Below are 112,347 nucleotides of genomic sequence, written 5' to 3' on the forward strand. Positions count from 1 at the left end.
CATGCGGTGGCGGGGATTGTGGCGGCGCTGTTCCAGCGGGAGCGTACCGGGCGTGGTCAGCGGGTGGATGTGGCCATGCAGCATGCGGTGCTGAACCTGTGCCGGGTCAAACTCCGTGACCAGCAGCGCCTTTCACAGGGTCCGCTGGCGGAGTACCCCAATGACGACTTCGGGGAGGAGGTGCCCCGTGCGGGCAATGCCTCCGGGGGCGGGCAGCCGGGCTGGGCGGTGCGGTGCGCGCCGGGCGGGCCCAACGACTACGTGTATGTGATCGTCCAGCCCGTGGGGTGGGCCCCGATCAGCCGGCTCATCGGGCGGCCCGAACTCGCCGACGACCCCGAGTGGGCGACCCCCCGGGCGAGGCTGCCCAAACTCGCCAAGATGTTCCAGCTGATCGAGGAATGGACCGCGACCCTGCCCAAATGGCTGGTCCTGGACAAGCTGAACGCCGCCGGAATCCCGTGCGGGCCGGTTCTTTCCACCAAGGAGATCATCGAGGACGCCTCCCTCGCCGCGAACGGCATGATCGTCGAGGTCGACCAGCCCGGGCGGGGCACCTTCACCACCGTCGGCAACCCCCTCAAACTCTCCGACTCCCCCACCCACATCACTCCCGCCCCCCTCCTGGGCCAGCACACCGAAGACATCCTCATCGGCGAACTCGGCCTGGGAGACGAGGAATTGCGTCTTCTCAGGGCGAACGGGGTGGTCTGAGGTGGGGACCGTCGAGCGCACCACCGAAGGGCTGCGTCTCCTGGCTGTTGGGGGGCGGTCCATGACCTGACCGAGCACGGGAGCCGCCGACGGTGCGCGTCGGCCGGCCCCGGGATCCGTGCGCGCACGAAAGGCATTTGGACAGGGGGCGCTGGCCAGATCTTTCGACGCAAGGAGTGCTTGACCCGATGACAACCATCGATTGTTCGACGTCCGTCCCGTACCGGGAGGTGACGGACCACAACGGCCGCGTGTACCGCATCGGGGAGTCCGATGTGGACATCATGGGCCGCCGACGCAAATGGATGGTCATCCTGCCGTGGATCGGCATGATGGGCATCAGCTCCGCCGAGTACGCGTTCACCTCCGCGGAGGACACGCTGCACGAGGCTCATCTGTGGAGCAGTGGGCACATCTTCTGGCTGATGGGCGTCTGGGTGTTCTTCCAGGCGGCCGTGGCCTTCCCCGCCGGCCAGCTGCGGGAGAGCGGCAAGCTGCCCGCCCGTACGGCGATGATGCTCGGCGCGGTCGGCACGATGCTCGGCTATGTGTCGCTGGCGTTCGCGCCGAACGTGCTGGTGGCCTACTTCGGCTTCGGCATGTGCAGCGGTATCGGCGCCGGTCTCGTCTACGCGACCTGCGTCAACATGGTCGGCAAGTGGTATCCGGAGCGCAAGGGCGGCAAGACCGGCTTCGTCAACGGCGGTTTCGCCTACGGTTCGGTGCCCTTCGTGTTCCTGTTCACGTCGTACATGGACCTCAGCAACTACCAGATCGTGCTCGCCTGCGTGGGCGTGGGACTGTGCCTGGTGGTGGCCTCCGCCGGCTGGTTCTTCAAGGACCCGCCGAAGAACTGGTGGCCCGCGCAGGTCGACCCGCTCAGGGTCACCGATGACCCGAAGATCCGCCGGGCGCTGGAGAAGAACCCGCCGTCGCCCAAGCAGTACACGCCGAAGGAGGCCGCTCGTCAGCCCGTGCTGTGGATGATGTGGTTCTGCCTGCTGTGCACGGCCGGCATCAACATCTTCGGGATCGCCTTCCAGGTGCCGTTCGGCAAGGACATGGGCTTCGCGGGCGGGATCGTGGCCACGGCGATGTCCCTGAAGGCGATCGTCAACGGCACCGGCCGCGGTGTCATCGGCTGGATCTCCGACCGCTACGGGCGCCGCAACACCCTGATCATCGTCTGTCTGGTACTGGGCACCGCCCAGTTCGGTGTGCTGGTCTCCGGCCAGATGGGCAGCATGCCGTTCTTCCTGTTCTGCTCGATGGTCTCCGGCTTCGGCGGCGGCGCGATCTTCCCGCTGTTCGCGGCCATGACGGCGGACTACTTCGGTGAGAACAACAACGCCTCCAACTACGGCATGGTCTACAGCTCCAAGCTCATCTCCGGCCTCGTGGGCTCCGGTATGGGCGCGGTCGTCGTCGATGTGTGGGACTACGAGGGCGCGTTCGTCCTGGCCGGGACCATCGGTCTGTGCTCCGCCGTCCTGGCCGTCTTCCTGAAGGCGCCCGGCGCCCCGAGGACCACCCGCCGTATCGCTCCCAACCCCCAGCCGCTCGGCGAGGAAACGGCCTGACACCCACGGGCCGAAGGACACGCACGGCCTGACACACATGGCCTGACACGGAGGAATTGCCCTGCAATGACGGCAGATCCCATCGCATCGAACAGCCCGTCGTCCCACCCCGACGCCGCACACCGTCCCTACCGAGAAGTGACCGACGCGCGCGGCCGCGTCTACCGCGTGGGCGAGACCGACCGGGACATCCTCGGTCACTCGCGCAAGCTCATGGTGTATCTGCCGTGGATCGCCATGATGGCCATCAGTGTCTTCGAGTACGCGTTCGGCTCGGCGGAGGACACGCTGTCCCACGCCCATGGCTGGACTCAGGGCAACACCTTCTGGATCCTCAGCGTCTGGGTGTTCTTCCAGGCCGGCGTCGCCTTCCCGGCGGGCTGGCTGCGGGAGAAGGGCGTGCTGACGGCCCGCACGGCCATGTACGCCGGCTCGGGGACAAGTGGGGGCGCAAGCCCACCCTGGTGTTCGTCATCGTCGTCCTGGGCCTCGCCCAGTTCGGCGTGATCTGGGCGGGCGACGTCAGGAGCGAGGCGCTGTTCCTGTTCTTCGCCTTCCTGTCCGGCTTCGGCGGCGGCGCGTTCTACCCGCTGTTCGCGGCGCTCACCCCGGACTACTTCGGGGAGAACTACAACGCCTCCAACTACGGGCTGGTGTACAGCGGCAAGCTGATCAGCGGTCTGTTCGGCGGCGGTCTCGGCTCCATGGTGGTCGCCGCCTGGGGCTATGACGGGGCGTACGCCCTGGCCGGCGCCGTCTCCATGGTGGCCGCGGTGGTCGCCCTGCTGTTGCGGCAGCCCGGGCACCGCGCGGTACGGCAACCCGCCGGCTGACGGCACGCGCGTGTGAGGAGGCCCTCCCGGGATGCCGGGAGGGCCTCCTCATGTGTGCGGGGCCGGTCAGCACTTCTCGCGCAGCGAGTGCAGGTGTTCGCTGGAGCGCCGCGCGAACGTGAAGGACTCGGTCGGCTGGTCGTGCTCGGCCTGCCAGTGGTGGGCGAAGCGTTCGCCGCGCAGCCTGGTCACGGCGGAGATGAAGCGCCGGTAGTCGATGTCACCGTCGCCGACGTCGGTCATGCGGTAGCCGTAGGTGTTCGCGGGGTCGCTCACCCCGTCCTTGACGTGGAAGAGCGGGTAGCGGTGCGGCTGCCTGAGGACGTAGTCCAGGGGTTCGAAGGGCGCGGGCGTGCCGTCGGGCCGCTTGGAGAAGCGGAACTGGCCCGAGTACGCCCAGAAGATGTCCATCTCCAGGAACACCAGGTCGGGGTCGGTCTCGGCGAGCAGCACGTCGTAGAGGCGGACCTTGGGGTTGTCGGTGGCGAAGGAGAACTCCTCGGAGTGGTTGTGCTGGTAGAACTTCATGCCCCGCGCGCGGGCGGCCGCGCCGTAGGTGTTGAACTCCTCCGCCGCCCGCTTCCAGGCGTCGACGGTGGAGCCGTAGCGGAAGGGTCCCGAGGCGGTGCCGATGTGCTTGAGGCCGAGGGCCTGGGCGTCGTCGAGGACCTTGGTGAGGTTCTGGGCGAAGGTGTAGGCGTTCGGGTCGTCGGAGTAGTACCCGACGTGGCTGCCGATCGGGTTCAGGCCGTGGTTCCTGGCCAGCCGCCTGAGCTGGGCGAGGGTGATCGGGCCGGCCGAGCCCTGGGTGTAGCCGGCGAACTCGACCTCGTCGTAGCCGTACTTCGCCAGTTCGGCGAAGACGGGGGCGAAGCCGAGGGTGGAGACCTTGTCGCGGAGGCTGTAGAGCTGGATGCCGAGCCGGCCGGGGGGCAGGACGGGACGGCCGCGACCGGCGGCACTGGCGGCGGCTCCGGCTCCGTCCGCGGCGGGGGTGGCCCCGGCGGGCGCGGCCGCGGCTCCCACGAGCGCGGCGGCGGTCGCGCCGGCGGCCACGCCGAGCATGCCTCGCCTGCTGAGGCGGTGGGAGAGCTCCGGGTCGGGCTGGGAGATGCGGCTCATGCCTGGGACTCCTCGGTGTGGGAGGGCGATGTCAGTGGCGGGTGCTTCACTGGTGAGCAGTCGGAACGGTGACCAGTCGGAATGGTGACCAGTCGGACTGGTGACCGGTCGGAACACGCCGGTCGTACGAGGCCGGTGGTGAGGGCTGGGGTGCGGGCCGGTCAGGTGAGACCGGCCAGTTCGAGCAGGAGTGCTTTCACATCGGTGGCCGCGACGCGGTCGCCGACAGCGCGGGGGGTGGAGCAGATGAGCAGCGGACCTTCGTCGTCGCTCGCCGGAAGGCGACCGTGGCTGCCGCGCACAGGTGAGGGATCCAGAGGCACGACCGCCATGCGGTAGCGCAGGCCGAGCTTCTTGCGGGCCAGTGCGGTCGCCGCCTTGACCTTGATGTACGGGTCGACGGGGTCCATGAAGAGTTCGACCGGGTCGTAGCCGGGTTTGCGGTGGATCTCGACCAGGCGCGCGAAGTCGGGTGCGCGGGCGTCGTCGAGCCAGTAGTAGTACGTGAACCAGGCGTCCGGCTCCGCTACGGCGACGAGCTCCCCGGAGCGCGGGTGATCGAGCCCGTGGGCCTTCTTGCCCTCGTCGTCGAGGAGCTGCTCGACGCCGGGCAGGTCGGCGAGGGCGGCCCGGGTCGCCTCCAGGTCTTCCGCCCGTCGTACGTAGACGTGGGCGATCTGGTGGTCGGCGACCGCGAAGGCGCGGGAGGTCATCGGGTCCAGGTACTCCATGCCGTCCTGCGTGTGGACCTCCAGCAGCCCGGCGCGGCGCAGGGCGCGGTTGATGTCCACGGGGCGGTCCGCGCGCGTGATGCCGTACTCGGACAGGGCGACGACGGTACGGCCCTCGGCGCGGGCGTCGTCCAGGAGCGGGGCCAGGGCCCGGTCCAGGTCGGCGGCGGCCTTCAGGGAGCGGGGGTCGTCGGGGCCGAAGCGTTGCAGGTCGTAGTCGAGGTGGGGGAGGTAGCAGAGGGTCAGGTCGGGGTGGCGGGTGGCCATGATGTGGCGGGTGGCGTCGATGATCCACTGGCTGGAGACGAGGTCGGCGCCCGGGCCCCAGAAGTGGAAGAGGGGGAAGGTGCCGAGTTTCGCGGTGAGTTCGTCGTGCAGGGCCGGCGGCCGGGTGTAGCAGTCGGGTTCCTTGCGGCCGTCGGAGTAGTAGATCGGCCGCGGGGTGACGGTGATGTCGGTGTCTGCGCCCATCGCGTACCACCAGCAGATGTTGGCGACGCTGTAGCCGGGGTGCACGCGGCGGGCCGCGTCCCACAGCTTGTCACCGGCGACCAGGCCGTTGTGCTGGCGCCACAGCAGGACGTCACCGAGCTCACGGAAGTACCAGCCGTTGCCGACGATCCCGTGCTCCGCCGGGTGGGTGCCGGTCAGGAAGGTGGACTGGGCGGCGCAGGTGACGGCGGGCAGGACGGTGCCGAGGGAGGCCTGGGAGCCCGTCTGGGCGAGGGTCTTGAGGTGGGGCATGTGATCGAGGAGACGGGGGGTGAGGCCGACGACGTCGAGGACGAGGAGTGGGGTGGGGTCGGGGCGGTCGAGGTGCGGCCCGGGGTCGAGGCGCGGACCGGGGTCGGGACGGTCGGGGTGCGGCGCGGGGTCGAGGTGCCGACCGGGGTCGGGGCGGTCGAGGCGCGGACCGGGGTCGGGGCGGTCGAGGTGGGGCGCGGCGTCGTGGGTGCTCATGGGAGCTCCTTCAGGCCGAGGTCCGTCAACAGGTCGCGGACGAGGGTGAGTTCGGCGGCGATGCCGTCGGCGAGCTGGGTCCGGCCGCGGGGCCGCAGCGCGGGCGGGAGTGCCTGCCAGGTGTAGGTCTCGACCTCCAGGTGGCGGGTGCGCGGGTGCGGGCCGCCGATCAGCCGGGTCAGCGCTGCCTGGAGGACGGGGAGGGTGGAGGTGAGGGGTGCGGCGGGGGCCGCGTGCAGGGGGACGTGGAAGTGGGCGCGCCAGGGACTCGCGTCGGGCAGCGTGTCGCCGTCGAGTGCCTCGCCGAGGTCGTCGGTGCCGCGCAGACCGACGGCCGTCGACGTGCGGGTCTGGTGCAGGAAGCGGGGTTCGTCGAAGGCGGCGAGGGCCGCGCGGACCTCGGGGAGATGAGGGTGCTCGGCGTGCAGGGCCGCCGAGAGCTGCGACTTGACGATGGGGACGCCGGCCGCGGTGAGGGCGTCGACGGCGGTGTGGGGGTCCTCGAAGGAGGTGGCGAGGTGGCAGGTGTCCACGCAGACGCCGATGCGGGGGTGGGCGATCGCGGCGAGCGGGGCGAGGGCGTCATGGGTGGTCTCCACGACACAGCCGGGCTCGGGTTCGAGGCCGACGCGCAGGGATTTGCCGGTCAGCTCCTGCAAGGCGTCGAGGCGTTCGGCGAGGGTACGCAGGGCCTTCTCGCCGCGTCCGGTGTCATGGGCGGTGCGCCAGGCGAGCGGCAGGGTGGAGATGCTGCCCTCGGTGACGTCCTCGGGGAGGAGTCCGGCCAGGACCCGGGCGAGGGCGGTGGTGTGCTCCAGGCGCTCGGGGTCGGACCAGTCCGGCTTGTAGACGCGGTACTTGACCTCTTCGGCACCGAACCCGTCGTAGGGGAAGCCGTTGAGGGTGACGACCTCCAGGCCGCGACGGTCGAGCTCGGTACGCAGGGTGCGCAGGGCGGAGGGGTCGGAGTCGAGGGTGCGGGCGGCATCCGCGGCGAGCCACAGGCCGATGCCGAGGCGGTCGCGGCCGAGGCGGCGGCGTACGGGCTCGCAGTGGTCGCGTAGCTGGGCGAGGACGCCGTCGAGGGTCTCGGCGGGGTGGACGTTGGTGCAGTAGGCGAGGTGGACGGTGGAGCCGTCGGGGTGGCGGAAGCGCATCCTCTACTCGCCTCCGCGCAGGATCGAGTTGCCCTCGTGGCTGGCCCCGGCGGTGGTGGCCTCGGTGTCGAGGGCGAGGCGGCCGCTGATTCCGTAGAAGGCGACGGGGTTGCGCCACAGCACCAGGTCGACGTCGTCCTCGTCGAACCCGCTCCTCAGCATGGTGTCGGCGACCCGGCGGGTCTTGAGCGGGTCGCTTCTGCCCCAGTCCGCGGCGGAGTTCACGAGTACCTTCTCCGGGCCGTACCGCTCCAGGACCGCGACCATCCGCTCCTCGTCCATCTTGGTGTCGGGATAGACGGAGAACCCCAGCCAGCAGCCGCTGTCCTTGGCCACCTCCACGGTGGTCTCGTTGAGATGGTCGACCAGGACGTGGTCCGGGGGCAGAGCGGACTCCCGGACCACGTCGAGGGTGCGGCGCAGGCCGGCGAGTTTGTCGCGGTGCGGGGTGTGCACGAGGGCGGGCAGTTCGTAGTCCGCGGCGAGCTGGAGCTGGGCGGCGAGGGCGGTGTCCTCGGCCGGTGTCATGGAGTCGTAGCCGATCTCGCCCACGGCGACGACCTGGTCCTTGACGAGGTAACGGGGCAGTTCGTCGAGGACGGGCACACAGCGCGGGTCGTTGGCCTCCTTGGGGTTGAGGGCGAGCGTGCAGTGGTGGGCGATGCCGTACTGGGCGGCACGGAAGGGTTCCCAGCCGAGGAGGGAGTCGAAGTAGTCGAGGAAGGAGGCGGGCGAGGTGCGGGGCTGGCCGAGCCAGAAGGCCGGCTCGACGACGGCACGGACGCCGGCGGCGTGCATGGCCTCGTAGTCGTCGGTGGTGCGGGACGTCATGTGGATGTGGGGGTCGAAGATGCGCATCAGAGCCGCTCCTTGGACGCGGGCGGTGTGGCTCGGGGCAGGGCCGACACGTGGGGGGTCTTCGGGCACGGCACGCCCGGCAGGGGTGTGTTCGGTGAACGCCCTTGCGGGGCGCCGTTCAGGGGCGAAAAAGGCGACGGGCAGGGGTCCGGCGTCCCCCGCCCGCCGCCGCTCAGCCGCCCTTGACGGGCAGTTCCTCGATCTGGACGCCGGTCCGTGGAGACGAGGTCGTCCACGTCGACCAGGGCCCCTGGTCCTGTGCTCCCCGTGAGGACAAGGCAGAGGCGGCGGTGCCCCTCGGTGCGCGGGACGGTTCGGCGCTGACGTCCTGGAGGGTGTCTTTCCCGTGCACGAATGCCTCCGGAAAGGGGCCTGTTGTACGGGCGGGTGTGGTGTGGTGTGGTGTGCCGGGATGTGTCGGCGACCAGGGTGAGGTGGCGGTCGGTCAGTTGCCGAACGCCGCGTCGAAGGAGGCCGACGGCGGTTCGAAGTCGTAGGCCTTCAGGCTTTTCAGCGCCTCCGGGGCACCCTGGAGCCGGTCCATGCCCGCGTCCTCCCACTCCACCGAGATCGGCCCCCGGTAGTCGATCGAGCGCAGCATCCGGAACACGTCCTCCCACGGCACATCACCGTGACCGGCGGAGACGAAGTCCCAGCCCCGGCGCGGGTCCCCCCAGGGCAGGTGCGAGCCCAGACGGCCGTTGCGGCCGTCCAGCCGCCTGCGGGCCTCCTTGCAGTCCACGTGGTAGATCCGGTCCCGGAAATCCCACAAGAAGCCCACCGGGTCGAGGTCCTGCCACACGAAATGACTGGGATCGAAGTTCAGCCCGAACGCCGCACGACGCCCCACCGCCTCCAACGCACGCACGGTCGTCCAGTAGTCGTAGGCGATCTCACTGGGATGGACCTCGTGCGCGAACCGCACACCCTCGGCGTCGAAGACGTCCAGGATCGGGTTCCAGCGCGCCGCGAAGTCCTCATACCCCCGCTCGATCATCGACTCCGGCGCGGGCGGGAACATCGCCACCAGATGCCAGATCGCCGAGCCGGTGAACCCGATGACGGTGTCCACCCCGAAGGCGGCTGCCGCCCGCGCGGTGTCCTTCATCCGCTCCGCGGCACGCCGGCGCACCCCCTCGGGATCACCGTCACCCCAGATCGCCGTTGGCAGGATCGCCTGATGACGCTCGTCGATGATCGCGTCACACACCGCCTGGCCGACCAGATGGTTGGAGACGGCCCAGCACTTCAGCCCGTACTTCTCCAAAAGCCGGTGACGCGACGTCACATACCCGGGGTCGGCCAGGGCCTTGTCGACCTCGAAGTGATCGCCCCAGCAGGCGAGTTCGAGCCCGTCATAACCGAAATCCCGGGCCAGCCGACAGACTTCCTCCAAGGGCAGATCGGCCCACTGACCGGTGAACAGCGTGAACTGGCGCGGCATGTCGCGTCGCCTCCTCAGACGGCAATGGGCGTGTAGACGGAGTTCTTCTCGGCGCTCTCCTCGACCGCCGCGAGGACGCGTTGGACCTGGAGTCCGTCGGCGAAGGAGGGTTCGGGGCGGCGGCCCTCGGCGATGGCGTGCACGAGGTCGCGGGCCTGGTGGACGAAGGTGTGCTCGTAACCGAGGCCATGGCCCGGCGGCCACCAGGCGTCCAGGTACGGGTGCTCGGGTTCGGTGACGAGGATGCGGCGGAAGCCGGCGTGCGTGCCCGGCTCGGTGCCGTCGTGGTACGAGAGTTCGTTGAGGCGCTCCAGGTCGAAGGCCAACGAGCCGCGGGAGCCGTTGAGTTCGATGCGCAGGGCGTTCTTGCGGCCGGTGGCGTACCGGGTCGCCTCGAAGGAGGCGAGGGCGCCGGAGGTGAAGCGGCCGGTGAACAGGGCGGCGTCGTCGACGGTGACCTGGCCGGTGCCGGCGGACGACACCGCGGACAGTCCGCTGGTGGCGCCGACGGGCAGGGGACGTTCCCGTACGAAGGTCTCCAGGAGGGCGGAGACCCCCGCGAGCGGCTCCCCCGCCAGGTACTGGGCGAGGTCGACGATGTGCGCGCCCAGGTCGCCGAGCGAGCCCGAACCCGCGTGTTCCTTGCGCAGTCGCCAGGTCAGGGGGAACGCGGGGTCCACGAGCCAGTCCTGAAGGTACGTCACCCGCAGGTGCCGCAGCTCTCCGATGCGGCCGTCGGCGACCATGGCGCGGGCCAGCGCGGTGGCGGGAACGCGGCGGTAGTTGAAGCCGACCATGGCCAACTGGCCGCGTGTGGACGCCTCCTCGGCGGCCGCGACCATGACCGAGGCTTCCTCGACGGAGTTGGCGAGGGGCTTCTCGCACAGCACGTGTTTGCCCGCGGCGAGCGCGGCGACGGCGATCTCGGCGTGGCTGTCGCCGGGGGTGCAGATGTCGACGAGGTCGACGTCGTCCCGGGCGATCAGCGCACGCCAGTCGGTCTCGGCCGCCGCCCAGCCGTGCCGGTCGGCCGCGGCCCGCACGGCGACCGGGTCGCGTCCGCAGATCGCGGACAGCACCGGCTGCCTGGGCAGGTCGAAGACGCGGCCCGCGGTGCGCCACCCCTGCGAGTGGGCGGCGCCCATGAAGGCGTAGCCGACCATGCCGACCCGGAGTGGCGGCTTGTCGGCCCCTTCTGACTGCTGCGGCTGTGCCATGCGCGATGTCCTCCTCGTCGTCGTGGCGCGGTGGGGGGTGCCTCCCGCCCGGCGGGCCGTCCGGCGCGTCGGGCGGAACGCCTCACTTGAAGCCGGTGGACATGTACTGGTCGATGTTGGTCTTGTCGACGACGGCCGAGTAGAGCGTGAGGGAGGCCGGGATCTCGAACTCGGCGAGCCCGCCGATCCCCTTGCTCTGTCCCAGGGCGCGGGCGAGGTCGATCGCGGACGCGGCCATGGTCGGCGGGTACAGGACGGTCGCCTTGAGCACACCGTCGTCCTTCTTGATGGCCTGGAAGGCGGAGAGCGCGCCCGCACCGCCGACCATCAGGAAGTCGTCCCGCCCGGCCTGCTCGATGGCGCGCAGCGCGCCCACGCCCTGGTCGTCGTCGTGGTTCCACAGGGCGTCGAACTTCGACTGGGCCTGGAGGAGTTGGGCCATCTTCGCCTGTCCGGACTCCACCGTGAACTCGGCGGCCTGCCGGGCCACCTTCTTGACGTTCGGGTAGTTCTTCAACGCGTCGTCGAAGCCCTTGGTGCGCTGCTGGGTCAGCTCCAGGTTGTCCAGGCCGGCCAGTTCGATGACCCGGGCGTTCGACTTCCCCTTGAGCTTCCCGCCGATGTAGTGACCGGCGTTCAGGCCCATGCCGTAGTTGTCGCCGCCGATCCAGCAGCGGTACGCCTGCGGGGTGTTGAAGATTCGGTCGAGGTTGACGACCGGGATGCCCGCGCGCATCGCCTTCAGGCCGACCTGGGTGAGCGCCTTGCCGTCGGCGGGAAGGATCACCAGGACGTCGACCTTCTTGTTGATCAGAGTCTCGATCTGGCCGATCTGCTGGGCGGTGTCGTTGGAGCCCTCGGTGATCTCCAGGGTGACGTCCGAGTACTTCTTCGCGCGGCTCTTGGCGTTGTCGTTGATCGCGTTGAGCCAGCCGTGGTCGGCCTGCGGTCCGGCGAAGCCGATGGTGACCTGCTTGCCGGGCTTGTCGTCGGCGGCCGGCTGGTCGTTCGCGGCGGGCTCGTCGTCCGACTCGTTGCTCGTGCAGCCGGTGAGGACGGCACCCGCGGAAACGGCGGCGGCCCCGAAGAGCAGTCCTCTGCGTGTGGGGAGCTGTGTCATGGCGGTGAACCCTTTCCTCAGGTCGTGCTCGCGGTACGGCGCTGGACCAGCACGGCGGCGACGATGATCGCGCCCTTGGCGATCTGCTGGACGTCGCTCTGCAGGTTGTTCAGGGCGAAGATGTTGGTGATCGTGGTGAAGATCAGGACCCCTAGGACGGAGCCGGTGATGGTGCCGCGACCGCCGCTGAGCAGCGTGCCGCCGATGATCGCGGCGGCGATCGCGTCGAGTTCGTAGAGGTTGCCGTTGGTGTTCTGGCCCGAGCCGGCGAGCACGATCAGCAGGAACGCGGCGATGCCGCAGCACAGTCCGGACAGCAGATAGAGGTAGAGGCGCTGGCGGCGGACGTCGATGCCGGCGAGCCGGGCGGCCTCCGCGTTGCCGCCGACGGCGACCGTGCGGCGGCCGAAGGTGGTGCGGTTCAGGACCAGCCAGCCGATGATCGTGACGACGGCGAAGACCATCACCAGCGGCGGGATCCCGAGCACGTACGCGTCGCGCAGGCCGAGGTCCAGGACGCTGTCGACGGTGACGATCTGGGTCTTGCCGTCGGTGATCTGAAGGGCGAGACCGCGCGCCGAGGCGAGCATGGCGAGGGTCGCGATGAACGGCACCATCCCGCCGTACGCGATGAGCAGGCCGTTCACCAGGCCGCAGCCGAGGCCGACCAGGACCGAGGTGAGGAGGATGCCGCCGAAGCCGTACTCCTGGGTGGCGACCGTGGTCGCCCAGACGGAGGCGAGGGCGACGATCGCGCCGACGGACAGGTCGATGCCGCCCGACATGATCACGAAGGTCATGCCGACCGTGACCACGCCGATCACCGAGGCCTGGGTGAGGACGAGTTGGAGGTTTCGGGTGTCGAGGAACTCGTCCGGCTTGGTGATCCCGCCGACCAGGATCAACGCGGCGAGGACGCCGACCAGGGAGAGGGTGCGGACGTCGGCGCGAGCCAACACCGCTTTCCACGAGGACGGTTGGTCCACGGATGCGGTCTTCTCGGTATCGCCCCGGGGCGGGGAGACGTGCTGCGTCATGACGCCGGGCTTCCTTCCATGACGAGGTCGAGTACACGGTGTTCGTCGAGTTCGCGGGCGGGGGCGGTGTGGACGACACGGCCCTCGCGCAGCACGAGCACACGGTCGGCGAGTCCGAGGACCTCGGGCACCTCGCTGGAGACGAGCAGGACCGCGAGTCCCTCGTCGGCCAGTCGACGGACGACTGCGTACAGTTCGCTGCGGGCGCCGACGTCGACGCCGCGGGTGGGTTCGTCGAGCAGCAGCACGCGGCAGCCGCGCAGCAGCCAGCGGGCGAGGACGGCCTTCTGCTGGTTTCCGCCCGACAGGGTGCGGATCGGGACGGACGGGTTGTCCGGCCGCAGCGACAGCTCACGGACCGCCGCCCGGGCCGCGCCCAGTTCGGCGCCCCGGTCGATCCAACCGCCGCGGGAGAAGCGGGACATGGACGAGACCGAGACGTTGCGGGTGACGGACTCCAGCATCAGCAGCGCCTGCGCCTTGCGTTCCTCGGGAGCGAGACCGAGGCCGGCCCGGACGGCGGCGCGGACGCTGCCGGGCCTGAGGGGGCGGCCGTCCACCAGCACCTGGCCGGACGTGGGCTTGCGCGCACCGTAGACGGTCTCCAGGATCTCGGATCGTCCGGACCCCACGAGTCCGGCCAGTCCGACGATCTCGCCGGGACGCAGGGTCAGGTCGAGCGGCTCGAACTCACCGTCCCTGGCGAGCCCCCTGACCTCCAGGACCGGCGTGCCCGTGGGGGGCGCGACCGGGCGGTCCGGGAACACGTACTCCACGTTCCGTCCGGTCATCAGCGCCACGACCTCACGGGTCGGCGTCGACTTCGCCGGCAGCCCGCCCGCGACGGCCCGTCCGTCCTTGAGCACGGTCACCCGGTCGCCGATCCGCCGGATCTCCTCCAGCCGGTGGGAGATGTAGACGACGGCGACGCCTTCGGCGGTGAGGTCCCCGACGATCCGGAAGAGGTTGTCGACCTCGTCCGGGTCGAGCGCGGCGGACGGTTCGTCCATCACGATGAGCCGTACGTCGTGGGAGAGCGCCCGCGCCATGGAGACGATCTGCTGCTGCGCCGCCGACAACTCCCCCACCAGCCGCGCCGGATCGATCTCGGGATGCCCAAGTCGCTTCAGCAGGGCACCTGTTGACTCGCGAGCCGCCTTGCCGCGTACGACGAATCCGGCCGTGGTGGGTTCGTGACCGAGGTGGACGTTCTCGGCGACCGACAGGTGCTCCACCAGGTCGAGTTCCTGGTAGATGGTGGCGATGCCCAGACGCATGGCGGCGATCGGTGAGCGCAGGGTGACCGGCTCGCCGCGCCAGGAGATGGTGCCGCCGTCGGGCTGGTGGGCGCCCGCGAGGACCTTGATGAGGGTGGACTTGCCGGCCCCGTTCTGGCCGAGCAGGCAGTGCACCTCACCGGCCTGGACATCGAGGTCGACGCCGTCGAGGGCCCGGACTCCGGGGAACGACTTGGTGATGCCGGACATGCTGAGCAGCGGTGGTTCTGATGCCATGTGTGGTTCCCCTCGGCTGGCGTGCGGGCCGGTTCAGGGCAGGGCGAAGCGGTACAGGGCAGCGCGTGGCGGATCGTGCCGGTGAGCGGTGTCGGACCAGTGGGTGCGCGGGGTCGCCCGGGAGGGCCGTGCGGCCCTACGCGGGTGAGAACAGGTGGTCGCTGATCAGCCGGGCCCCGCCGATGACTCCGGCGGTGGGACCCAACTCTCCTAGGACGATGGGTAGGTTGCCGGTCGCCAGTGGCAGCGACTGGCGGTAGACCTGGGTGCGGATCGCGGCGAGCAGGTTGTGGCCGAGGCCGGTCACCCCGCCGCCGATCACCACCAGGCCCGGGTTGAAGAAGCTGACCAGGCCGGCGATGACCTGGCCGGTACGGTTGCCGCCCTCACGGATGAGGTCGAGGGCGGCGGCGTCACCGGCCGCGGCCGCGGCGGCGACGTCGAGGGCGGTCAGAGTGCCGTTCGTCTCCAGCCGGGAGGCGAGTTCGGCGGAGCGTCCCTGCTGGGCCGCCTCGACGGCGTCCCGGGCGAGGGCCGCCCCGCTGAAGTGGGCTTCCAGGCAGCCCCGGTTGCCGCAGACACAGGGGCGGCCGTCGGGCACCGCCTGGATGTGCCCGATGTCGCCCGCGCTGCCCGTCGTACCGCGGTAGACCTCTCCGCCGACGACGATGCCGCAGCCGATGCCGGTGCCGATCTTGACGCAGAGGAAGTCGCCCACGGAGCGCGCTACGCCCGCGTGCTGCTCCCCCGTCGCCATCAGGTTCACGTCGTTGTCGACCATGACCGGGCAGCCCAGGTCCTGGCTGAGCGCCTCGCGCACCGGGAAGCCGTCCCAGCCCGGCATGATCGGCGGCGCGACCGGTACGCCCTCGGGGAAGCGGACCGGGCCCGGGACGCCGATGCCGGCGCCGTCGAACCCTTCCGCGAGCCCCGTGGCCCTCAGCTTGGCGGCCATGGACAGGACCTGCTCGAAGACGGCGACCGGGCCCTCGCGTACGTCCATGGGCTGGTTGAGGTGTCCCAGGATCTCCAGTTCGGCGTTGGTGACCGCGACGTCGATCGAGGTCGCGCCGATGTCCACGCCGAGGAAACGCAGTGTCGGCGCGAGCCGGATGTTGTGGGACCGGCGTCCGCCGCGCGAGGCGGCCAGTCCGTCGGCCACGACCAGGCCGGTCTCCAGCAGCCGGTCCACCTCCACGGCCAGCTTCGACCGCGACAGATCGACCTGATCACCCAGCTGCGCACGGGAGTTGGGACCCCCGTCGCGCAACAGCTTGAGCAGCCTGGCCTGATGACTGTTCGCGGGTCGTGCCGTCATACGTCTCACGAGCCCCTCCCCGCCTCAATCGGCCGCCTGCTGTCGTGCTTTCGAGGGGAACGTAGCAGCGGCTGCCGAACCTGGGAAGAAGCTGTGCACGAATTGGTGAGGACTTTCTCCACTCACAGGACAAAGGAGGTCGTGGCGGTGTCCGACACCGGTGGACGCCGAGGCCTCACCGCACCGCCGGATCACGGGCGGCACACGACCACCCCGCCCCGCCGGATCACAGGCGGCACACGACCACCTCCCCGCACCGCCCGATCACAGGCAGCGCACGACCACCTCCCCGCACCACCGGATCACGGGCAGCGCACGACCTGCCCCGCATACGACAGGTTGCCGCCGAACCCGAAGAGCAGCACCGGGTCGCCCGCGGTCAGGGCGCCCTTCTCGACGAGCTTGGAGAAGGCGAGCGGAATGCTGGCCGCGGAGGTGTTGCCCGACTCGGTGACATCGCGCGCGACGACGGCGTTCACGGCGCCGATCTTCTCGGCGAGCGGCTCGATGATCCGCAGGTTGGCCTGGTGCAGCACCACCCCGGCGAGCTCCTCGGGGGCGACGCCCGACCGCTCGCAGGCCTTGCGCGCGATCGCCGGCAACTGGGTGGTCGCCCACCGGTACACGCTCTGCCCCTCCTGCGCGAACCGCGCGGGCTGCCCCTCGATACGCACCGCGTGCCCCATCTCGGGCACCGACCCCCACAGCACGGGCCCGATGCCGGGCTCGTCGCCCGGACCGCAGGCCTCCACGACGGCGGCCCCCGCCCCGTCACCGACGAGCACGCAGGTCGTGCGGTCGGTCCAGTCGGTCACGTCGGTCATCTTGTCGGCGCCGACGACCAGCGCCCGGGTCGCGGCACCGGCCCGCACGGCGTGGTCGGCGGTGGCCAGGGCGTGGGTGAAGCCCGCACAGACCACGTTGACGTCCATCGCGGCCGGGGAGGGGATGCCGAGCCTGGCGGCGACCCGGGCGGCCATGTTCGGGGAACGGTCGATGGCGGTCGACGTGGCGACCAGGACCAGGTCGATGTCGCCGGGTGTCAGGCCCGCGGCGGCGAGCGCCTTGGCGGCGGCGTGCGAGGCGAGCTCGTCGACCGGCTCGTCGGGGCCGGCGACATGACGGGTGCGGATGCCCACCCGGCTCCTGATCCACTCGTCGCTGGTGTCGACCAGGCCCGCCAGGTCCTCGTTGGTGAGTACCTTGGCGGGCTGGTAATGGCCGAGTGCGGCGATGCGCGAGCCGTTCATCGGGTGGTCCCCCTCGTTGCCTTGGGTAGCGGGATCCACCAGTCTGATCAGTGACTCGCGGGTACGACGGCAGGTGTTGGCACAGGAAACGGGCGCCCGGGTTGTCGGCTTCTGTCAGACCCTCGGACGCCCGAACACCTCTCGAACGCTCAGTTGGTGAACAGCTGGGTCGCCTTCTGTACGAGCTCGTACAGCCCGTAGGCGAGCGGTGCGCCCACCCACAGCCAGGCGAAGGCGATCAGCGGGCGCCGGTCAGGCGGACTCTGACTGCTGTCGTGCTCCGGCATCGGCGGCCTCCCTCGGTGCGGGGATGTGGTGACGGACGTGGACGGGCCGGACCAGCTCGTTGGCGACGAAGCCGACCAGCAGCAGCCCGATCATGATGAAGAGGGACAGGGTGTAGAGCGAGGCGCCGTCCTTGCCGGCCTCCTCCTGCCGGTCGGCGATCCAGTTCACGATCAGCGGTCCGAGGACACCGGCCGTGGACCAGGCGGTGAGCAGCCGGCCGTGGATCGCGCCGACCTGGTAGGTGCCGAAGAGGTCCTTCAGATAGGCGGGGATCGTGGCGAAGCCGCCGCCGTAGAAGGAGAGGATCACCAGGGCGCAGAGGATGAACAGCGGCTTGGACGAGTCACCGACCAGTGCGATGAGCAGGTACATCAGCGCGCCCGCGCCCAGGTAGAGGCGGTAGATGTTCTTGCGGCCGATCAGGTCGGAGGTGGACGACCATCCGATCCGGCCGGCCATGTTCGCCGCCGACAGCAGCGCCACGAAGCCCGCCGCGGCGGACACCGACACCGTTGTCGAGGTGTTCGCGAAGAAGTCCATGATCATGGGGGCGGCCTTCTCCAGGATGCCGATGCCCGCGGTCACGTTCATGCAGAGCACCACCCACAGGCACCAGAACTGCGGGGTCCGCACGGCATCGCGGGCCGAGACCTGCGGGCCCTCCAGGATGCTCGGTCCGCTCTCCCCCGCGGGCTTCTCGGTGCGCGGCACCCGGACCAGCAGCACGCCCAGCGTCATGAAGACCGCGTACGTGAGCCCGTGCACGAGGAACGCCAGCGCGATCCCGGAGCTGTCCGAGCCGAACGACTCCAGCATCTGCGCCGACCAGGGCGAGGCGATCAGCGCGCCGCCGCCGAAGCCCATGATGGCGATGCCGGTGGCCATGCCGGGCCGGTCCGGGAACCACTTGATGAGGGTCGACACGGGCGAGATGTAGCCGATGCCGAGGCCGATCCCGCCCACGAAGCCGTAGCCGAGGACGATCAGCCAGTACTGCTCGGTGTAGGCGCCCAGCGCGGAGAGCAGGAACCCGGACGAGAAGCAGACCAGGGCGACGGTCATCGCCCAGCGCGGACCGTTGCGCTCCACGAGGGTGCCGCCGAACGCGGCAGACAACCCGAGCATGACGATGCCGAGCTGGAACGGCAGCGCGCTCTGCGTGCCGCTGAGGCCGAGCGCGGACTCCAGGGGCGGCTTGAACACGGACCAGGCGTACGCCTGACCGATGGAGAGGTGGACCGAGAGTGCGGCTGGGGGGACGAGCCAGCGGCTCCAGCCGACGGGGGCGACGGGGGGACTCATGATCCCGGACGGTAGGGAGAACCAAGGGAGTTGAGAAGGCGGCACGGCGAACGTATGCGATGAACGGTATGCCGTACGCGCCGAACGGTCGGGCCGGCCGGGGTTCCGCGAGCCCCGCCTGCTCCGGCCCCGCACCCTTGTGGGCACCTCGACCATACTGTAGACAATATGGAGTCGACGACATTCGACAGTTCCGCGGTACACCCTCGACCGAACGGAGCGCCACACGTGAAAGTCGCAGTCCTCGGCGCCGGAGCCATCGGCGCCTACGTCGGCGCGGCCCTGCACCGGGCAGGCGCCGACGTCCACCTCATCGCCCGTGGACCGCACCTCGCGGCCATGAGGCGCCACGGCGTGCGTGTCCTCAGCCCCCGGGGCGACTTCGTCGCCCGCCCCCACGTCACCGACGACCCCGCCGACATCGGCCCCGTCGACTACGTCTTCCTCGGCCTCAAGGCCAACTCCTACGCGGCGTGCGGGCCGCTCATCAGGCCGTTGCTCCACCAGGACACAGCCGTCATCGCCGCCCAGAACGGCATCCCCTGGTGGTACTTCCACCGACACGGCGGACCCCACGACGGCCAGCGCGTCGAGAGCGTGGACCCGGCAGGCGCGGTCAGTGCGGTCCTCGCCCCCGAACGCGCCATCGGCTGCGTGGTCTACGCCGCCACCGAACTCGAGGGACCGGGTGTGGTGCGGCACCTGGAAGGCACCCGCTTCTCCATCGGCGAACCCGACCGCACCCTCTCCACCCGCTGCCAGGACTTCAGCCGAGCCATGCACGACGGCGGGCTCAAATGCCCCGTCGAACCCCACCTCCGCAACGACATCTGGCTCAAACTCCTGGGCAACATCAGCTTCAACCCCATCAGCGCCCTCGCCCGGGCCACCATGCGCCAGATGTGCCACCACACCGGCACCCGCCAGGTCATCGAGACGATGATGGAGGAGACCCTGGCCGTGGCCGAGGCGCTGGGGTGCGAGGTGGGCATCTCCATCGAACGCCGCCTCGCGGGCGCCGAACGCGTCGGCGACCACCGCACCTCGACCCTTCAGGACCTCGAAGCGGGCAAACCCCTCGAACTCGACGTCCTCCTCGCCGCCGTCATCGAACTCGCCGACATCACCCACGTGGACGTCCCCACCCTGCGCACCGTCCACGCCATCAGCGACCTCCTCGCCCACCAGACCGCCGCGTGAACCCGCCCGAGGCGGGGACCCGCACGCGGCTCACCCCAGGCCCGCACCGGCACGGCGCTCCGGGTCGACAGCCGGGCCGCGGGTACCTGGGAGGAGTCGGCGCAGACCACGGCGACGACGGTGTGCGGGCACTGCGGGGTGGGCTGTGGGCTGACCCCGCACGTGCAGGACAATGAGATCGTGAAGGTCACCTCGCCGCCCGACGACCCGGTGACCGAAGGCAACCTCCGCATCAAGGGCCGTTCCGGCTACCAGCACGTACAGAACCGGGGTTGATCAGGACATGGGACGAGTCACGGAACGACGCAAGGTGATCCGCGTCCGGGACGGGGCGGTCTCCTCCCGCCCGGACACGCTCGTCGCCGAGGAACCGCTGGAGATCCGGCTGAACGGCAAGCCGCTCGCGATCACCATGCGCACCCCCGGCGACGACTTCGCCCTGGCGGCCGGCTTCCTGGTCAGCGAGGGCGTACTGGCGAGCGCGTCCGATCTGCGGAACATCGTCTACTGCGCCGGGGCCACCGTGGACGGCTCGAACACCTACAACGTGGTCGACGTGCAGACCGCGCCCGGCGTCGTGATCCCGGACATCACGCTCGAACGCAACGTGTACACCACCTCGTCCTGCGGCCTGTGCGGCAAGGCGAGCCTCGACGCGGTCCGTACGACGACACGCTGGCCCATCTCCGACACTCCCCCGGTCCGCCTCGAACCCGAACTGCTCGCGGGCCTCCCCGACCGGTTGCGCGCGGCGCAGCGGGTCTTCGACCGGACCGGGGGTCTGCACGCGGCCGCGCTCTTCACCGAGGACGGCGAACTCCTCGACATCCGCGAGGACGTGGGCCGGCACAACGCGGTCGACAAGCTGGTGGGCCGCGCCCTGCAGAACGACGCCCTGCCACTGTCCCGTGCCGTCCTGCTGGTCTCGGGACGGGCCTCGTTCGAGCTGGCGCAGAAGGCCGTCATGGCGGGCATCCCCGTGCTGGCCGCCGTCTCCGCGCCGTCCTCCCTCGCCGTCGACCTCGCCGTCGAGACCGGCCTCACCCTCGTCGGTTTCCTGCGCGGCTCCTCCATGAACGTGTACGCGGGAGCGGACCGCATCGCCCTGGAGGCCACGGCCGCCCAGAGCTGACCGGCCGTCGGACGGGGCACGCGGCCCCCCGGTCAGCCCTCCCGCGAGAACATCACCTCGCCCGCCCGCACCACCGTCCCGAGCCGCGGGAAGTCCAGCCGTACGGACGCCTCGTGCTCGGCGGCGGTGAACGCGGCCATCGCGTCCTCGACGAAGACGAGGTCCCCGGCGGCGCGGGCGGTGGACTCCACCCCGAGGTTGGTGGCGATGCCGCCGAACACCAGCGTGGTGACGCCGAGTTCGCGGAGCCGGTCGTCGAGGCCGGTGCCCTGGAAGCCGCCGATCGTGCGCTTCACGATCTCCAGGTCGCCGTCCTGCGCCAGGCCTTCCACCAGCCCGCTGCCGGGCGGCTGTGGGACGACGCCGGGGCGCTCCACGCGGATGAGCACGACGAGGGCGCCCGCCGCACGGAAGACGGCGGCCAACTCCTCGGCCACGGACAGGACTTCGGTCCCCTTACGGGGTTCCAGGGGCAGCGCGACGATCCGGTCCATGAGGTCGACGAGGACCAGGGCGCAGTGCGCCGCATCGAGGGTGCGGGGTGCGGTCATGACGAAACGTTATCCGCCGTCCGCCGCGCGTACCGGAAATCCGGATCAACAGGCCCGTGAACAGCTCGCGTTCGGTCGCCGTGAGCCGAGCGGGGGCGAGCGGCTCGTCGTCGGCTGCGCGGGGCGTCCCGCGGCCGTGAACACCGCCCCCGGGTGGCATCGGGCCGCACCACCCTGGCGACCCGGCTCCGGACGCGTCCCGGCTGAGACCGGGGGCCCCACCGCTGGACCGGATCAGCGTCAGCCACTACCGTCCCGTGGGTGCCCGACGACGTACGTGCACGACAGCGGACGGGAACCGGGCTCGGCCTGTTGCTGGCCCTGGTTCTCGGGGCCGTGCTGCTCAGGGGGCTGCCGGAGGACGACGGGCGGCAGGACGCGGGCGACTGCGTGCCGCGGACCGTCGGCACATGGTCGGCGGACGACCGGCTGACCGGCGAGTTCGCCCGCTACGGCGACGACGCCGGCCGCGCCGACGACTGGACCGGCGGCGACGGCACCCACTCGGTGCGGCTGCCGGACGGCCGGGTGCTGTGGCTGTTCTCGGACACCTATCTCGGCCAGGTGTACGCCCCGCCCAACCCGGTGGGCGAGTCGTTCGCCTGGCGGGACACCACCGCCCCGCTCGTGCGCAACTCGGCGGTGCTGATGCGGGAGGGCCGCCTGGAGACCACCCTGCCCGCGCCGCTCTTCGGTGATCCCGGCCCGAACCAGTGGCGGTGGCCGGTCGCGGCGCGGGTGGAGCCCCGTTCGCCCGGGTCGGACGAGCGGGTGGTGCGGGTGCTGCTGTGGGTGCGGACGGCGGGGGCGGCGCCGTGGATCTACGGCATGCCCACCGCGACCGAGGTCGCCACGCTCTCCCTGCCCGACCTGCGGGTCGAGTCCCTCACCAAGGTGTTCGACCAGCAGCTGGTCCCGGACCCCTCGCGCCGGGTCCAGTTCGGCACCACGCTCGTGCACGAGGGCGGCTGGACGTACGTCTTCGGCGGCGACGACGGACAGGCGGCGGGGCGCCCCGTGTCGTCGGCGTACGTGGCCCGGGTGCCGGACGGCGGCCTCGGGCAGCCCGGCGCGTGGGAGTACTGGAACGGCTCCCGCTGGGCGGCCGGTGTCCGGCCGCGGGCCGTGCTCGGCGACGTGCACCGGCGCACGGGCGTGGGCAGCGCCTTCTCCGTCGTGCGCGAGGACGGGACGTACGTGCTGTTCACCATGGCGGCGGGCACCGCGGGGCTGACCACCGTGACCTCGTACTGGGCCTGCTCCCCCACCGGGCCGTGGCACGGGCCGGCGAAGGACTTCCGTGCCGCGCTCCCGAACGGCGAGGTGGCGGCGTACAACCCGCAGGTCCATCCCGCCCTGTCCGACGGCGCCTCCGGCGACGGCCGGCTGGTGCTCAGCTACGACGTCAACTGGCTGGATCCGTCGGCCGCGGCGGCGCAGCTCAACCGGAACGTGTCCCTGTACCGACCGCGGTTCGTGACGCTGCGGTTGAGGCCTGGGCGCTGACCGGCGGGCTCGCGTCCTGCGAGCGGCGCTTGGCGATGACCGCGCACACCATCAGCTGCATCTGGTGGAAGAGCATCAGCGGCAGCACGGCCAGCGAGGCATGGGCGCCGAACAGGACGCTCGCCATGGGCAGGCCGGCGGCCAGGGACTTCTTGGAGCCGGCGAACTGGATCGCGATCCGGTCCTCCCGGTCGAAGCGCAGCGCCTTGCCGCCGTACCAGGTCAGCGCCAGCATCACCGCGAGCAGCACCGCCTCGACGACGAGCAGTCCGGCCAGCCGCAGCGGGCTGACCTGGCCCCAGATGCCCTGGACCATGCCCTCGCTGAACGCGGTGTAGACGACGAGGAGGATCGAGCCGCGGTCGACCAGTCCGAGGACCTTCTTGTGGCGGGTGACGAACCCGCCGATCCAGCGGCGCAGCAGTTGCCCGGCGGCGAACGGCACCAGCAGCTGGAGCACGATCTGCACGAGCGAGTCGGCGGAGAACCCGCCCGCGCTGCTGCCCAGCAGGGCGGCGGCGAGCAGGGGTGTGACGACGATGCCGACCAGGGAGGAGAAGGAGCCGGCGCAGATCGCGGCGGGGACGTTGCCGCGGGCCATGGAGGTGAAGGCGATCGACGACTGGATGGTCGACGGGACGAGGGTGAGGAAGAGCAGGCCCTGGTAGAGCGGCTGGGTCAGCAGCACCGGGACGAGGCCGCGGGCCGCCGTGCCGAGCAGCGGGAAGAGGACGAACGTACAGGCCAGGACGGTGACGTGGAGTCGCCAGTGCTTCAGTCCGTCCAGCGCCTCGCGGGTGGACAGACGGGCGCCGTAGAGGAAGAAGAGGAAGGCGATGGCGGCGGTGGAGGCGCCGGAGGCCACGTCCGCGCCCGTCCCGCGCGCCGGGAGGAGGGCGGCGAGGCCCACCGTGCCCAGGAGCAGCAGGATGTACGGGTCGATCGGCATCCAACTCGGCCAACGCAGGCGTTTCACGGTGCTCCATCTAGCTGGTGACTGTCGGTGGTACGGGGGCCGCAGGGCCCCCCTCCATCGTCCTCCTCGGACCCGCGATCGGGAATCCGGCATACCGCTCTGACTGTCATCACGTTCCGCGATAGGCTGCGGGACATGTACGACCCGTCCCAGTTGCGCACGTTCCTGGCGGTGGCCCAGACGCTGAGCTTCACGCAGGCCGCCCGGCGGCTCGGGCTGCGCCAGTCGACGGTCAGCCAGCACGTACGACGGCTGGAGGACGCCGCGGGACGGCAGCTCTTCGCCCGGGACACCCACTCCGTGGAGCTCACGGAGGACGGCGAGGCCATGCTCGGCTTCGCGCGCCGGATCCTGGAGGTGCACGAGCAGGCGTCGGCATTCTTCACGGGTACCCGGCTGCGGGGCCGGTTGCGCTTCGGCGCCTCGGAGGACTTCGTCCTGACCCGGCTGCCGGAGATCCTGGAGGGCTTCCGCCACGACCACCCCGAGGTCGACCTGGAGCTGACCGTGGAGCTCTCGGGGACCCTGCACGAGCGGTTGGAGGCCGGGAAGCTGGACCTGGTGCTGGCCAAGCGCCGACCGGAGGATCCGCGCGGCGAGCTGGTCTGGCACGACCGCCTGGTGTGGATCGGCGCGGAACGGCTGCGCCTGGACCCCGACCGGCCGGTTCCGCTGATCGTCTATCCGCCGCCCGGCATCACCCGGACCCTCGCCCTGGAGTCCCTGGAGCGGCAGGGACGGCCCTGGCGGATCGTCTGCACCAGCGGCAGCCTGAACGGCCTGATCGCGGCCGCCCGCGCCGGCCTCGGCGTGATGGCCCACTCCCGCGGCCTGATCCCGCCCGGCCTGGTCCGCGCCCCGGACCGCGCGGGCCTGCCGGAACTCGGCCGGGTCGACTTCGTCCTGGTCCACGGCCCCCGGCGTACGGCCGCCCAGGGCGCGGCGGACGCGCTGGCGACGGCGATCCTGGCGGGCGGGGACCGGTTGCACCGGCGCTAGGCGCTCCGCTGGAGGGGCGGCGACATGCCGTCGATCGTCTGCGGGCACCAACGTGGCTGATCGCGCAGTTCCCCGCGCCCCTTCAGGGCGCGGCCGAACCGCAGCCGACCTCGCCGGACTCGCTCGGCACAGGCGGCCGCGGGCCGTGACCGGGACGTACAGATTCGGTGGAGATTACGGGACCGAAACTTACCCGACCGTCAGTTTTCTGTCCGACCCTTCCCCATGTGCGCGTATTTTCGTGCGCTGACCTGTGCGTAGCCGAACCCGGCCCGGAGCCGCACCCCCTCCCGCCCCGGAGCAAGGTGGGGTAGCTTTCACGGCGCTATACAGAACGTCATCAGGAGCGGGGACGAGGGAGCGGGAGCGGGGTTTGCGCGAGTTCACCAACCCTCCGTTGGCGTTGCCGGCCCCCGTGGGAGGACTGGCCGACGTCGTCTTCCGGCGCGCCCAGGAGGACCCGCGGCACATCGCGCTCGGCCGCAAGGACGACCAGGGCCGGTGGCAGGACGTCACCTCCGCGGAGTTCCGGGACGAGGTCCTCGCGCTCGCCAAGGGACTGCTCGCCCAGGGTGTCCGGTTCGGCGACCGGGTCGCCATCATGTCGCGTACCCGCTACGAGTGGACCCTCTTCGACTACGCCCTGTGGACGATCGGCGCCCAGGTGGTGCCGATCTACCCCACCTCCTCGGCCGAGCAGTGCTTCTGGACGCTGTACGACGCCGAGTGCACGGCCGCCGTGGTGGAGCACGAGGACCACGCCATGACGATCGCCACCGTCATCGACCGGTTGCCGCACCTGCACCGGCTGTGGCAGCTGGACGCCGACGCGGTGCACGAGCTGTACGACGCCGGGGCCGCCATCGACGACGAGGTGGTGCACCGGCACCGGCAGGCGGTCACCCCGGACTCGGTCGCCACGATCATCTACACCTCGGGCACCACCGGCCGCCCCAAGGGCTGTGTCATCTCGCACGGCAGCTTCATGTGGGAGGCGGACACGGTCGCCGAGCACTGGGAGCCGGTGTTCCACTCCAAGAAGGGCGACGAGGCGGCCACCTTGCTGTTCCTGCCGCTCGCCCATGTCTTCGGGCGGATGGTGGAGGTGGCCGCGATCACGCGCGGGGTGCGCTTCGGCCACCAGCCGCAGCTCAACGCGGCGGCCCTGCTGCCGGACCTGGCCGCGTTCAGGCCGACGTTCATCCTCGCGGTGCCGTACATCTTCGAGAAGGTGTTCAACGCCGCCCGCCGCAAGGCCGAGAAGGAGGGCAAGGCGGGGCCGTTCGAGAAGGCCGTCGAGGTCGCGGTGAAGTACGCGGAGGCCATCGAGGCCAAGGCCTGGGGCATCGGACCCGGCCCGTCTGCGGGGCTGCGCGTGCAGCACCAGCTCTTCGACAAGCTCGTCTACGCCAAGGTGCGCGCCGCGATGGGCGGCCGGATCCGCAACGCGATGTCCGGCGGCTCGGCGATGGACCGCCGGCTCGGGCTGTTCTTCGCGGGCGCGGGCGTGCAGATCTACGAGGGGTACGGCCTGACCGAGTCGACGGCGGCGGCGACCGCCAACCCGCCCGGCCGTACCCGCTACGGCACGGTCGGACAGCCCGTCCCCGGCGTCACCGTGCACATCGCGGACGACGGGGAGATCTGGCTGCACGGCCCCAACGTCTTCCAGGGCTACCTCAACAACCAGAAGGCCACCGACGAGACCCTGCACGACGGCTGGCTCGCCACCGGCGACCTGGGCTCCCTCGACGCGGACGGCTTCCTCACCATCACCGGCCGCAAGAAGGAGATCCTCGTCACCTCCGGCGGCAAGAGCGTGGCGCCCGGGCTGCTGGAGGAACGGGTCCGGGACCATCCGCTGGTCGCCCAGTGCATCGTCGTGGGCAACGACCGCCCCTACATCGCCGCCCTGGTCACCCTCGACCAGGAGGCCGTCGAGCACTGGCTGGCGATGCGCGGCAAGGCGCAGATGACGGCCTCCGAGCTGGTGCGCGACGCGGATCTGGAGGCCGAGGTGCGGCGGGCCGTGGTCGCCGCCAACACCCTGGTCTCCCAGGCCGAGTCGATCCGGACGTTCCGTATCCTCGCGCAGCCGTTCACCGAGGAGCACGGGCTGCTCACACCGTCGCTGAAGCTGAAGCGCAGGGCGATCGAGACGACGTACGCCAACGAGGTCGAGGCCCTGTACCGGGCCTGAGGGAGTTTCCGGCGAATTCCGTCCGATTCCGCGGTCAGGAATGCATCGGGCCCGCTGATCGTTGACGATGGGAGTACCACCTGTCGACAACGTTAAGGATCAAGAGCTCGTGAGCAGCAAGGTCCCCTCGATCACCCTCAACAACGGCGTGGAGATGCCCCAGCTGGGCTTCGGAGTCTGGCAGGTGCCCGACGACGAGGCCGAGCAGGCGGTCAGCACCGCTCTGGAGGCCGGGTACCGCAGCATCGACACAGCGGCGATCTACGGCAACGAAGAGGGCACCGGCAAGGCGATCGCCGCCTCCGGTCTCCCGCGCGAGGACATCTTCGTCACCACCAAGCTCTGGAACAGCGACCAGGGCCATGACGCCACGCTGCGCGCCTTCGACACCTCGCTGGCGAAGCTCGGCCTGGACTACGTGGACCTGTACCTCATCCACTGGCCCACGCCGGAGCGGGAGTTGTACGTCGAGACGTACAAGGCGTTCGAGAAGCTCCAGGCCGACGGCCGCGTCCGGGCCATCGGTGTGTCCAACTTCGAGCCCGCGCACCTCGAGCGGCTGATCGCCGAGACGTCCGTCGTCCCGGCCGTCGACCAGATCGAGCTGCACCCGCACCTCCAGCAGGGCGCGGCCCGCGAGTACCACGCGGAGCAGGGCATCGCGACCGAGGCCTGGTCGCCGCTCGGCCAGGGCAAGGGCCTCCTGGAGGTCCCGGCGGTCGTGGCCATCGCCCGGAAGCACGAGCGCACCCCGGCGCAGGTCGTCCTGCGCTGGCACCTCCAGCTGGGCAACATCGTGATCCCCAAGTCCGTGACGCCGTCCCGGATCAAGGAGAACATCGAGGTCTTCGACTTCGCCCTGGACACCGAGGACCTGGCGGCGATCAGCGCGCTGAACGAGGACCGCCGACTGGGCCCGGACCCGTCGACGTTCAACGCGGCCTGACGGCACGGCACTTGAAGGCCCGGGCGGTGATTACACCGGCCGGGCCTTCGTGCTGGGGGCGGGTGGCGCGAGGCCGGGATGTCCGGCCGGCCCCGCATCCGTCAGTTGGGCTGCCCGATCGGCCGTACGACGACGGTGTTGACGTCGACCCCCTCGGGCTGCCGGATCGCCCACACGATCGAGTCGGCGAGCTGGTCGGCGGTGAGGAGATGGCCGGGCGGGAGGCTGCCGTAGCTGTCCCAGAACGGCGTCTCGACACGGCCGGGGGCGATGAGGGTCACGCCGATGCCCCACTCGGTGACCTGGCGGCGGGTGTTCTCGGCGAGGCCGGTCACCGCCCACTTCGTCGCGCCGTAGATGTTCCCCGGCGTGGGCACGAACCCGGCGACGCTGCCGACCAGCACGATCCGGCCGCGGGTCTCCTTGAGGGCGTCGACGGAGGCGCGGATGAGCAGCGCCGGGCCGAGCACGTTGGTCAGCACCATCTCGGTCCAGCCGGCGGGGTCCCCCTCGGCGACGGAGTCGTGGGTGGCGATGCCCGCGTTGCCGACGACGGTGTCCAGCCGACCGAACTCCTCGAGCGTACGGTCCACCGCCGACCGCACACTGTCGTAGTCCGCGGCGTCACCGACGAGCGTCAACAGCCCCTCGGGGTCACCGAGTTCCTCCGCGAAGCCGCGCAGCCGCTCCTCGCCGCGCCCGGTGACGGTGACCCGATACCCGGCATCGAGCAGCTGGCGCGCGACCGCGGCACCGATACCACTGCCGCCGCCCGTGACGAGTGCGACCGGAGAGTCGGTCATGGTTGCCCCCTGTGATGTACCGCGGGTGATGGTTCCCCGCGAATGCCGTTGTCCCGCGGCTGCCGATGTCACGCGGCTGCCGGTCTCCTGCGGATGCCGGTCTCCCGCGGATGTCGGGGAGTAGATCACTTGGAGCGTTCTCGAAGTCAAGTGCCGCAGGTGTCACGGTATTTCGCCGAGGGGAAGTAGCGTCGCCACTGCGTCACGGTCAGACCACCCTCCGCCCGGAAGCACACGCGGTCCGCCGCTCGTGAGGGGGCCAACTCCGCGACCCGGTCGGCGGCATGGGCCGTCGAGATGTGCAGCCTTTCCCCGTTCCCGGTGAATCGAAGAGCGCGCACCGGGCCGTCCCCGACCCGCAGGGTGGCCGCGGGAAGGGCGGGTGTGGCCGTCTCCCACACCCGCACGGCCCCGTCCGGGGCGGTGGCCGCGAGCAGTGAGCCGTCGGCGGAGAAGGCCAGGGTCGTCGGGTGCCGTGGCGAGCCTGATCCGCTGAGGACGGCGAGGCGCTGCCAGTCGCGGGCGTCCCACAGGGTGAGGCGGCCCTGAGGGTCGGCGGCGGCCAGATACCGGCCGTCGGGGCTGAAGCCGGCGCGGGTGAGGACGTCCTCTCCCGTGACGCCCCTGACTCCGTTGCGGGGAAGGCCCGTAGAGGGGTCGACGAGCGTGCCCTCGGCGGTGAGCGCCCCGCGGCCCGTGGGGTCGACCGCGACGACCTCCTCACCGGCGACCGTGACGCTCGGGGTCGTGTCGGGCGTCGGCCGCTCGCGCCGACGGTGATCCGTCAGCCCGTGCAGGGAGAGGGTGTGGACCACGCTGGTGCGCCCACTTTCGCGGTAGCGCAGCACGTTCTCGGCAGGGTCCAGCCGGAAGTCGCCGAGGCTGGAGGCCGCCACCGGGTACGTCAACAGCGGCTCCCGAGGGCTGTCGTCCGCCGGCGCCGGGAGGTCGGTGCGCCAGACCGCGACGGTGCCCGCGCCCCAGGTCAGGGCATAGTCGCCGGTGAACTCCACGGCGTGCGCGCCACCGTCCAGGGGCAGGAGAGGACGTTCGCGGGCCGCGTGGAAGTCCCAGGTGACGATCCCGCCGGGGGTACCGGAGGCAACGGCCCGCTGGTCGGCCGTGAAGGTGAGTTCGCCCTGGCAGACGGCCCGCTGGGTGGCCCGCGGCGCCCGTCCGGTGACGAGGCGCTCGTGGGCGACGTCCAGGACGCGCAGGCGCGCGCCGTCCCGGTCGCACCAGGCGATGTGCCGGTCGTCGCGGCTCAGCACGGGCATCGCGCCGTCGTCGCTGCCCCGGTCGTACCGCATCACGAGCCGCTGCCGGCGCAGGTCCCACAGTTCGAGCGTCGCCCGCCCGTCCTCGGCGCCCGGCTCCCGCCGCCGGACGAGCACCGTCCGTCCGCTGTCCCCGAGTCTGACATCCGTGTCGAGGCGCGTCCTGATCGGCAGCCGGGTGGTGCCGCCGTCGACCAGCCCGTCGACCAGCAGGTGTGTGCCGTCGGCGTCCCGGTGGGCGACGTACCGGCCGTTCCCGGCGACGCCCAGCACGTTCTCCGACAGCCCGCGCCGCTCGACGGTGCGGATACGCCTGTGGGTGCGCACGTCCCACTGAACGACCTTGTCGTGGACGACCGTGGTCAGGGTCCGCCCGGTCCCGCTGAGCCAGGCCGGCGCGTTGAGGGCGCGGCCGCCCTCCTCCGGCTGGGTGAAGACGTCCTGCTCGCTCTGGGCGGCGGCGGTGCGCAGGGCCTCCCGGGTCTCGGGCAGGTCAGCGGTGCGCCAGGCGGCGAGGGCGAGGCGCATCGCGGTACGGGGATCCCCGGCGCGCAGTCCGGCGGAGAGCGCGGCCGCCCCGCGGGCCTCGGCCTCGTCCCGCTGCCGCGCGCTGACGTCGCTCTGCCGCCAGGCGGTGGCACCGGCGACCACGGTCAGGCACAGCAGCACCGCGAGCCCCCCGGTGAGTGCCCGCAGCCGCCGCGCCGCCCTGACTCCGGCGCGCCGACCGCGCTCGTACGAGGCGACACTCGCGGCGAGGAAGTCTCGCTCCAGGCGACTCAACTCGTGCTGCCTCGACGCCCCTTCATGCCCACCGCCGCCGAAAGCCGTCCGCGCCTCCGCGAGCCGCACCCCCCGGTACAGGGCGCCCGCGTCCCGTTCCAACTCGGCCCAGGCGCGGGCGGCCTCGGTCAGGGAGCGATGCAGGCGCAGTCGGTCGCGGTCCTCGTCCACCCAGCGGCGCAGCCGGGGCCACGCGGTGATCAGTGCCTCGTGGGCGAGTTCGACCGTGTCACCGTCGACGGTCAACAGACGCGCGCCGACGAGCCGTTCGAGGACGCGGTCGGTCGTGTCGTCGGTGTCGAGCTCCGTGCGGTCGAGGGGCCGTCGGGTGTCCTCGGTGCCGTCGCCGGGGCTCACCAGACGCAGCAACAGGGCCCGGAGGGCACGCGCCTCGGCCGGGGCGCAGGCGGCGTAGGCGTGTTCGGCGGTGTGGGCCACAGCACCCTGGACACCGCCGACCGCCTCGTATGCGGCGAGGGTGAGGGTCCTGCCCGCGCGGCGCCGCCAGACCTCGCGCAGCGCGTGGGCCATCAGCGGCAGGCCGCCGGGCTCACCGGCGACGTCCGCGACGATCCGGGCGGTCAGGGCTCGTTCGACGACCACACGGCGGGCCACGGCCGGTCGGACCACCGCCTGCCGCAGCTGGGCCGGCGTCATCGGCCCGACGAGCAGGGTGGAGTCGCGCAAGGCCTCGGAGAGCGGGCCGTGTTCGGCGCAGCGGCCGTAGAAGTCGGCCCGGACCGCGAACACGACCCGCAGCCGGGCCGACGGATCGGCGGCGCCGAGCACCTGCCCCAGGAAGCGGTCCCGTTCGGACGGGTCGGCGCAGAGGGTGAAGAGCTCCTCGAACTGGTCGACGACGAGGAGGGTGTCGCCGGGCCCGGGGTGCGGGGTGAAGAGGGCCTGGTGGGTGCGGGCGGGGTGGGCGCCGGGGGTGAGGAGGCGGATGACGGCGGGGCGCGGTCCGGGGATCTCCGCCTCGCGCAGGGCGGGGATCAGTCCGGCGCGCAGCAAGGACGACTTGCCGCTCCCCGACGCTCCCACGACGGCGCTGATCCGCGTCCGGCCGGTCAACCGCACCAGGGCGTCGACGAGTTCGCCGCGTCCATGGAAGTTCTCCCCGTCGTCGGCGTCGAAGCGGGCGAGTCCCGGGTAGGGGCCGGGGTCGTCGTCCGGCCCGTCGGACACCCGTGCGTCACCCTCCGCGGCGAGGGCCTCCTTCCAGCGCTGCTCCCACTCCTCGGGGTCACCCCCGCACGCAACGGCGTACGCCCGGACCACGGGCCGTGTCGGCAGCCGCTCGCCGGCAGCGGCGGCGGACAGCGTCGGCCCGGAGTACCCGGCCAGCTCCGCCATCGCGCGGTAGGTCGGCGTGCCCGCCTCGTCGCGCAGCTTGCGCAGCTCGTACGCGAACCGCTGCACGGCTCCCCGCCCCGGATCCAGCGGCTTCTCACGGCGCCCCACGCACATCCCCTTCGCTCATGACGTCCTCTCCCCGCCGAAGCCGCCCCACGGATTGATCGGCACCCGGTACCCGGGCTGCCCATCAATCCGTCGGCCTCTGGACTCAGAGGTGCACGACCGCACGTCACCGCACCGCAGCGCGTCGCAGCGCATTCCGAGCCCTGGAGCCGGCCATCGTCACCACACACTCCTCCAGACCCGTTCCGCCACCCGCACGGTTGCCGCGCACGGCCGACGCCCCGCGCCCGCCCGTGTACCCGACGGTGCTTCCGCCCGCCGGGCTCTCCCTCGCCCTCGGCCTGTGGGGTGTCCGGCGCGGCGGCAGCATGTGGCGGGACGAGGCGGTGTCGTACGACATGGCGCACCGCTCGCTGCCGGACCTGTGGGCGACCCTGGCGCAGGCGGACGCCGTGCACGGCCTGTACTACCTGTTGCTGCACGGCCTGTTCCGGCTGTTCGGCGACGCCGACCCCTTGTTGGTGCTGCGGCTGCCGTCGGTGCTGGCGACCGCCGTCGCCGCCGGGACACTGGCGCGGCTGGGCCGCAGGCTGGCGGGGGCACGAGTGGGGGTGCTAGCGGGGACGGTGTTCGCGCTGCTGCCGCCGGTGCAGCGGTACGCGCAGGAAGGCAGATCGTATGCGGTCGTCTGCATGCTGGTGGTCATGGCGTCCTACCTGCTGGTGCGCGCGGTCGGGACACGGTCGCCCCGGAGGTGGGCCGGTTACGGCACGGTCGTCCTGGCGGCCTGTCTGCTGCACGAGTTCGCCGTGCTCGCGCTCCCCGCGCACCTGTTGGCTCTCCCCCGGCAGGCCCGCCGCACCGGCCTGCGGGTGGCGGCCGCGGTCTGCGTCTGCCTCGGCCCCCTGGTCGCCGTCAGTATGCGCCAGTCCGACCAGGTGGCATGGATCGGCGGCGTCGGCACGGGCGCGCTCCTGGGGCTGGCCGGTGTGACCCTGTCGGGGGTGGTCTGCGCGGCGCTCGTGGGGCGCTGTGCGCTGACCGCCCTCGCCCTGCCCCTGCTCGTGCTCCCCGCGTTCCTGCTCCTCCTCGCCACCCCGCTCCAGCCGCTCTACGTGGACCGTTACGTCCTCTACGGCCATGCCGGCACCGCTCTGTTGGCCGGTGCCGCTCTGGACCGGCTGCTGCGGGAGCGGGGCAGGGTCCGGGCGGGGGCCGTGCTCGCCGCCGGTGCGGCCGTGCTCGTGACGCTGCCCGTGGCGTTTGATCTGCGGACCCCGCAGAGCCGTACCGACGACGTCACCGCCGTGGCGGCGGCGGTCCGCGCGGCCGGGCGGGACGCGGACGGTGTGCTGTACCTGCCCGCCCGGCGGCGGGTGTGGTCGCTGGTGGACCCGACCGCCTTCCGCGGACTGCGCGACCTGGCCCTCGACCGTGGGCCGGCCGCCTCGCACACGCTGTACGGCGTGGAGGTGTCCGCGGCCGGAGTCCTGGACCGTGTGCCGGCCGCGACCCGCATCGTCGTCGTGCGGGACCCGGCGGGTCAGCCGCTGGACCGGACCGCCGAGGAGGAGGCCAAACGGCGGGCGCTCGCCGACCACTTCGTGGAGTGCGGCACCCGCCGGGTGCAGGGCGCGCGGGTCAGCGTGTACGCCCGGCCGGGTCGTTGCTGACGGTCCCGTCCGCGTCGGGATCGGCGGGCTGCCTACGGTTCTGCCCCGCCCCGCCCCGGACGGGGCGCGGCTGACGGTTCAGGCCGCGCGGGCCGCCGTGTGCACCGTGCGGGCCGTCAGGACGAAGACGTCGGGGCGGTGGTGGATGCTCGCCTTGTCGTCCGGGTCGACGAGTCGGTCGAGGGTGGCGATGTCGTCCGCGTCGAGGCGTTCGCCGAGGACGTCGCGCATCCGGGTCAGGGTCGCGACGGCGCAGGTGCGCGCCCGGTCGGTGGTCGGGGCGGGCAGGTCCAGCAGGAAACTGCGGCTGCCGGTGTGCTTGAGGCCCACGGAGGTGAGCAGTGCCGGCCAGTCCTCGACCTCGGCGACCGCGCCGGGCAGCGCGGCCCGCATCTCGGCGAACCACTCCTCGTGCACCGCGTCGAGCCGGGCCTGCAGACCCGGGCGGCCGATGCCGATGTCCCGCGGCAGGTACCGGGTGGGCAGGCCGCCCTCCAGCAGCGCCAGCGTGCCGCCCGGGGCGAGGCGGTCGGCGAACGCGGCGAGGGCGGCCCGCTGGTCACCGAGGTGGTGCAGGCTCCAGCTGGCCCAGAGCAGGTCGGCCGGGTAGTCCAAGTCGTCGAGCACGCCGGGCAGTTCACCGGCGAGGGTGCCGAAGCGGTCGGCGACGCCGAGGCGGCCGGCCCGGTCGCGGGCCCGCTCCAGGAGCGGCTCGGAGCTGTCGACGGCGACGATCCGGGCACCGGTGAAGGTCTCGGCCAGCAGGCACGAGACGACGCCTGGTCCGCTGCCCGCGTCCACGACGAGCCCGGGTTCGGTCTGCCGTTTGGCGAGCCATGCCGTCGCCCGTTCGTACAGCGGGGTGTACAGCTCCGCCTGGTCCTCCAGGAGCGGGGCCATCTCGGCCCAGTCGATGTCGGTGTGGTCGTGGTGGTGACCGGGCCGGTCCTCGTGGTCGTGATCGTGCTTGCCGTGAGGGTCGTGGTGATCGTGCGCCATGGGGTCAGCCTCTCGTCCGGGTGCGGCCAGCGTGCGCCGACGCACCGTGCGGAGGCCAGTACTGTTGCCGAGGCGGCAAAAAGCGGGGGTGTGGATTTCCTGGAAACGTCCAGGACGCGGTCCGCCGGGGCCCGGCGTGGGGGAAGTCCGGGCCCCGGCGGTCAGCCGCTTACGGCAGCGGCGGGTACGCGTTCTGCATCAGCTGCTGGAACTGCGCGGAGAACCAGTGGCCGGACAGCGGCGCGTTGGGCAGGGCGCCGGACAGGCTGTAGCCGTTGCGCGGGTTGCCCGTGTACGTCGGGTCGCACATCCGGTCGAAGCCCTTGCCCTCGTTGTTGTCGATGGCCGAGCTCGCACCGTCGGACTCACCCGGGGGCTTCACCCACACGTATGCGTCGATCCCGGCGGCGGGGGCCGCCTTCGGACGCTCACCGAGGCCGGCTCCGGACTGGTTGCACCAGTTGCCGACGTGGATTCGACGGTCGTAGCGGCCGCCGTTGACGTACGCGTCGACGTCGGTCATCGGTCCCGGGCCGGCGGGCCGGGCGGTGCCGCCCCAGCCGTTGCGGGAGGTGTCGATCAGCATGCCGATGCCGGAGTTGAAGCCGATCGACACCAGCTGGTTCCGGAACGCCTGGGCGTACGACAGCTCGTCGGTGTACCGGTTCCAGTCGACCCACTTGGACTCGCGCACGGACTTGCCGCCCACGGAGTCGTTGATGGTGAAGTTGTTCTCCTTCAGGGCGCTGTAGTTGGCCGTGTTGGTGATGAACCCGTGGACGTCGTTGACGGTGGCGCCCTCGGTGGTGGCCGCCTCCTTCATGATGGCCGCGCTGGGGGCGAAGTTGTCGTCCCAGCCGAGCCAGCCGTGGTGCCCCGCGTCGACGTAGTTGTAGACGTTGGGCACGTCACCGAGCTTGTTGAGGGCGTACCCCACGCCCTTCTGGTAGTTGCCGTTGGCCTTCATGACGTCGCACTGCGGGGTGGCCGTCGGACGGCTGCCGGTGTTGGTGACGAGGTTGGGCAGCGAGTCGATCTCGACCGTGGTGACGATCCGCAGCGAGGCGTACTTGGGGTCGGCGAAGATCGCGGCGATCGGGTCGATGTACTGCGTCTTGTACTTGTCGATCTCCGTCGGGCCGAGCTCGCCGTTGGAGGCGAGTGCGGAGCAATCCCGGCCGGGCAGGTTGTAGATCACGAACTGGACGACGAGTTCGCCGGAGCCCTTCTGCCGCAGCGCCTCGTCGAGATGGGCGCGCACTCCCATGCCGCCGTTCACCCCGTTGATGGCCGCGGTCCGGTCCAGCCACACCGCGGTGGGCTGGTTGGCGATACGGCTGCCACCCGGCTCGGCGGCGGCGTTGGCGGACCACTCCGGGTTCACGTACATCTTGGCGCCGCTGTACGGGTTGTCGACCCGGGAGCCGGTGCCGGGGTCCGGCGGCGGGTCCGTGGGGCCGCCACCGCCGTCGACGTTGCAGGTCACCCCGTCGAGGGTGAACGTGGCCGGGATCGCGTTGGTGCCGCTGTAGGTGCCCTGGAAACCGAAGCTGGTCGAACCGCCCGTGCTGAGCGTGCCGTTGTAGCTCTCGTTGGCGGCGGTGACGGCCGTCCCGCTCTGGGTGATCTTCGCGTTCCAGCCGCTGGTGACCTTCTGGCTGCCGGCGTACGACCACTTGACCGCCCAACTGGACTTGGCGGCGCCGTTATTGGTGATCGTGACCGCGGCGGTGAAGCCGGAGCCCCAGTCGTTCTGGATCTTGTAGTCCACGGTGCAGGGGACGGCGGCCGCCCCGACGTCGGCGGGGTTGACGGCCAGCGCCGTCCCGGAGGCCCCGGCGACCAGCGCCATGGCTGCGAGGAGCGCGGTTCTGGTACGACTCATGAGTGGGGGTTTCCTTCTCGGTTGCGAGGTTCTCGGATCTCGGTCGTGCGAGAGGGGTTGTCCGTGCAGGGTGCGCGGGTGAGCGCGCAGCCCGATGCCGTACGTCGTCGGCGTACCGTCGTAAGGGGAGATCAGGGCTGGTCCGGAGGAGCGGCCCCCCGGATACCGTTGCCCGGCACACAACGGCACTCGCCGCCGGACCGGTTGACGCCGAGGGGACGTCGGGTGGTGCCGTCGGCGTCCGCGAGCTTGCACCCGGCGTTCCGGTCCTGGTCGAGCTTCTGACCGCCCATCAGGTCGGAGGCGGGGCTCCAACTGCGCACAACGGCGGTGTTGTCGGTGGCCGTCACGGACCCGAGCGGGGTCACGTCGGCGCCGACGGCTAAAAGTACTGAACGCGGGGGGTGTCGCATGAGCGACTCCTTGCAGTTCAGCGCGCCGTGACGGACGCGTCGACTGATGGAACCGCTCCCACTGGTGCTTTTGAAGCTAGCGCCAAGCGACAGCAAAGAACAGAGGAGTCGCTTGACTTTTCCTCAGTCACGTTCGTCGAATCGTTTCGACTCTTCAAACATCTTGACCGCTCACACCCGTGTCCTCACTATGGGAGCGCTCCCACTGGTTCAAGCCTTGACTTCTCCGAGCCGCAAGGAGGGACCAGCACATGCCCCCCAGAAAGAGACGCCGGACTGCCCGGCGCTTGTGGACGGCCATCGCGGCCGCCCTGGCACTGCCGATCACGATGCTGAGTACGGGTTCAACTCCCGCACAGGCAGCGGTAGTTCAGTGCAGCGTCGATTACAAGACCAACGACTGGGGCTCCGGCTTCACCACGGACGTGACGATCACCAACCGTGGTACGGACGCCATCAACGGCTGGACCCTCACCTACGCCTACGCGGGCAACCAGAAGCTGAGCAACGGCTGGAACGGCACCTGGTCCCAGTCCGGTCAGACCGTCACGGTGAAGAACGCGACGTACAACGCGAACATCGCGGCCGGCGCAGGGGTCTCCACCGGCGCGCAGTTCAGCTACAGCGGCACGAACGCCGCTCCGACCTCCTTCGCGATCAACGGCACCTCCTGCACCGGCGCCCACCAGCCACCGATCACGGTGCTGACCAGCCCGGCCGCGGGCGCGGTCTACACGCAGGGCAGCGCCGTCCCGCTCGCGGCGACCGCCGCCGCCGCGGACGGGGCGACGATCAGCAAGGTGGAGTTCTACGACGACACCACGCTGCTCGGCACCGACACGACCTCGCCGTACTCGCTCTCGGCCGCAAGCTTGACCGTGGGCAGTCATTCGCTGGTCGCGAAGGCGTACGACAGCCTGGGCGCCTCGGCGTCCTCGACACCGGTCGGCATCACGGTCGCCTCGGGTCCCGCCGTGGTGGCCTCGGCCACCCAACTCGCCGTGCAGCAGGGCAAGACGGGCACCTTCGGCGTGAAGCTGTCGACCCAGCCGTCCGCGAACGTGACGGTGACGACCGCTCGCACGAGCGGCAACACGGGCCTGTCCGTGACCGGCGGGGCCTCCCTGACCTTCACCCCGTCGAACTGGAACACCGCCCAGAACGTCACCATCACGGCCGCCGCCTCCGGCACCGGCGCGGCGACCTTCGAGTCGACGGCCACCGGTCACGCGAAGTCGTCGGTGACGGTCACCCAGATCGAGGCGGCGGGTGAGTACGACGCCCGCTTCCTGGAGCTGTACGGAAAGATCACCAACCCGGCGAACGGCTACTTCTCCCCCGAGGGCATCCCGTATCACTCGGTGGAGACTCTGATCGTCGAGGCTCCGGACCACGGTCACGAGACCACCTCGGAGGCGTACAGCTACCTGCTGTGGCTGCAGGCCATGTACGGCAAGGTGACCGGCGACTGGGCGAAGTTCAACGGTGCCTGGGAGATCATGGAGAAGTACATGATCCCCACGCACGCCGACCAGCCGACCAACTCCTTCTACAACGCCTCCAAGCCGGCGACCTACGCCCCCGAGCTGGACACGCCCAACGAGTACCCGGCGAAGCTGGACTCCGGGGTGCCGGTGGGGTCGGACCCGATCGCCGGTGAGCTGAAGTCCGCGTACGGCACGGACGACATCTACGGCATGCACTGGCTCCAGGACGTGGACAACGTCTACGGCTTCGGCAACTCGCCCGGCAAGTGCGAGGCGGGTCCGACGGACACCGGCCCGTCGTACATCAACACCTTCCAGCGCGGTGCGCAGGAGTCGGTGTGGGAGACGGTTCCGCAGCCGACCTGCGACGCCTTCAAGTACGGCGGCAAGAACGGCTACCTGGACCTGTTCACCGGTGACTCCTCGTACGCCAAGCAGTGGAAGTTCACCAACGCCCCGGACGCCGACGCCCGCGCCGTGCAGGCCGCCTACTGGGCCGACAAGTGGGCCGACGCCCAGGGCAAGGGCAGCCAGATCTCCGCGACCGTGGCCAAGGCCGCGAAGATGGGTGACTACCTTCGCTACTCGATGTACGACAAGTACTTCAAGAAGATCGGCAACTGCGTCGGTCCGTCCACCTGCCCGGCCGGGACCGGCAAGGACGCCTCGATGTACCTGCTGTCCTGGTACTACGCCTGGGGCGGCGCCACCGACACCTCGGCGGGCTGGGCCTGGCGCATCGGCTCCAGCCACGCGCACGGCGGCTACCAGAACCCGATGGCCGCGTACGCCCTGAGCAGTTACGCCGACCTGAAGCCCAAGTCGGCGACGGGCGCGGCGGACTGGGGCACCTCGCTGACCCGGCAGATCGAGTTCTACCGCTGGCTCCAGTCCAACGAGGGCGCCATCGCGGGCGGTGCTACCAACAGCTGGGCGGGCCGCTACGCGACCCCGCCGGCCGGCAAGTCGACCTTCTACGGCATGTACTACGACCAGCAGCCCGTCTACCACGACCCGCCGTCCAACCAGTGGTTCGGCTTCCAGGCGTGGTCGATGGAGCGGGTGGCGGAGTACTACCAGCAGACGGGCAACGCGGCCGCGAAGACCGTCCTGGACAAGTGGGTCGACTGGGCGCTCGACCACACCACCATCAACCCCGACGGCACCTACCAGATCCCCTCGACCCTCCAGTGGTCGGGCCAGCCCGACACCTGGAACCCGTCAAGTCCCGGTGCCAACAGCGGGCTTCACGTCACCGTCGCCGACTACACCAACGACGTGGGCGTGGCCGCCGCGTACGCCAAGACCCTGACGTACTACGCGGACCGCTCCGGTGACACCGCCGCCGCGAACACGGCGAAGGCGCTGCTGGACGGCATGTGGGACAACTACCAGGACGCTCTGGGCATCGCCGTGCCGGAGAACCGGGCCGACTACAACCGGTTCGACGACACGGTGTCCATCCCGAGCGGCTGGACCGGCACCATGCCCAACGGCGACGCGATCAACTCCTCGTCCACCTTCGAGTCCATCCGGTCCTTCTACAAGAACGACCCGGCCTGGTCGAAGATCGAGGCGTATCTCAAGGGTGGCGCGGTGCCGTCGTTCACGTATCACCGGTTCTGGGCCCAGGCGGACATCGCCATGGCCATGGGGTCGTACGCGGAGCTTCTCGAATAGCCCCCGCGAAGCGCTCCGCGGGGCGGGCCGTGTCCGACTGCGGGTCCGTTGTGGCTGGTCACGCAGTTCCCCGCGCCCCTTCCGGGGCGCGGGACAGGCACCGCTCGTTCCGCGGAACCGCTTAAGAGCCCGCGTACGAGGTCTCGCCACCTGACGGCGAGGCCGACTCGCCGGGCGGCCCCCTCCCGCACTGGGGGTCGCCCGGCACCTCTCACCGCACCTGGTAAGCGCTTGCTATTCGCACTTTCCCCTCCCCCGCACGTCCCCGGAAAGGACCCCCCGTGCGAAGAACACGCATCCTCACGGCCGCGCTGGCGCTCGCGGCCGGCCTGCTCGCGGGCACCCCGCCCGCACTCGCCGCCGACAGCGCGAAGCCGGGCCTCGCCGCCGACACCTACAGCTGGAAGAACGTCCGGATCGACGGCGGCGGATTCGTCCCCGGCATCGTCTTCAACCGCAGCGAGAAGAACCTCGCCTACGCCCGCACCGACATCGGCGGCGCCTACCGCTGGCAGCAGTCGAGCAAGACCTGGACCCCGTTGCTGGACTCGGTCGGCTGGAACGACTGGGGGCACACCGGCGTGGCGAGCATCGCCACCGACTCGGTGAACCCCAACAGGGTGTACGCGGCCGTCGGTACCTACACCAACAGCTGGGACCCGGGCAACGGGGCGATCCTGCGCTCCTCCGACCGGGGCGCCAGCTGGGCGAAAACGGACCTGCCGTTCAAGCTCGGCGGCAACATGCCGGGACGCGGCATGGGTGAGCGGCTGGCGATCGACCCCAACAAGAACAGCGTGCTCTACCTGGGCGCGCCCAGCGGCAAGGGCCTGTGGCGGTCCACGGACTCCGGGGTGACCTGGTCGCAGGTGACGAACTTCCCCAACGTCGGCACCTACGTACAGGACCCCAGCGACACCTCCGGTTACGCCAGCGACAACCAGGGCATCGTCTGGGTCACCTTCGACGAGCGGACCGGCGGCTCCGGCAGCGCGACACAGACGATCTACGTCGGGGTGGCCGACAAGGACAACGCGGTGTACCGCTCCACGGACGGCGGGGCGAGCTGGTCGCGGCTGGCCGGGCAGCCGACCGGGTACCTCGCGCACAAGGGCGTGCTGGACACCGTCAACGGCTACCTGTACCTCGCCTACAGCGACAAGGGCGGCCCCTACGACGGCGGCAAGGGCCGGCTGATGCGGTACGCGACCGCGACCGGCACCTGGACCGACATCAGCCCGGTCGCCGAGGCCGACACGTACTACGGTTTCAGCGGGCTGACCGTCGACCGGCAGGACCCGGGCACGCTGATGGCCACGGCCTACAGCTCCTGGTGGCCGGACACCCAGATCTTCCGCTCCACCGACAGCGGCGCCACCTGGACGCGCGCCTGGGACTACACGTCCTATCCCACCCGCTCGAACCGCTACACGATGGACGTCTCCTCATCGCCCTGGCTGACCTGGGGCGCCAACCCCTCGCCGCCCGAAGAGGCGCCGAAGCTGGGCTGGATGACGGAGGCACTGGAGATCGACCCGTTCGACTCCGACCGGATGATGTACGGCACGGGCGCGACGGTCTACGGCACGGAGAACCTCACGAACTGGGACTCCGGCAGCCAGTTCACCATCAAGCCGATGGTGCAGGGCCTGGAGGAGACCGCCGTCACCGATCTCGCCGCGCCCCCGTCCGGCGGGGCCCAACTCTTCAGCGCTTTGGGGGACATCGGCGGCTTCCGGCACACGGACCTGACCAAGGTGCCGGCGATGATGTACACCCAGCCCAACTTCACCACGACGACGAGCCTGGACTTCGCCGAGACGAATCCGAACACGGTGGTCCGGGTCGGCGACCTCGACTCCGGCCCGCACATCGCGTTCTCGACGGACAACGGCGCCAACTGGTTCGGCGGCACCGACCCCTCGGGGGTCAGCGGCGGTGGCACAGTCGCGGCGGCCTCCGACGGCAGCCGCTTCGTGTGGAGCCCGGCGGGCACCGGGGTGCAGTACACGACGGGCTTCGGCTCCTCGTGGGCGGCGTCGAGCGGGATCCCCGCCGGTGCGATCGTCGAGTCCGACCGGGTCGATCCGAAGACCTTCTACGGCTTCAAGTCCGGGAAGTTCTACGTCAGTACGGACGGCGGCGCGAGCTTCACCGCCTCGGCCGCGACCGGGCTGCCGAGCGGCGACAGCGTCCGCTTCAAGGCGCTGCCCGGAGCGAAGGGCGACGTATGGCTGGCGGGCGGTGCGAGTGACGGCGCGTACGGGCTGTGGCACTCGACGAACGGCGGCACGTCCTTCACCAAGCTGGCGGGCGTCGAGCAGGCGGACACCATCGGCTTCGGGAAGGCGGCGACGGGGTCGTCGTACCAGACGCTGTACACCAGCGCGAAGATCGGCGGCGTGCGGGGCATCTTCCGTTCCACGGACCAGGGTTCGACCTGGACGCGCATCAACGACGACGCCCACCAGTGGGGTTGGACGGGTGGCGCGATCACCGGTGACCCGCGCGTGTACGGCCGGGTCTACGTGGCAACGAACGGCCGGGGCGTGATCTACGGCGACTCCTCCGACACGGGCGGGGGCACCGACCCGACGCCCACCGGTGCCTGCGCGGTGACGTACAAGATCACGAACCAGTGGTCGGGCGGTTTCCAGGCGGACGTCCAGCTCAGCAACACGGGCTCGAAGCCCTGGAGCGGCTGGTCGCTCGGCTGGTCCTTCCCGAACGGCCAGAGGATCGGGCAGCTGTGGAACGCCGAGCACACCCAGTCGGGCGCGGCGGTGACGGCCAAGAACCTCAACTGGAACGGCAATGTGGCGGCGGGCGCGTCGGTGAGCTTCGGCTTCACGGGCACCTGGTCGGGCACGAACACCAAACCCACGGCGTTCAAGCTGGGTGACCAGACCTGCACGGTGAGTTGAGGACCGGGGGCGCGTGCCGACCGCGGTACACGCCCCCTTCTCCGCCCCAGGACCAGCGGGGCATTCAGTTGACCGGCGCGTGGGTGCGCGGCCTCCGGGAGGGCGCGCACCCACGCGTGTTCACGGCGTGTAGACCGTCGGTCGCGGTGCCGTCGCCATCCCGGCGCCGATGAAGAAGCTGGGGTGCGGGGGCTGGTTGTAGGCGGTGTTCTGCCAGGCCAGGGCCGTGCGGTACATGGTGTCGTGCAGCAGGGTGGTGATTTTCGTGGTGGTCTCGTAGGGGGTGGAGTAGATCCTCAGGGCCGTGTTGTCGGACGTCGGCCAGACGACCTCCTCACGCCAGTCGCCGAAGAGGTCGCCGGACAGGGACGGCGTCGCCTTGGTGCTGTTGTTGGAGTGGACGCTCGCACCGGTCAGCAGACGGGTGTCGGAGGAAGTGCCGTACTTGTCGATGTGGGTGCCGTCGAGGAGTTCGCGGGTGGTGTCGCCGTCCCACCAGGACAGGAAGTTGACCGACGAGGGTTCGCGGCCCTTCGTTGCGCCGCCCTCGTCGCGGATGGCGGTGTCGGACGCCGACCACACCTCGGCGCCGTCGTTGCCGGCGTAGATGTCCCCGGCGACACCACGGCCGTTGTCGCAGCAGGCCGCCAGCTTCCAACGGACCGCGCCCGTCGCGGGGTTGATGTACAGCTCGGCGGGCTGGGAGGTGGACTCGGAGACCTTGAAGTACTCGAGGCCCGCGGTCGACGGGTCGAGGTCGCCGAGGTGCTGGGCGTCGCCGTGGCCGGTCCTGGTCGTCCACAGGCCGTTGCCGTTGTCGTCCACGGCCATCGCGCCGTACACGATCTCGTCCCTGCCGTCGTTGTCGACGTCCCCGACGGAGAGGCTGTGCGAGCCCTGACCGTCGTACCCCTTGCCGGAGTTGGTGGAGGAGGTGGTGTCGAAGGTCCAGCGGCGGGTGAACCGGCCGTCGCGCCAGTCCCAGGCCGCGATCACCGTGCGGGTGTAGTAACCGCGCGCCATGATCAGTGACGGCCGGGAGCCGTCCAGATACGCGGTGCCTGCCAGGAACCGGTCCACGCGGTTGCCGTAGGAGTCCCCCCAGGAGGACACCGTGCCTCGGCCTGGGACGTAGTCGACGGACTGCATCGCCTTGCCGGTCTGGCCGTTGAACATCGTCAGGTACTCGGGGCCGGACAGCACGTACCCGCTGGAGTTGCGGTGGTCGGCCGAGGAACTGCCGATGACCGCGCCGGTGCCGTCCTTCGTGCCGTCGGCGGTCTTCATGGCGACCTCGGCCTTGCCGTCACCGTCGTAGTCGTAGACCTGGAACTGGGTGTAGTGGGCGCCGGAGCGGATGTTGCGGCCCAGGTCGATGCGCCACAGCCGGGTGCCGTCGACCCTGATCCCGTCGAGGACCGTGGTGCCGGTGTAGCCGGACTGGGAGTTGTCCTTGGCGTTCGTCGGCTGCCACTTGAGCACGAAGTCGAGGGCGCCGTCGCCGTCGAGGTCGGCGACCGAGGCGTCGTTGGCCTCGTAGGTGTAGGCCACGCCGTCCGGGGTGGTGCCCCCGGCCGGCGGGCTGATGGGGACGTCCTTGTAGCCCGTGCGGAACTGGATCGCGTGCACCGAGTCGGCCTGCTCCACACCGCCGACGACCGCGCGGACCGTGTAGTCGGCCTGGGCCGGGGCGCCGGAGTGGAAGTAGTTGGTGGAGCCGGTGACCGGCGTCGAATTGACCTTGGTCCCGGCCCGGTAGACGTTGAAGGACACGTCGTTCGGGTCGGTGCCGAGCCAGCGCCAGCTGACCAGGTTGCCGGCGTCGGTGTGGACGCTGACGACGCCCCGGTCGAGCGCCTCCACCTGCCGGGCCGTCGCGGCCTCGGCGGTGCCGGTGGCGAGTTGGGTGAGTCCGGCGGCGACCAGCGCCGTGGCGGCGGTCAGCGCGAGGAGGACGGCCCCGCGTCCGCGGTGCGGACGAGGGTGCGGGGCTGGGTGCGCGGGTGGGGCCGGGTGCGGGTGCTGCACGAGACGTACCTCCTGGGAGGACGGACGGGTCCGTGACATACGGACGGGGCCCGTGAGGACGGGAGGGTTCCGCTCCTCAGTGGCCGCCGTTCGCCCCGGAGTTGCCGTACATTTCGGTCAGTCGTGCCACCGTGGCGGCGAGCCGTCCGCGCAGCTCGGGCGGTTCCATGACCTCCACGTCCGCGCCCATGCGCAGGAACTCGCCGAGGGCATGGTCGATCGACTCGACGGGGACGGTGGCCAGGGTCCAACCGCCCGTGTCCTCACGGACGTTCACCGCTCTGGCGATGCGCACGCCCGGCGCCAGCCGCACCACCGCCTCCCCCCGGTACAGCCGCTCGTGGAAGTCGCGCTGGTACGCCGCCCAGTAGCCGGCCAGATCGAACTCCCCGGGACGCTCGAACTCCTCGTCGGACGCGGCGAGTTCCAGGATCTGGTCGACCCGGAAGGTCCGCGGCCCCGGCCCGGCCACGACGTACCAGCGCCCCGCCTTCAGCACCAGCCCGTACGGCTCCAGGCGGCGCTCGACATCGGTGGGGGTGCGCCAACGGCGGTAGACGATGTGCAGCACCCGGTTGTTCCACACCGCGTCGGCGACCGCGGACAGATACGGCGTCTCCTCGCCCTGCGCGTACCACCCCGGCGCGTCCAGATGAAAGCGGCCGCTGACCCGGTCTGCGTGCGCGCGCAGCTCCGCCGGCAGCGCGGCCCGCACCTTGAGCTGCGCGGCCGCCAGCACCGAGCCCAGTCCCAGCTCGGCGGCCGGACCGGGCGCCCCCGCGAGGAAGAGCGCCTCGGCCTCGTCGGCGGTGAGGCCGGTCAGCCGGGTGCGGTAGCCGTCGAGCAGGCGGTAGCCGCCCGCGTGCCCCGCGTCGCCGTACAGGGGCACACCGGCCGCGCCCAGCGCCTCCACGTCCCGGTAGACGGTGCGCACCGACACCTCCAGCTCCTCGGCGAGCTGGGCGGCGGTCATCCGCCCCCGGGTCTGGAGCAGCAACAGGATCGAGACGAGGCGGCCAGCTTTCACCGTCTCAGAATCGCAGACTTCACTGACACAAGCTGTCAGTGAAGCCGTCGTAGCGTCCCGCCATGGGATTCACCGAGAAACTCCTGACCGTCCCGCCGCCCATCGAGGTGGCGGGCCGGCGGATCAAGCGCTACCACGTCACCTCCGACCCCGCGGGCATCGCCCCCGACGTGGCGAAGGCGGCGTACGAGATCCTTCCGGAGCTGCTGCCGGAGCCGGACGGCACACCGCCCGCGACCTTCGTGGTGCTGCACCGCGGCGGTGACGACGGCGCCTACCTCAACGCGTACAGCTGGGTGTGGGACAACGTCCTGCACTTCCGGGGCGCCGCCGCCGGTCAGCCCGTGCTCGGCTGCCCGGACGACGACCCCACCCACTTCGTCAGGCCCGACCTGCCCTGGATCGGCTGCGTCTGGGAGCTGCCGCCGATCCTGCACGAGCGGGACGCCTGGGTCCGCCACCTGCTGGCGCCCGAAGTCCCTGACCTGGACGCCTACTTGGCCGACTCTCTGCCCGCCGGAACCACGGGGGACCGTTCATGAGCAGCGCCCACGACTTCGACTTCTTCCACGGCGACTGGCAGGTCCACAACCGCCGTCGCACCGACTTCCTCGACCCGGGCAGCGACTGGGAGGAGTTCCCGGGGACCAGCAGCTGCCGGCCGCTGTTCGACGGTGCGGCGAACATCGACGAGATCGACATGCCGCACCTCGGTGCGAAGGGCGCGACCCTGCGGCTCTTCGACCACGACAGCGGGCAGTGGTCGCTGAACTGGGCCTCCAGTCGCGGCGGTTCGGTGGACCCGCCGGTCGTCGGGCGGTTCGAGGGCGACCGCGGCGAGTTCTACGGCGACGACACCCACGGGGGCGAGGAGGTGCGCGTGCGGTTCGTCTGGTCCGACTGCTCCGTCACCGGGGCCCGTTGGGAGCAGGCCTTCTCACGCGACGGCGGGCAGACCTGGCTGACGAACTGGGTCATGGACTTCACTCGGACTTCCTGAACGCCCGCAGCGCGAACACCGGGTCGGCGCGCGGCCGGTCCTGATCGGGCAGTGCCTCCAGGCGTACGGCGAAGTCCTCCGTCCGCGGGTCGCCCGGCGGGAGCAGCGTGAACCAGCCGCGTCGCAGGTCGGCGGCGGTGCGCCGGGGACTGCGGCCCCGGCCCGGGAAGCTTGCCCGCCCGGCGGCGACCAGGCCCTGGGCCGCGGCGTGCGCCTCGACCCGGGGCGCCGCGTCGGGGGCGGGCCGGCGCGGGCGCGGGGCGAGGACGGCGTCGATGTCGCTGCCGACGTCGTGCGCGGCGGCCTTGTCGACGGTGGTCACGTACACCCCGCCGGGTCTCAGCACCCGGGCGCACTCGGCGACGATGCTGCGCACGTCGTCGGCGTCGTCGTCGACCAGATGCAGCAGCCACACGCTGGTCACCGCGTCGAACGCCCCGTCGGGGAAGGGCAGTCGGCGGCCGTCCGCGAGCACGATCGCGCCGGGCAGTCGGGCGGCCGCCATCCGGGCCATGCCGTACGTCAGGTCGGCACCCGCCACCCGCAGCGAGGGCCGGGCCCGGGCCAGCCGCCGGGTGACGATGCCGGTCCCGCAGGCCACGTCGAGGAGGCGGCGGGCACCGTCGGGGACGGGGCCGAGGACGGCGTCGGCGGCCGCGGCGGCGCGGGGCTCGCCGCCGCGGCTGACGTCGTAGGCGTCGGCCTCCTTGTCGTAGTCCAGCACCTCACCGGGCTCCGTGGCCGGGGGCGAGCGCCTCCACCCGCTGCGCGAGTTCGAAGTCCTTCTCGGTCACCGCGCCGCCCACGCTGTGCGTGTTCACGGTCAGGGACACGGTGTTGTAGCCGAGCGTGAGGTCGGAGTGGTGGTCGAGTTCCTCCTGCACCTGGGCGATGTGGACGACCATCGCCGTGGCCGCGAAGTGCGAGGAGAGGCGGTAGGAGCGGGCGAGGCGGTCCCCGTCGAGCGACCAGCCCGGCAGTTCCGCCAGCCGGTCCTCGATCTCCTTCTGCGACAGCGGTTCAACGGGCATGGGGTCGCTCCTTCCTGGGCTGCGGGTTCCCCTTCAGCCTGCCACACGGGACCCGCCGGAGCCCTGGTCAGAAGGGCCCGCCTTGCCTCCTGCCCCGCTGGCCCGCCCCCTCGCCGTGCACGGCCTGCTTCCGGGCCCGCCCCTTCGTCGTACACGCCCTGCTCCGCCGGCCCGCCCCTCCTCGTCCACGGCCTGCTTCCCGGTCCCGCCCCCTCGTCGTCTACGGTCCTCCTATGACCACCACTGCCGCCGACAAGGCCGACACGGGCGTCGGCCCCCTGCTGCGGGCCTGGCGGGAGCAGCGCCGGGTCAGTCAGCTGGAGCTGGCCCTGCGTGCCGACTCCTCCGCCCGGCACATCAGCTTCATCGAGACGGGCCGTTCCCGGCCGAGCGAGGAGATGGTGCTGCGGCTGGCCGAGCACCTGGACGTGCCGGTGCGGGAGCGCAACGCCCTGCTGCTGGCGGCCGGTTACGCCCCGCGCTACTCCGAGACCCCGCTCGACGACCCGGCGCTGGACGCGGTGCGGGCGGGGATGGAGCGGCTGATCCAGGGCTACGAGCCGTATCCGGCCCTGGTGTTGGACGCGACGTACCAGGTGCTCGCGGCCAACCGGGGCATCCTGATGCTGCTGGACGGTGTGCCGGAGTCGCTGCTCGAACCGCCGCTGAACGCGATGCGGCTGACCCTGCACCCAGAGGGTCTGGCACCCCGGATCCGCAACCTGCGGGAGTGGCGCGGGCATCTGCTGGCACAGATGGAACGGCAGATCGCGCTGCACCGCTCGCGGCCGTTGCGGGAGCTGTACGAGGAGGTGGCGGCCTATCCGGTGCCCGACACCGGCCCCGGTGAACCCCTGGAGGACGTCCCCTACTTCGCGCTGCCGATGCAGATCGAGATCGGGGGCCGGGTGCTGTCGTTCATCTCGTCCATCGCGACGTTCAACACCCCCATGGACGTGACCGTCGCCGAGCTGGCCATCGAGACGTTCCTCCCGGCCGACCCGGCGACGGTCAAGTACCTTCAGACACTGGTGTCCTGACGTGCCCTCAGGGCGGCGTACTGGAGGACGGCGAACCCGGCGACGGTGAGCGCCTGGAGGACGCCCCACACGGCGCCCGTCACGGTCGGGGAAAGCCACAGGGCGAGGGCGGCACAACTCAGGGCGGACCAGGCGAGGTTGGCCTCCACGACGGCCTGGACCGGCAGCGTGGCGGGGCGGGCCCGCGAGCCCAGCAGGCCGACGGCGGCCGCGTACACCGCCAGGAACCCCCCGAGGGCGAGCAGCAGCGCGCGGTCGACCCCGAACAGGCGGCCCAGCGGACCGGAGAGGGCCAGGTAGGCGAGGGCGTTGGCGCCGGTCACGACCGCGTCGAGGGCGAGGAAGCGGCGCAGCGCGGTGTGCGGGTCGGTGGTGCGGGCGAGGGCGGACAGCTGGGTGGCGGACATGGCGAATCACCCTCCGGCGAGGTCGAGTCGGGGCAGGGACGGATGTCGGACCCGGGTGCCGGACCGGAGTGCGCCGGCCCGGAACCCGTTGTCACCACGATCCCGTCGGCGGCCGCCGGCGTCGATTACCCCCGGGGTAATGCCCGGCGTGGCGAGCGCCTCACCGTCGATCCGGTGAGACCGACAGCGGAACATGACACACTGCCCTGCGTACTTCGGCGCGTAGGGGAGGCGTGGCGTGAGTGAGCGGCGGCCTGCGCCCACCGTGGGTCAGGTGGTGCTCGGCAAGCGACTGCAGGAGTTGCGGGAGGCCGTCGGCCTCAAACGCGAGGAGGCCGCCAAGGTCCTGCGCGTGGCACCCGCGACCGTGCGGCGTATGGAGATGGCCGAGGTCGCCCTGAAGATCCCGTACGTGCAGCTGCTGCTGTCCGCGTACGGCGTCTCGCAGGAGGAGGCGGACGCCTTCGTCGCGCTGGCCGAGGAGGCGAACCGACCGGGCTGGTGGCAGCGGTTCCACGACGTCCTGCCGGACTGGTTCAGCATGTACGTGAGCCTGGAGGGCGCCGCCCGCATCATCCGCTCCTACGAACCGCACTTCGTGCCCGGGCTGTTGCAGACCGAGGCGTACGCGCGCGGGGTGATGGAGGCGGGCACCATCGCGCAGCAGGGCTCGGACACCATCGAGCGGCATGTGTCGCTGCGGATGACACGGCAGCAGCTGCTGGAGCGGCCCGATCCGCCGCACCTGTGGGTGATCATGGACGAGACCGTGCTGTGCCGTCCGGTCGGCCGGGGCGGCGAGGTCATGCGCGAACAGCTCGACAAGCTCCTGGAGTTCGCCGAGCGCGACCGGGTCACCCTCCAGGTCGCCGAGTTCGCCGCCGGCCCGCACCCGGGGACGTACGCGCCGTTCTCGCTGTTCCGCTTCGCCGAGCCGGAGCTGCCGGACATGGCGTTCACCGAGTACCTGACCGGCGCCCTGTACCTGGACTCCCGCGCGGAGGTCTCCGCGCACCTGGAGGTCCTGGACCACATGACGGCACGCGCCGCGTCCGCCGAGCGCACCAAGAAGATCCTGCTGGAGCGCCGCGCGGGCTACTGAGCCGCGCGGGCCGCCTTCCGGCCACATCCGACGACTCCCGAGCGAACCCGTCGAGCACCGAGGAGAAGACACCCCATGACCGGATCCGAAGCCGCCCCCACCGCCGTCGACACCAGCCGGCCGCATCCGGCGCGGGTGTACGACTGGTGGCTGGGCGGCAAGGACAACTACCCCGTGGACGAGGAGCTCGCCCGCCGGATCCTCGCCACGGACGGCACGGCGGTGCGCGGGGCCCGCGCGAACCGCCGGTTCATGCACCGCGCGGTGCGCACGGTCGCCGAGGCCGGGATACGCCAGTTCCTGGACATCGGCACCGGCATCCCCACCGAGCCCAACCTGCACCAGGTGGCGCAGGAGGTCGCCCCGGACGCCAAGGTCGTGTACGCCGACAACGACCCGATCGTCCTGAGGCATGCGCAGGCGCTGCTGCACAGCACCGCCGAGGGCGCCACGAACTATGTGCACGCCGACGTCCGGGACCCCGACACCATCCTGCGGCTCGCCGCCGAGACCCTGGACTTCTCGCAGCCGGTCGCGCTCTCGCTGGTGGCGCTCACCCACTACCTGAGCGAGGACCCCGACGGGGACGACGTCTACGGCCTGCTCAAGCGGTACGTGGCCGAGCTGGTGCCCGGCAGCTTCCTGATCCTGTCGCAGGTCACGCCCGACCTCAGCCCGGAGGCCATCGCCCGGGCCGCCGAGCACTTCCGGGCCGGCGGCACACCGTTCTATCCGCGTTCCCTGGCCGAGTTCTCCCGCTTCTTCGACGGCCTGGAGCTGCTCGGCCCCGGCGTGATCCCGGTCTCCGGCTGGCGGCCGGGCCCCGAGGACGTGGCGGCTCAGGCCGAGGGCATCGTGCCGGTGTACGCGGGGGTCGCCCGCACGGTGTGACCTGACCCGAACGGGTGCCGCCGACGGGTGTGCTCCCCTGCTCAGCCCTAGCTTCGAGGCACGGGCCAGCAAGGGAGCGCATGTGACCGACACCCAGACCCCGCCCACCCCGCCCACGGAGCCGGGTGCGGCGCTGCTGCGCGCCGGGAGGTTCTTCCGGCCGGGCCGGGCCGCGCCCGACCTGCACAGCATCGGGCTGACGGGTGGGCGCGAGGCGGACGCCTTCTACCGGGACCGCTGGAGCCACGACAAGGTCGTGAACTCCACGCACGGGGTGAACTGCACGGGTTCCTGCCGCTGGAAGGTGTACGTCAAGGACGGCATCATCACCTGGGAGACCCAGCAGACCGACTATCCGAGCGTCGGCCCGGACCGCCCCGAGTACGAGCCGCGCGGCTGTCCCCGGGGCGCCGCGTTCTCCTGGTACACGTACTCCCCCACCCGTGTGCGCTACCCGTATGTCCGCGGTGTCCTGCTGGAGATGTACCGCGAGGCGCTCGCGAGAACCGGCGACCCGGTGCTGGCCTGGGCGGACATCCAGGACGCCCCGGAGCGCCGGCGCCGCTACCAGCAGGCCCGCGGCAAGGGTGGCCTGGTCCGCGCCACCTGGGACGAGGCCGTCGAGATCGTCGCCGCCGCGCACGTCCACACGATCAGGACGTACGGGCCCGACCGGATCGCCGGTTTCTCGCCGATCCCCGCGATGTCGATGGTGTCGCACGCGGCGGGTGCCCGCTTCCACTCCCTCATCGGCGCCCCGATGCTGTCGTTCTACGACTGGTACGCCGACCTGCCCGTCGCCTCCCCGCAGGTCTTCGGCGACCAGACCGACGTCCCCGAGTCCGGCGACTGGTGGGACGCCGCGTATCTGATGATGTGGGGCTCGAACGTCCCGGTGACCCGTACGCCGGACGCGCACTGGATGGCGGAGGCCCGCTACCGGGGCCAGAAGGTGGTCGTGGTCGCGCCGGACTACGCCGACAACGCCAAGTTCGCCGACGAGTGGCTGCACCCGCACCCCGGCACGGACGGCGCCCTGGCCCTCGCGATGGGCCATGTGATCCTCAAGGAGTTCTTCGTCGACCGCGAGACGCCGTTCTTCGCGGACTACGTCAGGAAGTTCACCGACCTGCCCTTCCTGGTGACGCTCGACGAGAAGGACGGCGCCCACGTCCCGTCGAAGTTCCTGCGCGCCACCGACCTCGGCCACGAGGGTGAGGGCGCGGAGTGGAAGACGGTCGTGCTGGACGCGGCGAGCGGTCGGGCCGTGGTCCCCAACGGTTCCCTGGGCTTCCGCTGGACCGAGTCCGGCAAGGGCCGCTGGAACCTCGAACTCGGTGCGATCGAGCCGACATTGACCCTGCACGGGCAGAGCGTCTCCACCGGCGTCGAGGTCCTCCTCCCCCGCTTCGACACCGAAGGCGGCGAGCACGGCCAGGGCCGCGGTGACGTCGTACGGCGCGGGGTGCCGGCGACCCGGCTGGGCGGCGCGGGCGGCCCCCTGGTGACGACCGTCTTCGACCTGCTGCTGGCGCAGTACGGCGTACGGCGCCCCGACCTGCCCGGCAGCTGGCCGGCCTCCTACGAGGACGCCGGGGCGCCCGGCACCCCCGCCTGGCAGGAGGTGCACACCTCCGTCACGGCCGCCAAGTGCGTCAAGATCGCCCGCGAGTTCGCGCGCACCGCCGAGCGCTCCAAGGGCCGCTGCATGATCCTGATGGGCGCCGGCACCAACCACTGGTTCCACTCCGAGACGATCTACCGCGCCTTCCTCGCCCTGCTCCAGCTGACCGGTTGCCAGGGCCGCAACGGCGGCGGCTGGGCGCACTACGTCGGCCAGGAGAAGTGCCGCCCGGTCACCGGCTGGGCCACCCTGGCCGCCGCCTCCGACTGGTCCCGGCCGCCGCGCCAGATGATCGGCACGGCGTACTGGTTCCTCAACACCGACCAGTGGCGTTACGACCGGTTCACCGCCGACGTCCTCGCCTCACCGCTCGGTGAGGGCCGGTTCAAGGGCATGACGGGCGCCGACTGCCTCGCCCTGTCGGCCCGTTCGGGCTGGATGCCGTCGTACCCGACCTTCGACCGCAACCCCCTCGACCTCGGTGCCGCCTTCGGCGACCCGGTGTCCAGGGCGGTGGCCGAACTCCGCGCCGGGACACTGAAGTTCGCCTGCGAGGATCCGGACGCCCCCGAGAACTGGCCGCGTGTGCTGACGCTGTGGCGGGCCAATCTGCTCGGCTCGTCCGCGAAGGGCGCCGAGTACTTCACCAGGCATCTGCTGGGCACGCACTCGTCGTTGAGCGCCGAGGAGGCCGCGGTGGACGAGCGGCCCCGCGATGTGACCTGGCGGGACGAGGCCCCCGAGGGCAAGCTCGACCTGCTGCTGTCGCTGGACTTCCGGCAGACGTCCTCCACGCTGTTGTCGGACGTGGTCCTGCCGGCCGCGACCTGATACGAGAAACACGACCTGTCCAGCACGGACATGCACCCCTACGTGCACTCCTTCACGCCGGCCGTGGACCCGCCCTGGCAGGCCCGCACCGACTTCGACACCTTCAAGGCGCTGGCCGACCGGCTCAGCGAGCTGGCGGTCGTACACCTGGGTGTCCGCAAGGACCTGGTGGCGACCCCGATGCAGCACGACACCCCGGGCGAGATCGCCCAGCCCGGCGGGGTGGTCCTGGACTGGAAGCGCGGCGAGTGCGAACCGGTGCCCGGCAGGACCCTGCCGAACCTGACGGTCGTCGAGCGGGACTACACGGCGATCGGCGCCAAGTTCCGGGCGCTCGGCCCGCTGGTGGAGGAACTGGGGCTGCCGTGCAAGGGGATCGCCCTCAGGCCGGACGAGGAGGTGCGGCACCTGCGCGAGCTGAACGGCACCGGCTACCAGGGGCGCCCCTCGATCGACACCGCCGTGAAGGCCGCGAACACCATCCTCGCCCTGTCCGGCACCACCAACGGCCGGCTCGCCACCCAGGGCTTCCACACCCTTCAGGAGCGCACCGGCCAGGAGATGGCCCACCTCGCCGCCGAGCACGAGGGCAAGCGCATCACCTACGCCGACACCCAGGCGGCGCCGGTCCCCGTGATCACCTCGCCGGAGTGGTCGGGCAGCGAGTCCGGTGGGCGCCGGTACACCGCCTTCACCCTCAACACCGAGCACCTCAAGCCCTGGCACACCCTCACCGGCCGCCAGCACTTCTTCATCGACCACGACTGGATGCACGAGCTGGGCGAGGCGCTCCCCGTCTACCGTCCGCCGCTCGACATGAACAAGCTGTTCGGCGAACCGCGGCTCGGCCCGGACGGCGAACGTGAGGTGACGGTCCGTTACCTCACCCCGCACAACAAGTGGTCCATCCACTCCGAGTACCAGGACAACCTGTTCATGCTCGCCCTCTCCCGGGGCGGTCAGTCGATCTGGATGTCCCCGCAGGACGCGGACGCGATCGGCGTGCGGGACGACGACTGGATCGAAGCGGTCAACCGCAACGGCGTGGTCGTCGCCCGCGCGATCGTCTCGCACCGCATGCCGGCCGGCACGGTCTACATGCACCACGCGCAGGAGCGCACGGTGAACGTCCCCAGGACGGAGACGACCGGGAAGCGCGGCGGCATCCACAACTCGCTCACCCGGCTGATCCTCAAACCGTCCCATCTCGTCGGCGGCTACGCCCAGTTGTCGTGGGCGTTCAACTACCTGGGTCCGACGGGCAACCAGCGCGACGAGGTCACGGTCATCCGCCGCCGCAGCCAGGAGGTCGAGTACTGATGAGGGTGATGGCTCAGATCGCGATGGTCATGAACCTCGACAAGTGCATCGGCTGCCACACCTGTTCGGTCACCTGCAAGCAGGCGTGGACCAACCGGCAGGGCATGGAGTACGTCTGGTTCAACAACGTCGAGACCCGGCCCGGACAGGGCTATCCACGCCGCTACGAGGACCAGGAGAAGTGGCGCGGCGGCTGGGAGCTGAACCGGCGCGGGGCGCTCAGACTCAAGGCGGGCGGCCGCTTCCACAAGCTCCTCGGCATCTTCTCCAACCCCAAGCTGCCGGAGATCAAGGACTACTACGAGCCCTGGACCTACGACTACAAGAACCTCACCGAGGCCCCGCTCGGCGACGACTTCCCCGTCGCCCGGCCGGTCTCACAGATCGACGGCAAGCCGATGAAGATCGAGTGGTCGTCGAACTGGGACGACAACCTCGCCGGCGCCCCCGCCTACGGCGACCTCGACCCGATGGTCGAGCGGACCCGCAGGCAGGCCGCGGACAAGGTCAGGTTCGAGTTCGAGCAGACCTTCATGTTCTATCTGCCGCGGATCTGCGAGCACTGCCTCAACCCGTCCTGCGTGGCGTCCTGTCCGTCGGGCGCGATGTACAAGCGGGCCGAGGACGGCATCGTCCTGGTCGACCAGGACCAGTGCCGGGGCTGGCGGATGTGCGTGACCGGATGCCCGTACAAGAAGGTCTACTTCAACCACCGCACCGGCAAGGCCGAGAAGTGCACGATGTGCTATCCGCGCGTCGAGGTCGGTCTGCCGACGGTCTGCTCGGAGACCTGCGTGGGCCGCCTGCGCTACCTCGGCGTGATCCTCTACGACGCCGACAAGGTCACCGCCGCCGCCTCCACACCCGACGACAAGGGCCTGTACGAGGCCCAGTTGGGTGTCTTCCTCGACCCCGACGACCGCGCGGTGCAGCGGGCGGCGGAGGAGGCGGGGATCACGTACGACTGGATGGAGGCGGCCCGGCGCTCCCCCGTGCGCGCTCTCATCAGCACGTACCGGGTGGCGCTGCCGCTGCATCCGGAGTACCGCACCATGCCCATGGTCTGGTACATCCCGCCGCTGTCGCCGGTCGTGGACGCCCTCACCGAGACCGGGCACGACGGTGAGGACGCCGGGAACCTCTTCGGCGCCATCGACACCCTGCGCATCCCGCTGGAGTACCTCGCGGAGGTCTTCACGGCCGGTGACACCGCGCCGGTACGGGCATCCCTGGAGAAGCTCGCCGCGATGCGCGCCCACATGCGGGCGATCAACCTCGGTGAGGAGCCCGATCCGGCCGTCACCGAGGCGGTCGGGATGACACCAGGCGAGATCGAGGAGATGTACCGGCTGCTGGCGATCGCCAAGTACGAGGACCGGTACGTGATCCCGACCGCGGCCGTCGGCGACGCCCGCCGGCTGGAGGAGTCGGCGCTGCCGCAGGAGTGCAGCCTCGAGTACGACGGCGGGCCGGGCATGGGCGGCGACGGGCCCTTCGGCCAGGACTCCGGCCGCAAGCTGCTGCCGGTGGTCTCGGTGGAGAACTTCCACGGTCTGCGCAGACGCCAGACGTCCGACGACCCGGCCGACGCCGAGGAGGTCTGATGCCGTCGTACGCCGTTCTGTACCAGGCAGCCGCGCTCTGTCTGACATACCCCGACGACGACTTCCGCGCCCGGCTGCCGCTGTTGCGTGAAGCGGCGCCGCAGCTGCGGGAGTTCGTGGACCATGCGGCGCTCACCGCTCCGCAGGAGCTGGCCGCGCACTACGTCCAGGTCTTCGACTTCAAGAACCGGCACAGTCTGTACCTGAGTTGGTGGCAGGACGGCGACACGCGGCGGCGCGGTATGTCGCTGGTCCGCTTCAAGGAGGTCTACCGGGCGGCGGGCCTGGAGTTCACCGGTGAGGAGCTGCCGGACTTCCTGCCCGCGGTGCTGGAGTTCGCGGCCCGCACCGGCGACACCGACCTGCTCACCGAACACCGGGGCGGCCTGGAGCAGTTGCGCACCCGGCTGACCGACTTCGGGACACCGTACGCGTCCGTCCTGGGCGCCGTGTGCGCCACACTGCCGACCGCCTGCACCGGGGTGCGATCATGACCACACTGCTCTGGGGCGTGCTGCCGTACGTCACCCTCGTCCTGCTCGTCGCCGGACTGGTCTGGCGCCACCGCTACGACAAGTTCGGCTGGACGACCCGTTCCTCGCAGGTCTACGAGTCGAAGCTGCTGAACATCGCCTCACCGGCCTTCCACTACGGCATCCTGTTCGTGCTGGCCGGGCACCTCATGGGCCTGTTCGTGCCGATGTCGTGGACGGAGACGTTCGGGGTCGACGAGCACACCTACCATCTGCTCTCGCTCTACGGCGGAACCGCGGCCGGCGTACTGGCCGTCGCCGGGATCCTGCTGCTCGTCTATCGCCGGCGTACCAAGGCGCCCGTCTTCCGGGCCACCACCGCCAACGACAAGCTGATGTACCTGGTGCTGCTCGCGGCGATCGCGTTGGGCATGATCGCCAAGCTCACCCATGCCTCCGGCGACGGCTACAACTACCGTGAGTCCATCGGCCCCTGGGCCCGCAGCCTGTTCACGCTCCGGCCGGACATCGACCGGATGACGGGCGTACCGGTGCTGTACCAGGTGCACGCGGTGATCGGCATGGCGCTGATCGCGTTCGTGCCGTACAGCCGGCTGGTGCACATGTTCAGCGCGCCGGTGCAGTACCTGTTCCGCCCGTATGTCGTGTACCGGAGTCGTGACCCCAGGCAACTGGGGCCGCGTCCGGAACGGCGGGGCTGGGAGAAGACGGGCGCGTAGCCCGTGCGAGCCACCGCGAACCGTCTTCACCAGGGGAATCCCGGGCGAGGTGGCCTCAGGCGGCCCCGCCCTTGGGGTCCTTGTCGTCGTCGACGATCTCCGCGTCCACCACGCCCTCCTCCTCCGGCGGCGGCTCGGACGACGCCGACTGCTCCTGCCCGGCGGCCGGTTCGGACTGCGCCTGGGCGTACATCGCCTGGCCCATCTTCTGGCTGACGGTGGCGACTTTCTCGACGGCGGTGCGCAGGGCGCCGGTGTCGGCGTTCTGCTCCAGCAGGGTCTTCAGCTCCGCGATCGCCGCCTCCACCTCCGACCTGGTCTCGGCGGGGACGCGTTCGTCGTTGTCCCGGATGAACTTCTCGGTCTGGTAGACGAGTTGCTCGGCCTGGTTGCGGGTCTCGGCCGCCTCCCGGCGCTTGCGGTCCTCCTCCGCGTACTGCTCGGCCTCGCGCATCATGCGGTCGATGTCGTCCTTGGGGAGCGCCGAGCCGCCCGTCACCGTCATCTTCTGCTCGCGGCCGGTCGCGAGGTCCTTCGCCGAGACGTGCATGATCCCGTTGGCGTCGATGTCGAAGGCGACCTCGACCTGCGGGACGCCCCGCGGGGCGGGCGGCAGGCCGGTGAGGTCGAAGACGCCCAGCTTCTTGTTGTACGCGGCGATCTCCCGTTCACCCTGGTAGACCTGGATGCCCACCGAGGGCTGGTTGTCGATGGCCGTCGTGAAGATCTCCGAACGGCGGGTCGGGATCGTGGTGTTGCGCTCGATGAGCTTGGTCATGATGCCGCCCTTGGTCTCGATGCCCAGGGACAGCGGGGTGACGTCCAGCAGCAGGACGTCCTTGACGTCACCGCGGATGACGCCGGCCTGGAGAGCGGCGCCGACGGCGACGACCTCGTCGGGGTTGACGCCCTTGTGCGGGTCCCTGCCGGTGAGTTCCTTGACCAGGTCGGTGACGGCGGGCATCCGGGTCGAGCCGCCGACGAGGATGACGTGGTCGACCGCGGCGAGCTTGATGCCGGCGTCCTTGACGGCCTGGTGGAAGGGTGTCTTGCAGCGGTCGAGCAAGTCGGCGGTGAGCTCCTGGAACTGAGCGCGCGTCAGTTTCTCGTCGAGGTGCAGCGGGCCCTCGGCGGAGGCGGTGATGTAGGGGAGGTTGATCGTCGTCTCCGACGAGCTCGACAGCTCGATCTTGGCCTTCTCGGCGCCCTCCCGCAGGCGTTGCAGCGCCATCTTGTCCTTGCCGAGGTCGACGCCGTAACTGCCCTGGAACTTCTTCACCAGGTGCTCCACGACCCGCTGGTCCCAGTCGTCGCCGCCGAGGTGGGTGTCGCCGTTGGTCGCCTTGACCTCGATGACCCCGTCGCCGATCTCCAGCAGGGAGACGTCGAAGGTGCCGCCGCCGAGGTCGAAGACGAGGACGGTCTGCTCCTCGCCCCGGTCCAGGCCGTAGGCGAGGGCGGCCGCGGTGGGCTCGTTGATGATCCGCAGGACGTTCAGGCCCGCGATCTCCCCGGCCTCCTTGGTGGCCTGCCGCTGGGCGTCGTCGAAGTAGGCCGGCACCGTGATCACCGCGTCGGTGACGTCCTCGCCGAGATAGGACTCGGCGTCCCGCTTCAGCTTCTGCAGCACCCGCGCCGACAGCTCCTGCGCCCGGTAGCGGGTGCCGTCGACGGAGCCCTGGTCGGGGAAGCGCCACTCCCCGTCGCCCATGTGCCGTTTCACCGAGCGGGCCGTGCGCTCGACGTTCGTCACGGCCTGCCGTTTGGCGACCTCCCCGACGAGCACCTCGCCGTTCTTGGCGAAGGCCACGACCGACGGTGTGGTCCTGGCCCCCTCCGCATTGGCGACGACCGTGGGTTCGCCGCCCTCCAGGACGGCCACCACGGAGTTCGTGGTCCCCAGATCGATCCCGACCGCGCGTCCCATCGCTGTCCCCTTCCGCCAGGGCACTTCCCGGACTCCAGCACAAAACTTGAGCGCGCTGTTGTCAATGCCGCCTACGCCGAAAGCCGCGTACCCCCCGAAGGCTCGTACCCGCCGGGTACCCCGAAACAGCGGATGCCGCGCCCCTCGCGGGAACGCGGCATCGAGGCCGTGGGAACGGGCCTCAGGCGAGCTTGGCCGACAGGGTGATCGGCACGGCCTTCAGTGCCTGGCTGACGGGGCAGTTCACCTTGGCCTGCTCGGCCGCGGCGACGAAGGCGTCCTCGTCGAGGCCCGGCACGGTGCCCTCGACGGTCAGGTGGATGCCGGTGATGCCCTCGCCCGGCTGGAAGGTGACGTCGGCGGAGGTGGTGAGCTTGGTGGGCGGGGTGCCGGACCCCGCGAGGGCGTGCGAGAACGCCATCGAGAAGCAGCTGGAGTGGGCGGCCGCGATCAGCTCCTCGGGGCTGGTCTTGCCGTTCGCCTCCTGGGTGCGGGCAGCCCACGTCACCGGCTGCTGGTCGATGGCGCCGGAGGAGTCGAAGGAGACGACCCCGTTGCCCTCGAGCAGGTTGCCTTCCCAGACGGTGTGTGCGGAGCGCGTGGTAGCCACGGTCAGTCCTTTCATGGTGTCCCGGTTCCGGGTTGTCGGACCCATCCGATCACACTCCAGCTCACCGCACCCTGAAGACCGGCCCGCGGGCACTGAACGGCAGCCGGGCCCCGTCCGGGATCAGATACGCGTGCTCGCGCCGCACCCGCAGCACGTCGCACCAGCCGTCCGTGATCACCAACACGGGCGCGCCGGGTGGGAAGTCGTCCGCCCGGTGCAGCAGGTCGACCCCGGGCTGAAGGACCGTGCCGCCCCGGCCGCGCACCCGGACCCGGCCGGCGATCTCGGTGACCGGCAGGTAGCCCGCGTCGTACGGGGCGGCGTCGCAGAACACCACGCGCGCGGCCGGTACGTCCCGGGCCTCGGCGTAGGAGGCGATGGCACCGAGCGCCTTGCCGAGCAGGGTGCGGTCCATGGAGCCGGAGGTGTCCAGAACGACGCCGAAGGTGCAGCGGGCGATCTCCTCGGGCGGGAACCAGCGGCCCGCGCGGGGGATGTCGGGGGTGGACGACTGGCGGCGGGAGGGCCGGGCGTACGACCGCAGCGGCTCAGGGCGGGGCACGAACTCATCGAACCAGCGGGCCAGTTGGGCGTCCCAGGGCAGCGGAGGATGGGTGAGCGCGCGGATCTCCTCGACCAGCCCGCCCGGCAGGAAGCCGCGTTCCTGCCGCTCGTGCAGGTCCAGGCCGTGACCGAGGCCGCGGCGGTAGAACTCGTCGAGGTCGACATAGTCGCGGGGCGAGCCGAGCGGGCCGCCGAGGACGTCGCCGAGCCCCTTGCCGCGCAGGTTGCCGAGCCGGCGCATCCGGCGCAGGTCCCCGGCGATCCGGTCGTAGACCTCCTCGGCGGAGAGGTCCTTGAGCGCGGGGTCGTGCAGGAGGCCGTCGGGCATGGTGCCGATCTGCATCTCGGTGAGCCTTCCCGGGGCGCACACGATTTTTCGGGCGGTCGGCCGGAGGGGCCGTTCACCGGCGGAGCCGCTCACGGGAACGGCGGACCGCGGCGGCTACGCCGCCTGGCGGTCCTCGCCCTGACGTACCGTCAGGGGCACCTGCGGGCCGTCCGATTCGCGCAGCCAGCGGCGCAGGACGCGGTGGACGTGCTCGGCGCCGACGAGTTCCTCTTCCTGCGCCACCGGCGCGGACAGGACCACGGGTGACATCAGGAACGGCCTGCCCTGGGCCCCGCCGAGGCCGCCGTGCGAGCCGATCTGCTCCTCGAAGGCGAGGACTTCGCCCTCGGCCGGGTCGTACCAGGAGTTGACCATGATGTCGGCGGTGTGCGCGAAACCGTGCGTACGGCGGACGGCGTCGGCGGCGCCCGGTCCGAAGGCGGCCAACGGGCCCGGGTTCCTGTCGAGTTCGTCGACCGGGATCTCGGTGTTGAACGGGCCGATCACCACGCCCCCGTGCTGCTCGCTGCGCACGAGGAGGAAGCCGATGCCGGGATGGTTGGCGAGGGTGGTCAGCAGGGCGGGGTGGCGGGCGTCGATCTCCTCCTTGCTCATCCGGTGGTGGACGTCCGGGAAGGAGATCAGACCGAGGTTGCCGGAGGCGAGCACCAGGGGTTCCGATCGGCGGCTGGAGGGCCGGTGCTGCTCGCCGCCCTCCTCGACGGGCCGACGCAGCGCGGCACGCACGGCGGCACGGGCCTCGGCTCCGCTGTGGGTGCGTCGCGCCTTGCGCGGCACGGGCAGCCCGCAGCCGGCCCGCACCAGGTCGCCCAGGGAGAGGCCGTAGCGGGTGCGGAAGGTCTCGCCGGGGCTCTGGCCGTGGTCGGACAGCACGACGATCCGGTAGGGGCGCGGGGCGTGCTCGACGACGTTCTCGATCAACGCGAGGGAACGGTCGAGGCGTTCGAGGACCTTCTCGGCGTCCCGGCTGCGCGGCCCGGAGTGGTGGGCCACCTCGTCGTAGGCGACCAGGTCGGCGTAGATCGCGGAGCGGCCGGCGAGCATGTCGCCCATCACGGCGGCGACCACGACGTCCCGCTCCACGACCGTGGCGAAGGCGCGGATGAACGGGTAGAGGCCGCCGCGCTTGACGCGCGGGCGGACCCGGCGCACCCGGGCCCGGGTGGACTGGCAGATCTCCCGGCCGACCTCGGCGAGGAAGGACAGCGCGGTGCGCACGGCGTTGGCGGGGTCGGAGAAGTAGGCGAAGTATCCCGCGCGGGAACGGGTCTCGCGGCTGCGGCGTCGGGTGGCGATGGACAGCACGAGGGCCTGCTCGTCGGCGCCGCCGCTGAAGAGGTTGCCGCGGCTGGCCCCGTCGGCGCTGAGCAGCCCGCCGTCGCCGGTGCGCTCGACCGCCCGGCGCTGGAGTTCGGCGGCGCTGGTGGGGCGGTTGCAGACCATCACTTCCTGGCTGTCCTTCTCGTACCAGCGGAAGGCGGGCACGTCCTCGTTGCTGCCGTGCAGGATGCCGAGCTGGCTGGCGCCGGTCTGGCTGGACCAGTCGGTGCGCCAGGGGGTGAGGCGGTGGCTGCTGTCCAGCCACTGGGCGACGGTGGGCATCAGGCCCTTCTTCACCGCGGCCAGCAGGACGTCGTGGCCGACGCCGTCGAGCTGGAGGAAGAGCGTTCCCGGGGTGGAGGGGCCGGCCGGGCCCGATCGGCGGCGGCGGTCGGCGAGCCGGTACAGGCGGCGCCGGTAGGCGTCGTCGTCCCGCACCGCCAGGGCGGCGCCGGTGGCGGAGGCGACGGCCGACATCACCGCGGCCACCACGACCGCGGTCTCCGGTGCGGCCGCACCGCGCTCGGCGGGGTTCAGGCCCAGCGCGACCAGGAGCAGCGCGCCGTTGAGGAAGAAGACCAGCAGCCCGAGGACGAGGGCGGGCACGAGCAGCAGGAGCCGTACCAGCAGCGGCCAGAACAGGGCGGACAGCACACCGAAGGCGCCGGCGCCGAGGGCCGCGGTGACGGCGATGTCGGTGGCGCTGTCGCCGTCCTCGGACCGGAGCCGGAAGTCCGGCAGGATCCCGGCGAGCGCGAGCATCGTGACGGTGGAGACCGCCCACACCGCGACGCTCCGCCCCGCCTGACTGGCGGCCCGCCGCCAACGCCCGCCTCGCACGCCCCGCACCTCACGTCCCCGGCCCGTCGCCGGTGCGGGCCTGTACCCACCCTGTCACAACGGATCGAGCCGGCCCGGTGTCCCCCAGGGCGTCAGCGCCCGTCGTACCCGGCCGTCGGCATCGACAGCCGGCGGTGGACCCGGGCCTTCATCTGGGCGTCGTACGACGGTTCCGCGCGCCCCACCGTCTCCACGCGCACCCCGCGACGTGCGCACTCGGCGGTGAACTCCTCCACGGAGGACAGGGCGCTCTCCAGGACCCGGCGGCTGGGCGCGACGAAGAGGTCGGTGCCCGGGCGGACGCCGTCCCACAGGACGCAGTGGTCGGCGCGCAGGCCGCGGACGAGCAGTTCCCGACTGACGGTGTAGCCGCGCTCCGCCGCCCAGCGGGCACACATCGCGTGCTGGCTGCGGGAGTCCACCAGGAACGGGTCGGCCTCCAGCTCCTCCAGCGGCGTCAGACTCGCGATCGCCGTCACGCGGACCGGTCCCATGGCGTCCCCTCACCTCCGGGTTTCGCCGCCGACCCTACTCCTGCCCGTAGGCTTCGGGGAGTCGCGCGAAGGAGGCAAAGAGGTGCCGGTGGAGATCACCTGGTGGGGTCACGCGACCTGTACGGTCGAGGACTCGGGCGTCCGTGTGCTCACCGATCCTCTGTTCGCCCGCCGGCTCGCGCATCTGCGCCGCCGCCGGGGCGCGATACCACCGCCGACCGCCTGGCGGGCCGACATCGCGCTCGTGTCCCATCTGCACGCCGACCATCTGCACGTCCCCTCGCTGCGCCGGCTGGCGCCGGGCACGCGCCTGCTGGTGCCCCGGGGCGCGCCACGGGCCGTACCGGGACTGCGCCGGCTCGCCCATCTCCAGGTCAGCGAGGTCTCCCCGGGCGACGAGACGGTGGTCGGGGACGTGCTCGTACGGACCGTGCCGGCCCGGCACGACGGCCGACGGCTGCCTGTCGGACCGCACCGGTCGCCCGCGCTCGGGTTCGTCGTCGAGGGCGAGGCACGCACCTACTTCGCCGGGGACACCGGTCTGTTCGACGAGATGGCGAAGGAGGTCGGGCCCGTCGACGTGGCGTTGCTGCCGGTGGGCGGCTGGGGACCGTATCTCGGTGAGGGGCATCTGGACCCGGGGCGGGCGGCCGAGGCGCTGGCGCGGCTGGATCCAGTCAGCGCGGTGCCGGTGCACTACGGCACGTACTGGCCGATCGGGATGGACGCCGTGCGCCCTCATGAGTTCCACGCGCCCGGTGCGGAGTTCATGCGGCTCGCGGCGGAGCGGGCGCCGGGTGTGGCGGTGCATCTGCCGGCGCACGGAGAGACCGTGCGCCCCGAGGTGACGCGGTGAGCTGGCTGGCGACGGTCCCGACGATCGTGCCGGAGTCGACGCAGCAGGCGCTCGGGTATCCGTCCTTGTTCCTGCTGGTGCTGATCGGGGCGTTGGTGCCGGTGGTGCCCACGGGGGCGCTGGTGAGTTCGGCGGCGGTGGTGGCGTTCCATCAGGCCGCGCCGTTCGCGCTGGCCCTGGTGTTCGTGACGGCGTCGCTGGCGGCGTTCCTCGGGGACGCGGCGCTGTACTGGCTGGGGCGGCGCGGGATGAAGTCGAAGAACGGCTCGCGCTGGCTGGAGGCGATCCGTTCGCGGGCGCCGGAGGACCGGCTGGCGCAGGCCCAGGAGAAGCTCGCGGATCACGGGGTGGGCGTCCTGGTGCTGTCCCGGCTGGTGCCGGCCGGCCGGATCCCCGTCATGCTGGCCTGCCTGATGGCGAAGTGGCCGATGCGCCGGTTCGTCCGCGGCAACTTCCCGGCCTGTCTGGCCTGGGCCGTCACCTACCAGGTGATCGGAATCCTCGGCGGTTCGCTGTTCCGGGAGCCCTGGGAGGGTGTGGTCGCGGCGATCGTACTGACCGTGGTGGTCAGCATGGCACCGAGCGCCTGGCGCCGGGTACGCGGGACCGCCAAGGCCCAGGGGTGAGTGGCGGGCACGATCGGGGCCGGGGGGCTGGGGGCGCACGGGCGGGCGTCGACGGCGGGGCCTCCGGCGCCTAGGGACGCGCGGCGCGACTGTGCGCTCCGGCGGCTCGCAGGAGTGTGGCGGTGGCGGGGTGGGGGCCGTTGTCCGCCCAGTCCAGGGGTGCCCAGCCGGTGCCGTGGTCCTCGCGCAGGTTCGGGTCGGCGCCGTGGGCCAGCAGTTCCCGCACGGTCTCGGTGTGGCCCCAGCAGGCGGCCGCGCACAGCGGGGTGCCCTGCGAGCCGTCTCCCGCGCTCTCGGTGTCGGGGCGGGCGCCTGCCTGAAGGAGCAGACGGGCCACCCCCGACCGCCCCTGCACGCAGGCCAGGTAGAGCGGGGTGGCGCCGTCGGCGTACCGCCGCTCCGGGTCCGCGCCGCGCCTGAGGAGCGCCCTCACGCGGGGGAGGTCACCGGCGAGGGTCGCCGTGAAGAGGTGGTGGGAGAGCTTCTTCTGCCGGCGCCGCTTCATGGAGGGTGAGGCTAGCGATCACGGGCGCGGGGCGACCACCGGGTTTCCGCCGCCCAGAGCCCCCGGCCGTTACTCCAGGACGCGGGACCCGCCCACCGGCAGGTCCCACAGGTCCTCGCGCGCCAGCCCCGCCTGCTCCCACGCCGCCCGCACCCGGGTCAGCGGCTCCAGCACCGGCTCCGCCGAGAGCACGAACGTGCCCCAGTGCATCGGCGCCATTCTGCGCGCCCCCAGGTCCTGCGCCGCCAGCACCGCCTCCTCCGGGTCGCAGTGGACGTCGCTGAGCCACCAGCGGGGGTCGTAGGCGCCGATGGGCAGCAGGGCGAGGTCGATACCGGGGTAGCGCAGGCCGATGCGGCTGAACCAGTGCCCGTAGCCGGTGTCCCCGGCGAAGTAGACGCGCTGTCCGTCCGGGTCGGTGAGGACCCAGCCGCCCCACAGACTGCGGCAGGTGTCGGTGAGGCTGCGCTTGGACCAGTGGTGGGCCGGTACGAAGTCGAGGCGGACGCCGTCCAGTTCGGCCGCCTCCCACCAGTCCAGCTCGGTGATGCGGGTGAACCGGCGACGGCGGAACCAGGCACCGAGTCCGGCGGGCACGAACACCGGGGTGTCGCGCGGGAGGCGGCGCAGGGTGGGGGCGTCCAGGTGGTCGTAGTGGTTGTGGCTGATGACGACGGCGTCGACGCGGGGCAGGGCGCCCCAGGCGATGCCGACCGGGGTGATCCGGGCCGGGGTGCCGAGGATGCGGCGGGACCAGACGGGGTCGGTGAGGACCGTCAGTCCGCCGATGCGCACCACCCAACTGGCGTGCCCCGCCCAGGAGACGGCGACCGTGCGGGCGTCGACGCGGGGCAGCGGGCCGGGTTCGTACGGCAGCCGCGGAATGTCGGCGAGGCCTTGGGGGTCGGGCCGGACGGCGCCCTCACGGGCGAAGCGGGCCATGGCCTTCAGTCCGGGCAGCGGTGCGGTCAGACGGTCGTGGAAGCTCCGCGGCCACACCCGCCGTTCGCCCAGCGGCCGGGGTTCGGACAGCGGCGGGAACGAGGGCGCGAACAAGGATGTCGCCGCCGGATCGCCGGCCTCCCGGGTGGTCGTACTCGTGCTGGTCGACTCGGACTGCTGCGTCATCGAGGAGGCTCCCATCGCTGAGCGTCGTCGCGGAGATCGTCGAAGGCCGACTTCAGGGTGATCAACGCACGGTGCAGGTGCGGCAGTTCCAGCGGTGCGGGGGAACTGAGGCATTCCTCGAGTTCCGCGTCCGTCCCGGTGAGCAACGCGCCCGTGGACAGCCGTACCCGCAGGGCGCCCAGGTCGTCGCCGAAGCGATGGCCGCCGGGTGCGGGCAGACCGAGCCGGGCGGAGAGGAACTCCTCCAGGTCCTGTGCGTCGCCCACGCCGTGCGCGCCGAGCGCGGCGCGCAGCGGGCCGAGGTCGACGTAGAGATGCCGGCCGGCCTGCGGGGGCAGGGCCATGGCGCCCGCCGAGACGACGGCGGTGTGCGCGGCGGCGGCCACGCGCGCGTGCAGGCGTACGGTGGCCGCCACGCGCGCGGTGACCGGCTCGGGTTCCGTGAGCGCGTATCGGGCCGCGGCGGCGACGGGGGCGGCGACGCGGGCGCCGAGGGCGGTGAGGACGTCCAGCACGCGTGCGTGCAGATCCTCGCCGGCCTCGCTCGCGGGGAAGCGGGCGACGGCCGCGGGCCAGCCCGGCGGGAGCAGCGCACCGGCCAGGTCGGTGACGACGGTGACGTGCTCGGGGAGCATCTCCGCGGGGCCGATCAGCACCGTGGCGTGCGGCGCGTGCACGGTGTCGCGCCAGGTCTCGTCGCTGACCAGGTGCAGTCCCTCGGCGGTGGCGGCCTCCACGGTCTCGTGCAGCACCTCGGGCGGTGCCACGGTGGCGGTGGGGTCGTCGGCGACGGACAGCACGAGCAGCCGGGGGTCGCCGCCCTCCTCACGGACCCTGCGCACGGTCTCCAGGAGGGCGTACGGGTCCGGGACACCGCCGCACTCCGCCGGTGTCGGCACGTGGAACACCGGTCTTCCCAACAGGCGCGCGTACGGCGCCCAATAGGCCGCGCACGGCCGGGGCACCAGCACGTCCCCGCCGATCGCGGCGGTCAGCGCGACCAGCAGCGAGGGCGCGCCGGGGGCCGCCACGACACGCTCCGGCCCGGTGGCCAGTCCACGCCGGGACCAGTAGCCGGCGGCGGCCTCCAGCAGGGCGGGTCCGCCGCCGACGGGTTCGCTCCCGCCGCGGGCGGCGGCCGCGGCGAGCACGGCGGACAGCTCGGGCAGGACGGGCAGACCGTCGTCCGGGAGCGGCGGCCCGTAACGGACGGGGCCGTGGCCTTCCGGGTCCGTCCGCCGCATCGGTACCTCCGGGTGAGCTGCTCTTGTCGCGGTGCCGTCGGGTGTGCTCCCCGGTGCCCCTGTGTAGGACGGGACGGCACCCTCGGGGTCCGCATACCCAGGGTGGCGTACTCCGATAGGGGTCCGCTCGAGTTGCGCCGGTCACACGCCCCGGCTCAGGACTCGGCGCGCGGCCCCCTGCGGCGCATGCGGTAGACGGCCGCGCCGAGAGCGCCCGCGATCAGGAGACCACCGGTGACGAGGGCGGGCACCGAGTCGGTGAAGGCGCCGCCCGCTCCGGCCCGCACGCCGCGCTGGACCGGGGCGCCGGAGCAGTGCTCGGTGCCCGAGTCGGTGCAGGTGTGGCCCGCGTCGGAGCCGGGGCAGTGCTCGGTGCCCGGTTCGGCGCAGGTGTGGCCGGCGTCGGAGCCGGGGCAGTGCTCGGTGCCCGGTTCGGCGCAGGTGTGGCCGGCGCCCGAGCAGTCCTCGGGGCGGGGTTCGGCGCAGGAGGGGACGGCGCCGCCGTGGGTCACCGTGAAGGTCGCGCTCCACTGCTTGCCCTCCCCGCCCGGCGCGCCGGGGCAGGTGCCGTCGACGGTCCAGGCGGAGTCCGGGCCGACCCCTTCCGGACCGGCCTCCAGGTCCTCGGCCGGGGCGATGCGGGCGGTGCCGCGGTAGGCGGGCCCGGCCACGTCGTCGTCGTTGCCGGGGACCAGCTGGAGCGGTACGGCCTCCTCGTCGAAGGCCTGCGAGGTCGCCTCGATGCTCGGGGGCGCCGCGCTGTCGGCCGGGTCGCAGGAGACCGAGAGGGTGACGCTGCCGCCCGGATGGGCACTGCCGGGGCTGACCTCCGCGGCCGGGTCCGCGAAGGCGACCGGCACGGCGACGCCCAGGGCGAGACCGGTCAGAACGGCGACGGACAGGGCACGGGCGGTGCGGCGCATGGGTGGGCTCCTTGAGCCGTCGGCGGTGAGGGCACTCCGCCATCACAGCCCGCCGGCCCGGGGCCCGCGCGCGGCCGGACCCCATTAGCGGGACCCGCACGCCCGATCGGGTGACACCGGGTCCGGTCCGGTCCGACTAGACGACGTCCCTCATCACCTGCTCGCGCACCTGCCCGCAGGAGCGGCTGATCAGCCGGGAGACGTGCATCTGCGAGATCCCCAGCTGCTCCGCGATCCGTGACTGTGTCATGTCGCCGAAGAAGCGCATGTACAGGATCGTCCGCTCCCGTTCGGGCAGGGCGGCCAGCCGTGACTTCACGGCCTCCCGGTCCACCACCGTGTCCAGCGCCGGATCGGTTGATCCCAGCGCGTCGCTCAGCGAGTAGCCGTCCTCGCTCCCCGGCAGTCCGGCGTCCAGGGACAGCGCCGTGAAGCTCTCCAGCGCCTCCAGCCCGGCGAGTACGTCCTCCTCGCTCATCCGCGCGTGCTCGGCGATCTCCGCGACGGTGGGCCTGCGGCCCGAGACGGTCTGCGACAGGTCCTGGGCGGCGAGGCGGACGCGGTTGCGCAGGTCCTGGACCCGGCGGGGCACGTGCAGGGTCCACATGTGGTCGCGGAAGTGCCGCTTGATCTCCCCGGTGATGGTCGGCACGGCGTAGCTCTCGAAGGCGTTGCCGAGCTCGGGGTCGTAGCGGTCGACGGCCTTGACGAGACCGAGCGCCGCGACCTGGCGGAGGTCCTCGTAGCTCTCGCCGCGGCTGCGGAAGCGTCCCGCGAGCCGGTCCGCCATGGGCAGCCATGCCTCGACGATCCGTGCGCGCAGGCTGTCGTGCTCCGGGCCGGCGGGCAGCGCGGCGAGCCGGCGGAAGTCCTCCGCGGTGTCGGGGGCGTCGTCGTGCGGGTGGTGCTTCGCGCTCACTCGAGTGGACATCGTGCGTCCCAACTCCCTTGGTCGCGCTCTGGGTAGGACGGTCACCGTGGGAGCGCGGGCGCGGGCCGGACAGAGAGGGCCGGGGCGGCTTCACGGGCCGCTCCCACGGGTGTGCCTCCTGTCCGAAGCACTGTTGGTGCGCCTGCCCAGGACCCCCGGCGGCAAACCTGCCCAGGTTTTCGCGGAGCCCGTGCGGTCACTCGTCACAGGCCCATCCCCTCTGTCCGGGAGGTCCCGTTCATGAGCACCAAGGTCTCCGACCACGTCCTGCGACGACTGCGCGAGTGGGGTGTGGACCATGTGTTCGGTTATCCGGGCGACGGCATCAACGGCCTGCTCGCCGCGTGGGGGCGGGCCGAGAACGAGCCGCGGTTCATCCAGTCGCGGCACGAGGAGATGTCGGCCTTCCAGGCGGTCGGCTACGCCAAGTTCAGCGGCCGGCTGGGCGTCTGCGCGGCGACATCGGGGCCGGGCGCGATCCACCTCCTCAACGGCCTGTACGACGCCAAGCTGGACCATGTGCCGGTGCTGGCGATCGTCGGCCAGACGCACCGGACCGCGATGGGCGGCTCCTACCAGCAGGAGGTGGACCTGCACAGCCTGTTCAAGGACGTCGCCTCGGACTTCGTGGAGACGGTGACGGTTCCCGAGCAGCTGCCGAACGTCCTGGACCGCGCGATCCGCACCGCCTACGCGCGCCGCGCACCCACCGCGATCATCATCCCGGGAGACGTCCAGGAGCTCGAATACTCCGCGCCCACCCACGAGTTCAAGATGGTGCCCTCCAGCCTGGACCGCAGTTCCTGGACGACGGTGCCGTCCGAGGAGTCGCTGCTGCGGGCAGCGGAGATCCTCAACTCCGGTGACAAGGTGGGGATCCTGATCGGCCAGGGCGCCGCGGGGGCGCGGGCCGAGGTGCAGCGGATCGCCGAACTGCTCGGCGCCGGCGTCGCCAAGGCGCTGCTCGGCAAGGACGCGCTCAGCGACGAACTCCCCTACGTCACCGGCGCGATCGGCCTGCTGGGCACCCGCCCCTCGTACGAGCTGATGCGGGACTGCGACACCCTGCTCACCATCGGCTCGTCCTTCCCCTACACACAGTTCCTGCCGGAGTTCGGCACGGCGCGCGGGGTGCAGATCGACATCGACCCGCACATGATCGGGATGCGCTATCCGTACGAGGTGAACCTCGTCGGCGACGCGAGGGCCACTCTTCAGCGGCTGATCCCACTGCTGAACGGCGAGGAGCGCGGGCGCGAGTGGTTCGACACGGTGTGCGACAACGTGACGCGCTGGCGTGAGGTCGCGGGGCGGCGGGCGGAGCTGTCGGCCGACCCGATCAACCCGGAGTACGTGGCCCGCGCCCTGGACCCGCTGCTGCCGGACAACGCGATCATCAGCTCCGACTCCGGCTCGGTGGCCAACTGGTACGCGCGGCACCTGACGATGCGCGACGGCATGCGCTCCTCGCTCTCCGGCACCCTCGCCACGATGGGCTGCGGGGTGCCGTACGCCATCGGCGCGAAGTTCGCCCATCCGAACCGGCCAGCGATCGCGCTGGTCGGGGACGGGGCGATGCAGATGAACGGGCTGGCGGAGCTGATCACGGCCGCGAAGTACAAGCACCTGTGGGAGGACCCGCGCCTGGTGGTGGGCGTATGGAACAACCACGACCTCAACCAGGTCACCTGGGAGATGCGCGCCATGGGGGGCGCCCCGTCGTTCCTGCCCTCGCAGGAGCTCCCGGACGTGCGGTACGCCGCGTTCGCCCGTTCGCTCGGCCTGACGGGCATCCGGGTGGAGAAGCCCGAGGACGTCGAGGCCGCCTGGCGCGCGGGGCTCGAGGCCGACGGGCCGGCGGTGATCGAGTTCCTCACCGATCCCGCCGTACCGCCGATCCCTCCGCATGCCACCTGGGACCAGATGGAGGCCACGGCCGAGTCGATCCTGCGGGGTGACGCGGACCGCGGCTCCATGATCAAGCAGGGGTTCAAGGCAAAGATGCAGGAGTTCCTGCCGGGCCGGGGGAAGAAGTAGCCGGCAGCGCCGCCGGCTCCTCCCGCTCCTCGGGCAACAGCAGCTCCTCGTAGCGGCCCAGTGCGAGCACCGTGCCGAGCATGAGGAGCGGGATGAGCACGGTGAGCAGCACCATGACGTTTCCCTCCCCGGGATCACGTGGGGGGTGTCCGCCGGGTCTCCCCGCGAGCGGCGCACAAACCCCTGTGTCGGGGTCCGGTCCTCGGGTACGCGGACGCCACTTCCGAAGATCTGGAGGAAGAGCAATGCAGCGAGGCAGTGACCGCCTGAGCGTCCACCGCGACGACGAGATGAAACACGAGCTCCAGGGCCTGCTGAGGTCCGGGCATCCCACCCGGGCCGAGGAGTGGCACGACCCCGAGCCGACCGCCGACGACGATCCGGTGATCGCGGGCGGGCCGGTGGCACCGGGCCGCTCGGGGGCGTCGCTGGGGGTGGTCCGGCTGGAGCTGGCCCGGCATCTGAGCCGCGGCACGTTCCCGGCGAGCTCGCGGCACCTGGCCGGGGCGCTGCGCCGCGCGTACGCCCCGGACCCCCTGGTCGACGCGGTGGAGGAGCTGCCCGACGAGCAGTACGCGACCGTCCAGGAGCTGGCCGAGGCACTGACCCGGCCGCAGCAGGCGTAGGGCCCTGCCGCACCCACAGGGGCCGGGCCGGCGCTCGACCCGGCCGTCCGCACCGGGCGCCCGCCGGGCGTGTGCGGGCCCGGCCCCGGGGTGCGGCGGGCGGCGGCTGTCCGGCCGACGTGGCCGCGACAGCCCACCGATCGGGGAGACCCGAGGAAGGGGCCGCGGTGATGGCCGAATTCGTGAGGGACGTCATGACTCCGGGCGTGGTCGCCGTCCGCCCGGACGCCTCGCTCGTCGAGGCGGCGCAGCTGATGCGGTCGCAGGACATCGGCGATGTGGTGGTGGCCGACGGTCAGCAGGTCGTCGGGATGCTCACGGACCGTGACATCACGGTGCGGGCGGTGGCCGAGGGCCTCGACCCGCAGACCGTGAGCGCCGGGTCGGTGTGCACCCGCGATCCGGTGCTGGTCGCCCCGCACGACCCGGCGGCGGCCGCGGCGGCGCTGATGCGGGCGCACGCGGTGCGCCGGCTGCCGGTGGTCGAGGACGGGCTGCCGGTGGGCATGGTCAGCCTCGGCGACCTGGCCGAGGCGGAGAGCCCGGGGTCGGTGCTCGCCGACATCAGCCGGGCCGCCCCGGACCACGAGGACACCGTCTGAGCACCAGAGACAAGAGAGCTACACAAGCCCCGGTGGGGCGCCACGGACGGACATCGGGGCGCCCCTGACGGGCCGGCCACGAAAGGATTGAGGAGAACTGATGCGTATCGCATTCCTGACCGCCCCCGAGGGCGTCGAGCAGATCGAGCTCACCGAGCCGTGGAAGGCCGCGGTGGACGCGGGTCATGAACCGGTGCTGGTGTCGACCAAGCCCGGGACCATCCAGGCGTTCAACCACCTCGACAAGGCCGACACCTTCCCCGTGCAGGAGGTGGTCGGCGAGACCACCGCGGACTCGTTCGGCGGCCTGGTGCTGCCCGGCGGGGTAGCGAACCCGGACGCGCTGCGGATGGACGACCAGGCGGTCGCCTTCGTACGGGACTTCTTCACCCAGGGCCGGCCGGTCGCCGCGATCTGCCACGCGCCGTGGACCCTTGTCGAGGCGGGCGTGGTGAGCGGCCGGGAGCTGACCTCCTGGCCGAGCCTGGCGACCGACATCCGCAACGCGGGCGGCACCTGGGTGGACGAGCAGGTGAAGATCTGCGACCACGGCCCCAACAAGCTGATCACCAGCCGCAAGCCGGACGACCTCAAGGCGTTCGGCGAGGCCTTCCTGGACGTGTTCGCCAAGGAGACCGCCTGACGGACCCGCACCGGGACCGCCCTCCGGCGCGCCGCCAAGCCCTGTCACGGGCGGACGGACGTCCGGACGCGTGATGCTCTCGCAGACCGAGCAGGGCCAGGCGCGGACCGGGGGCGACCCCGGGCGCGGACCGAGTGCTTTCCGGCGCGCGTGGGCTCGGCGCGCTCGGCGCGCATGTGCTCCGGCTCCGGCGCCCGAGCGCGCTCAGTCGCGGGGAGTCGCCGACTCCCCGCTTCCGCGTTCCCGGGCGCCTTCACGGGTACGACCCGCGGCGACCGGGCGCTGCGGGTTGCGGCGCAAAAACTCGCCCTCCAGTTCGGCCATCCGGCCGTTGTGGGCGCGCAGTGCGTCGTTCGAGCCGTAGAGCAGCGTGTCATGGCGCGTGCGGTGAATGGTCTCCAGCTCTTTCATGAGCTGTTGGTCGTCCAGCCTGCTGGGGTCGACTCCGGTCATGGCGGTGTCCCACTCGTCGTGTTCCTTCATGGCCACCGAGTACCCGCCGCGGGCGCACCACCCCGGAGCGGAAGCCGGGAGAAGGAACCATGGATCTCGCCTGTCCGCACCCACTCTACGAACATCCGGGCCCCTGAGCCTCCGGCTGCCACCGCCGACGCGCGCCCCGGCCCCGGCCCGCCGGTGGGCCCGCTACCTCGCCCGCTCCACCCGCCGCTCGTCCCACACCGGCTCCGGCGTCTCGCGGACGCGGCCGTCGCTGCCGAAGACCAGGTAGCGGTCGAAGGAGCGGGCGAACCAGCGGTCGTGGGTGACCGCGAGGACCGTGCCGTCGAAGGCCTCCAGTCCCTCCTGGAGGGCCTCGGCGGACTCCAGGTCCAGGTTGTCCGTGGGCTCGTCCAGCAGCAGGGCGGTGACGCCCTCCAGTTCCAGCAGCAGGATCTGGAAGCGTGCCTGCTGGCCGCCGGAGAGGCGGTCGAAGGTCTGCTCGGCCTGCTGGGTGAGCTCGTAGCGGCGCAGCCGGGACATCGCCGCGCCCCGGTCCTGGGAGTGTTCCGCCCACAGGATGTCCAGGAGCGTGCGGCCCATCAACTCGGGGTGGGCGTGGGTCTGGGCGAAGTGCCCGGGCACCACCCGCGCCCCGAGCTTCCACGCGCCGGTGTGCGCGACGTCCTCACCGGCCAGCAGCCGCAGGAAGTGCGACTTGCCGGAGCCGTTGGAGCCGAGAACGGCGACGCGTTCGCCGTAGAAGACCTCCAGGTCGAAGGGTTTCATCAGGCCGGTCAGCTCCAGCCCCTCGCAGGTGACCGCCCGCACCCCGGTACGGCCGCCCTTGATCCGCATCCTGATGTCCTGCTCGCGCGGCGGCTCGGGCGGCGGTCCGGCCTCCTCGAACTTGCGCAGCCTGGTCTGCGCGGCCTGATAGCGGGAGGCCAACTCATGGCTGATGGAGGCCGCCTGACGGAGGTTCAGGACAAGCTTCTTCAGCTGGGCGTGCTTCTCGTCCCAGCGCCTGCGCAACTCCTCGAAACGGGCGAAGCGTTCTTGCCGGGCCTCGTGGTACGTGGCGAAGCCGCCGCCGTGCACCCAGGCGTCCGCGCCGGTCGGTGAGGGCTCCACCGACACGATCTTCTCGGCGGAACGGGCGAGGAGTTCACGGTCGTGGGAGACGAAGAGGACCGTCTTGCGGGTCTCCTTCAGCCGCTCCTCCAGCCAGCGCTTGCCGGGCACGTCGAGGTAGTTGTCCGGCTCGTCGAGCAGCAGCACCTCGTCGGTGCCGCGCAGCAGCGCCTCCAGCACGAGCCGCTTCTGCTCACCGCCGGAGAGCGTGCGCACCTGCCGGAACTGCGCCTTGTCGTAGGGGACACCGAGCGCGGCCATGGTGCACATGTCCCAGAGCGTCTCGGACTCGTAGCCGCGCACCTCGGCCCAGTCGGAGAGGGCCTGCGCGTACGTCAGCTGGGCGGCCTCGTCGTCGACGGTCATGATGAGGTGCTCGGCCTTGTCGACGGCCCGCGCGGCCTCCCGGATCCGGGGCGGCGCGACCGACACGAGCAGGTCCCGTACGGTCGTCTCGTCCCGCACGGAGCCCACGAACTGGCGCATGACGCCGAGGCCGCCGCTGACCGTCACGGTGCCGCCGTGCGGCTTCAGCTCGCCGGAGATCAGTCGCAGCAAGGTCGTCTTGCCGGCGCCGTTGGGCCCGACCAGGGCGACGACGGCCCCTTCACCGACCCGGAAGGACACATCGCCGAGCAGCGCCCTGCCGTCGGGGAGGTAGTACTCGAGGTGTGCGGCTTCCAGATGTCCCATGAAGCCGCATTCTGCTGGGCGGCCACCGACCCGGGCAAACCCATATTCGCCGCAGCCCCGGCCCCCGCCCTGACCCCGACCGCCGTCCCGAACCCCGGTCACCGAGCGGCCGGGCCGCCGAGCCACCGGGCCCGCCCGCCTGCCGTCGGCAGTCCGTCGTCCACCCGCCACTGCCCGACGCCCTGCCCGGCCCGACCCCGACGCCCTGCCCGGCCCGACCCCGACGCGGGACCGCGCGGGACCGCGCGGGCTACTCGACCTCGTCGAGTGGTCGTCCCGCGGGGCCGCTCTCCGGGCCGCGGCCCGTGGTCGACACAACCGCGCCCGCCCACGACAGGGCCTTGAAGCCGTCGGCCGGGGAGCCCTCCAGGATCACCACACCGGTGTTGTCGAGCGGGCGGGCGGCGGCGAAGTCGATGTCTACGTTGTCGGCACGGGCCGCGGTCCACATACGGATCGCCGCGCCATGGCTGACCAGGGCGACCGTCCCGGCGCCACTGTCCGCCGCCTCGGCGACCACGGCGTCGTAACGGGCCAGCGCCTCGGCACCGCTCTCGCCGCCCGGCATGCGCAGCCCGGTGTCCCCGGCCGACCAGGCGAAGATCGTCTCCATGTAGACGCGGCCCGCATCGGAGTGCCCGTCCCGCATCTCCAGGTCGCCCGCGGAGATCTCCCGGATGCCGTCCCGGACGACGACGTCGAGGCCGCGCGCGGCGGCCAGCGGGGCGGCGGTGAGCTGGGTGCGGATCAGGGTGGAGGCGTAGAGGGCCTCGATGTCCTCGTCGGCGAGGGCCTCGGGCAGGGCGGCCGCCTGGCGTTCGCCGAGGGCCGTCAGACCGGGCCCGGGTACCGCCGTGTCGAGCAGGAAGTCGACATTGGACGGGGTCTGGCCGTGGCGGACCAGGATCAGTCGCATGCAGCAAGCCTCCGGTGTCATGGCCGCCCCGCGGACAAGAAACGGCCACCTCAGGGTACTCGTCACCGCATGACCCCTGACGTGGACCTCACCGCCCCGCTGCCCGGCCGCCACGCCGTCCGCGACGCGCTGCTGGCGCTGGACTGCCGTCTGTTCGAGTACGCCGCCGCACGGAACTGGCCCTTCGCCGAACCCGTGCTGCCGCGGCTGAGCCGCAGCGCCAACCACGGTGTGCTGTGGTTCGCGACGGCGGCCGCGATGACGGCGAGCCGCACCCCGCGGGCCCGCCGGGCCGCCGCCCGCGGTCTCGCCTCGCTGACCCTGGCCTCGCTGACCATCAACACCATCGGCAAGCGTTCGGTACGCCGGACCCGCCCGGTGCTGGACCCGGTGCCGCTGGTGCGGCAGCTGAAGCGGCAGCCCATCACGACCTCGTTCCCCTCCGGCCACTCGGCGTCGGCGGCGGCCTTCGCGGCCGGGGTCGCGCTGGAGTCCCCGGCGTGGGGCGCGGCGGTGGCGCCGGTGGCATGGTCGGTGGCGCTGTCCCGGGTCTACACGGGGGTGCACTTCCCGAGCGATGTGCTGGCCGGTGCCGCGCTCGGCGTGGGTGCCGCGTACGTCGTCCGGGGTCTGGTGCCCACGCGCGCCCAGATCGTGCCGCCCGCCCGGCCCCGGGCCGAGGTGCCCGCGCTGCCCGACGGCGAGGGTCTGATCATGGTGGCCAACAACGCCGCGGGCAGCGTCGAGCGGGTGCGGGCCCTTCAGGACGCGCTGCCGGGGTGCGAGGTCGTGGAGTGCGAACCGTCCGATGTCCGCGCCGAGTTGGAGAAGGCGGCCCCGCGCGCCCGGGTGCTCGGCGTGTGCGGTGGCGACGGCACGGTGAACGCCGCCGCCGAGGTGGCCCTGCGGCACGACCTGCCGCTCGCGGTGCTGCCGGGCGGCACGCTCAACCACTTCGCCTACGACCTGGGCGTGGAGGACGTGCGCGACCTGGCCGACGCCGTCCGCAACGGTTCGGGCGTACGGGTCGACGTGGGCCGTTTCAGCTGCGGCGACACCCAGGGAATCTTCCTCAACACCCTCAGCCTGGGCGTGTATCCGGAGCTGGTGCGCGAGCGGGACCGCTGGTCGCACCGGATCGGCGGCTGGCCGGCCGGGGTGCTCGCGGCGATGCGGGTGCTGCGCGCCGACCGGCATCCGCTGGAGGCCGAGTTCCGGGGCCGGGCCCGGCCGTTGTGGCTGCTGTTCGTCGGCAACGGCACCTACCACCGGATGGGTCTGACCCCGGGCCGCCGCCATGACCTCGCGGACGGGCAGCTGGACGTACGGGTGGTGCACGGCGGACGCCGGCCCGCGCTCCGGCTGCTGGCGGCGGCCCTCGCCGGCCCGCTGACCCGCTCCCCCGCGCACGCCGCGGTCCAGGTGAGCCGGCTGCACCTGGACGGCGTGGCACCGGGCTCGCTGCTCGCGTACGACGGTGAGGTCACCGAGGTGGAGGGCGAGGTGACCTTGGAGAAGCTCCCCCAGGCGCTCACGGTCTACCGCCCGCTGCCCGGGGACTGATCCGGGACCGAACGGGGACTTGAAGCGCGGACTGAGCGCGGATCGATCAGGCAACTGGTGCCCCCCGACGCCCACCTGACGAACCATCAGTCCAGATAGCAATACGTGAGTCTCATCATTCGACATGCGGGCGTACGCTGCGCTCACCGACAGGACGTCGAACAGGGGAGTTCAGCCATGTCGAAGCCGCAGGAGACCGCTGTCTACACGCACGGCCACCACGAGTCGGTGCTGCGCTCGCACACCTGGCGCACCGCCGCCAACTCCGCCGCCTATCTGCTCGGTTCGCTGAAGCCCCACATGCGGATCCTGGACATCGGATGCGGCCCCGGCACCATCACCGCCGACCTGGCGGAACTGGTCCCCGACGGCCATGTCACCGGCGTCGACCACGCGCCCGGCATCCTGGAGCAGGCCCGGGCCACGGCCGCCGGACGCGCTCTGACCAACGTCGACTTCGCGGTCGCCGACGTGCACGCCCTGGATTATCCGGACGACACGTTCTGCGTGGTCCACGCCCACCAGGTGCTCCAGCACGTCGGCGACCCGGTCCAGGCGCTGCGCGAGATGCGCCGGGTGACGAAGCCGGGCGGGTTCATCGCCGTCCGCGACTCGGACTACGCGGCGATGACCTGGTACCCGCGGTCCCCGGGGCTGGACGACTGGCTGGATCTGTACCGGCGGGTGGCCCGCGCCAACGGCGGGGAGCCCGACGCGGGGCGGCGGCTGAAATCCTGGGCGCTGACGGCGGGCCTGACGGACATCACCGCCACCTCGGGCACCTGGACCTACTCCACCGCCGAGGAGCGGGCCTGGTGGAGCGGGCTGTGGGCCGACCGCACCGTGGCCTCGGCCTACGCCGACCGGGCCGTCGAGGGCGGCCACGCCACCCGGGAGCAGCTGGCGGCGGTCGCCGAGGCCTGGCGGGAGTGGGGGACGCACGAGGACGGCTGGTTCGCCGTCCTGCACGGGGAGATCCTGTGCAGGAAGAGTGCCTGAATCCCCGTTTCCGCACTTCCGGCGCTTGTCCTTTTCGGCGCCGAATTCGCGGGGTAATCCCCGGACCACTTCATTCCCGAGTGTGTCAGTCCCGGGGAAGCAGCGGTCCGAGCGGCCCGAGGTCCAGATTCAGGTCCTCGGGCCGCAGGCCGTACCGCTCACGCAGCTCGGTCATACGGTCGTCGAGCAGCATCAGGGTGAGCCCGATGCGCTCCTCCTGCTCCTCGCTCAGCCCGCCCTCGTCGAAGCGGCGCAGCGCCTGCCGCTCCATGAGCTGGCGCAGCAGCTCCACCACGGTCAGCACGAGCTTGACGAGGTCGCGCTCGACGGTGTCGGGTTCGAGGTCCAGCCGGTTGCGGGCCTGCGTCACGACGACTCTCCCCACGGCGACGGTACTTGGGCGTTCACGGAACTGATCAGGGCCTTGAGGTCGATGCGGACGAGGTCGACATCCGCGATGCGCAGGGTGATGTCGCCCGTGATGACGACCCCGCCGGCGAGCAGCCGGTCGAGCAGGTCCACCAGGGCGATCTCTCGGCGTTCGACGACGGTCACGGCTTCTCCCCCGCGAAGGAATAGGTGGCCCAGGGGCCGGTGAGTTCCACCCGCATTCCGGGCACTTCTCCCTTGGTCCGGTCGACGAGCTCCACGAATTCCTCGGAATGGGCGCGCGGCACCAGATAGGCGGCATTGAGCACATTGCGCCCCGTCGCGCCGGAGAGCGCGGAATTCTGGGGCGCGTGCAGCCGGGAGTCCTCCGCATAGCCGGACAGCGTCTCGTGCAGCCGGCTCGCGAATGCCTCGGCGCGCTGCCAGGCGTCCTCGTTGGCCCGCACCCGCGAACTGCGCTGCCGCAGATAGTCCCGGCCGCTCGCCGCCTTCTTCTGCGCCGGTGCGGCCTCCTCCTGGGGCTCGTCGGCCTCCAGGTACACCTTGACGCCCCACTCGACGCGGCCCTCCAGCCGGTCGAGGGTGCGCCGGAAGTCGGCCTCGCGGGCCTCCAGCATGGTGCGGACGCCGCTGTCGTCCCGGAAGACGGTGGCCATGCGGAGCGGCAGCGGGGAGGTGACCACGGTGAGGGCGTCGATCACGCCCTGGTGGGCGCGCGCGGTCTCGGTGAGCCAGTCCAGGTCCTCCAGACGGGCCCGGAGCGGGCCCTCGGCGAAGTCCCGCTCCGGCACATGGCTCACCACGGCCACGAGACCGTGGTGGTGCAGCAGCCGGGGCGGATCGCCCGCCACGCCCGTCAGCTGGGACTGAAGGGGCGCCTTGAACGGCCGGCAGACGGCGTACACGTAACGCAGTCCGGTCATCAGCTCTCCTTCTCGGTCCTGGCGGGCTCCAGGCGGGCGATCCGCTCACGCAACTCGGCGTTCTCCCTGGCGAGTTCGTCACGACGGGCCCGGGTGGAGAGGGCGGGGTCGTCCTCCCACCAGTCGATACCCATCTCCTTCGCCTTGTCCACCGACGCGACGATGAGCCGCAGCTTGATGGTGAGCAGTTCGATGTCGAGCAGGTTGATCCGGATGTCGCCGGCGATGACCACGCCCTTGTCCAGGACGCGCTCCAGGATGTCGGCGAGGTTCGCGCTGCCGTCACCGCGGCCGTAGGGGTCGGGCAGCCGTCCGGGGGTCGTCATCGACGGCTCCCGCCCTCGGCGTACTCGTTGTCCTCGTCGTCCGCCTCCGCCTCCTCGTACTCACCCTCGGGCTCTTCGTCCTCGGGCTCCACGTCCTCGGGCTCTACGTCCTCGGCCCGGGCCGCGCCGTCCTCGTCGTCGTACTCTTCCTGCTCGTACTCTCCCGCTTCCTCGTCCTCTTCCTCAGCGTCGGCGTACGGGCCCTCTTCCTCAGCTTGCTCTTCTTCGCCCTCGTACGCCTCTTCTTCCTCGGCGCCCTCGTCCTCGGCGACCGCGTCCTCCGCGCCCTCGTCTTCGGCAACCGCGTCCTCGGCGCCCTCCTCCTCGGCGACCGCGTCCTCGTGGCTGCGCACGACCTCGCCGTCGCGGATCTCACCGCGCCAGCCGTCCTCGACCTGGTCCTCGCCCTTGAGCGTGACGAAGCGGACGAAGTTCTTGAGGTCGAGGCGGGCGCGGCGGCTCTGGGCGCGCCAGATGTTGCCAGTCTTCTCGAACAGGCCTTGGGGGTAGTACTCGATCACCAGCACGACCCGCGTGAGGTTGTCGGCGACGCTGTGGAAGGAGACGACGCCCTTGGTCGTGCCCTTGGCGCCCTCCGAGGTCCACGCGATGCGGTCGTCGGGTATCTGCTCGGTGGTGTGCGCCTTCCAGCTGCGGTTGGACCAGAAGACCTTCATCTGCCAGTCGGACGTCGTGTCGTCGGCGCGGTTCGCGCTCTTGACGCCCTTGGCGAAGGTGCTGAAGTCCTGGAACCGCGTCCACTGGTCGTAGGCCGTGCGCAGCGGCACGCCGACGTCGACGTACTCCAGGATCACCGTCGGCTTCTTGCCGGCGCCCTTCCCCTTGCCCTTGCCCTTGCTCTTGCCGCCCAGGTTCTTCAGCGCGCCCGTCACGCTCTCCTTGGCGCGGGAGGCGCCCAGCTCCACGGCTGCGCGCAGCGGGCCCTTGCCCTCGGCGATCTTGCGACCACCGTCGAGCGCGAGCTTGGCGAAGCCGGGGCTCTTGCCCTCGGCGATGTCGTTGAGCTTGACCGTGCTCTCACCGAGCTTGCGGCCCGCCCCGATGAGCAGGCGCTCGGCCTGTGCGGTGAGGTATTCCTGCACCTCGGCCTTGAGCCGGTCGGTGGCCTCGCTCTGGGCGATCGAGCCGAGTGGGCCTGCGTTCTTGGTGGTGCCGCGTGCCGCGGAACCCACGGTGTCGGTCATCACTCACCGCCTTCCTTCGCCACCCGGGACCTGGTGCCGCGTGCGGCGGTGCGGGGCGCGGCGGTCTTCTTGCCGGTGGTCTTCTTGGCCGCGGCGGTCTTCTTTGCGGCGGCCTTCTTCGCCGGAGCCTTCTTGGCGGGTGCCTTCTCGGCGGTCTTCTTGGCCGTCCTCCTCGCGGGCGGGGCCTTCTTCTCCGGCGCCTTCTTCTGCGCGGTCCGGCGGCGCGGCCGGGACTCCTCCTCCGGCTCCTCGTCCGCCTCCTCGTCGTAGTCGGCCGCGTACTCGTCGCGCGACTCGTCCTCGTCCTCGTCCTCGTCGTAGGAGTCGAGGTCGGGGGTCTCCGGCGCCACGCCCGCGATCCGGTCGCGGACCTGCGCGGTGCGGCCGTGCAGCCGGTCGGCGATCGCGTCGATCCGCCGCTCGACCATGGCGCCCGAGGCCGCCTTGCCCACCCCGCGCAGGTCCTCGCGCAGCTGGTCGCCGATCTCCTTGAACTGCGGGTTGTTCTGCAGCTGTCCGGACACCAGGTCCGCGAGCGCCCGCGGACTCAGGTTCATGCGCTTGCCGGCGACCAACGTGCCGACGGCGAACGCCAGTTTCATCTTCTTGGTACGTCCGAGGACATACCCGGCCCCTACCGCGAGGCCCATTCCCACTCGGTTCATCCTGATGTCCAGTCGTCCGTACCGGCGGCGCGCGCACGCGAGCCGATCTCCAGTCGGTCGAGGAGTTCGTCCTCCCGGCGGTCGAACTCCTCCTCGTCGATCTCGCCCGACTCCAACTGCTCTTCCAGCCGTCCCAGTTCGGTCCGGATCGCGGCCGGGTCGTAATAGATCCGCTCCGCCTCGTGCAGCACCTGTCCGATGACCCACGCACTGCCGCGCACCGGGGCGAACGGCAGCAGCAGGACCTCTGAGATCAGGCCCACGACCTCACTCTCCCGAACTCTCCGCACCGGCCGTGGCGCCCGCGGGCTCGGCGGAACCGGGCTCGACGAAGCTGTACGGCGGCAGCGGGCCGTTGACCCGGAGCTCGAGATGCGGGTGGGAGGCGCGGACCTGCTCCACCGAGGCCTGGAAGGTCTCAGCCGCGTCGCGGTCCACCAGGAACGACACGTTGGCGAGCCAGCCGGTGGACTCCGGCCCGGCGCTGACCGCGGCCGAGACGGCCGCGAGGTCGCGCTGCACCTCGGCGGCGTCCGCCGCTTCCCGCGCCTTCACGGCGGCGACCACCATCTCGCCGAGCCTGAGCTTCTCCTCGTAGGAGCCGCCGCCGGCCTGCCGGTTGGCCTCGGTCTGGGCACGCAGGTCGGGGTTCTCGGCCATCACGCGGTGCAGGACGGCCTCCTCGTCGTGCGTGGCCTTGACGTTGTACTCGACCTTGCCGTCCAGGGCCCTGAGACGTTCCTTGTAGTGCTCGGCGCGCTCGGCGAGGACGTTCGTGACGGTGTCGTCGTCCGGCGCGATGCTGCCGAACCGCATGGGCAGCACACAGCCGCCCGAGCCGAACTCGGCGAGCACGTTCTGGTGCGCGAGCAGGTCCTTGCGCTTGGGCCGCAGCCCGTCGGGCGCGTCACTGACGACGGCCGCGAGGTCGCCGGCCTTGAGGATGCGTACCGGAAGCGGCGGGTCGCCGACCCCGTCCATGCCGTCGGGCAGCTTGTCCCGGGAACCGTCGGTGATGCCGTAGACGTACGTGCTCATTCCTGCTCCTCCTTCCGGCGTGAGGTCGTCGACTTGCGGGCCCGCGGCCGCCGTTCGGTCTCGCTGTCCTCGCGTGCCTGCTTGAACGCGTCGGAGACGGTCTGGGCGGCGCCGGACAGCGCGCCCTTGGACTTGCCGCGGGCGCCGGACTCGGTTATCTCGCCCACGAGATCGGGCAGGCCGGGGCTCTTGCGCGGGCCGGCCTCCAGGTCGAGGCGGTTGCACGCCTCGGCGAAGCGCAGATAGGTGTCCACGCTGGCGACGACGACACGAATGTCGATCTTGAGGATCTCGATGCCTACCAGGGAGACCCGTACGAACGCGTCAATGACTAGACCCCGGTCGAGGACCAACTCCAGAACGTCGTAGAGGCCACTGCTACCGCCTCCGCCGCCGCTCTGCTGTGCCGGAACAACGGTCATGCCGACCGCGCCTCCTTGTCTGTGGGTGTGACGGGAAGTAAAGGACGGGCCTAACGGCCCCGGTGTGAGTCGGCACGCCCGCGTTCGTAACGACGCACGCGCCGATAGCCGGTCAACTGGCCCTCCGGGTCCAACTCGACCTGGTAACTGGCCATCAGGCTCATCGTGTCCGGAACCCTGGAGAGTTCCATGACCTCGATCTCCAGGGACCAGCCGTCCTCGCTCTGCTCGAAGGACGACACCGACTCGGCGACCATGCCGGTGAGTTCCTCCAGCTGGGTGCGCGCGTGGCTCAACACCTGCATGGGGTTCGGCCGATCCACCGCCGTGTCCTTTTCCGCCTTCTTGGGTGTTTCCTGTGAGTCTTGTGTATCTGATGTGTCTTTAGTGTTCGTCATGGCCACCTCTTAACCTCGGGTGGCCGCAAGTCCGTTCGCCAAACCTCTCAGAGCTACACGGGTCATCCACGCAACGCGTCGAGCCTGCGCCGGGCGGGTCCGAGAGCCCGGCCCTTGGTCAGTACTCCGGCCCAGGGACGGGTGCGGGCCTGGTCGACGGCGTCCTCGATGCTCCAACGGCGGGCGTCAAGACCGGGATCGTCCAACTGGGCCCAGGCCATGGGGGTGGCCACGGGGGCGCCCGGCTTGCCGCGGACGCTGTAGGGGGCGACCGCGGTCTGCGCGTAGCCGTTGCGCTGGATGTCCAGGTAGAGGCGGTCGCCGCGGTCCTTCTTGCGGGCGGCGGTGGTGAACTTCTCCGGATGGGCCTCGGCCAGGGTGTCGGCGACGTCCCGGGCGAAGGCGCGCACCTGGTCGAAGTCGTCGTGCCCGTTCACCGGCACCACCACGTGAAGGCCGCGGGAGCCGGTCGTCATCAGCGCCGAGGGCAGCTTCAGCTCGTCGAGCAGTTCCGCCAGCAGGCCGGCCGCCTCGCGCACCGGGGCGAAGTCGTCGCCGGAGGGGTCGAGGTCGAAGACCATCCGGTCGGGCCGCTCAAGACGTCCGACACGGGACAGCCAGCGGTGCAGGGTCACACAGGCCTGGTCGGCGAGGTGGACGAGGGTGGCGGTGTCGCCGCACACGGTGTGACAGACCGTGCCGCCCTCCTTGGGCACCTCGACGCGCTCGACCCACTCCGGATACGACTCCGGGGTGTTCTTCTGCATGAACGTCGGACCGCCCACGCCGTCCGGGAGCCGTTCCAGCATCAGCGGGCGGCCGCGCAGATGGGGCAGCATGAAGGGGGCGACGGCCCGGTAGTAGTCGACCAGGTCGGACTTGGTGTACTCCTTGCCCGCCTTCTCACCCGGGAAGAGCACCTTGTCCGGCCGGTGCACCTCGACGGTGCGGCGCCCGGCCCGCACCGCCCGGGTGGCGTCCGCACTCACCGTACGATCGCCTCCTCCACCAGCAGCCGTGCGGCGGCCGCGACGGACTCGGCGTCGATGCCCATGGCGTGCAACTGCTCGGCGGGCGAGGCCGATCCCGGCATCGAGCGGACGGCCAGGCGCACCAGGCGCGGCACCGGGCGGCCGTCGCAGAACGCGTCGAGGACGGCGTCGCCCAGGCCGCCCTCCTCGTGGTGGTCCTCCACGGTCATCAGACAGCCGGTCTCCTCGGCGGCCTGGCGCAGGGTGGCCCGGTCGACGGGCTTGACGGAGTACAGGTCGATAACGCGCACGGCGATGCCCTGCCCGTCCAGCGCGTCGGCCGCGGCCAGCGCCTCGGGCACGGTGACGCCCGCCGCGACGATCGTCAGGCGGTCCCGGTCCGAGGAGCGCAGCACCTTGGAGCCGCCGATCGGGAACTCCTCGTCGGGCCCGTAGATCGCCGGGCCGCCGCCGCGCGAGGTGCGCAGGTAGCGGACGCCCTCCAGGCCCACCATGGCGGCGACGAGGTGCGCGGTCTGGTTGGGGTCGCAGGGGTACAGCACGGTCGAGCCGTGCACCGCCCGCATCATCGCCAGGTCCTCAAGACCCATCTGCGAGGGCCCGTCCTGTCCGATGGCGACGCCCGCGTGCGAGCCGACCAGGTTGATGCCGGAGCCGCTGACGGCGGCCATGCGAATGAAATCGTGCGCGCGTGTGAGGAAGGCCGCGAAGGTGGAGGCGTACGGCACGTACCCGCGCGCGGCGAGCCCGACGGCCGCGGCGACCATCTGCTGTTCGGCGATGTAGCACTCGAAGAACCGGTCGGGGTGTTCCTTGGCGAAGGCCTCCGCGCGCGTGGAGTCGCTCACCTCGCCGTCGAGGGCGACCACGTCACCGCGCGCGGCCCCGAGGGCGGCGAGTGCCTGTCCGTAGGCGTCCCGGGTGGCGGTCTTGTCCTCGGAACCCTTCTCCCACCGGGGCAGTTCCAGGTGCCCGGCGCGTACGGCGTGCAGCATGCGGGCGGCGAGGGGCTCCTGGACCCGGACGCGGTGGTCACGGGGGCCGCCGAGTTCGGCGATGGCCTGCTCGGCGTCGGGCAGCGGCTTGCCGTGCAGGCCCTCGCGGTCCTGGACGGCCTCGACGCCCTTGCCCTTGAGGGTGCGGGCGAGGATCGCCGTGGGCTGTCCGGACGTGGAGGCCGCCTCGCCGTACGCGCGGTCGACGGCGTCCACGTCATGGCCGTCCACCTCGACGGTGTGCCAGCCGAAGGCCTGGAAGCGGCGGGCGTAGGCGTCCAGGTCGTGGCCGTGCCGGGTGGGTCCGCGCTGGCCGAGCCGGTTGACGTCGACGATCAGCGTGAGGTTGTCGAGGTGATCGTGCGCGGCGTGCTCGGCGGCCTCCCACACGGAGCCCTCGGCGAGCTCGCTGTCCCCGCACAGCACCCACACCCGGTACCCGGTGCGCTCCAGCCGCTTGCCGGCGAGCGCGATCCCGACCCCGACGGGCAGCCCCTGCCCGAGCGACCCGGTGGCGGTCTCCACCCACGGCAGCCTGCGCGGTGTGGGGTGGCCCTCCAGGCGGCTGTCCAGCGTGCGGAACGTGGCCAGCTCGGCGTCGTCGATCGCGCCGACGGCCTTGTAGGAGGCGTACAGCAGGGGCGACGCGTGCCCCTTGGACAGCACGAAGCGGTCGTTGCCGGGGTGGGCGGGACGGTCGAAGTCGTAGCGGAGGTGATGGGCCAGCAGGACGGCCATCAGGTCGGCGGCGGACATCGACGAGGTGGGGTGCCCGGACCCCGCGGCGTCGGCGGCACGCACACTGTCCACGCGCAACTGCTGTCCCAGATCCACGAGTTCGGCGGTCTTCATGAGTCTCCCTCTACGGAGGTGGCGGAGCGGTCGGAGCGATAGGGGCGGTCGGGACGGTCGTGGCTCTTGTCGGGACCGGTGGCGGGGTGGGCATCCGGACCGGGGTTCTTGGCGGGCTCACCGCCGAGTTGGTTCATCGCGGGCTTGTGCCCGGGTACGCGGGCCACTTCGGGGGACGCGTGTCCAGCGGGACCGACCAGGAGCGGACGAGGCCCAACTGGGCGGCCTGCCGGGGCAGTACGGCGTTGAGCAGCCAGTCCGCGGCGACCCGGACCCGGTTACCGGGCATCGCGGCGAGGTGGTAGCCGCGGGTCACCGCGCCGGCCGCCACCCCGGACAGCGGGACGTTCAGCGGGTTGGCGGCGCCCTTCGCACCGCCCAGGTCCACGACGAACCCCAGGTCCCGGTGCGCGTAGGCCCGGCTCGTGCCGTCCCCCAAGGAGGCGGCGACGTTGTGGGCGACCGTGCGTCCCTGCCGCCAGGCGTGCTGGGCGGTCATCGGCGTGTACTGGCCGGGCTCGTCCAGATCCGGCACCGCGGCCGCGTCACCGCAGGCGAACACCTCGGGCCGGCCCGGCACCCGCAGTTGGGGGTCGACCAGCAGCCGCCCGTGCTCCATCGGCAGCCCGAGCGAATCGGCGAGCGGATCGGGCCGTACCCCCACGCACCACACTAGGGTGCGCGTCTCGACGAACTCGCCGTCGGTCAGCAGCACTCCCCTCGACGTGGCCTCCTTCACGGACGTCCCCATGCGCACCTCCACACCCCGCTGCCGGAGCGTGCGATCGGCGGTGCGGGAGAGGTGCTCGTCCAGTTCGGGCAGCACCCGGGGCGCGGCGTCGAGCAGCAGCCAGCGCGGCCGCATGCCCTCCCGCGGCGGATGCCCGCGGGCCTGGGCGTCGGTGAACAACTGCCCGTACGCGGCGACCTCGGTGCCGGTGTAACCCGCGCCGACCACCACGAAGGTGCGACGGGCCGCGCGGGTCACGGGATCGTCGGCGACGGCGGCGAGTTCCATCTGCCGGGTCAGGTGGTCGCGCAGGTACAGCGCCTCCGGCAACCCGCGGAAGCCATGGGCGTGTTCGGCCACGCCGGGGACGGGCAGCAGCTTGTTGGCGCTGCCGGCGGCCAGCAGCAGCCGGTCGTAGGCCAGCGTGCCCTCGCCGCCCTCGGGGTCGGTGTAGTGGACGGTGCGCGCGTCGAGGTCGACAGCGTCGGCCTCGCCGAGCACCAGCCGCACCCGGGGCAGGGTGCCCGACAGGGGGACGGTGACCCGGCGTGGCTCCAGGATCCCGGCGGCGACCTGGGGCAGCAGGGGCAGGTACAGGAAGTAGTCGGTCGGGTTCAGCAGGGTGATCTCGGCCCTCCCCCGGGCCTTCCGGGAGAGTTCTCGGGCCGCTCGGTACCCGGCGAACCCGGCGCCGATGATCACGATGCGGGGTCGACTCACGAAGCGCCTCCGGGGCTGTCGCATACCTCGGCAGCCTTCCGCGTCCCCCTGGCCGGATGGCCCAAACGTGTGCCCCGGCCCCCTGCGCACTCGGCCCGGCCGCAGCCGGTTTCCGTCGCCGCCGCCGGGTACCCGGACTCGGCCGTCGCACAGCTGTTGGAGGTACCACCATGCCCGAGTACGGCTATTTCCTGTCCTGCGAGGAGTTCGGCCCCGCAGACCTCGTCGAGCAGGCGAGGATGGCCGAACAGGCCGGGTTCCGCTCCCTGTGGATCTCGGACCACTTCCACCCGTGGAACGACGCCCAGGGCCAGAGCCCGTTCGTCTGGTCGGTCCTCGGCGCGCTCTCGGAGGCGGTGTCACTGCCGGTGGAGACCGCGGTGACGTGCCCGACCGTGCGCACGCACCCGGCGGTGGTGGCGCAGGCCGCGGCGACCACGGCGGTGATGACGGAGGGCCGCTTCCGGCTGGGGGTCGGCAGCGGCGAGGCCCTCAACGAGCACATCCTGGGTCATGTCTGGCCGCCCGCGCACATCCGCCTGGAGATGCTGGAGGAGTCGATCCAGATCATGCGCCGGCTCTTCACCGGCGAGGAGGTCAACCACCACGGCACGCACTACACGGTGGAGAACGCCCGCCTCTACACCGTCCCCGACGAGCCCGTGCCGATCGACATCTCCGGCTTCGGGCCGGCGGCCACCGCGCTCGCGGCGCGGATCGGTGACGGGTACATCACGATGACGCCGGACGAGTCGATGGTGACCCAGTTCCGCAAGGGCGGCGGGGGCGCCAAGCTCGTCAGCGGCGGCACCAAGGTCTGCTACGGCACGGACCGCGCCGAGGCGGTACGGACCGTGCACCGGCTGTGGGGGAACCAGTTCCTGCCCGGCGAGATGGCGCAGATCCTGCCCTCGCCGAGCCACTTCGAGCAGCTCCAGCCGCTCGTCACCGAGGAGATGGTGAGCGAGAAGGCGGTGTGCGGGGACGACGTCGACGAGCACGTGGCGGCGCTGTCCGCGTTCGCCGACGCCGGCTTCGACCGGGTCTACGTCAACCAGATCGGCCCCGACCAACGCGGCTTCTTCGACTTCTACCGCACCAAGGTGCTGCCCCAGCTCCAGCAGGACTGACCTGCGCCATGTCGGCCGCGCCGGGATCGCCTCGCATGCGATCCCGGCGCGGCCGTCTCGTAGGTGGCCGCCATTGGCCGTCTCGTAGGGTGCCGGTCGGGGCAGCCTCCTACGGTGGCGGTCATTGGCCATCTCATAGGGTCGCGGTCATGGCATGCCGCATCAGTGAACTGGTCATCGACGCCGCGGATCCCGAACTGCTGGCCGCGTTCTGGAGCGGCGTCCTCGGCTACGTCGAGGTGGAGCGGGAGAGCGACGGGAGCATCGCGATCGGTCCGCCCGGCACCGGCTTCGGCGGTCCGCTGCCCACCCTCGTCCTCAGCCCGACGACCGATCCCCGGCCGGCGAAGCTCCGGTTGCACCTAGACGTCAGCGCTACCGACCGCGACCAGGACGCCGAGTTGGAACGGCTGCTGGTGCTGGGCGCCCGGCGCGCCGACGTCGGCCAGAGCGGCACCGAGAGCTGGCACGTCCTGGCCGACCCCGAGGGCAACGAGTTCTGCCTGCTGCGGGACCGCGTGCAGCCTGTGTGAGGCCTGGGCTGCTGGAGCGCTGCCTGGCCCGGACCGCCTACGCGTCACAGCGGAACCCGGGGTCGCACGGGGGCACCGGCAACCTGCTTACCGCCGGTGGTCCCGCTCGGGGTCGATGTCGTCCTGCTTCGGCGCGCCGGGAGCCGGTGTGCCGGTCGCCGGGGTACCGGCGGCGGGTCCGCCGGCCGCTCCGCCGACCCCACCGGGCGCGACGGGCGGCATCGGCGGGTACGGCATCCCGGTGCCGCCGGGCGGCATCCCCGGGGCCGAGCCGCCGATGACGTGGTCACGGCTCGCCTCGCCGCGTGCCTCGCGCTCCGGGGTGGGCCGGGACGAGGAGGGCCGGGCGGCGCCGCGCAGCACATAGGCGACGACCCCGAGGACCGCCGCGGTGATCAGGGCGGCGGCCCAGTCGGGCAGGACAAGGGCGAGGGCCAGCCCCAGGGCGAGGGCCACAGCGGCACCCGCGTAGAGGGCGACGGCTCCGGACGCGCCGTAGAGCATGGCCTTGCGGCGCTGCTTGCGCGTCTGCTCGCGCAGTTCCTCGCGCACGGTCTCGCGTGCCACCTGCGCCAACTCGTCGACGAGGTGCTTGTCCAGGTGCTCCAGACGATCCAAGCGGTCCATGCCCGCCGGGTACCCGCACACCCGTACGCATAACGCGCTCCGTGACGGCCGGTGCACGCGGCCGAGGTCTGAGGCCACCCCTCCCCGCGAGGCCATGGGGATCGCGTGAAAACGATCTCCTGCCCCGCTCGCCCCGACTACGCTCGTCCGCATGGACATTCTGGGAGCCACGCTGCGTGTCTGCGTCGACGACCTGGAGACGGCGGTCCCCTTCTACGAACGCCTCGCGGGCGGCCCGGCCCTCCGCTTCGAACGCGGCGGTGTCCAGGTGGCCGCCGTCGGCTGCTTCCTCCTGATGAGCGGCCCCGAGGCCGAGTTGGAGATCCTCCGCAAGGTCGCGGCCACCATCGCCGTCAAGGACGTCGACGAGGCCCACCGGGTGCTGACCGAGCTCGGCGCGCACATCGTCGCGGGCCCGCTGGGCACGCCGGTGGGGCGCAATCTGATCGCGATGCATCCCGACGGGATGGTGTACGAGTACGTGGACAGGCGGAGTTAGACCGCCGACGGCAGGAGCGCGCCAAGGCGGGCCGCCGACGACCGCGCACGGCTTCCTGGCGGCCGGTCACCGCATACGGAAGTCGTAGCGCGCCGGCAGCGGTTCATCGCTCACCCGCTCCCACAGCCGCCCGACCGCCTCCGCCCCCTCCCGCAGATCGGCGACGTCGGTACAGCAGTTCCCGACCGGTCGGCTTGTGGTGCAGGGCGGCGATCCGGCAGCCGAGTCCCGGGAACACGGTGACCCGCAACCGGTCGTTCTCGATCACGAGGGTGTCCAGGGCACGCGGTGCACGGGCCCGTTCGTAGCCCCGTCCCTGAGGTGCACCGGCAGCAGGCCGCGCAGCGGCTCGTACCCGATCTGCCGGGCCATGTCCCGCGGCAGGCCATCACGTTCCTCGACGCGGTGAAGCGTGTCGAGCGGTCGCAGCGGGGGCAGCGGGTTGTCGGGGCCCAACTCCGCGGCGGGCAGCGTCAGTACCTCACGTCGGATCGTCGTCACGATCGCCATGGAAGCCGCTCGTCGGGGAGCTGAACAGGGGAGCTACCGGTCAGGATTCCGCAAAGGCGGACATCACGACGTCCGCGAGGAGCGCCCCGGCGGTGCCGTCCGGGTCCAGGTCGGGGTCGTAGATGGTCACGTTGAGCCCGACGCAGTGCGGCGAGGCGAGCAACGGGCGCAGCAGGGCGACGAGTTCGTCGGGAAGCAGGCCGTTCGGGTCGGGGCTGTCCACGGCGGGCATCACGGACGGGTCGAGGACATCGGCGTCCAAGTGCACCCAGAACCCCGCGAGTTCGGGGATCTCGAAGGCCTGCGCGGTGGCCCGGGCGAGGGCGTCCGCGCCCCATTCGCGGATGTCGCCGACGGTGACGACGGGGATCTTGAGGGCGGCGAGTTCGGCACGGTCGTCCTCGAACTCGTCCCGGTTGCCGAGGAGTCGTACGTCCTCGTCGAGCAGATAGGGCTTCAGCCCCTCCAGGTCCGTGAGGTCGGCCTGTCCGCGCCCGGTGGCCAGGGCGACCTCCTCCCCGCCGGCCGCGCCGACGCGGTCGGAGTTGCCGGGATGGCGGAAGTCGGCGGAGGCGTCCACCGCGGCCAGTCCGTAGCGGCCGAGGCGGCGCAGGGCGAGGGAGGCGCCGAGCTGGATGGAGCAGTCACCGCCGAGGACCACCGGGAACTCCCCGGCCCGCACATGCCGCTCGATGCGGTCGGCGAGCCGCACGGTGTACGCGGCGAGCGCGGCCGCGTTGAAGACGCCGTCGCCCTCCTGCCAGTCACCGAGGTCGTAGCGGGGCGGCACCACCACCCCGCCCTCCAGGGCGCCGAGCCGCTGGACCAGCCGCTGCTCGCGCAGGGCGCCGGCGAGCTTGTAGACGCCGGGGACGGTGCCCGGCGCGGGCGGGCGCAGCCCGAGGTTGGAAGGGGCGTCCAGGACCACTCGCGTACGCATCGGCCTCACTTCCGGATCATCTCGGCGGTGATGGCCCACCGCTCGTGGTCCCGCCACGCCCCGTCGATGTAGAGCATGTTCGGGGAGAAGCCCTCCAGCCGGAAGCCGCAGGAGCGGGCGAGGGCGATCGACGCGGCGTTGGCGGGCTGCACGTTGATCTCCAGCCGGTGCAGCCGCATCCCGCCGAAGGCGTACCGCACCACCATCCCGAGTCCCTCCCGCATCAGGCCGCGCCCGGCGGCGTGCGCGAAGGCGCCGTAGCCGAGCGCCCCGCACAGGAAGGCGCCCTCGACGATGTTGTTGATGTTGATGAACCCGGCGATGGCCCCCGCGCCCCGCTCCCCGTCCATCTCGCAGACCAGGAACCCGGCCTTGGTCGGGTCCTCGATCAGCCGGCCCGCGTACGCGGCGAACGCGCCCGCGCTGTCCGGCGGGAACAGCCACGGCTGGTGCAGTTCCTTGCTCTCCCGGGCCCGCTCGGTGAACTCGGCGCCGTCCTCGTAGGTGATGTGGCGTATGCCCACGCGGGGCCCCTCGACGAGATAGCGGGATGCGGTGTGCGCCATCCGGTCACCTTACGACGGACCGGAGCGGGTGCGGCGGCTCGGGCGCTGGTGCGGCGGCAGGCACAAGCTCCCGCGGCTCGGGCGCTGGCGCCGCGGCGGGCACTAGGGCCTGTGTGACGTCGTGATCAATCTCGGGTTCTGGTCCCGTGCGGGGTTAGGGCCTGGTAGGACGCTGGGTGTGACACGTAGGCAACTCACCGACGAGCAATGGGAGTTCATCGAGCCGTACCTGCCGATAGGCGAGTACGGTCCGTACCCCGAGCGGCTGCGGGAGCAGTTCGAGGGGGTGATCTGGCGGTTCCGGTCCAGCGCCCAGTGGCGCGAGGTGCCTGCCGAGTTCGGACCGTGGCCGACGGTCTACGGGCGCTTTCGCGTCTGGCGGGACGCCGGGGTCTTCTCTGCTCTCCTGGAAGGCACGATCGCGGAGGCCGCCCGGCGCGGACAGACGGGCTTGTCCCTGGTCAGCGTGGATTCCACCACCGCCCGCGCCCACCACGACGCCGGCGAGCAGATAGCAGCGCTGTCATCCGACCTCTCAGGTCGTTCGCGGCGCTCAGGACTGGGCGGGTGCGGCGCTGGTCGTTCGCATCGGGGTGCGCTGGGTGATGAGGGCGGGCAGGGTGCCGGGGCGCAGGAAGAGCCGGGGGGTGGGGCGGTGGCGGTGTCCGGGCGGGGTGTGGAGTCGCCAGTGCTGGGTGATGGTGGCGAGTGCGGTGAGCATGTGGGTGGTGGCGAGTTGGTCGCCGATGCATTTGCGGGGGCCGGTACCGAAGGTGAGCTGGGCGACTTTGTGCAGGGCGCGGGTGCGTTCGGGCAGCCAGCGGTCGGGGTCGAAGCGCAGGGGGTCGTGGTGGATGCCGGGATGGTGGTGGGCGGCGTAGGCGCCGTAGGCGATCTCGGTTCCGGCGGGGAAGTCGGTGGTGCCGAGGCGGACGGTGCGCAGGGTGCGGCGGGCCAGCAGCCACACCGTGGGGTGCAGGCGCATCACTTCGGTGAGCAGGCGCCGCGTGTAGTGCAGGCGGGGCAGGTCCTCGGCCTGCACGGGGCGGCCGGACAGGACGGTGTCGAGTTCGGCGTGCAGGCGCTCTTCCGCGTCGGGGTGGCGGGACAGCTCGAGGAAGACGTGGGGCAGGACGTCGGCGATACCGTGGACGGCGGCGAACATGTAGAACGTGATCTCGTTGACGATCTGCTCGTCGCTCAGGGCTTCGTCGGTGTCGTGGTAGCGGGCGGACAGCAGTGCGGACAGCACATCACCACGGTCCCGGGGATCGGCCCGGTGCTGTTCGATGGCGCTGGTGATGGCCGCGCGCAGACGGGCCACCGCTCGCTTGAAAGAACCGGTTCCGGGCACACCGGAGAGCCGGCCGAGGCGGGGCAGGGCCACGCGCCAGTACACCCCGGTCGTGGAGGAGGCGGTGAGCGCGGCCAGCGCGCCGGCCATGGAGTCCGTGGCTGCGCAGAAGGTGCGGGCGGTGACGTCGTAGGCAAGGCGAGCCAGGTCCTGGTCCAGGCGGAGCGTCTGTCCGGCCTGCCAGTGTCGGCAGTGCGTTTGGGTGAGCTCCCGTACCTGCGGTACCTGGGCGGCGACGCGGCGGGGATGGAAGGCGGGCTGGAGGGCGCGGCGGTGCCGGCGGTGGGCTTCGAACAACGTCAGCCCGTCGAAGTGGATGTCCATCAGCAGGCTGGGCCCGAACTGGGGCGCGGCGCCGTCGGTGATCCGTCCCTTGGCGTAGTCGCGGGTGTCGGTGACCAGCATGCGGTGCAGCAGATCGGGGTCGGTGACCAGATAGACGTCCGGCCCGGGCCCTTTGAGCCGGACCACCGGGGCGAGCGTGTTGGCCTTCCTCATCAGCGGCAGCGGGTCGCGCAGCAGTTGCAGTCCGTGTCCGATGAACGGGAGAGCGCCGGGCATGGTCGGGACGGTTGCGGACATGGAGCCTCGCCCTCTTCTGCTGGACACACAAAGGAGTTGAGACTGTACGCTGCGTCACCATGTCAGAGGTAATTGTGATCGGGTCGGGGTTCGGCGGGAGCGTGGCCGCGCTGCGCCTGGCGCAGAAGGGCTACCGGGTCACCGTCCTGGAGACCGGACGCCGCTTCGCCGACGAGGAGTTCGCCTCCCGCCCCTGGCAGTTGCACCGCATGCTCTGGGCGCCGCGCCTCGGCCTGCACGGCATCCTGCGCATCCGGCTGCGCCGCAACCTGCTGGCCATCAGCGGGGCCGGCCTGGGCGGCGGCTCGCTGGCTTACGCGGGCGTGCATTACCGGCCCGACGAGGACGCCTTCCAGGAGCCGGGCTGGCCCGCGGGAGTCGACTGGGCCAGCGAACTCGCCCCGTACTTCGATGTGGCCGAACGCATGTTGGGAACCACCACAGTGCCTGGGCACGCCCGGCCGGGCGCTGGAGACCGGGTGCTGCACGAGATCGGCGAGGCCCTCGGTACCCGGGCGCACCCGGTCCGGGCGGGCATCCATTTCGGTCCGCCGCAACAGATGCTGGCCGACCCCTACTTCGCCGGCCAGGGCCCCGCCCGTACCGGCTGCACGCTGTGCGGGAGTTGTGTCACCGGCTGCCGCCAAGGTGCCAAGAACACTCTCACCAAAAATTACCTCCACCTCGCCGAACAACTCGGCGCACGTCTGCGCCCGATGACCACCGTCACCGCCCTGTCGCCGCGCCCCGGCGGCGGCTGGACGGTCCGCACCGCCCCCTCCACCCCCGGCAGGCGCCGTGGCGAAACGTTGAGCGCCGACCATGTCGTCCTGGCCGCCGGCGCCTGGGGCACCACCGAACTGCTCCACCGCGCCCGCGCCACCGGTGCCCTACCCGATCTCTCACTGGCGTTGGGAACGCGGGTGTGCACCAACCGCGGCGTCCCCCTGGCAGCCGCCGCCCCCCACTTCGACGTCGGACCCGGCATCGCCATCAGCTCCGCCGTACGCCCCACCCCTTCCACCCTGGTGCAGCTGTGCCGCGTCGGCCCCGGCACAGCCCCGCTCGCCGCCGCCTTCGCCTCCCTCACCGGCCCGCCCGGACGGGGGCAAACGCCACCCGCACGCCGCTTCGAGCAGCACACCGCCCTGCTCTTCGCCATGGAACGCAGCAACTCCGTCCTCACCAGCCGTTACCGTCGCGGCCGCCTGACCTTCACCACCCCCGACAGTACGAAGCCGACGAGCCTGCGCATGCCCGCAGCCGAAGACGTAGCCCGCGCCTACGCCTCCCAGATCGGCGGCCGCGCCTATACCTGGTGGCCCAGTCGACTGCTGCGCATGCCCGTCACCGTCCACCAGCTGGGCGGCTGCCCCCTCGGCGAAGACCCGCAGACATCGGTCGCCGACCTGCAGCATCGCGTACACCGCTACCCGACCCTGCACCTCAGTGACGCCTCCGTCATCACCGCCAACCTCGGTGTCAACCCTTCTCTCACCATCACCGCCATGGCGGAACGCGCCATGTCCCACTGGCCGGACGCATGAACCACCGCACCCGCCCCGTGCCGCGGTGGACCCTCCACCTGGGCCAGACACGGCTCTTCCTCCGCCTCGCCCCGCACCTGCTGCCACGCTGCGACCGTTTCGTTCACCGCCTGACCCGAGGCCGGTGGATGCCCAGCCGCCTCTTCCTGTCCGTCATCCAGCTCACCACCACGGGCCACCGCACCGGCCTGCCCCGCCACACCCCGATCTGCGCTCACCACGCCACTGTGGACGGCACGTGGCTGATCGTCGCCAGCAACTTCGGTCGCCCTCACCACCCCGCCTGGAGCACCAACCTCCTGCACCACCCCCACGCCGCCATCGCTGACGGCGGACCCGCCCAGCCGGTGACGGCCCGGCTCCTCACCTCGCACGAGCAGGCCGAGCACCGCGCCCGAATCCTCGCTGCCCTGCCCGTGTTCGACTCCTATGCGGCCCGAGCCCGACGCGACCTCCGCATCTTCCTGCTCACCCCAACGCCTCCCTCGTGACGTCCACGTCCGCGGTCCTCTCCCCAGGCGCGCCACGAGACACGATCCGGTGAACCGCCAGCCACACCCCCCGGTCGGCTCGTTCCCCTGGCATGACCCTTAACGTCGCGCCAACACCACGAGTTGACGTTCCGTTCCTGCACGCTCTTGTGCGGGAAGCGACCCATAGGCAGCGACGGGAAGATGCTGCTCCCCGCGGCCTGGGCGCGCACTGCATGTCGCGCTACTCAGAACAGCGGCTCGCATGGCTTCTGATCTACGGAGCTCTTCTCGCGCTCTGCCTCAGCGAACCTGGAATGGGGCCACGAGGACAACTGGGCCTGGGAATGGTCCTCGCCGGCCTGACGGGATTCCTGGCATGGCACGAAAGCCCATGGGTGCGGGCACAGACTCTGTGTGCCGTGACGGTGGCCTGCACGGTGGAATACATCGGCACCCACGTCATGCAGTGGTGGGACTACCGGCTCGGCAATCTGCCCGCCTGGGTCCCCGCCGGGCACGCAGCCCTCTTTCTCCTCAGCATCATCAGTGCTCGCACCCCAGCACCGCGTTGGCTCCGTCACACCGCGTATACGAGTCTGGCGGCGTGGTCACTGTGGGGCCTCCTGCAGGCCCAACGCCCCGACTACAGCGGCGCCTTCGGCCTCCTTGCCATCGCCGCTCTCCACCGAAATCCTGTGATGCGGACCCGCCTTCCGTGGATCATCGCGGTGACCGTTCCGGCGGAGTTTGCCGGCACCCACTTCGGCCTTTACAGCTACCGGCACCACGACATCACCGGACTGCTCCTCATGGGCAATCCACCCGCCGGCCTTCCCGGCGGCTACGCCCTCGTCGACTTTGCAGCCCTGCTGACGGCGACCCTCCTGTACCGGGTACGTCGCCGCTACCGCTCAGCAAGAAACCACCACGGCCGCGCCACGGAGCCGTCCGCACATTCCCTGCGAACCCTGCCGCCGGCGAAACAGGCAGATTGCCACCAGGGGCTGGCGCAGCCGGTTCCCGGAAGCGGGCCCTGCCCGCCCCTTGCAAGACGCAACCGGCGGCAACAGGGGTGAAGCGACTGCGCCGACCGTGTCGTGATCACGGAGCGGGCGTTGTCAAAGCATGAACGCCACACACCAGAACATCAAACCGAACCCACCCCCGACTCGGCGGCGTTGGCTGCGGTTCTGGCTGCTGATGGCACCGGCCTCGCTCGCAGCGGGCGGCGTGCTGCTCGCGATGGGCACCGGGGCACTGGCCGCCTCCGTCGCCGCCTCCGGCGAGGCGTTCAAGGTCTCCGGTGACAGGCTCAGCGGCAGCGGCTTCACCGCCCTGCCGGGGATGAACGTCGATCCCAAGACCGGTGCCCGCCGTCCGGTCCTGGTCGTCACAGCACAAGAGGCAGAACTGGCGAACCTCTGCGTCAGCATCCTCGTGAAAACCCCCCTGGGCCCGGTGACCGTCCGCGTCCACGCCGGCAGTGAGGAACCGGTGGCCGCCACCGGACTGGTCGTAGACAGCGACCAACTGCAAGGCGACATCAACTTCACCGACGTACTGGCCCGCTCCGAAGGCGGCTCCTCGGGCGGCTTCCTCGCCCGCACCGCACGAGTGACCGTGCACCACCCCCGCTTCACCGGATGGCAGGGCACCGCCGGCTCCTTCCGCCTGAACGGCCTGAGCATGCGCCTCACACCGGGAGCCCACGAATGCTACTGACCTGTCGCCGCGCCCACCCGCATCCCGGCCGCATCCGCCGGTGGAGCCGGCAACGCCCGCTGACCGCCGCCCTCCTGGTCTGTACCGCCGGCGCGGAAATGATGCTGCTGCCCTTCCTCGGCGCACCCGCCGCCATCCTGCGCCCCGGCGTAGCGGACGCCGCCGGCCTCGGCGTCAGCCTCCCGCTCTTCCTGGCGGGCCTCGTTCTGCTGCGCTTACCGCAACTGCACGCCCTGGTCGGCGTCGCCGCCGTCGCCCTGGCCGTGCTCGCCCTGATCACCTGCAACCTCGGCGGACTCCTCGCCGGCAGCGCGCTCGGGATGGTGGGCGGCTCCCTCGCCTTCGCCTGGGCTCCTGCGTCCGCAATGCACCAACCGGCCGTCCTCCCCGACCAACCCGGCGCCGAGCACGGCACTGTGCCGCAGCAGACCCTTCACGAAACGGAGGCGCCCCAGTGCCCGGCATCCTGACCCAGGCCGCCATCGACGACCCCGCCCTGCGAGCCGCCTACCTCCACTGCCGGCGCACTGTCCGGCGGGACGACCCCGTCGAATACTCGATCATGCAGCTGATGCCGCCGCTACTGCGCCCGGCCTGCTGGGCGATGTGGGCCGCCTTCAGCGCCGCCGACGACCTCGCCGACGCCCCGGCCGGCACGAGCGCCACCCGCACCGCGCAGCTGAAGGCATGGACCACCGCTCTGGAAGACGAACTCACCGCAGGACACAGCGACGACCCGGTCCGCCGCGCCCTGATCGACACCATGCACCGCTGGCGCCTGGACCTGGCCGACCTGCGGCTCTCCTTCGCCACCCTGGACGGCGACACTCGCGGCCGCCACCTGCACACCTGGGAGCAGTGGAGCGTTTGGGTCGGCGACTCCAACCTCTCCTGGGCCACACAGAGCATGACCCTGCTCGCCCGCGCCGGCGTCCCGGTTCCCGTGTGGCTGCGTCGCAAAGACAGCTACCAGCGCTACCTCGACGGGCTGTACCTCACCGACACCCTCACCGACCTCGCCCAGGACCTGGCCCGCGGCGAACTGAACCTGCCCACCCAGGTCCTCGACCAGTTCCCTGACGCCGCCGACCACCTGACAGCGCGACACTGGAGCCCCGCCGCCGGCGCGCTGATCGCCCACCTGACCGGGCAGGCCCGCCGCTGGCTCGATCAGCCCGGCCTGACCGGCACCCTCCATCCCGGCCCCGCCGAACTGCTGAGCACCGCCACCCGCCTTTTCCACGCCCGCCTCGATGCCGTCCAGGCGGCCGGGCCCGCCCTGCTGTCCCGCCCGGCGGTGCCCGCACCTTTCGTGCGCTGGCGCATCCTGGCCCCCGCCCGCACCAGAGGCGCCCTTGCCTGGCGCCTCACCCCGCTTTCCGCAACGCCGCACGGCAGCAGCCCGGGCTATGCCCTACCCCGCCAAACCCGTCCCCCCGGCAAGTTCCAGCCACCGGCCCCGCACCCCAGCGGAGCCCGCCCGCCGACCATTCCAGCGAGCCGGATGCCCCGCCACGTCGCCGTCATCATGGACGGCAACGGACGCTGGGCCACCCAGCGCGGCCTGCCCCGCCACGAAGGCCACCGGGCCGGCGCTGAGGGCGCCACACGTGACGTCATCCGCGGAGCCGCCGAGATCGGCCTGGCCCACCTGACCCTGTACGCCTTCTCCACCGAGAACTGGAAACGGGACACCGAAGAGATCGCCTTCCTCTTCGAAAGCATGCGCAATCAACTACGCACCTACGCCAACGACAAGGAAGAGCTCGGCATCCGTATCCGCTGGGCCGGCAGCGCCATGGGACTGCCCCAAGACCTGATCGAGGAACTCCTCCAAGCCGAGCTGAGAACCCGCCACCGCACCGGCTTGTGCGTGACGGTCTGCATCAACTACGGCGGCCGCGACGAACTCACCCGTGCCGCCGCCCAACTGGCCAGGGCCGCCGCCGCTGGTGACATCGACCCCGACCACGTCAGCGATAGCGACCTCGCCCGCCACCTGACCTGGCCCGACACGCCGGACGTCGACCTGCTCTGGCGCACCGGCGGCGAACACCGCATCTCCAACTTCCTGCTCTGGCAAGCCGCCTACGCCGAACTCCACTTCACCGACACCAACTGGCCCGACATCGACCGCCGCGACCTGTGGCAGGCCATCACCGAATACAGCGTCCGCCAGCGCCGCCACGGCGCCGCACCTGCCGCAGACTCAAGCAAAGACGGGACGGTCGTCCAGAGGGCTTGTCACTGAACCGCACTCACAGCACACGTGTCGCCCAGACCAGCCGCGCCCCGACCACCAGCGACTGGTCTGCCATAGGCCTTCACGGCGTGGCGGTCGTCCGGGAGAAGCCGGACGTTGAGTGTGGTCAGCGTGAATGCTTCACCGCGTCGGATGTCCGTGCAGCGGAGCGTCTGCGGGATCGTGACATTGATCGCCAGGCGCTTACTTCCAGATCGCTGCTCATGGACGGTTGATCTCACGCGAGTCGCCGCAGACGGCCGCCACCGGCTTGTACAGCAGACAGTTTGATCACGACCTCACACAGGCCCTAGCTCCGGCGCCTCATGAAATACGCCCCGCACAGGGCGCCGATGACGCCCGTGGCGAGGAGCGCCATCCACAGGGGCATGGTCACCTCGGGGATCAGCAGTCGGATCCTGGTGGCGCGGGTGTTCTCGAAGATGAAGATCAGGGCGAGGACGGCGAGCAGCAGGACGGCCACCCGGGCGGGCGTCACCGCGCCGCCGCCCTGTTCGCCGGTGGTGGTGCCGCTCTGGGAGGTCTTCGGGCTCATGCGACCAGGGTGAGCCCGAAGCCCGGGGCCCGCGCGACGAAGACCGCCCAGCGGGTGAACCGGCGCCCGCCGCGGACGCCCGGATCAGCCACCGACCACGGGCAGCTCCGGTACCCGGTGTCGCCGGACGCGCTCACGACGGTCACCGGCTTGACCCCGCGGTTCCCTGCGCTTGCACCGGCTCACCGAGCCGTCAACGCAGCGCCGGTTCCGCCATCGTCAACGTGCACTGGTCCGCGTCGAGTTCGGCCGCCACCCCGAACGGGATCGTCAACGCCCCTTCGCAGTGCCCGAATCCGAACTGCTCCACCACGGGCACGCCGAGGCCGCCGAGCCTGTCGAGCAGCAGGGCGCGCACCTTCTCGTACGGATCGCACTCCTCCCACGAACCGAGAAGCACCCCGCGCACCCCGTCGAACCAACCGGCGCGCAGGAGTTGGGTCAGGGAGCGGTCCAGGCGGTACGTCCCCTCCCCCACGTCCTCCAGGCACAGCAGCCCGCCACGCGCGGAGGGCCGGGCGTGCGGGGTGCCCCGGTCCGCGGCGAGCAGGGACAGACAGCCGCCGAGGGTGACGCCCCGGGCCCGCCCGGGGACCAGCGCGGTACCGCCGGAGGCGATCGTGCGGACCGTCTCCGGCGCGAGGAGGGTGGCCCTGAGATGGTCCTGCGCCCGCGCGTTCTTCAGGAAGTCGACGGCGGCCGTCATCGGCCCGTGCAGTGTGACCAGGCCCAGCCGGACGGCGAACGCCTCGTGCAGCGCGGTGATGTCGCTGTAGCCGACGAACACCTTGGGACCGGCCGCCCACATCGCGTCCCAGTCGAGCAGGTCCACCATCCGCTGCGCGCCGTACCCGCCCCGTGCGCACAGCACCGCGTCCACGGAAGGGTCGCACCAGGCGGCCTGGAGATCGGCGGCCCGGTCCGCGTCCGTGCCCGCCAGGTAGTCGAACTCCGCGTGCCGGTCCAGCACATGGGGTGCCGGCACCGGATCGAGGTCCCAGCCGCGCAGGATGTCGAGGCCGGCCTGCAACCGCTCCTCGGGCACCGGTCCGCTGGGCGCGACGACGGCCACACGGGCGCCGGGGGCCAGCCGGGACGGCCGGACGAGTTCCTTCACTTGCTCAGCTCCAATGTCGAAACGCCCGGTGGGGTGAGGCCGAAGACCTGTGCGTACAGGGAGAGTTCTGCCTCCAGTGAGCGGATCATCGTCTCCGCCCGCCGGAATCCGTGCCCCTCCCCCTCGAACGCGATGTACGCGTGCGGCACCCGCCGCCCCGCCATCCGGGCGAGGAACCGCTCGCACTGGACGGGCGGGCAGATCACGTCGTCCAGGCCCTGCAACAGCAGGAAGGGCGCGGTGACCCGGTCGGCGTGCTCGGTGGGCGACCGCTCCGCGTACCGCGCGGGCACCTCGGCGAGCGGGCCGACCAGGGTCTCCAGGTACCGCGACTCGAAGTCGTGGGTCTCCCCCTCGCCCCAGCCGGTCAGGTCGAGGACGGGGTACACGATGGTGCCGCAGGCGTAGACGTCGGTCGCGGCCAGGGAGGCCGCCGCGGTCCAGCCGCCGGCGCTGCCGCCGCGGATCGCGAGCCGGTTCCGGTCGGCGGTGCCCTCGTCGGCGAGGGCCTGGGCGACGGCCGCGCAGTCCTCGACGTCGACCACGCCCCACTGCTCGCGCAGCCGGTTGCGGTACTCCCGGCCGTACCCGGTCGAGCCGCCGTAGTTGACCTCGGCGACGCCGATGCCCCGCGAGGTGAAGTAGGCGATCGCGAGGTCGAGGACGAGCGGGGCGCGGCTGGTGGGCCCGCCGTGCGCCCAGACCACATAGGGCGGCAGTTCGTCGCCGGGTGCCACACAGGCCGGATGGTGGGGTGGGTAGATGTGGGCGTGGACGTCCCGGCCGGCGGGTCCGGTGAAGGTGCGGATCTGCGGCTCGGGGTAGTACGCCGGGTCCACGGGGTCGTCGTGGCCGGCGCCGATGACCCGGGCCCGGCCGGTCCGGGTGTCCAGCTCCACCAGTTCGTGGGCGCTGCGCGGACTGGCCCCGACGCCGACGACCCGCTCACCGTGCACCGCGAGCGTGGGCGCGAACTCGGTCCAGGGGCCCGCCGCGTCCACGACCTCGGCCGTCTCGGGGTCCAGTATGCCGAGCGCGGTGGCGCCGCGGCCGTGCACGACAGCGATCAGTCCGCTGCTCAGCGGGGCGAACCAGCGGTGGCCGAGCTTCCACAGCGGACCGCCGAACTCCTCCTCGCGCGGACACAGCGGTACCCCGTCGCGGTACAGGTTCCACCAGCCGGTGCGGTCGCTCGCGTACAGCAGGGCGCCGTCGTGGGCCCAGTCCACCTGGGCGATCGCCTCCTCCGGCCCGCCGGCGACCGTCCGGGCCCCGCCGAGGGTGCCGTCGTCCCGGACGTCCGCGAGCACCAGCTCGGTGCCGTCCCACGGCATCCGCGGATGGTCCCAGGCCATCCAGGCCGCGCGCCGCCCGTCGGGGGCGAGCCGGGGGCCGGTCAGGAACCGGTGCCGGTCGGGGGCGAGTTCGCGTACCGCGTCCCGGTCCTGGGCGGCCGAGCCGTCCAGCGGAACGGCGGCCAGGACGCGCCGCACGTCGCTGGGCCCGTCACCGGTGAACTCCTCCAGTACGCACCACACCTCACCGCGTTCCTGGAGCAGCACCGGGTCCGCCCAGCGCAGCCCGCCACCCACCGGGGACACCGGGGTGAGGGGTCTGGGGTCGCCGCCCGGGGTGTGGCGGTACAGACGCTGGTCGGCGAAGTCGACGAAGACCACCAGGGGTTCGCCGGCCACGACCGCGCCCGCCCAGGGCTGTCCGCCGTACTCGATGACCCGGCTGCGCACGTTCCACGGCGCCGGCAGCACCGGCTCCACCACGCCGTCGACACGGCGCCGCAGCAGTGTGCGCCGGCCGCCCTCGGCGGGGCGTGGCTCGGTCCACCAGACCTCGTCGCCGACGAAGCCCGCGAACTCGGGGTGCCCGTCGTGCGCGGCGGCCAGGGCCGCGTCGATCGGTGAGGGCCAGGACCCGTACGGCAGCGTCTCCACTTCTCCCCCAGTCGCTCAGGCCGTGCGCAGGAAACGGTCGAGGACCCGGACGCCGAAGTGCAGTGCCTCGACCGGGACCCGCTCGTCCACCCCGTGGAAGAGGGCCTGGTAGTCGAAGCCCTCCGGAAGCTTCAGCGGCGCGAATCCGTAGCCGGTGATGCCGAGTCGCGAGAACTGCTTGGCGTCGGTGCCACCGGACATGCAGTACGGCACCACGTGCCCCTCCGGCGCGAACTCCTCGACAGCGGCACGCATCCTCGCGTACGTCACCGAGTCGAGCGGTGCCTGGAGGGCGACCTCGCGGTGGTGGAACTCCCAAGTGACGTCCGGCCCGGTCAGCCGGTCGAGGGTGGTGCGGAACTCCTCCTCGCCGCCGGGCAGATAGCGTCCGTCGACGTAGGCCACGGCCTCGCCCGGGACCACGTTGAGCTTGTACCCGGCCTCCAGCATCGTCGGGTTGGCGCTGTTGCGCACGGTCGCCTCGACGAGTTCGGCCGCCGGACCGAGCTTCTTCAGCAGCCCGTCGACGTCGTCCAGGGCGGGCTCGATGCCGTACAGGGCGGCGAGTTCGGTGAGCGCGGCCCGGACGGTCGGGGTGAGGCGCAACGGCCACTCGTGCGCGCCGATGCGGGCGATCGCGGCGGACAGGCGGGTGACGGCGTTCTCCGTGTTGACCTTGGAGCCGTGTCCGGCCCGGCCGCGCGCGGTGAGCTTCAGCCAGCCGGTGCCCCGCTCGCCGGCCGCGATCGGGTAGATCTGCCGCCCGGCGCCGTCGTGGAAGGTGAACGCCCCGGACTCGCTGACGCCCTCGGTGCAGCCCTCGAAGAGCCCCGGGTGCCGGTCGGCGAGGAACCCGGAGCCGTCCTCGGCGCTGGCCTCCTCGTCGGCGGTGAAGGCGAGGACGATGTCCCGCCGGGGCCGCACCCCTTGGCGGGCCCAGGACCGGACGACGGCGAGGATCATCGCGTCCATGTTCTTCATGTCGACCGCGCCCCGGCCCCAGACCACGCCGTCGCGGATCTCGCCGGAGAACGGGTGCACGCTCCAGTCGCGCGCCTCGGCGGGCACCACGTCCAGATGACCGTGGACGAGCAGGGCGTCCGCCGAGGGGTCGGTGCCCTCGATGCGCGCCACGACGTTGGTACGGCCCGTGGTGCGTTCGAGCAGCACGGGGTCGAGGCCCGCCTCGGTCAGCCGCTCGGCCGCGTACTCGGCGGCGGGCCGCTCCCGGCAGTCGCCGCCGCCCCGGTTCGTGGTGTCGACACGGATGAGGTCGGAGGTGTACGTCACGACCTCGTCCAGTGCCTGTGCGTCAGCCATACTGCTCCTCCACCGCGGCCGAGGCGATCGTGGTGACCGCCTTGAAGGTGCGAATCCCCTCGTACATGGTGGCGCTGGTGTACCCCACCTTCCGTTCGCCGATCCGGTCCACACCCGGGACCACGGTCGCGGCCAGGGCGAGATGCTCGGCGTCGAACTCCAGGGCGATCGTGAACGGCCCGCCCCGGACGGGTGGGTGACGCACCGCCAGCCCGGCCGCCTCCTTGGCCGCCGCACGGATGTCGGCGGCCGTCCGCGCGGGGGTCCGGCACACCGCCGCGTACCGGGAGACGTGGTCCTTCACGGCGACCTTCAGCGCCTCGGGCGCGTAGCCGAGGGCGTCCTCGCAGGCCACGTCGTCACCGGTGACGAGGACGACCGGAACGCCGTACTCGGCGACCACGTGCGCGTTGAGCAGGCCCTCGCTCGCCCGGACGTCGTTCAGCCACACCCCGGTGATGGAGTTGGCGAGGTAGGTGTGGGCGAGGACGCCCTCGGCGCCCGCGCCCGCGTGGTAGCCGACGAACGCGATGCCGTCCACGTCGCCGTGCTGCACGCCCTCCACCATGGACAGCGACTTGTGCCGGCCGGTGAGCATCTCGGCCCGGTCGTCGAGGCGCTCCAGAAGGAGGTTGCGCATGGTCCAGTGCGCCTCGTTGACCACGACCTCGTCGGCGCCGCCGTCGAAGAAGCCCAGCACGGCGGCGTTCACGTCCGAGGTGAACATCGAACGGCACCGCTCCCACTGCGGCGTCCCCGGCAGCACGTCGGCCGGCCAGGTGACGCCCGTGGCGCCCTCCATGTCGGCGCTGATGAGGATCTTCATGCCGACTCACGCTACGCGGTTCCGCCGCATCCCGGCAGGCCTGTGGATAACTCTCACCGGACTAGACCAATGCCGGGCACCCCTCAGGCCGTACGCCCCACCACCAGCCACTTCGAGGGCAGCTCGATGCGGGTGCCGTCGGGGGCGTGATCCGTGGTCGTCAGCGGCAGTTCACCGCCGGCGAGGACGGTGAGCCCGGCGGCGCGCACGTAGTGGGGCACCGTGTCGTCGGAGACCTCTCCGGGCGCGATGCCGTGCCGGAAGATCGGCGCCAGCTTGGGCGGCGGGCCGTCGGCCCCCTGGGCGAGGCCCAGCAGAATCGGCTTGGCGGCCTCGGACAGCTCCACGAGGAAGCCCCGGCCGCGCTCGCCGAGGAGGGTGGCGACCCCGTCCATCAGCGGCTGCCGGTCGGCGGGCTCGCACTGGTGGAGCACTCCTCGCATGTAGACGTTGCTGTCGCCGAGCTCCGCGTGCAGCGCCGCCGCCTCGTCCTTCTCGACGGCGTCCAGCACCCGGTAGGCGGCCTGTCCGGCCGGATCGGCCTGCCGGGCGTGGTCGATCGCCGCCTCCGACAGGTCGACGCCGAGGACGTGGGCGAACCGCTCGGCGAGGAAACGGGTCTGGGTGCCGTTGCCGCAGCCCAGGTCGACCAACGGCAGGACCGGGTCGCTCACGAAGGGCTCGAACAGGGCGAGGTGCAGACCGGCCGTCACCGCGGGCTCCGCGTCCCAGAGCACCGCTCCCTGCCCGCCGGGGGCCTCCCGCCAGAAGCCCTCCCAGGCCTCCCGGTACCGACTCGTGATGCTCATGCCCAACTCCCCAGGATGCGACCGCGGCCCGCCAAATATGACGGGCCAGTACGGTCTATCGCGCCCTGGTCGCGCCTACAAGCGTGCGGCGCATACCTTCACTCAGCGTGCGCCTCCGCCACGCCCTCGCCCCCTGTGCGCCCCGGCGTCGGTCAGCGTCGCGGCAACGTCAGTTCGCACCAGACGGTCTTGCCGGTCTTCGTACGGCTCGTGCCCCACTCCCGGGCGAGGGTGGTGACGACGCGCAGACCGCGCCCGAACTCGTCCTCGGGGCCGGCGCTCAGCAGGGTCGGCAGGTCGTGGTCGTCGTCCTCCACCTCGCACAGCAGGGTGTCGCCACGCACCAGACGCAGCTCGACAGGGCGGCTGCGGGAGTGCCGCACGGCGTTGGTGACGAGCTCGCCGACCATCAGCTCGGCCGTGTCGGCCAGCCGGGCCAGGCCCCAGTCGTGGAGCTGCTCACGCACCACGGAGCGCGCCCGGCCGACCTCCAGGGGGTCCAAAGACAGCCGCCACTCGGCGACGTCGTCCGGCTCGATGCCGTTGAGCCGGGCCATCAGCAGGGCGACGTCGTCCTTGCGGCCGCCGCGGCCCTCCTCTGAAAACGTCGCGGCGAGGGCGCGGATGATGGTGTCGCAGGCGTCGTCCATGGAGGCGGCGGGGTGAGCGGCGGACTCGCACAGGGTCGCCAGGCCGACGCCGATGTCCTCACCGCGAACCTCGACCAGGCCGTCGGTGCACATGACCAGCCGGTCGCCGGGCCGCACGGGCACGCGTACCGACTCGAAGGCCACGCCGCCGACGCCGATGGGCGCGCCCGTGGGCAGATCGAGGAGCTCGCTGCGGCCGTCCCCGGCGTGCACGATCACCGGCGGGATGTGGCCGGCGTTGGCGATGTGCAGTTCGCCCGCGATCGGGTCGTACACGGCGTACAGACAGGTGGCGAGGTAGGTGTCGCCGAGCCGCTGGGCGAGGTCGTCGAGGTTGCGCAGCAGCCGGGCAGGGGGCAGGTCGAGGGCGGCCATGGTCTGTACGGCCGTCCTCAACTGGCCCATCATGGCGGCCGAGTTCAGGCCGTGACCCATGACGTCGCCGACGACGAGGGCGGTGCGGGCGCCGGGCAGCTTGACGGAGTCGAACCAGTCGCCGCCGACCCGGCCGAGCAGGGTGCCCGGGAGATAGCGGGTGGCGATGTCGCAGCCCGCCATGCGCGGCGGGATGTGCGGCAGCATGCTGTCCTGGAGGGTCTCGGCGACCGACTCCTGGTAGGTGTACATGCGCGCGTTGTCGAGCACGAGGCCCGCGCGGGCGGCCAGTTCGGCTCCGGTGACGCGGTCCATGTCGTTGAACTCGACGCGCTCCGGGTGCCTCAGCAGGATCATGAAGCCGAGGACGACGTTGCGTGCCTTGAGCGGTACGACCAGCATCGAGCGGCCGGTGATCAGCGGCCGGATGTCGCGCTTTTCGAACTGCGAGGCGATGGCGTGGCCCATCTGCTCGCTGATGCGCGGCACGAGGACGGGCTCACCGCTGGTCATGCACTGGAAGAACGGGGTGTGCGCCGGGAACGGCATGGCCTCGCCGACCGGCACGACGTCGTCCCAGCGGCCGGGTTCGTCGGTGTGCTCGAGGGCGACCCGGTGCCACATGGTGGTGGTGTCCGGCACGCCCTCGGGGAACCCCTCGCCGGCGACGACCTGTTCGCGCAGGTAGGTGCCGGCGACGTCGGTGAAGCGCGGCACGACGGCCCGGCTGACCTCGACGATGGTCCGCGACAGGTCGAGGGAGGTGCCGATCCGGCCGCTGACCTCGTTGAGGAACTCCAGCCGCTCGCGGACCGCCGCGTACTCGAGGTCCTCGACCTCGTCGGAGAGTTCCCGCGGGACGGGCAGCCCCTGGGCCGCGGCCCGCGCGGCCAGCTCCCGGCGTGCCCTGCGCTCGGCACGGCGCGGCACGCCCCAGTCGGGGGTGACGGGCACCCGGTCACTTTGGCTGAACTCCAGGACGGGGTAACCCAGTTCGAGGACCTGGGCGACGATGCGCGCGCTTTCCCCGACGCTCATGCTGGGCAGGATCTCGGGCAGACGCCTGGCCAGCTCCTCGGCGCCGGGGAAGTCGGTGTGCAGCGCGAAGGCGGGCGCGATGCGCTCACCGGGGATCTCCTCGCCCGGTCCGCCGGCGTGCAGGTCCGCCGCGTCGGCGGCGAGCACCAGCAGCCGCTCACGCCCCGGGCCGACCAGGGGGTACGCCCACCACAGCACGTCCAGCCGGTCGGGTCCAGCGACGGTCAGGCGGGCGCGGCCCGCGGCCGGGTAGGACAGCCCGCCGTCGAGGGACGACTCCAGGTCGGGTCCGAGTCCGTCGTAGGCCGCGTACACGCCGTACGGCGCGAGTTCGTCGTGCTCGGGCAGGGCACCGGAGACGGGCAGCAGGTCGAGCGCGGGGCGGCCGATCGCCTCTTCCTTGCCGACGCCGAACAGCCGTCGCGCGCCCTTGCTCCAGTGGGACACGAGAGCGTCGCGGTCCACCACGACCACGGCCAGGGGAATACGCCCGGCCGCGGCCTGTTCCACCGCGCCGTTCCCGGCTCCGCGGCTGGGAGGTGCTTCCCTCTCGGTGCCACGGTCGCTGCCGTTTGCCATGGCCCAGGCCCTTTCTCCCCACGGCTCCGCAAGATCTGTGCCGCTCGGTCCACCGTAGGGCCACACGAAGTGGTGATGTGCGGCAATAGGCGAATTGGCCGCGCGGATCACTCCCGCGTACGCCCCGGCGCTCCTGGTCCGGACGGGAACCTGCCGGTTGGGGGCGTGTTGGGGTTACTGACGGGTTTTCAGTCCTCGTGTCCGAGTTGCAGATCCCGCTCGGTGCGCCCCCCTCCCGCCATCTGCAGGACGGTGGCGACGGGCGGGTAGCCGGCCGCGATGACGGTGTACTCGCCGGAGGACAGGTCGACGAACCGGAAGGTGCCGTCGGCGCCGGTGGTGAGGGTGTCGACCACGTTG

Annotated in this window: 100 protein-coding genes and 6 pseudogenes (1 of these 106 only partly in view); 40 read left to right on the plus strand and 66 right to left on the minus strand. The window is 71.6% G+C overall.

Annotated features, from left to right (window positions below):
- The 3 genes and pseudogenes from ACZ56U_RS00005 to ACZ56U_RS00015 all read left to right on the plus strand — a co-directional run.
- A partial coding sequence (locus ACZ56U_RS00005) for a CoA transferase (protein WP_469081715.1) occupies window positions 1-714 on the plus strand: 714 nt, incomplete at its 5' end.
- 188 nt (window positions 715-902) lie between these two features.
- Window positions 903-2,294, plus strand: a complete 1,392-nt coding sequence (locus ACZ56U_RS00010; RefSeq protein ID WP_469081716.1) for an OFA family MFS transporter — start codon at window positions 903-905, stop codon at window positions 2,292-2,294.
- A gap of 66 nt (window positions 2,295-2,360) precedes the next feature.
- Window positions 2,361-3,127: pseudogene (locus ACZ56U_RS00015) on the plus strand (MFS transporter).
- 66 nt (window positions 3,128-3,193) lie between these two features.
- On the opposite strand, the gene ACZ56U_RS00020 reads toward ACZ56U_RS00015, so the two are convergent.
- The 13 genes from ACZ56U_RS00020 to ACZ56U_RS00080 all read right to left on the minus strand — a co-directional run bounded on the left by ACZ56U_RS00020 (window position 3,194) and on the right by ACZ56U_RS00080 (window position 18,445).
- Window positions 3,194-4,249, minus strand: coding sequence for a sugar phosphate isomerase/epimerase family protein (locus ACZ56U_RS00020; RefSeq protein WP_469081717.1), 1,056 nt, complete (start codon window positions 4,247-4,249; stop codon window positions 3,194-3,196).
- A gap of 161 nt (window positions 4,250-4,410) precedes the next feature.
- Entirely contained in the window at window positions 4,411-5,940 is a 1,530-nt protein-coding gene (locus ACZ56U_RS00025) for a nucleotide pyrophosphatase/phosphodiesterase family protein (protein ID WP_469081718.1), read from the minus strand.
- The gene (eboE, locus tag ACZ56U_RS00030) at window positions 5,937-7,097 is read right to left on the minus strand and encodes a metabolite traffic protein EboE (RefSeq protein ID WP_469081719.1); all 1,161 of its coding nucleotides are present in this window, start codon (window positions 7,095-7,097) and stop codon (window positions 5,937-5,939) included. The genes ACZ56U_RS00025 and eboE overlap by 4 nt, the downstream gene beginning before the upstream one ends.
- 3 nt (window positions 7,098-7,100) lie before the next feature.
- On the minus strand, window positions 7,101-7,955 hold the full coding sequence (locus ACZ56U_RS00035) for a TatD family hydrolase (protein WP_469081720.1): 855 nt from the start codon (window positions 7,953-7,955) through the stop codon (window positions 7,101-7,103).
- A 445-nt stretch (window positions 7,956-8,400) separates the two neighbouring features.
- On the minus strand, window positions 8,401-9,399 hold the full coding sequence (locus ACZ56U_RS00040) for a sugar phosphate isomerase/epimerase family protein (RefSeq protein WP_469081721.1): 999 nt from the start codon (window positions 9,397-9,399) through the stop codon (window positions 8,401-8,403).
- A 14-nt stretch (window positions 9,400-9,413) separates the two neighbouring features.
- Entirely contained in the window at window positions 9,414-10,616 is a 1,203-nt protein-coding gene (locus tag ACZ56U_RS00045) for a Gfo/Idh/MocA family protein (RefSeq protein ID WP_469081722.1), read from the minus strand.
- Window positions 10,617-10,698: 82 nt separating this feature from the next.
- On the minus strand, window positions 10,699-11,736 hold the full coding sequence (locus ACZ56U_RS00050) for a substrate-binding domain-containing protein (RefSeq protein WP_469081723.1): 1,038 nt from the start codon (window positions 11,734-11,736) through the stop codon (window positions 10,699-10,701).
- Between the two features lie 17 nt (window positions 11,737-11,753).
- On the minus strand, window positions 11,754-12,773 hold the full coding sequence (locus ACZ56U_RS00055) for an ABC transporter permease (protein WP_469081724.1): 1,020 nt from the start codon (window positions 12,771-12,773) through the stop codon (window positions 11,754-11,756).
- Window positions 12,770-14,287, minus strand: a complete 1,518-nt coding sequence (locus ACZ56U_RS00060) for a sugar ABC transporter ATP-binding protein (RefSeq protein WP_469081725.1) — start codon at window positions 14,285-14,287, stop codon at window positions 12,770-12,772. Before ACZ56U_RS00060 ends, ACZ56U_RS00055 begins: the two co-directional genes overlap by 4 nt.
- A gap of 136 nt (window positions 14,288-14,423) precedes the next feature.
- Window positions 14,424-15,605, minus strand: coding sequence for an ROK family transcriptional regulator (locus tag ACZ56U_RS00065; RefSeq protein WP_469082261.1), 1,182 nt, complete (start codon window positions 15,603-15,605; stop codon window positions 14,424-14,426).
- 302 nt (window positions 15,606-15,907) lie between these two features.
- Window positions 15,908-16,855 carry a beta-ketoacyl-ACP synthase III gene (locus ACZ56U_RS00070; protein WP_469081726.1) on the minus strand — a complete coding sequence of 316 codons (948 nt, stop codon included), beginning with the start codon at window positions 16,853-16,855 and terminating at the stop codon, window positions 15,908-15,910.
- A gap of 149 nt (window positions 16,856-17,004) precedes the next feature.
- Window positions 17,005-17,142: an MFS transporter small subunit gene (locus ACZ56U_RS00075; protein ID WP_469081727.1), complete on the minus strand. Its 138-nt coding sequence runs from the start codon at window positions 17,140-17,142 to the stop codon at window positions 17,005-17,007.
- Window positions 17,108-18,445, minus strand: coding sequence for an OFA family MFS transporter (locus tag ACZ56U_RS00080; protein WP_469081728.1), 1,338 nt, complete (start codon window positions 18,443-18,445; stop codon window positions 17,108-17,110). The genes ACZ56U_RS00075 and ACZ56U_RS00080 overlap by 35 nt, the downstream gene beginning before the upstream one ends.
- Window positions 18,446-18,673: 228 nt before the next feature.
- Here ACZ56U_RS00080 and ACZ56U_RS00085 point away from each other — a divergent pair, with 228 nt between their 5' ends.
- The 3 genes and pseudogenes from ACZ56U_RS00085 (at window position 18,674) to fdhD (ending at window position 20,777) form a co-directional block, all read left to right on the plus strand.
- The gene (locus ACZ56U_RS00085) at window positions 18,674-19,645 is read left to right on the plus strand and encodes a 2-dehydropantoate 2-reductase (protein WP_469081729.1); all 972 of its coding nucleotides are present in this window, start codon (window positions 18,674-18,676) and stop codon (window positions 19,643-19,645) included.
- 66 nt (window positions 19,646-19,711) lie between these two features.
- A pseudogene (locus ACZ56U_RS00090) lies at window positions 19,712-19,921 on the plus strand (2Fe-2S iron-sulfur cluster-binding protein); the annotation flags it as partial.
- A 7-nt stretch (window positions 19,922-19,928) separates the two neighbouring features.
- A complete protein-coding gene (gene fdhD / locus ACZ56U_RS00095; RefSeq protein WP_469081730.1) occupies window positions 19,929-20,777 on the plus strand; it encodes a formate dehydrogenase accessory sulfurtransferase FdhD in 849 nt (282 codons plus the stop codon).
- Window positions 20,778-20,809: 32 nt separating this feature from the next.
- Here the strand turns inward: fdhD and ACZ56U_RS00100 are convergent, their stop codons facing one another.
- Window positions 20,810-21,328: an isochorismatase family protein gene (locus ACZ56U_RS00100; RefSeq protein ID WP_469081731.1), complete on the minus strand. Its 519-nt coding sequence runs from the start codon at window positions 21,326-21,328 to the stop codon at window positions 20,810-20,812.
- A 261-nt stretch (window positions 21,329-21,589) separates the two neighbouring features.
- Here ACZ56U_RS00100 and ACZ56U_RS00105 point away from each other — a divergent pair, with 261 nt between their 5' ends.
- Window positions 21,590-22,834: a DUF4185 domain-containing protein gene (locus ACZ56U_RS00105; protein WP_469081732.1), complete on the plus strand. Its 1,245-nt coding sequence runs from the start codon at window positions 21,590-21,592 to the stop codon at window positions 22,832-22,834.
- Here the strand turns inward: ACZ56U_RS00105 and ACZ56U_RS00110 are convergent.
- Window positions 22,770-23,783, minus strand: coding sequence for a bile acid:sodium symporter family protein (locus ACZ56U_RS00110; RefSeq protein WP_469082262.1), 1,014 nt, complete (start codon window positions 23,781-23,783; stop codon window positions 22,770-22,772). The genes ACZ56U_RS00105 and ACZ56U_RS00110 overlap by 65 nt on opposite strands.
- Before the next feature lie 162 nt (window positions 23,784-23,945).
- Here ACZ56U_RS00110 and ACZ56U_RS00115 point away from each other — a divergent pair, with 162 nt between their 5' ends.
- The 3 genes from ACZ56U_RS00115 to ACZ56U_RS00125 all read left to right on the plus strand — a co-directional run bounded on the left by ACZ56U_RS00115 (window position 23,946) and on the right by ACZ56U_RS00125 (window position 27,955).
- Window positions 23,946-24,809, plus strand: coding sequence for a LysR substrate-binding domain-containing protein (locus ACZ56U_RS00115; protein ID WP_469081733.1), 864 nt, complete (start codon window positions 23,946-23,948; stop codon window positions 24,807-24,809).
- Window positions 24,810-25,182: 373 nt separating this feature from the next.
- Entirely contained in the window at window positions 25,183-27,009 is a 1,827-nt protein-coding gene (locus ACZ56U_RS00120) for an AMP-dependent synthetase/ligase (protein ID WP_469081734.1), read from the plus strand.
- A gap of 109 nt (window positions 27,010-27,118) precedes the next feature.
- Window positions 27,119-27,955: an aldo/keto reductase gene (locus ACZ56U_RS00125; protein ID WP_469081735.1), complete on the plus strand. Its 837-nt coding sequence runs from the start codon at window positions 27,119-27,121 to the stop codon at window positions 27,953-27,955.
- Between the two features lie 101 nt (window positions 27,956-28,056).
- Here ACZ56U_RS00125 and ACZ56U_RS00130 read toward each other — a convergent pair whose 3' ends face one another.
- Together ACZ56U_RS00130 and ACZ56U_RS00135 are read right to left on the minus strand one after the other, a co-directional pair.
- Complete coding sequence (locus tag ACZ56U_RS00130) at window positions 28,057-28,758, minus strand: SDR family oxidoreductase (RefSeq protein WP_469081736.1); 702 nt, start codon at window positions 28,756-28,758, stop codon at window positions 28,057-28,059.
- A 146-nt stretch (window positions 28,759-28,904) separates the two neighbouring features.
- Window positions 28,905-32,282 carry an nSTAND1 domain-containing NTPase gene (locus ACZ56U_RS00135; protein WP_469081737.1) on the minus strand — a complete coding sequence of 1,126 codons (3,378 nt, stop codon included), beginning with the start codon at window positions 32,280-32,282 and terminating at the stop codon, window positions 28,905-28,907.
- Between the two features lie 251 nt (window positions 32,283-32,533).
- Here ACZ56U_RS00135 and ACZ56U_RS00140 point away from each other — a divergent pair, with 251 nt between their 5' ends.
- On the plus strand, window positions 32,534-33,913 hold the full coding sequence (locus ACZ56U_RS00140) for a glycosyltransferase family 39 protein (protein ID WP_469081738.1): 1,380 nt from the start codon (window positions 32,534-32,536) through the stop codon (window positions 33,911-33,913).
- Window positions 33,914-33,991: 78 nt separating this feature from the next.
- On the opposite strand, the gene ACZ56U_RS00145 is transcribed toward ACZ56U_RS00140, so the two are convergent.
- The 3 genes from ACZ56U_RS00145 to ACZ56U_RS00155 form a co-directional block, all read right to left on the minus strand.
- Window positions 33,992-34,912 carry a class I SAM-dependent methyltransferase gene (locus ACZ56U_RS00145; RefSeq protein ID WP_469081739.1) on the minus strand — a complete coding sequence of 307 codons (921 nt, stop codon included), beginning with the start codon at window positions 34,910-34,912 and terminating at the stop codon, window positions 33,992-33,994.
- 169 nt (window positions 34,913-35,081) lie between these two features.
- Window positions 35,082-36,797, minus strand: a complete 1,716-nt coding sequence (locus tag ACZ56U_RS00150) for a glycoside hydrolase family 6 protein (RefSeq protein ID WP_469081740.1) — start codon at window positions 36,795-36,797, stop codon at window positions 35,082-35,084.
- 131 nt (window positions 36,798-36,928) lie between these two features.
- Entirely contained in the window at window positions 36,929-37,210 is a 282-nt protein-coding gene (locus ACZ56U_RS00155) for a hypothetical protein (RefSeq protein WP_469081741.1), read from the minus strand.
- A gap of 251 nt (window positions 37,211-37,461) precedes the next feature.
- On the opposite strand from ACZ56U_RS00155, the gene ACZ56U_RS00160 reads away from it, so the two are divergent.
- Together ACZ56U_RS00160 and ACZ56U_RS00165 are read left to right on the plus strand one after the other, a co-directional pair.
- A complete protein-coding gene (locus ACZ56U_RS00160) occupies window positions 37,462-40,377 on the plus strand; it encodes a glycoside hydrolase family 48 protein (RefSeq protein ID WP_469081742.1) in 2,916 nt (971 codons plus the stop codon).
- A gap of 281 nt (window positions 40,378-40,658) precedes the next feature.
- Window positions 40,659-43,301, plus strand: a complete 2,643-nt coding sequence (locus ACZ56U_RS00165) for a cellulose binding domain-containing protein (RefSeq protein ID WP_469081743.1) — start codon at window positions 40,659-40,661, stop codon at window positions 43,299-43,301.
- A gap of 120 nt (window positions 43,302-43,421) precedes the next feature.
- Here ACZ56U_RS00165 and ACZ56U_RS00170 read toward each other — a convergent pair whose 3' ends face one another.
- Together ACZ56U_RS00170 and ACZ56U_RS00175 are read right to left on the minus strand one after the other, a co-directional pair.
- Window positions 43,422-45,329 carry a rhamnogalacturonan lyase gene (locus tag ACZ56U_RS00170; RefSeq protein WP_469081744.1) on the minus strand — a complete coding sequence of 636 codons (1,908 nt, stop codon included), beginning with the start codon at window positions 45,327-45,329 and terminating at the stop codon, window positions 43,422-43,424.
- 76 nt (window positions 45,330-45,405) lie between these two features.
- The gene (locus ACZ56U_RS00175) at window positions 45,406-46,356 is read right to left on the minus strand and encodes a helix-turn-helix transcriptional regulator (RefSeq protein WP_469081745.1); all 951 of its coding nucleotides are present in this window, start codon (window positions 46,354-46,356) and stop codon (window positions 45,406-45,408) included.
- A gap of 62 nt (window positions 46,357-46,418) precedes the next feature.
- Between ACZ56U_RS00175 and ACZ56U_RS00180 the strand changes: the two genes are divergently transcribed.
- Complete coding sequence (locus ACZ56U_RS00180) at window positions 46,419-46,898, plus strand: hypothetical protein (RefSeq protein ID WP_469081746.1); 480 nt, start codon at window positions 46,419-46,421, stop codon at window positions 46,896-46,898.
- Complete coding sequence (locus ACZ56U_RS00185; RefSeq protein ID WP_469081747.1) at window positions 46,895-47,356, plus strand: hypothetical protein; 462 nt, start codon at window positions 46,895-46,897, stop codon at window positions 47,354-47,356. Before ACZ56U_RS00180 ends, ACZ56U_RS00185 begins: the two co-directional genes overlap by 4 nt.
- Here ACZ56U_RS00185 and ACZ56U_RS00190 read toward each other — a convergent pair.
- On the minus strand, window positions 47,340-48,080 hold the full coding sequence (locus ACZ56U_RS00190) for a class I SAM-dependent methyltransferase (protein ID WP_469081748.1): 741 nt from the start codon (window positions 48,078-48,080) through the stop codon (window positions 47,340-47,342). The genes ACZ56U_RS00185 and ACZ56U_RS00190 overlap by 17 nt on opposite strands.
- A 1-nt stretch (window position 48,081) precedes the next feature.
- Window positions 48,082-48,387: a 4a-hydroxytetrahydrobiopterin dehydratase gene (locus tag ACZ56U_RS00195; RefSeq protein WP_469081749.1), complete on the minus strand. Its 306-nt coding sequence runs from the start codon at window positions 48,385-48,387 to the stop codon at window positions 48,082-48,084.
- Between the two features lie 233 nt (window positions 48,388-48,620).
- On the opposite strand from ACZ56U_RS00195, the gene ACZ56U_RS00200 reads away from it, so the two are divergent.
- A complete protein-coding gene (locus tag ACZ56U_RS00200) occupies window positions 48,621-49,427 on the plus strand; it encodes a helix-turn-helix domain-containing protein (protein WP_469081750.1) in 807 nt (268 codons plus the stop codon).
- Here ACZ56U_RS00200 and ACZ56U_RS00205 read toward each other — a convergent pair.
- Complete coding sequence (locus ACZ56U_RS00205; protein ID WP_469081751.1) at window positions 49,409-49,834, minus strand: hypothetical protein; 426 nt, start codon at window positions 49,832-49,834, stop codon at window positions 49,409-49,411. The two genes, ACZ56U_RS00200 and ACZ56U_RS00205, sit on opposite strands and share 19 nt — an antisense overlap.
- A 238-nt stretch (window positions 49,835-50,072) precedes the next feature.
- Here ACZ56U_RS00205 and ACZ56U_RS00210 point away from each other — a divergent pair, with 238 nt between their 5' ends.
- From ACZ56U_RS00210 to narI, 6 genes and pseudogenes are all read left to right on the plus strand, one after another.
- Window positions 50,073-50,936 (plus strand): helix-turn-helix domain-containing protein, encoded by an 864-nt coding sequence (locus ACZ56U_RS00210; protein ID WP_469081752.1) that lies wholly within the window; start codon window positions 50,073-50,075, stop codon window positions 50,934-50,936.
- Window positions 50,937-51,011: 75 nt separating this feature from the next.
- Window positions 51,012-51,827 carry an SAM-dependent methyltransferase gene (locus ACZ56U_RS00215; RefSeq protein WP_469081753.1) on the plus strand — a complete coding sequence of 272 codons (816 nt, stop codon included), beginning with the start codon at window positions 51,012-51,014 and terminating at the stop codon, window positions 51,825-51,827.
- An 82-nt stretch (window positions 51,828-51,909) separates the two neighbouring features.
- Window positions 51,910-55,602: pseudogene (locus ACZ56U_RS00220) on the plus strand (nitrate reductase subunit alpha).
- Window positions 55,602-57,206, plus strand: a complete 1,605-nt coding sequence (narH, locus tag ACZ56U_RS00225) for a nitrate reductase subunit beta (protein ID WP_469081754.1) — start codon at window positions 55,602-55,604, stop codon at window positions 57,204-57,206. Before ACZ56U_RS00220 ends, narH begins: the two are co-directional and overlap by 1 nt.
- On the plus strand, window positions 57,206-57,700 hold the full coding sequence (narJ, locus tag ACZ56U_RS00230) for a nitrate reductase molybdenum cofactor assembly chaperone (protein WP_469081755.1): 495 nt from the start codon (window positions 57,206-57,208) through the stop codon (window positions 57,698-57,700). The genes narH and narJ overlap by 1 nt, the downstream gene beginning before the upstream one ends.
- On the plus strand, window positions 57,697-58,419 hold the full coding sequence (narI, locus tag ACZ56U_RS00235) for a respiratory nitrate reductase subunit gamma (protein ID WP_469081756.1): 723 nt from the start codon (window positions 57,697-57,699) through the stop codon (window positions 58,417-58,419). The genes narJ and narI overlap by 4 nt, the downstream gene beginning before the upstream one ends.
- A 55-nt stretch (window positions 58,420-58,474) precedes the next feature.
- Here the strand turns inward: narI and dnaK are convergent, their stop codons facing one another.
- The 5 genes and pseudogenes from dnaK to ACZ56U_RS00260 form a co-directional block, all read right to left on the minus strand.
- Window positions 58,475-60,346 carry a molecular chaperone DnaK gene (gene dnaK / locus ACZ56U_RS00240; protein WP_469081757.1) on the minus strand — a complete coding sequence of 624 codons (1,872 nt, stop codon included), beginning with the start codon at window positions 60,344-60,346 and terminating at the stop codon, window positions 58,475-58,477.
- Between the two features lie 181 nt (window positions 60,347-60,527).
- Window positions 60,528-60,956: an OsmC family protein gene (locus tag ACZ56U_RS00245; RefSeq protein WP_469081758.1), complete on the minus strand. Its 429-nt coding sequence runs from the start codon at window positions 60,954-60,956 to the stop codon at window positions 60,528-60,530.
- A 61-nt stretch (window positions 60,957-61,017) separates the two neighbouring features.
- A pseudogene (locus ACZ56U_RS00250) lies at window positions 61,018-61,878 on the minus strand (vWA domain-containing protein); the annotation flags it as partial.
- An 84-nt stretch (window positions 61,879-61,962) separates the two neighbouring features.
- A complete protein-coding gene (locus tag ACZ56U_RS00255) occupies window positions 61,963-64,038 on the minus strand; it encodes a phage holin family protein (RefSeq protein ID WP_469081759.1) in 2,076 nt (691 codons plus the stop codon).
- A gap of 83 nt (window positions 64,039-64,121) precedes the next feature.
- Window positions 64,122-64,523, minus strand: coding sequence for a hypothetical protein (locus ACZ56U_RS00260; RefSeq protein WP_469081760.1), 402 nt, complete (start codon window positions 64,521-64,523; stop codon window positions 64,122-64,124).
- Between the two features lie 82 nt (window positions 64,524-64,605).
- Between ACZ56U_RS00260 and ACZ56U_RS00265 the strand changes: the two genes are divergently transcribed.
- Together ACZ56U_RS00265 and ACZ56U_RS00270 are read left to right on the plus strand one after the other, a co-directional pair.
- Window positions 64,606-65,379, plus strand: coding sequence for an MBL fold metallo-hydrolase (locus tag ACZ56U_RS00265; protein ID WP_469081761.1), 774 nt, complete (start codon window positions 64,606-64,608; stop codon window positions 65,377-65,379).
- On the plus strand, window positions 65,376-66,005 hold the full coding sequence (locus tag ACZ56U_RS00270; RefSeq protein ID WP_469081762.1) for a DedA family protein: 630 nt from the start codon (window positions 65,376-65,378) through the stop codon (window positions 66,003-66,005). The genes ACZ56U_RS00265 and ACZ56U_RS00270 overlap by 4 nt, the downstream gene beginning before the upstream one ends.
- A gap of 70 nt (window positions 66,006-66,075) precedes the next feature.
- Here ACZ56U_RS00270 and ACZ56U_RS00275 read toward each other — a convergent pair whose 3' ends face one another.
- The 5 genes from ACZ56U_RS00275 to ACZ56U_RS00295 form a co-directional block, all read right to left on the minus strand.
- A complete protein-coding gene (locus ACZ56U_RS00275; RefSeq protein WP_469081763.1) occupies window positions 66,076-66,510 on the minus strand; it encodes an ankyrin repeat domain-containing protein in 435 nt (144 codons plus the stop codon).
- Window positions 66,511-66,579: 69 nt separating this feature from the next.
- A complete protein-coding gene (locus ACZ56U_RS00280; protein WP_469081764.1) occupies window positions 66,580-67,638 on the minus strand; it encodes an MBL fold metallo-hydrolase in 1,059 nt (352 codons plus the stop codon).
- Window positions 67,635-68,882 carry an aminotransferase class I/II-fold pyridoxal phosphate-dependent enzyme gene (locus ACZ56U_RS00285; protein ID WP_469081765.1) on the minus strand — a complete coding sequence of 416 codons (1,248 nt, stop codon included), beginning with the start codon at window positions 68,880-68,882 and terminating at the stop codon, window positions 67,635-67,637. The genes ACZ56U_RS00280 and ACZ56U_RS00285 overlap by 4 nt, the downstream gene beginning before the upstream one ends.
- Before the next feature lie 155 nt (window positions 68,883-69,037).
- Window positions 69,038-69,805 carry a hypothetical protein gene (locus tag ACZ56U_RS00290; protein WP_469081766.1) on the minus strand — a complete coding sequence of 256 codons (768 nt, stop codon included), beginning with the start codon at window positions 69,803-69,805 and terminating at the stop codon, window positions 69,038-69,040.
- Window positions 69,806-69,941: 136 nt separating this feature from the next.
- Window positions 69,942-70,736 (minus strand): RNA polymerase sigma factor SigF, encoded by a 795-nt coding sequence (locus tag ACZ56U_RS00295; RefSeq protein WP_469081767.1) that lies wholly within the window; start codon window positions 70,734-70,736, stop codon window positions 69,942-69,944.
- A gap of 240 nt (window positions 70,737-70,976) precedes the next feature.
- On the opposite strand from ACZ56U_RS00295, the gene ACZ56U_RS00300 reads away from it, so the two are divergent.
- Entirely contained in the window at window positions 70,977-72,773 is a 1,797-nt protein-coding gene (locus ACZ56U_RS00300; RefSeq protein WP_469081768.1) for a thiamine pyrophosphate-requiring protein, read from the plus strand.
- Here the strand turns inward: ACZ56U_RS00300 and ACZ56U_RS00305 are convergent.
- Window positions 72,727-72,888, minus strand: coding sequence for a hypothetical protein (locus ACZ56U_RS00305; RefSeq protein WP_391239437.1), 162 nt, complete (start codon window positions 72,886-72,888; stop codon window positions 72,727-72,729). The two genes, ACZ56U_RS00300 and ACZ56U_RS00305, sit on opposite strands and share 47 nt — an antisense overlap.
- Before the next feature lie 130 nt (window positions 72,889-73,018).
- Here ACZ56U_RS00305 and ACZ56U_RS00310 point away from each other — a divergent pair, with 130 nt between their 5' ends.
- The 3 genes from ACZ56U_RS00310 (at window position 73,019) to ACZ56U_RS00320 (ending at window position 74,644) form a co-directional block, all read left to right on the plus strand.
- Complete coding sequence (locus ACZ56U_RS00310) at window positions 73,019-73,399, plus strand: DUF2795 domain-containing protein (RefSeq protein ID WP_469081769.1); 381 nt, start codon at window positions 73,019-73,021, stop codon at window positions 73,397-73,399.
- Between the two features lie 170 nt (window positions 73,400-73,569).
- Window positions 73,570-74,001, plus strand: a complete 432-nt coding sequence (locus ACZ56U_RS00315; RefSeq protein ID WP_469081770.1) for a CBS domain-containing protein — start codon at window positions 73,570-73,572, stop codon at window positions 73,999-74,001.
- Between the two features lie 100 nt (window positions 74,002-74,101).
- Window positions 74,102-74,644, plus strand: a complete 543-nt coding sequence (locus tag ACZ56U_RS00320; protein WP_469081771.1) for a type 1 glutamine amidotransferase domain-containing protein — start codon at window positions 74,102-74,104, stop codon at window positions 74,642-74,644.
- Window positions 74,645-74,848: 204 nt separating this feature from the next.
- Here ACZ56U_RS00320 and ACZ56U_RS00325 read toward each other — a convergent pair whose 3' ends face one another.
- The 3 genes from ACZ56U_RS00325 to ACZ56U_RS00335 form a co-directional block, all read right to left on the minus strand.
- Entirely contained in the window at window positions 74,849-75,127 is a 279-nt protein-coding gene (locus tag ACZ56U_RS00325) for a DUF6158 family protein (protein WP_469081772.1), read from the minus strand.
- A gap of 162 nt (window positions 75,128-75,289) precedes the next feature.
- Window positions 75,290-76,909 carry an ABC-F family ATP-binding cassette domain-containing protein gene (locus ACZ56U_RS00330; protein WP_469081773.1) on the minus strand — a complete coding sequence of 540 codons (1,620 nt, stop codon included), beginning with the start codon at window positions 76,907-76,909 and terminating at the stop codon, window positions 75,290-75,292.
- 250 nt (window positions 76,910-77,159) lie between these two features.
- Complete coding sequence (locus ACZ56U_RS00335) at window positions 77,160-77,825, minus strand: histidine phosphatase family protein (RefSeq protein ID WP_469081774.1); 666 nt, start codon at window positions 77,823-77,825, stop codon at window positions 77,160-77,162.
- 69 nt (window positions 77,826-77,894) lie between these two features.
- Here ACZ56U_RS00335 and ACZ56U_RS00340 point away from each other — a divergent pair, with 69 nt between their 5' ends.
- Window positions 77,895-79,388 (plus strand): phosphatase PAP2 family protein, encoded by a 1,494-nt coding sequence (locus tag ACZ56U_RS00340; RefSeq protein ID WP_469081775.1) that lies wholly within the window; start codon window positions 77,895-77,897, stop codon window positions 79,386-79,388.
- A 177-nt stretch (window positions 79,389-79,565) separates the two neighbouring features.
- Window positions 79,566-80,387, plus strand: coding sequence for a class I SAM-dependent methyltransferase (locus ACZ56U_RS00345; protein WP_469081776.1), 822 nt, complete (start codon window positions 79,566-79,568; stop codon window positions 80,385-80,387).
- Between the two features lie 85 nt (window positions 80,388-80,472).
- Here the strand turns inward: ACZ56U_RS00345 and ACZ56U_RS00350 are convergent, their stop codons facing one another.
- The 13 genes from ACZ56U_RS00350 to ACZ56U_RS00410 form a co-directional block, all read right to left on the minus strand.
- Window positions 80,473-80,757, minus strand: a complete 285-nt coding sequence (locus ACZ56U_RS00350; RefSeq protein WP_469081777.1) for a gas vesicle protein K — start codon at window positions 80,755-80,757, stop codon at window positions 80,473-80,475.
- The gene (locus ACZ56U_RS00355; protein ID WP_469081778.1) at window positions 80,754-80,942 is read right to left on the minus strand and encodes a gas vesicle protein; all 189 of its coding nucleotides are present in this window, start codon (window positions 80,940-80,942) and stop codon (window positions 80,754-80,756) included. Before ACZ56U_RS00355 ends, ACZ56U_RS00350 begins: the two co-directional genes overlap by 4 nt.
- Window positions 80,939-81,700, minus strand: coding sequence for a GvpL/GvpF family gas vesicle protein (locus ACZ56U_RS00360; protein WP_469081779.1), 762 nt, complete (start codon window positions 81,698-81,700; stop codon window positions 80,939-80,941). Before ACZ56U_RS00360 ends, ACZ56U_RS00355 begins: the two co-directional genes overlap by 4 nt.
- On the minus strand, window positions 81,700-82,026 hold the full coding sequence (gene gvpJ, locus ACZ56U_RS00365; RefSeq protein ID WP_469081780.1) for a gas vesicle protein GvpJ: 327 nt from the start codon (window positions 82,024-82,026) through the stop codon (window positions 81,700-81,702). The genes ACZ56U_RS00360 and gvpJ overlap by 1 nt, the downstream gene beginning before the upstream one ends.
- Window positions 82,023-83,231, minus strand: coding sequence for an SRPBCC family protein (locus ACZ56U_RS00370; RefSeq protein ID WP_469081781.1), 1,209 nt, complete (start codon window positions 83,229-83,231; stop codon window positions 82,023-82,025). Before ACZ56U_RS00370 ends, gvpJ begins: the two co-directional genes overlap by 4 nt.
- Window positions 83,231-83,896 carry a DNA primase gene (locus ACZ56U_RS00375; RefSeq protein WP_469081782.1) on the minus strand — a complete coding sequence of 222 codons (666 nt, stop codon included), beginning with the start codon at window positions 83,894-83,896 and terminating at the stop codon, window positions 83,231-83,233. The genes ACZ56U_RS00370 and ACZ56U_RS00375 overlap by 1 nt, the downstream gene beginning before the upstream one ends.
- Complete coding sequence (locus tag ACZ56U_RS00380; RefSeq protein WP_469081783.1) at window positions 83,893-84,159, minus strand: gas vesicle protein GvpG; 267 nt, start codon at window positions 84,157-84,159, stop codon at window positions 83,893-83,895. Before ACZ56U_RS00380 ends, ACZ56U_RS00375 begins: the two co-directional genes overlap by 4 nt.
- Window positions 84,160-84,163: 4 nt before the next feature.
- Entirely contained in the window at window positions 84,164-84,934 is a 771-nt protein-coding gene (locus ACZ56U_RS00385; protein ID WP_469081784.1) for a GvpL/GvpF family gas vesicle protein, read from the minus strand.
- Window positions 84,931-85,356: a gas vesicle structural protein GvpA gene (locus ACZ56U_RS00390; RefSeq protein ID WP_469081785.1), complete on the minus strand. Its 426-nt coding sequence runs from the start codon at window positions 85,354-85,356 to the stop codon at window positions 84,931-84,933. Before ACZ56U_RS00390 ends, ACZ56U_RS00385 begins: the two co-directional genes overlap by 4 nt.
- Window positions 85,357-85,406: 50 nt before the next feature.
- Complete coding sequence (locus ACZ56U_RS00395) at window positions 85,407-85,754, minus strand: gas vesicle protein GvpO (RefSeq protein ID WP_469082263.1); 348 nt, start codon at window positions 85,752-85,754, stop codon at window positions 85,407-85,409.
- Window positions 85,755-85,816: 62 nt separating this feature from the next.
- Window positions 85,817-86,743, minus strand: a complete 927-nt coding sequence (gene ligD / locus ACZ56U_RS00400; RefSeq protein ID WP_469081786.1) for a non-homologous end-joining DNA ligase — start codon at window positions 86,741-86,743, stop codon at window positions 85,817-85,819.
- On the minus strand, window positions 86,740-88,593 hold the full coding sequence (locus ACZ56U_RS00405) for a transketolase (RefSeq protein ID WP_469081787.1): 1,854 nt from the start codon (window positions 88,591-88,593) through the stop codon (window positions 86,740-86,742). The genes ligD and ACZ56U_RS00405 overlap by 4 nt, the downstream gene beginning before the upstream one ends.
- Window positions 88,594-88,726: 133 nt before the next feature.
- Window positions 88,727-90,043: an NAD(P)/FAD-dependent oxidoreductase gene (locus tag ACZ56U_RS00410; protein WP_469081788.1), complete on the minus strand. Its 1,317-nt coding sequence runs from the start codon at window positions 90,041-90,043 to the stop codon at window positions 88,727-88,729.
- Window positions 90,044-90,213: 170 nt separating this feature from the next.
- On the opposite strand from ACZ56U_RS00410, the gene ACZ56U_RS00415 reads away from it, so the two are divergent.
- Both ACZ56U_RS00415 and ACZ56U_RS00420 read left to right on the plus strand, forming a co-directional pair.
- Window positions 90,214-91,173: a TIGR03557 family F420-dependent LLM class oxidoreductase gene (locus ACZ56U_RS00415; protein ID WP_469081789.1), complete on the plus strand. Its 960-nt coding sequence runs from the start codon at window positions 90,214-90,216 to the stop codon at window positions 91,171-91,173.
- 149 nt (window positions 91,174-91,322) lie between these two features.
- Entirely contained in the window at window positions 91,323-91,706 is a 384-nt protein-coding gene (locus ACZ56U_RS00420) for a VOC family protein (RefSeq protein WP_469081790.1), read from the plus strand.
- A gap of 87 nt (window positions 91,707-91,793) precedes the next feature.
- On the opposite strand, the gene ACZ56U_RS00425 is transcribed toward ACZ56U_RS00420, so the two are convergent.
- A complete protein-coding gene (locus ACZ56U_RS00425; RefSeq protein WP_469081791.1) occupies window positions 91,794-92,333 on the minus strand; it encodes a phage holin family protein in 540 nt (179 codons plus the stop codon).
- A gap of 151 nt (window positions 92,334-92,484) precedes the next feature.
- Here ACZ56U_RS00425 and ACZ56U_RS00430 point away from each other — a divergent pair, with 151 nt between their 5' ends.
- The gene (locus tag ACZ56U_RS00430; protein ID WP_469081792.1) at window positions 92,485-92,832 is read left to right on the plus strand and encodes a VOC family protein; all 348 of its coding nucleotides are present in this window, start codon (window positions 92,485-92,487) and stop codon (window positions 92,830-92,832) included.
- 166 nt (window positions 92,833-92,998) lie between these two features.
- Here ACZ56U_RS00430 and ACZ56U_RS00435 read toward each other — a convergent pair.
- The 3 genes and pseudogenes from ACZ56U_RS00435 to ACZ56U_RS00445 form a co-directional block, all read right to left on the minus strand.
- Window positions 92,999-93,342 (minus strand): annotated as a pseudogene (locus ACZ56U_RS00435) (DUF5107 domain-containing protein); the annotation flags it as partial.
- Window positions 93,343-93,382: 40 nt separating this feature from the next.
- Window positions 93,383-94,282, minus strand: coding sequence for an arginase family protein (locus ACZ56U_RS00440; RefSeq protein WP_469081793.1), 900 nt, complete (start codon window positions 94,280-94,282; stop codon window positions 93,383-93,385).
- Between the two features lie 5 nt (window positions 94,283-94,287).
- Window positions 94,288-94,848, minus strand: a complete 561-nt coding sequence (locus ACZ56U_RS00445) for a GNAT family N-acetyltransferase (protein ID WP_469081794.1) — start codon at window positions 94,846-94,848, stop codon at window positions 94,288-94,290.
- A 178-nt stretch (window positions 94,849-95,026) separates the two neighbouring features.
- Here ACZ56U_RS00445 and ACZ56U_RS00450 point away from each other — a divergent pair.
- Window positions 95,027-95,350 (plus strand): annotated as a pseudogene (locus ACZ56U_RS00450) (transposase); the annotation flags it as partial.
- A 51-nt stretch (window positions 95,351-95,401) separates the two neighbouring features.
- On the opposite strand, the gene ACZ56U_RS00455 reads toward ACZ56U_RS00450, so the two are convergent.
- Window positions 95,402-96,763, minus strand: coding sequence for a cytochrome P450 (locus ACZ56U_RS00455; RefSeq protein WP_469081795.1), 1,362 nt, complete (start codon window positions 96,761-96,763; stop codon window positions 95,402-95,404).
- 80 nt (window positions 96,764-96,843) lie between these two features.
- Here ACZ56U_RS00455 and ACZ56U_RS00460 point away from each other — a divergent pair, with 80 nt between their 5' ends.
- The 6 genes from ACZ56U_RS00460 (at window position 96,844) to uppS (ending at window position 102,777) form a co-directional block, all read left to right on the plus strand.
- Complete coding sequence (locus tag ACZ56U_RS00460; protein WP_469081796.1) at window positions 96,844-98,331, plus strand: FAD-dependent oxidoreductase; 1,488 nt, start codon at window positions 96,844-96,846, stop codon at window positions 98,329-98,331.
- Window positions 98,328-98,822, plus strand: a complete 495-nt coding sequence (locus tag ACZ56U_RS00465) for a nitroreductase/quinone reductase family protein (protein WP_469081797.1) — start codon at window positions 98,328-98,330, stop codon at window positions 98,820-98,822. Before ACZ56U_RS00460 ends, ACZ56U_RS00465 begins: the two co-directional genes overlap by 4 nt.
- A 215-nt stretch (window positions 98,823-99,037) precedes the next feature.
- Window positions 99,038-99,880, plus strand: a complete 843-nt coding sequence (locus tag ACZ56U_RS00470) for a hypothetical protein (RefSeq protein ID WP_469081798.1) — start codon at window positions 99,038-99,040, stop codon at window positions 99,878-99,880.
- Window positions 99,881-99,929: 49 nt separating this feature from the next.
- Complete coding sequence (locus tag ACZ56U_RS00475) at window positions 99,930-100,526, plus strand: DUF6230 family protein (protein WP_469081799.1); 597 nt, start codon at window positions 99,930-99,932, stop codon at window positions 100,524-100,526.
- Window positions 100,517-100,996 carry a DUF6114 domain-containing protein gene (locus ACZ56U_RS00480; RefSeq protein WP_469081800.1) on the plus strand — a complete coding sequence of 160 codons (480 nt, stop codon included), beginning with the start codon at window positions 100,517-100,519 and terminating at the stop codon, window positions 100,994-100,996. The genes ACZ56U_RS00475 and ACZ56U_RS00480 overlap by 10 nt, the downstream gene beginning before the upstream one ends.
- A complete protein-coding gene (gene uppS / locus ACZ56U_RS00485; RefSeq protein WP_469081801.1) occupies window positions 100,981-102,777 on the plus strand; it encodes a polyprenyl diphosphate synthase in 1,797 nt (598 codons plus the stop codon). The genes ACZ56U_RS00480 and uppS overlap by 16 nt, the downstream gene beginning before the upstream one ends.
- A gap of 301 nt (window positions 102,778-103,078) precedes the next feature.
- On the opposite strand, the gene ACZ56U_RS00490 is transcribed toward uppS, so the two are convergent.
- From ACZ56U_RS00490 to ACZ56U_RS00530, 9 genes are all read right to left on the minus strand, one after another.
- Entirely contained in the window at window positions 103,079-103,324 is a 246-nt protein-coding gene (locus tag ACZ56U_RS00490; RefSeq protein ID WP_469081802.1) for a DUF1049 domain-containing protein, read from the minus strand.
- Window positions 103,321-103,470 (minus strand): hypothetical protein, encoded by a 150-nt coding sequence (locus tag ACZ56U_RS00495; RefSeq protein WP_469081803.1) that lies wholly within the window; start codon window positions 103,468-103,470, stop codon window positions 103,321-103,323. Before ACZ56U_RS00495 ends, ACZ56U_RS00490 begins: the two co-directional genes overlap by 4 nt.
- Window positions 103,471-103,517: 47 nt before the next feature.
- Complete coding sequence (locus ACZ56U_RS00500) at window positions 103,518-104,441, minus strand: S66 peptidase family protein (protein ID WP_469081804.1); 924 nt, start codon at window positions 104,439-104,441, stop codon at window positions 103,518-103,520.
- On the minus strand, window positions 104,438-106,390 hold the full coding sequence (locus ACZ56U_RS00505) for a prolyl oligopeptidase family serine peptidase (RefSeq protein ID WP_469081805.1): 1,953 nt from the start codon (window positions 106,388-106,390) through the stop codon (window positions 104,438-104,440). The genes ACZ56U_RS00500 and ACZ56U_RS00505 overlap by 4 nt, the downstream gene beginning before the upstream one ends.
- A 15-nt stretch (window positions 106,391-106,405) precedes the next feature.
- Complete coding sequence (locus ACZ56U_RS00510; RefSeq protein WP_469081806.1) at window positions 106,406-107,710, minus strand: M20/M25/M40 family metallo-hydrolase; 1,305 nt, start codon at window positions 107,708-107,710, stop codon at window positions 106,406-106,408.
- Entirely contained in the window at window positions 107,703-108,536 is an 834-nt protein-coding gene (locus ACZ56U_RS00515) for a M55 family metallopeptidase (RefSeq protein WP_469081807.1), read from the minus strand. Before ACZ56U_RS00515 ends, ACZ56U_RS00510 begins: the two co-directional genes overlap by 8 nt.
- 83 nt (window positions 108,537-108,619) lie before the next feature.
- The gene (locus ACZ56U_RS00520) at window positions 108,620-109,345 is read right to left on the minus strand and encodes a class I SAM-dependent methyltransferase (protein WP_469081808.1); all 726 of its coding nucleotides are present in this window, start codon (window positions 109,343-109,345) and stop codon (window positions 108,620-108,622) included.
- Between the two features lie 152 nt (window positions 109,346-109,497).
- Window positions 109,498-111,987: an ATP-binding SpoIIE family protein phosphatase gene (locus ACZ56U_RS00525; protein ID WP_469081809.1), complete on the minus strand. Its 2,490-nt coding sequence runs from the start codon at window positions 111,985-111,987 to the stop codon at window positions 109,498-109,500.
- A 188-nt stretch (window positions 111,988-112,175) separates the two neighbouring features.
- On the minus strand, window positions 112,176-112,347 hold the end of the coding sequence (locus ACZ56U_RS00530) for an MFS transporter (protein WP_469081810.1). Its footprint extends 2,258 nt past the window's final position; 172 of the gene's 2,430 nt are visible here — the last part of the coding sequence; its start codon lies off the right edge, out of view; the stop codon is at window positions 112,176-112,178.

The organism is Streptomyces sp. NPDC034103 (assembly GCF_055575395.1).

Bases quoted from the DNA above. Each gene is read 5' to 3' on its own strand.
- ACZ56U_RS00115 (WP_469081733.1), top strand. From the start codon at position 23,946: ATGTACGACCCGTCCCAGTTGCGCACGTTCCTGGCGGTGGCCCAGACG.
- ACZ56U_RS00185 (WP_469081747.1), top strand. From the start codon at position 46,895: ATGAGCAGCGCCCACGACTTCGACTTCTTCCACGGCGACTGGCAGGTC.
- ACZ56U_RS00420 (WP_469081790.1), top strand. From the start codon at position 91,323: ATGGCATGCCGCATCAGTGAACTGGTCATCGACGCCGCGGATCCCGAA.
- ACZ56U_RS00415 (WP_469081789.1), top strand. From the start codon at position 90,214: ATGCCCGAGTACGGCTATTTCCTGTCCTGCGAGGAGTTCGGCCCCGCA.
- narH (WP_469081754.1), top strand. From the start codon at position 55,602: ATGAGGGTGATGGCTCAGATCGCGATGGTCATGAACCTCGACAAGTGC.
- narJ (WP_469081755.1), top strand. From the start codon at position 57,206: ATGCCGTCGTACGCCGTTCTGTACCAGGCAGCCGCGCTCTGTCTGACA.
- ACZ56U_RS00345 (WP_469081776.1), top strand. From the start codon at position 79,566: ATGTCGAAGCCGCAGGAGACCGCTGTCTACACGCACGGCCACCACGAG.
- ACZ56U_RS00480 (WP_469081800.1), top strand. From the start codon at position 100,517: ATGCTACTGACCTGTCGCCGCGCCCACCCGCATCCCGGCCGCATCCGC.
- ACZ56U_RS00405 (WP_469081787.1), bottom strand. From the start codon at position 88,593: ATGAAGACCGCCGAACTCGTGGATCTGGGACAGCAGTTGCGCGTGGAC.
- ACZ56U_RS00460 (WP_469081796.1), top strand. From the start codon at position 96,844: ATGTCAGAGGTAATTGTGATCGGGTCGGGGTTCGGCGGGAGCGTGGCC.
- ACZ56U_RS00305 (WP_391239437.1), bottom strand. From the start codon at position 72,888: ATGGTGCTGCTCACCGTGCTCATCCCGCTCCTCATGCTCGGCACGGTG.
- narI (WP_469081756.1), top strand. From the start codon at position 57,697: ATGACCACACTGCTCTGGGGCGTGCTGCCGTACGTCACCCTCGTCCTG.
- ACZ56U_RS00215 (WP_469081753.1), top strand. From the start codon at position 51,012: ATGACCGGATCCGAAGCCGCCCCCACCGCCGTCGACACCAGCCGGCCG.
- ACZ56U_RS00200 (WP_469081750.1), top strand. From the start codon at position 48,621: ATGACCACCACTGCCGCCGACAAGGCCGACACGGGCGTCGGCCCCCTG.
- ACZ56U_RS00510 (WP_469081806.1), bottom strand. From the start codon at position 107,710: ATGGCTGACGCACAGGCACTGGACGAGGTCGTGACGTACACCTCCGAC.
- ACZ56U_RS00150 (WP_469081740.1), bottom strand. From the start codon at position 36,797: ATGAGTCGTACCAGAACCGCGCTCCTCGCAGCCATGGCGCTGGTCGCC.
- ACZ56U_RS00130 (WP_469081736.1), bottom strand. From the start codon at position 28,758: ATGACCGACTCTCCGGTCGCACTCGTCACGGGCGGCGGCAGTGGTATC.
- ACZ56U_RS00195 (WP_469081749.1), bottom strand. From the start codon at position 48,387: ATGCCCGTTGAACCGCTGTCGCAGAAGGAGATCGAGGACCGGCTGGCG.
- dnaK (WP_469081757.1), bottom strand. From the start codon at position 60,346: ATGGGACGCGCGGTCGGGATCGATCTGGGGACCACGAACTCCGTGGTG.
- ACZ56U_RS00320 (WP_469081771.1), top strand. From the start codon at position 74,102: ATGCGTATCGCATTCCTGACCGCCCCCGAGGGCGTCGAGCAGATCGAG.
- ACZ56U_RS00445 (WP_469081794.1), bottom strand. From the start codon at position 94,848: ATGGCGCACACCGCATCCCGCTATCTCGTCGAGGGGCCCCGCGTGGGC.
- eboE (WP_469081719.1), bottom strand. From the start codon at position 7,097: ATGCGCTTCCGCCACCCCGACGGCTCCACCGTCCACCTCGCCTACTGC.
- ACZ56U_RS00390 (WP_469081785.1), bottom strand. From the start codon at position 85,356: ATGACCGTTGTTCCGGCACAGCAGAGCGGCGGCGGAGGCGGTAGCAGT.
- ACZ56U_RS00070 (WP_469081726.1), bottom strand. From the start codon at position 16,855: ATGAACGGCTCGCGCATCGCCGCACTCGGCCATTACCAGCCCGCCAAG.
- ACZ56U_RS00035 (WP_469081720.1), bottom strand. From the start codon at position 7,955: ATGCGCATCTTCGACCCCCACATCCACATGACGTCCCGCACCACCGAC.
- ACZ56U_RS00340 (WP_469081775.1), top strand. From the start codon at position 77,895: ATGACCCCTGACGTGGACCTCACCGCCCCGCTGCCCGGCCGCCACGCC.
- ACZ56U_RS00160 (WP_469081742.1), top strand. From the start codon at position 37,462: ATGCCCCCCAGAAAGAGACGCCGGACTGCCCGGCGCTTGTGGACGGCC.
- ACZ56U_RS00295 (WP_469081767.1), bottom strand. From the start codon at position 70,736: ATGTCCACTCGAGTGAGCGCGAAGCACCACCCGCACGACGACGCCCCC.
- ACZ56U_RS00360 (WP_469081779.1), bottom strand. From the start codon at position 81,700: ATGACCGGACTGCGTTACGTGTACGCCGTCTGCCGGCCGTTCAAGGCG.
- ACZ56U_RS00425 (WP_469081791.1), bottom strand. From the start codon at position 92,333: ATGGACCGCTTGGATCGTCTGGAGCACCTGGACAAGCACCTCGTCGAC.
- ACZ56U_RS00285 (WP_469081765.1), bottom strand. From the start codon at position 68,882: ATGCGGCGGACGGACCCGGAAGGCCACGGCCCCGTCCGTTACGGGCCG.
- ACZ56U_RS00100 (WP_469081731.1), bottom strand. From the start codon at position 21,328: ATGACCGCACCCCGCACCCTCGATGCGGCGCACTGCGCCCTGGTCCTC.
- ACZ56U_RS00290 (WP_469081766.1), bottom strand. From the start codon at position 69,805: ATGCGCCGCACCGCCCGTGCCCTGTCCGTCGCCGTTCTGACCGGTCTC.
- fdhD (WP_469081730.1), top strand. From the start codon at position 19,929: ATGGGACGAGTCACGGAACGACGCAAGGTGATCCGCGTCCGGGACGGG.
- ACZ56U_RS00465 (WP_469081797.1), top strand. From the start codon at position 98,328: ATGAACCACCGCACCCGCCCCGTGCCGCGGTGGACCCTCCACCTGGGC.
- ACZ56U_RS00395 (WP_469082263.1), bottom strand. From the start codon at position 85,754: ATGACGAACACTAAAGACACATCAGATACACAAGACTCACAGGAAACA.
- ACZ56U_RS00260 (WP_469081760.1), bottom strand. From the start codon at position 64,523: ATGGGACCGGTCCGCGTGACGGCGATCGCGAGTCTGACGCCGCTGGAG.
- ACZ56U_RS00310 (WP_469081769.1), top strand. From the start codon at position 73,019: ATGCAGCGAGGCAGTGACCGCCTGAGCGTCCACCGCGACGACGAGATG.
- ACZ56U_RS00040 (WP_469081721.1), bottom strand. From the start codon at position 9,399: ATGCCGCGCCAGTTCACGCTGTTCACCGGTCAGTGGGCCGATCTGCCC.
- ACZ56U_RS00430 (WP_469081792.1), top strand. From the start codon at position 92,485: ATGGACATTCTGGGAGCCACGCTGCGTGTCTGCGTCGACGACCTGGAG.
- ACZ56U_RS00110 (WP_469082262.1), bottom strand. From the start codon at position 23,783: ATGCCGATCGACCCGTACATCCTGCTGCTCCTGGGCACGGTGGGCCTC.
- ACZ56U_RS00385 (WP_469081784.1), bottom strand. From the start codon at position 84,934: ATGAGCACGTACGTCTACGGCATCACCGACGGTTCCCGGGACAAGCTG.
- ACZ56U_RS00155 (WP_469081741.1), bottom strand. From the start codon at position 37,210: ATGCGACACCCCCCGCGTTCAGTACTTTTAGCCGTCGGCGCCGACGTG.
- ACZ56U_RS00455 (WP_469081795.1), bottom strand. From the start codon at position 96,763: ATGCCCGGCGCTCTCCCGTTCATCGGACACGGACTGCAACTGCTGCGC.
- ACZ56U_RS00145 (WP_469081739.1), bottom strand. From the start codon at position 34,912: ATGGCGCACGATCACCACGACCCTCACGGCAAGCACGATCACGACCAC.
- ACZ56U_RS00010 (WP_469081716.1), top strand. From the start codon at position 903: ATGACAACCATCGATTGTTCGACGTCCGTCCCGTACCGGGAGGTGACG.
- ACZ56U_RS00300 (WP_469081768.1), top strand. From the start codon at position 70,977: ATGAGCACCAAGGTCTCCGACCACGTCCTGCGACGACTGCGCGAGTGG.
- ACZ56U_RS00075 (WP_469081727.1), bottom strand. From the start codon at position 17,142: ATGCCGGAGCACGACAGCAGTCAGAGTCCGCCTGACCGGCGCCCGCTG.
- ACZ56U_RS00470 (WP_469081798.1), top strand. From the start codon at position 99,038: ATGTCGCGCTACTCAGAACAGCGGCTCGCATGGCTTCTGATCTACGGA.
- ACZ56U_RS00490 (WP_469081802.1), bottom strand. From the start codon at position 103,324: ATGAGCCCGAAGACCTCCCAGAGCGGCACCACCACCGGCGAACAGGGC.
- ACZ56U_RS00520 (WP_469081808.1), bottom strand. From the start codon at position 109,345: ATGAGCATCACGAGTCGGTACCGGGAGGCCTGGGAGGGCTTCTGGCGG.
- ACZ56U_RS00335 (WP_469081774.1), bottom strand. From the start codon at position 77,825: ATGCGACTGATCCTGGTCCGCCACGGCCAGACCCCGTCCAATGTCGAC.
- ACZ56U_RS00025 (WP_469081718.1), bottom strand. From the start codon at position 5,940: ATGAGCACCCACGACGCCGCGCCCCACCTCGACCGCCCCGACCCCGGT.
- gvpJ (WP_469081780.1), bottom strand. From the start codon at position 82,026: ATGACGACCCCCGGACGGCTGCCCGACCCCTACGGCCGCGGTGACGGC.
- ACZ56U_RS00375 (WP_469081782.1), bottom strand. From the start codon at position 83,896: ATGAACCGAGTGGGAATGGGCCTCGCGGTAGGGGCCGGGTATGTCCTC.
- ACZ56U_RS00525 (WP_469081809.1), bottom strand. From the start codon at position 111,987: ATGGCAAACGGCAGCGACCGTGGCACCGAGAGGGAAGCACCTCCCAGC.
- ACZ56U_RS00060 (WP_469081725.1), bottom strand. From the start codon at position 14,287: ATGGCATCAGAACCACCGCTGCTCAGCATGTCCGGCATCACCAAGTCG.
- ACZ56U_RS00515 (WP_469081807.1), bottom strand. From the start codon at position 108,536: ATGAAGATCCTCATCAGCGCCGACATGGAGGGCGCCACGGGCGTCACC.
- ACZ56U_RS00370 (WP_469081781.1), bottom strand. From the start codon at position 83,231: ATGACCGACACCGTGGGTTCCGCGGCACGCGGCACCACCAAGAACGCA.
- ACZ56U_RS00065 (WP_469082261.1), bottom strand. From the start codon at position 15,605: ATGACGGCACGACCCGCGAACAGTCATCAGGCCAGGCTGCTCAAGCTG.
- ACZ56U_RS00325 (WP_469081772.1), bottom strand. From the start codon at position 75,127: ATGAAGGAACACGACGAGTGGGACACCGCCATGACCGGAGTCGACCCC.
- ACZ56U_RS00180 (WP_469081746.1), top strand. From the start codon at position 46,419: ATGGGATTCACCGAGAAACTCCTGACCGTCCCGCCGCCCATCGAGGTG.
- ACZ56U_RS00315 (WP_469081770.1), top strand. From the start codon at position 73,570: ATGGCCGAATTCGTGAGGGACGTCATGACTCCGGGCGTGGTCGCCGTC.
- ACZ56U_RS00330 (WP_469081773.1), bottom strand. From the start codon at position 76,909: ATGGGACATCTGGAAGCCGCACACCTCGAGTACTACCTCCCCGACGGC.
- ACZ56U_RS00205 (WP_469081751.1), bottom strand. From the start codon at position 49,834: ATGTCCGCCACCCAGCTGTCCGCCCTCGCCCGCACCACCGACCCGCAC.
- ACZ56U_RS00050 (WP_469081723.1), bottom strand. From the start codon at position 11,736: ATGACACAGCTCCCCACACGCAGAGGACTGCTCTTCGGGGCCGCCGCC.
- ACZ56U_RS00045 (WP_469081722.1), bottom strand. From the start codon at position 10,616: ATGGCACAGCCGCAGCAGTCAGAAGGGGCCGACAAGCCGCCACTCCGG.
- ACZ56U_RS00280 (WP_469081764.1), bottom strand. From the start codon at position 67,638: ATGACGCAGCAGTCCGAGTCGACCAGCACGAGTACGACCACCCGGGAG.
- ACZ56U_RS00475 (WP_469081799.1), top strand. From the start codon at position 99,930: ATGAACGCCACACACCAGAACATCAAACCGAACCCACCCCCGACTCGG.
- ACZ56U_RS00020 (WP_469081717.1), bottom strand. From the start codon at position 4,249: ATGAGCCGCATCTCCCAGCCCGACCCGGAGCTCTCCCACCGCCTCAGC.
- ACZ56U_RS00055 (WP_469081724.1), bottom strand. From the start codon at position 12,773: ATGACGCAGCACGTCTCCCCGCCCCGGGGCGATACCGAGAAGACCGCA.
- ACZ56U_RS00080 (WP_469081728.1), bottom strand. From the start codon at position 18,445: ATGAGTCCCCCCGTCGCCCCCGTCGGCTGGAGCCGCTGGCTCGTCCCC.
- ACZ56U_RS00275 (WP_469081763.1), bottom strand. From the start codon at position 66,510: ATGAAGCGGCGCCGGCAGAAGAAGCTCTCCCACCACCTCTTCACGGCG.
- ACZ56U_RS00440 (WP_469081793.1), bottom strand. From the start codon at position 94,282: ATGCGTACGCGAGTGGTCCTGGACGCCCCTTCCAACCTCGGGCTGCGC.